This window comes from Rhodococcus sp. C-2 (genome assembly GCF_027854095.1).
GTDB lineage: Bacteria > Actinomycetota > Actinomycetes > Mycobacteriales > Mycobacteriaceae > Rhodococcus_F > Rhodococcus_F qingshengii.
In genome coordinates, this window is record NZ_JAQGFI010000018.1 from 1 (window position 1) to 115343 (window position 115343).

The following is a 115343-nucleotide window of genomic DNA, read 5'->3' on the forward strand; positions in this document are numbered from 1 at the left end:
GTCAACGAGTTGGCACGCAACGTCCACACCCACCCCACACTCAGTGAGGCACTGCAGGAAGCGATCCACGGCCTCGCCGGCCACATGATCAACCTCTGAAGAACTCCGATCGATCAGAAAGTAGCAGACCTCAGTGACATCTACTGGCAGTACTGAAATCCACGCACTCCCAGCCACCGATCCACCCCGAGACTCCAATCCCTGGGTCGCCATGACTGCGATCGCACTCGGCGTTCTCATCGTTTCGCTCGACGGCACGATAACGGCAGTGGCCAATCCGGTTCTTGTCGTCGATCTAGGCGCGAGTCTCTCTGGTTTGCAATGGATTACCAACATTTATCTGCTCGCGATGGCGGCAACGCTCGTTCTCGCGGGAAGGTTGGGCGATCGCTTCGGACGACGATCTGTGTTCCTTTCTGGGATCGTCGGTTTCGGGCTGGCATCAGCGGGAATTGCCTTGGCGCACAGTGTAGAAATGGTGATCTTCTCGAGACTCGGCCAGGGAATTTTCGGCGCACTGATCGTCACCAACGCTCTGGCATTGCTTCGGTCCGTCTTCTCCGAGGCAGCACTTCCGAAGGCGCTTGCGGTCTTCGCATCGCTGATCGGCGCTTCATCCGCCGCCGGCCCCCTGATCGGCGGATTGCTGATCGAGCACACCAGCTGGCGATGGGCCTTCTTGATCAACGTCCCCGTTGCGGCGATTTCCCTCGCTACAGGATTGTTTCTGCTCCCCAAGGGCCGGGTCGTACGGACTGTAAAGTTCGACGTCCTGGGTTCGATCTTGCTGACGAGTTCACTCCTCGCCATAACCTATGGACTTATAAAAGCCCCCGAAAGTGGTTGGACTAATTGGCATGTCATCGGGTGGCTGGTCGGTGGAACCGTCACTGGTTTGGCCTTCGTAGAAGCGGAGCGACGCGCATCGGATCCTTTGGTGCCGCTTCGGCTATTCGCTGACCGGTCAATCACACTCGGAGTCATCCTGACAATCATCTCCTTCTTTGCGCTTGTCGGCTCACTGTTCTTCATTCTCTTGTTTTTGCAACAGATCAACGGTGACTCCCCCATGGCCGCTGGACTCCACATCCTCCCGATGAGTATCGCGAATGTAATCGCTTCGAGCAGTTGCGGTTGGATCATCAAACGGTACGGCGCACGTCCGCCCTTGTTTATGGGAATGTTGCTCAGCGCAGTGGGATTCCTACTGTTCACCACCATCGAACCACACGGAAGCTACCTTTCTCTGGCCATTCCGTTTGTGGTACTGGGCCTGGGAATCGGGTTTGTGATGACTGCGTCAGTCCAAGCGATCCTAGGGAATGCGAACGTCGCAGACGCCGGACCTGCCGCGGGCGTCCATCAGACCTCACTTCAAGTTGGCGGTATCCTCGGAACTTCAGTGCTCGGAGCCGTGATGGCGGCGGCATCCGCAGCAAAGTTCCACGAAACACTACTGGGCAACGTCATTCCCGACTTCATAGTCGATCGAGTCTCGGAAGATGCGGTTCGCGCCGTCGCCCAGGGCACCACACCAGTCGTGACAGAAATTGACCCGGCTCTTTCCCTCACACTGCGATCAGCGACAGAGACTGCATTCATGTATGGGCTGCAGACGACGATGTGGGTGGGCGCCATCGTCTCCCTGATTGGCGCGTTCGTCTCGATCGGAATCAGAAGAGGGCGAGTCACGAAAACAGCCACTCACATCCACTGAACGGATCACTCCTGCTCTCCGGTCCGCCCGCCGTACGTCGCAATCTTGTACTCCGTCGCAGCCAAAGACAACGTGAGCTCCTTGATCTGCCGACGAACGGTGTCCCGGTGCTCGAGCAGCATGTCGAGCCTCTCCGGAACTGTCCCTTCACCGGCGTCGACCAGTTCGACGTAGTGCTGCAGGTCACGAATCGCCATGCCTGAAATACGCATGCGGGTCAGAAACACCAGCCTGCGAACAGATTCCGGGCCGTACACACGATGTCCGCTCGAGTCACGATCGACCGTGACCAGGCCGATCTTCTCGTAATAGCGCAGGGTATGTGCCGAAACATCCAGTAGGTCCGACACTTCGGCGATCGACATCGGATCTTCGACGTCCCCTGCATCGACGAGCCGGTGAATGACCTCGATCGACATGGGCCCGTCCACTTCCCCAAGGGCCTCGAGCGCCCTACGCATCAAGTCTTCGGTAGCCATGACTCCCAGCCTAGAACGGGCGGACAGGTCCGGCAGCATCCGCGAAATCGGCGCTGCGAGCGAGGTCGGCCCAGACGTATACCTCGGCGAGATTCTTCCGATACGACGCGGAGACACGCTCCACGGCTTCCTTTCCGAGTGGCAGACGAAGTGGCACTTTCTCGCTGTGCACAAGCGAGGTGATGATCTCTGCCGCCTTCTCCGGATCACCCTCCTGAACACCGTCTGCGGCCGCCATGTCCCGCAGAACGGGATCGAGCACATCACGGTATTCCGATGATGATTCGGCGAAGCTCAGAACGCCAGGTGTGTTGAATGCTGTACGGAATCGGCTGGGCTCGACGATCATCACCCGAACGCCGAACTGCGCGACCTCACCGGCGAGAGCCTCCGACCAACCCTCGAGAGCGAACTTCGACGCCGAGTACGCCCCGACACCGGGAAACGACATACGGCCGCCTTGACTGCTCATCTGCACGATCGTCCCGCTGCCCTGCACTCGCATCGACGGGAGGACGGCGCGCACCATCGCGGCGGGTCCGATCAGGTGCAGTTCCATGAGATCCCGCAAGGTCGAATCGTCCACCATCTCCGCCGCGCCGACCATCCCACGACCGGCATTGTTGACCAGCACGTCGATGCGACCGAAGCGCTCGAGCGCATATTCGACGACGCCCGGAGCCGCTGCGGTGTCTCTGACGTCGAACGTCACCGCCGAGAACCGATCCGGATTCGCCGACGCAATATCTGCAACGGACTCGGGACGACGAACTGCAGCGACTACCGCGTCGCCCGATCGAAGTGCAGACAGTGCGAGTTCACGGCCGAAACCCTGAGAAACTCCGGTGATGATCCAGGTCTTTGTTGTCATGGTCGGCAACGCTAGGGGTTAGAGCGCGCTCCAACGCAAGCCTGTGGTTCTACCGCCGAACTACACGCCGGCCCACACCGGTCGTTCCCCGCGAAGGAAACCGTCGACGCCGGCTTTGAAGTCGTCACTGCTGTAGATCATGCTCATCAGATCATCGTTGTCGGCAATCACTCGGGTTCTGATGCGTCGCAGGGACTCCCGAATAGTCCAGACGGTCATCGGGGCGGCGGCAAGTAGATCGCGAGATACCTGGGCAGTCAGGCTCGCGAACTCGGTCTCTGTTGCACAGTCGCTGAGGAAGCCGTTCCGCAGAGCCTCGTCGCTCGACATGACCCCCGCCCGAGCCACCAACGACATCAGACGCGAACTGCCGATCCTGTCCGCCAGCAACGCCACGGAATGGACCGACAACGAGTTTCCGAGCGTGCGCGCGATCGGGAGGCAGAAGCGGGACCCCTGCGTCGCGATCCGCACATCGCACGCTGCCGACAGCAACAGCCCTGCTCCCGCGCACACACCGTCGATGACCGCGAGGGTGGGAACCCTCACTTTCTCGAGTTCGGTCAGTACGCCGACGAACCGGCTTTCGTAGTCGAGCCCGTCCTGAAAGCTCGAGAAGGTTTGAAAGTGGCCAATGTCGGAGCCCGCCGAGAACGCCTCTCCCCCAGCACCTCGGAGAGTGAGTAACCGAATCTCGCGGTCGGAGTCGGCGCGCCGGCAGGCTCCGGCAATGGCGTCGTACATCTGCGGGGTCAATGCGTTGCGCTTTTCCGGCCGGTTGAACACGACGTCGAGGGTCTCGCCACGACGGATGATCAAGATTTCTTCGTGCGTTTCAGTCATGACACTCACGTTATTTCCGGTAGAGAAAAGTCGAAACACATTGCACTTGAATATCTTTGCGAATTCTCGATGCAAAGTTGCAGATAGTGCGAACGGAGAAGCGTCGACGAGGCCAGGAGACGGTGATGCCAGAACCGAACCTCGCCGACGCAGTATCAAAGGGGCGTCATGCCACGACAGCAAAAAGTGTCATGCCACGACTGTGCGCTGTGGCACGCCCGAATACTGGCTCAGCGGCCTGATCAGTGCATTCGACTGCCCCTGCTCGATGATGTGCGCCGTCCATCCGGTGATGCGGCTCATCACGAAGATCGGCGTGAACATCTCGACGTCGAAGCCCATGAGGAAATATGCAGGGCCCGTGGGGAAATCGAGATTCGGCTTGATTCCGGTGGCACTGACCATGGTCTTCTCGAGGATCTCGTACATCTGCACCCACTTCTCGCCGTCGGTCGCTGCCGCGACGTCGAGGAGGGCCTGCTTCATGGTCGGAACACGCGAATCACCGTTCTTGTAGACGCGGTGCCCGAAGCCCATGACCTTCTCCTTGGCAGCCAACTTCTCCGACATCCAGGCTTCGGCGCGGTCGGGGTCGTCGATCTCGAGCATGTCGTGCATGACAGCTTCGTTTGCACCGCCGTGCAACGGGCCCTTGAGCGTGCCGATAGCAGCGGTCACTGCGCTGTAGATGTCCGAAAGTGTGGACGTCACAACACGAGCGGCGAACGTCGAGGCGTTGAAGGAGTGCTCCGCGTACAGGATCAGCGAGACCTCGAAGGCCTTCACGATCGCCGGCTCCGGAACAGCACCGAAGCACATGTTCAAGAAGTTTTCGGCGAAACCCAGGTCCGACTGCGGCGCGATGGGATCCTGACCGCGCCGGCGGCGGAAATCGGCTGCGACGATGGTCGGCAGCACAGCCGTCATCCGCAGCGCCTTGGCCAGATTGGCCTTCTCCGAGTTGTCGTCCTCCGCCGGATCCTCGGCGCCGAGGTAGCTGATCGCCGTGCGGACAACATCCATGGGGTGGCAGTTGTCCGGCATCTTGGTCAGAAGCGAGAGCAGTGAGCGGTCGGCACGACGGGCCGCACGCTCACGCAGGCAGAGTAATTCGAGCTGCTCGGGAGTCGGCAGTTCGCCGTACCAGAGCAGGTGCGCAACTTCTTCGAAGCTGCAGTTCGCGGCAAGGTCCTGCACTGCGTAACCGCGATACGTCAACGAATTCGTCTCGGGCACTACCTTGGAGATAGCCGTCGTATCGACGACAACTCCGGCCAAGCCCTTGTAGATCGTCGGAATCTGTTCGGTCATGTCCTACTCCCCTCCAAGCTGAAATTGAAAATGCCACTGTCGAATTCGTTGTAGCGCTCGTACTCGAGAATCTCGTACAACCTGCTGCGATGCTGCATTTCGCCGAGCAGTCCTTCTTGCGTGCCCTCCGCAAAAATCTCGCGCAGACCCTTTTCGATAGCGAACATCGCCAGCCGAAGGGTGGTCACGGGGTAGATGACGGCGTTGAAACCGATCTCTTCCAATGTCTTCGCCGAAATGAGGTTCGACTTCCCGAACTCGGTCATGTTGGCGAGGAGCGGAGTGTCGACTGCTGCGCGGAACTTCTCGAAGTCGGCCTCGGTGGCAAGAGCTTCGGTGAAGATCAGATCGGCACCGGCATCCACATAGGCCTTTGCTCGCTCGATCGCCGCGTCGATACCGTCGATTCCGGCAGCATCGGTGCGCGCGCAGATGACGAAGTTCGGGTCACGACGCGCCGACACTGCAGCACGAACACGGCGAACCATGTCTTCGGTGGGCACAATTGCTTTGCCGTCGAGGTGCCCGCAGCGTTTGGGGTTGATCTGATCCTCGAGGTGCAGACCGGCTATTCCGTCGTCCTCGAAGATCGTGACCGTGCGGGCCGCGCTCATAGGTTCACCGAAACCGGTGTCGGCGTCGACGAGCGTCGGGAGGTCCGTGACGCGCGCGATCTGCTTGCTGTGGCCGGCGACCTCGGTCAAGGTGGTCAGTCCGATGTCGGGAAGCGCCAATCCGGCGGAGTACGCACCACCTGAAACGTAGACACCCTCGAACCCGATTTCCTCAATGAGCTTGGCTGTCAGCGGATTGATCGCACCCGGGAGTCGTTGAATCTTTCCGGACGTCAGTCCGGCCCGGAAGGCAATCCGCTTGTCGGCTGCAGACGTCGCGGCTGCGATGAGGCCCGACATCAGAAAAGTCCCTTGGCGACCTTGGGAGCCCGAGCGAGAACGTCTTCGGAAACGGTGAAGGTCAGCTGATCGAGTTCGCCTGCCTTCAATTCGGCGGTGCGCTGAGCCGCATCGAGGAAGCGGTCCTGTTCGCTCGGCTCGATGACGCCCTCGGCGAGGGTGCGGAATTTCGCGACGTACTGATCGCGAGCGAACGGACGTGCGCCGAGCGGGTGCGCATCGGCCACCGCAAGCTCGTCGACGATGACTTCGCCGCTCTTCAAGGTGATCTCGGCGCGAGCACCGAAAGCCTTCTCGTCCGGATCCGTCGAGTGGTAACGGCGTGTCCATTCGGGATCTTCGCGCGTGGAGATCTTGTTCCACAGCTCGATCGTGTCCGCGCGCTGTGCACGCTCGGACGCGTAGGAATGTTCGTGGTGCCACGTACCGTCCTGTAGCGCAACGGCAAAGATGTACATCACCGAGTGGTCGAGGGTTTCACGCGAGGCGGTCGGGTCGAACTTCTGCGGATCGCCGGAACCGGTGCCGATGACGACGTGGGTGTGGTGGCTGGTATGCAGGACGATCGAGGCGATCTGGTCGAGATCACCGACACGAGAACGCATTCGGCGAGCGAGGTCGATCGGCGCCTGGCTCTGGTACTCCGCGGAGTGTTCTTTGGTGTACGAGTCGAGGATGGCGCGCTTCGCCTCACCCGAACCGGGCAGCGGAACGTGGTACTCCTTGTCCGGGCCACCGAGTAGCCAGGCGATGACGCCGTCTTCGCCTTCCCAGATCGGTGACGGTGCGCCCTCACCGCGCATCGCGCGGTCGACCGCCTCTACGGCAACCTTGCCTGCCAGCGCAGGCGCGTACGCCTTCCAACTGGATATCTCGCCCTTGCGGGACTGACGTGTCGCCGTCGTGAGGTGCAGCGCCTGGCCGATTGCCTGGTAGACCGTCTCGGTGCCCAGGCCCAGCAAAGTTCCGATACCTGCCGCAGCCGAGGGGCCGAGGTGTGCGACGTGGTCGATCTTGTGCTCGTGCAGGCAGATAGCCCGAACCAGGTCGATCTGGATCTCGTAGCCGGTCGCCAGACCACGAATCAGGTCTCGACCGTCACGGCTGGTGTGCTGAGCGACGGCGAGGATCGGCGGGATGTTGTCTCCGGGGTGCGAGTACTCGGCGGCGAGGAACGTGTCGTGGAAATCGAGTTCACGAACCGCGACACCGTTGGCCCAGGCGGCCCATTCAGGCGAGAACGTACCGGGGATACCGAACACGGTGGAGCCCGGCGTATACGGATGCGACTGTGCTTGCGCCCGCGCATTCACCACGGGACGGCGCACCAGGGAAGCTGCGGCAACTGCCGCGTTGTCGATGATCCGGTTGACGATCATGTCGGATGTGGCATCGGTGACGTCGACGGAATCCGTCGCAACTTCCGCGATCTTCCACGCGAGGTGGTCTTCCTTGGGGAACTCTTCGGCAGAGCGGTGAGTGCGTACGAGATGCGTCTTCATCGGTCCTCTTCTCACGTTCTTCGGTATCTATTTGCACGCTACGCAGCTCATTCACCTCGGGATAGGCCCTCGCAATTGCCTATTTGTGCAATGACAATGCTGCAATGTTGCGAATGTTGCGAATAGCTTCTCGGTAGGGTGAACGCGATCGGCACCGAGGAGATTCGATGAAGAAGATGTACGCGGGAGCGCGGCTGCGACGGCTGCGGGAGGAACGAAACCTGTCACAGTCCGCACTGGCGAAGGCACTCGAACTCTCCCCCAGCTATGTCAATCAACTGGAGAACGATCAACGACCGCTGACGGTGCCCGTCCTTCTCAAGCTCAACGCCGAGTTCGATCTCGACGTGCAATTCTTCGCCTCCGATTCCGACGCACGCCTGGTTGCGGACGTTCATCACGCCTTGGCCGAAACTTCGGAATCTGGAGACGTATCTCTGGCCGAGGTGGACGAATTGGTGGCCCGCATGCCGGCGGTCGGACGCACCCTCGTGATGTTGCACCGCCGCCTTCACGCCGCGACAGAGCAGTTGGACCAGTTCTCGACGCAGTTGTCCGGCGAACCAGCGTCCGATGTGTCACTCGTACCGATGCCCTACGAGGAAGTTCGGGACTTCTTCTACGACCGAAAGAATCACATCGCCGTTCTGGACGACGCTGCCGAGCAGATGTTTCTGGACAACGGATTGTCCGTGGGCGCAGTGGATTTGCAACTGGCACGACTACTTCGCGATCAGCACGGCGTCACCGTGACGATCCGTACCGACGAACCCGACAAGCTCGGCCCCAAGCGTTACTACGATCCGAACAAGTCGGTCCTCACACTCGCCCGTCGTCTGTCGGCAGGACAACGCGCGTTCCAGATCGCAATGCAGTTGGCCTTCTTCACGCAGGCCGACATGATCGATTCCCTTGTCGCCGAGGATGAATCATTGAGCGCCGAGTCCGCAGCGCTGGCTCGCGTCGGACTCGCACACTACTTTGCCGGCGCACTGCTACTCCCGTACACCCAATTCCTGCAATCCGCTGAGGCCTTGCGGTACGACATCGACCTGCTCAGCCTCAAGTTCGAGGTCGGCTTCGAGACAGTCTGCCACCGGTTGTCCACTCTCCAACGACACGGCCAACGCGGCATCCCTTTCTTCTTCGTCCGAACCGATCGCGCCGGAAACATCTCGAAGCGTCAGTCTGCTACCGCCTTTCACTTCTCCAGAGTCGGAGGCAGCTGCCCGCTGTGGGTCATCCACGAGGCATTCGCGAGCCCAGGTCGCATCCTCACTCAGGTCGCGAAGATGCCCGACGGCCGGACATACCTCTGGGTGGCGCGCACTACCCACAGCGGCGGACTCGGGTACCTCGCACCCGAGCGCAACTTCGCCGTCGGACTCGGTTGCGACATCGGCTACGCCGATCGCATGGTCTACTCACACGGAATTCAGACGGACGACCCCGCGACCATCGTGCCGATCGGCGCGGGGTGCAAAGTCTGTGACAGGCCAGCGTGCTCTCAACGCGCCTTCCCCCAACTCGGCCGCTCGATCTCCGTCAGTGAGAACAGCAGCAGCCACCTTCCGTATCCGCAACAATAGGGCGCAAACAATAGGGCGCACCGACTCCACCTGCAGTTTCCCGGAGCTACGACGCTCTTCTGCTTCCATGGACGTCATGCAACCCGATGCCGTGACCCCTCGTCGACTGGTTCTTCGCCGCCTTTCGGCCGTGGCCGGTGTGGCCGGCATCGTGACTGGTTTGGTTGCCTTGATCGCAACTCAGTTGGACGTCGATCACAACATCGTGATCGTTCTGGCGTCAGTGGCGCCCTTGTTGATGATTGCTCCGCTGATCGGTGCCGTCGTCTCGGGTATCGGGCGTCAGTGGATCGTGTGCGCCGCCTCGATCCTCGTCCTTGGGTTGTTCGGATGGTCTGTGAGCCCGCTGTACATCGGCGGAACTGGGGAGTCGACGTCTGCGAACGGTCCATCGATTCGAATCATGCAGGCCAACTTGATGGTCGGTGCAGCGGATCCGGAGTCGCTTGTGGCGATGGTCCGCGAACGCGAGGTCGACGTGGTGACGGTCCAGGAGTTGACGTACCAGGAAGCCGACGCGCTCAAAGCCGCCGGGCTTGACGAGGTTCTGAGCCACCAATTCCTCGTCCCGTACACCGACGGTGGTGGCGGGGCAGGAATCTACAGTCGCTTTCCACTCTCCAATCCGCGTAGCCTCGACGGATTCTCACCCGAAACGCTGTCCGCAGAACTGAATGTCGGCTTGGCGCAGCCAGTCACATTGTTCGCCGTGCATCCGGCACCGGCGTACATCTCACCGCCTTCGGTGTGGGCGGACGAGCAGCGAAGGCTTGGGTCTTACATGGACAAAGTCGCCGGACGGGACAACGTGATAGTGAGCGGCGACTTCAACGCGTCGTACTCGAACAAACAGTTCCGGAATCTTCTCACGAACGGATACACCAGCGCCGCCGACCAATTGGGTTCCGGCCTGATCCCGACCTATCCGACCGACAAGCGGTATCCGGCGGTGGTCGGTATCGACCACATCATCACGAAAGGCGCCGTGGCGACATCCTTGGAACGGATCGAGATCGAGGGATCCGATCACCACGGCCTGATTGCCGACATCACGTTGTCTTGAGTAAATACTGGATTGAGCAAGCACCGGGGCATGGTTGTGCCCCGGTGCTCACGTCTTCAGTTGTCGCGATTCACGCCGCGGTGGGCGGACTGTTCCCGCCGATCGGCCGCTGGAACGGATCGATCGACATCGGTGGATAGAACACCGTTTTCCGATCCGGTCCGATCTCCACCCGCCACTCCGTGTGATGCAGCGTCCGATGATGATGACCACACAACAAGACCAGATTATCGAGATCCGTTGGGCCACCATCACCCCAGTGAACAATATGATGGGCATCGCACCACCCCGACGGAGTCCCGCACCCCGGAAACGCACACCCACCATCCCGAACCGCAAGAGCCCGCCGCTGCGGAACCGTCGCCGTTCTCGCTTCCTTACCGCAGTCGAGCGGAACACCATTCGCATCCAACAAAATCCGCGTCACGGTGCAGTCGCACGCCAACATCCGCGCGGTGTCGATACTGATCGGGCCCACCCAATCCGTCCACGCGAAACCCAGTTCTTCGGTGGACGGCAGGAGGTCCTTCAACGCTTTGAGGTCGGTCATGTCTTTCGCGGACGCGGTGCCCGTGATGTGCGGTTTCACTCCGCCCTCGATCGGACCCAACCCCGCCCGCTCGTACCGGCGCAACAACTCGCAAAACCCGTCCGCACGCCGTAATGCCGGAGTACGCGTGTCCTTCACGCCGTCCTTCTCCGGCGTCGGAGCCGACAGACTCGACAACAACGTGATCAGACGCGCCCCGTTCACAGCATCCAGGTCGCCCTTCACCGACACGCGCCCGTACAAACCTTTCGACGCGTAGAACTCGTTACGTTCGGAATCCTCGCCGACCGGGACGCCGTCCTCACGGTTTCCGTACTGCTTCTCGATTCGGCGGATCGCCGCCCGCACCGCATCGCAATCCGCAATATTCTTCGACGCCAACCCCAACAGGATCCCGCGGGCCTTGTCCACATCCGCCGGGGTCATGTTCTTGGGTGGATGCTGACAGAACGACGCCACCTGACGGGCTTTCAACGCGTCAACATCCCCGCGGTGAAACGCATCGCCCACAACAGGTTCGAGCATCAACAACCGCGCCAACCCGACCAGCAGACTGCACTCACCGATCTCCAAATTCGTCGAACCATGCAACCACAGCGCGATCGCCCGAAAACCCTTCCCGCCAAGAACCTCACGGGAAAACATCTCCACGATCAACAACACCATCCGCGATTGCAGCTCGTGCCGGACGCGCACCAGAGCCAGAACCTCACTCTTGAGGCCCTCACCGTCCAGCTGCCACGCATCCCGACTGTCCATACTCAAAGCTTAATCGAACATACTTTCGATAACCAGAGACAAACCGGACAACTTCAAACAGGTGGGTGGCTCGAGACCTATTGAAGTACAGGCTCGTTCACGACTGATACAGCGCTAGGTCGGAGTGACTATCGCAAAGTTCGGATCCGGCTCGTCGAGGTACCCGGCAAGTTCTGCGAGCTTCGCCGGGTCGCCGGAAACCGAGATGGTTCCATTCGCAATCTCGGCACCCAAGTCCACACCACCGAGCAGCACACCGAGTAAGTCGCGCCGACTCAAACTGAACATCGCATCCACAGACCCAGCATCTGCAGACCCACCTTCCACGTCGAAATGGATCAGAACTCCGTTGCAGAGTTCCGTTCGGTGAACGATGTTTTCGTCAGTGATGTTCCAATCGACGACGATGTGCGAGCCCGCTGCGCGCACTCCATCCACGCGCAGCGATACTGCATCGAAGACTTGACTTACCGACAGCGCTGCGGTGATGTCGGGCGCCGCGGCAACCGTGGGCGTCCCCACTGAGCCGTTGCGCAGTTCGTATGCACCGGTGAGGTAGAAGTTCCGCCATGTGCCGTTCTCGGCGCCGTACCCGAGTTGCTCGAAGGTATCGGCCTGCAGATTCTTGGCCTCGACGTTGTCCGGTTCAGCGAAGACCACGTAGTTCACCACCTGCGCAACCCAGCGAAAGTCGCCGCGCTCGTACGATTCCCGAGCTTTCCGTAACACTTCTGCTGATCCGCCCATGAACTCGACGTGACGCTTGGCCGATTCGACGGGTGGATGCTCCCACAGATGCGCAGGGTTACCGTCGAACCAACCCATGTATCGCTGGTAGATGGCTTTGACGTTGTGACTGACGGAACCGTAGTACCCGTGCGTGTGCCACGCTTGCGCCAATGCAGGTGGCAGCTCGATCGATTCGGCGATCTCGAGACCGGTCCACCCCTGATTGATTCGACGAAGTGTCTGATCGTGAAGGTACCCGTAGAGGTCGCGCTGCAATGACAGGAACTCGGTGAGCCGTTCGGTCCCCCACGTCGGCCAGTGGTGGGACGCAAACAGAACGTCGGATCGTGAGGCGTAACGATTGATCGATTCCGTCAGGTACGCAGACCAGACATGAGGATCTCGTACCAGGGCACCGCGAAGCGTGAGCAGGTTGTGGAGAGTATGAGTTGCGTTCTCCGCCATACACAGTGCGCGCAAATCCGGGAAGTAGAAGTTCATCTCGGACGGGGCCTCGGTTCCGGGCGTCATCTGGAATTCGATCCGAACGCCGTCGATCGTCTCCGTGTGACCTGTCTTCGAGATCGACACCGTCGGCGAAATGAGCGTCGGTGTGCCGGTTGAGGTGGTCTGCCCCAACCCGGCTCCGACGCTACCTCGGGGACCTCGGGGTAAGGCCGCTCCGTACATGTAGGCCGCACGTCGAGCCATTGCCGTTCCCGCATAGACGTTTTCCTCGACCGCGTGCTCCACGAGCCCGGTGGGTGCGACGATCACGCATCGCCCGGCGGCGACGTCGTCGTCGGTGGTCACACCTTTGACCCCGCCGAAGTGGTCGATGTGCGAATGCGTGTAGATCACCGCGACTACTGGTCGATCACCACGGTGTTCCCGGTACAGCGCGAGCCCGGCGGCAGCGGTTTCCCGGGAGATCAGTGGATCGATGACGATGATTCCGGTGTCTCCCTCGATCAACGTCATGTTCGACAGATCAAGTCCGCGAATCTGATAGATCGAATCCGTCACCGCAAAGAGTCCCTGCTTGGCGACCAACTTCGACTGACGCCACAAGCTCGGATTGACCGTTGGCGGGCAGTCCTCGTCAAGGAACGCGTAGGAATCGTTGTTCCACAGGACTTTCCCGTCCGAATCGGCAACCAGCCCCGGTTCGAGCGCGGCGACGAAACCCCGCTTCGCCTCGGTGAAGTCGGCGTCGTCGGAGAACGGTAGAGTCTCGGCGACTCGGGCGTTCGCGGCTTCGATTGCGGCCGATGCCGCACGTGGGTCGATCATAAGTCAGCCTTTCACGCCGAATTGCGGCAATGCGCATTGCCGCAATTGAGGAGAACAGCAGGGCTAGCTCAGCAACTGCGCCTTTGCCGCCGCGAACTCGGCATCGGTCAACACGCCGGACTGATGAAGCTGTCCCAACTCCTGCAGCTTGGAGACCAGATCGTCCGCGCCTGAAGGGGGAACGGACTGCACGGGGGCGACCTGCTGCTGCGGCGGCGGCTGTTGCTGCTGATATTCCTGCTGCTGCTCGCTGGCCTTTCGTTGACTCCGTCGATCCATGGCGTTGGACGTCGCCTTTGCGGTTCCAGCCACTACCGCCGTGCGCGCCACCGTGCCGAGCAACCCCGGCCGCCCTCTGCGTCCACCTCGAAAAACCATGCCGAACTCCTTGGGTAATTGTCGCTACTGAAATGCTGCTTCGACCGCTGCGACGACTACCTCGCGCGGTATCTGAACGTGAAGGACTACGTCGCCGCCGCCACCGCGAACCGTCGACGCGAGCTCACGCGCCCACGTCTGCTCGTAGACGATGACTGCGGCGGACGTTCCTGGTTCGAGTGACTCACGGACCACGTCCAGGTCCTCGTCACTGATCAATGCCTTGGCTTCGATGGACAGAACCGCCAGTCCGATGTCGGTGAGATCTTCGTCGACATCGATCTGCGACACCTGTCCGTCCGCGTCCTTGGCGATGTACACGAGGTCGAGCAGAGTGACAAAACCTCGTTCCACCACGTTCTGCAGCGCGGCGACAGCTTCAGGATCCACAGTTGAACCTGGGAATGCCAGCACCACGAGCTCGACCGGTCCGATGTTCATTGCGTCGTTCATCCATCAAGCCTGGTGGCTCGGACGCTTGGGAACCTCACCCGCAGGGGATGAATTACCCGATGCGATCGAGTTATTTGTTGCGACGAATGACTTCGCGAATCGGCCGTACGTGTACGCCTTCTGCTGCGAGGGCTCGCCGGGCTTTGCCTCGGGTGACGAGCACACCGACGATACCGAGAATCCAAACTGGATATTGCACCATCCAGGCGACACGGAATCCGTCGAACGTGTACCCGCCCATGTGCCCGAGGATGACGCCCATCACTTGAATCACGATGAGGGAAGCGAGGAATCCCCCGATGTTGACCATGCCCTGGGCGGTGCCCATCGCCGAACTCGGATTGGATGTGCGCGCGTAGTCGAAGCCGATCACCGAACCCGGCCCACCCACCGAGATGACGACCACCAGGATCGTCAACAACCAGAGCGGAGACGGTTCGCTTCGTGAAAGCACGATCGTCCACATGAGCGCGCTGGCCACCATGATGGTGAGAACCAACCACGATCGACGCATGGGATAGCGACCGGTGAGAATACCGAGGATCGGGCCGGCCACGATTGCCGAGATGACTGACAGCGTCAGCAGCGAGCCGACCGTCGTGGAGTCGAGGCCTTGAGCCGATTTCAGGTACGGCACACCCCACAGCAGCGCGAACGTCGTGATCGAGAACTGAGTCCCCATGTGGCTGAAGAACCCGAGTCGGGTGCCGGGCCGCATCCACACCGTCTTGATCTGTCGCCCGATCTCCTTGGCGCCGGCCGGCACGGCGACCACGTCGGCACCGGGAGGCGCGTCGCGGATGACACTCAACGCCAGCGCAAACGCCAACAGTCCGACAGCGGCAGCGCTGCCGTAGGCAAAAGTCCAGCCCGGTCCGGACAACAGCAACATGAACGGAAGCGCAGACATCACCTGGCCCAGCTGACCGAGGATGCCCGTGAACTGCGAGACCAACGGCACCTGCCGGGGCGGGAACCACTGCGGTACCAACCGCAACACCGAGATGAAGGTGAGTGCATCCCCGGCACCGACGGCAATACGTGCACCGATCGCGACGGGCAGCGATTCGGTGAAGGCGAGAGCCAACTGCGCGGACATCATGATGAACGCACCGACTGCGATCATGATCCGCGAACCGTAGCGGTCGAGGAGGACTCCCGCCGGAATCTGCATGCCGGCGTACACAACGATCTGCAGCACGACGAAGCTCGACAGAACGCTGGGCGAGATCGAGAACCGATCAGCAGCAGACAGACCCGAGACGCCGAACGAAGTGCGGTGAAGCACGGCGATCACGTAGGCAAAAACACCGACACCCCAGACCAACCACACTTTTTTCATCGGGTCTGTATGTTACTCCTGTCTTTCGCAAGGCTCAGGACATGATTATTCGCGGCCCTGAGAGACCCAATTCAAATCAGCCGAACGGAAGCCTTCGGTAATCGCGGCGAGGGAGTCGAGGCGAGCGATCTGGTCTTCGCTCAGAACGATGTCCAACGCTTCGGCGTTTTCCGTGACTCGTGCAGCGAACCGCGTGCCGGGAATCGAAACGGAAGGCAACCCGTGCTGACGGCCCTTGGCATCGAGCCATGCCAGGGAAACCTGTGCAGGCGTCGCGCCGAGCTCCTCACCGACGGCGCGGACCACGTCGAGAACCTTCTGATTAGCAGGGAGCGCGGAGTCCGAGAAGCGTGGGAAGCGTCGGCGCAGGTCGTTGTCACCGAGCGTCTCCGCATCGAACGATCCCGCCAGGAAGCCTCGGCCCACAGGTGAGAAGGGCACGAATCCGACTCCGAGTTCCGCGGCGGTGGGTACTACCTTGTTCTCGACGTCCCGACTCCAGATGCTCCATTCCGACTGGATCGCCGCGATCGGATGCACCCCGTACGCACGACGCAGTTCATCGCCGGTCGCCTCGGACAGGCCGATGTTGCGGACCTTGCCCGCCTTCACCTGCTCCGCGATCGCGCCGACGGTGTCTTCGATCGGCACGTTCGGGTCGACCCGGTGCAAGTAGTAGAGGTCGACATGATCGACGCCGAGTCGTCCCAGAGACTCGTCGAGTGCCCGCGGCACGTAAGCCGGGTCTCCGTTGATCCCGCGCTGACCGTTGGCGATGTTGCCGACCAGACCGAACTTGGTCGCCAACTGCACTTCGTCCCGGCGGTCTTTGAGAAGCTCTCCCACCGCACGCTCGCTCGAGCCCTCGCCGTACACGTTGGCGGTGTCGATGAACGTGATCCCGATGTCCACCGCATGGTGCAGCGTGGCGAGCGCCTCGGCCGGATCCACCGGGCCGTAGACCGGGGCGACGGACATCGCGCCGTATCCCTGGGCGCTGACAGTGAGACCTTCGGCCAGAGTGACGGTGGGGACGGTCATGAAAACTCCTCGATTCGACTGAGCGACAACCCCGACAGTCTTCACCGAATCGAAGCCTCACGCACCGATTAACGTCACGCTGATCGGGTTACCCTCGAGTGATGGCATTCGATTGGCTCGAACTCGTACTCACCGCCCACCGCGAATTCGGTTCACGACTCGCTGCGGTCGAGGACTGGAACGCACCCACGCCCGACTCCGACTGGCACGTCGAACACCTCGTCCGCCACGTCATCGAGGAGCAGCAGTGGGTACCGCCGCTCCTGGCCGGACTGACGGTCGGCGAGGCGACACCGGACATCGTTCCCGTCGGGGACGACCTGTGGACCGAATGGCAGAAGTACTCCGATGCCGCAATCAAAGCGTGGAAATCGACGGACCTCAGTGCCCACGTTCACCTCTCGTACGGCACGGTGAAGGTGGAACCCTATCTGCGCCAGCAGACCTCGGACGTCACGATCCACACCTGGGACCTTGCGCGAGCGGTCGGAGCAGACGAGCGGCTCGATCCAGACCTCGTCGAGGCCGTCTGGTCCGACCTCGACGGGCAGCGCGACATGCTCGCCGAGAGCGGACTCTTCTCCGATCCCGTCGACCTCCCGGACGATGCGTCGTTGCAGGACAAGCTGATTGCCCTGACCGGTCGCGATCCTCGTTAGACGTTCAGCGACACACCCGTCGTGCGGGCGACGCCGTCCCAGCCGCCGGCAGGTGCACCGAGGCCGAGCAGAGCCGCAACCGTCGGCGCGACGTCGATCGTGTGAGCCTGCGTGTCGATCTTCCGTCCACCGTCCAGAGCGGGATGTCCGCCGCTGAGGAAGAACGGGATGGGCAGTGTCACGAAATGGCCGTGGTTGCCGGGAATCGGGTTGGACAGTGGAGTCGGATCACTGAACCGCCAGCCCTGAGCGCAAAACGCAACGACGTCACCGGCATTGGTGCCGAGATCGAATTCGGCGGGGAGGTGGCTGGATTCGACGCCGTCCACACCATCCACGATCTGCTGAATCCGGCTGACGGCTTCCGCCCGTTCGCCATCGGGTCCGACGAAGTAGATCAGGTCTGCGCCACCGTTCTGGGCGATTCGAATCTTGCCTGCCAGCAACGGGTCCGCGTTGAGCGGTCGATCGAGTCCGATGAGCCGCGCGGGCTCCGACCAGTCCATCGAGTGGTCGGCCAACACGATCAGAATGCTCCGATTCCAGCGACCCGTGTCATGAAGGAAGTCGACGAAGCGGCGAACCTGGTTGTCGGTGTTCTGAAGTGCAGCCGTGCGAGCGATCCGGATGGACGGACCGGACAGATCCAGGTGCCCGACCCGATCGACGTCACCGAGGTTGGTGAACGAGAGCCGCGGCGAGTTCCCGCCGACGATACGGATCAAGGCGTCGATCGTGAAGTTGTCCGGCGCATGCTCGGTACCGGGAACGAGCGGCTGAGGATCCCACACCAATGAGGCGCGGTCACCGAACAACCCGTGCAGGTAGTGCTTGGACAGCACACTCGCAGTGGTCAATCCGAGTTCGGTGCGTACCCGATCCAGAACCGTCGATGCCTGCAGGTCGGAAGGCCGATCGAGGTCCCGCTTCTTGTCGATGGCCGGATCGTAGACGGAGTTGGCGGGTACACCCGAACGCGCCGGCAGCACTCCCGTCATCATCGCCGTGTGGTTCGGCAGCGTCTCTGCGATCGTGATGGCACTGGCGTCCGGGTAGTGGATACCGCCGGCCGCAAGCCCGGTCAGCGTCGGGGTGAGCTCCGATCGCAGCTCGTCCGGCCGCATGCCGTCTACGACTATGACATGCACGTCCAGGTCTGGGATTCCGGCGCTGGTGGGAACACTCGCGCGAGCGGGCGTTCCGAGCAATGCCGTTCCGGCGACAACACTTCCACCGATCAGAACGCTACGACGCGAAACTTCGATACTCACTGGTCGACTCCTGGTCGGTACGAGGCCTGATCGAGGGCGGCCGAGGTGGGTGAGACTCTACTGCCCGCGCCTGCCGGCAGACGGTAGCTCACGGCGTAGTGCGCATTGCTCTGCGGATTGGTGAGATCGTCGACGTAGTACCAGTCCATCTGAGTACCTTCGCGGGCAATTTCGAATACGCCGTAGCCGTGCGAATCCAGTTCGACGTACCGCACGTGGCGGTTCACGGCCTTGAATGCTTCTTCTGCCGCAACGGTTACCGTGCGCGGTGGCACTTTCAGCATGTCGTCGATATTGGGCGACGTCACCGACGGGACGACGAACTCGGCGCCGACGGTCGGCCCACCCGGATAGTTGGCGGCGTTGGTCGGTAGGTCGCAGGCCCATGACGTGTGGATGTCACCGGTGATGAAGACGGTGTTGTCCACACCGTTCGAGGTGATCGCGTCGAAAAGCCTGGTGCGGTCGGCGGTGTACCCGTCCCACTGATCCGTGTTGTACGGGACACCGGCCTGCGGCACACCCACCAGTTCGGTCAACGCCGCGGTGGTCGCCGGTTCCAGCGGCGGGAACACGCAGGGCGTGATCATGACCGGATTGCCGACGACCTTCCACTGCGTCGGGGAGGTGACGATTCCGTTGGTCAACCAATCCATCTGTGCGCGTTCGGTAATGGTGCGCGACGGATCGTCGACCTGCTTCATGGTCGGTTGCTCGTCGCGGTAAGTACGCAGATCGAGCATCGAGATCTCGGCCAGATTCCCGAAGCGGAACCGACGATACAGCTGAACGCTCGAACCACTACCCGACGGGCGGACGGGCATCCACTCGAAATATGCCTTGGCCGAGTTGGCCTTTCGATCTGCCCAGTCACCTTCGACACCGGGAGTGTGGTTTTCGGCGCCGTCCCGGTACGCGTTGTCGGCCGATTCGTGATCGTCCCACGTGGTGATGAACGGGAGCTTCAGGTGCAGAGCTGCCAGATCCGGGTCTGTCTTGTACTGCGCGTGCCGAATTCGGTAGTCGGCCAGCGAAATGATCTCGTGGGCCGGCTCGTGAAGGCGAACGGATCCGTTTCTCGCGCCGTACTCCCCCTGCCCGTACTCGTAGATGTAGTCACCGAGGTGGATGATCGCGTCGAGGTCTTCGCGGAATGCGAGGTGACGATAGGCACCGAAATACCCCGCCTCCCAGTTGGAGCAGGACACCACGCCGAAGCGGAGACGATCGAGATCTGCCGAGTTCGACGGAGCCGTGCGGGTGCGGCCCACCGGAGAAACAGTCGAACCCGCAGTGAATCGGTACCAGTACGTCGTCGACGAATCGAGTCCGGTGACGTCGACCTTCGCGGTGTGATCGGAATCCGCCGAAGCAGCAACACTTCCGGACGCAACGACGCTCGCGAACCCCTCATCGGTCGCGACCTGCCAGTTGAGAGTCACCGCCGGCCCGACGCCGGAACCGGGCGTCGCGTCTGCCGTCGGGGTGATGCGGGTCCAGATGATCACCGCATCCGGCAACGGGTCACCGGATGCCACGCCGTGCGCGAAGCCCGGGCTGCCACCCGGAACCTCGGCACCGGCGTGGCTCGCCGAAGCGACACCGAGACCTACTGCGCCGGCGAGGGCCGCCGATCCCTGCAGCAGGCCACGTCTGGATATTCGATCGAAGGCATTCGTGTGCACGCTAGGAGTGAACCCGCACCTGAACGGGCGTTCAAGAGAGCTTCGGGATGTTCACCCAGGCTTCGCCTGCGCTTCTCTGGAAGTTTGATCGAGTCGATCCCGATTACAACCGGTAATCGAGGGCCGAGCCTCGAACCACACCGACCTTGACTCCGATGTAACCGCCGAGTGCACCCCCGGCCGCGATCAGGATCCAGAACGCCGGCGGAAGCAGAGCCTCGGACCCGTCGACCTCGGAGAACGCGGAATAGCCTGCGATCAACGCGCCGAACAGGATGGGCAGTATCAGCAGAGCGGCAAAGAAAGTCACCCACACCGATACGAAGCGGCCCTTCCACCGGGCAATCTCGTGCAGAACCGTCAGAACGACCAGGAAGACACCACTACCGGTCAAGAAGGCGGCCAGAACTGCAAATCCGAAAGCCGAAGTCAGTTCCGACTCCACGTGAATCCCCCTGTACGTCAATCACCTGCACACTCAGCCCCAACTGCGATGCGACGAGTCTATTCACGACGGACGGCGTTTGTCGGCAAGTCGAGTCGCTCGTCTGCCGGAAACACACCCCGCTGACGCCTATGCTTGGAAAATGACCGAACCCGACATCAAGCCCAGAAGTCGTGACGTCACCGACGGACTCGAAAAGACCGCAGCGCGCGGCATGTTGCGTGCAGTAGGAATGGGCGACGACGACTGGGTCAAGTCGCAGATCGGCGTCGCCTCGTCCTGGAACGAAATCACGCCATGCAACCTGTCCCTCGATCGCCTGGCCAAGGCCGTCAAGGAGGGCGTACGGGAAGCCGGCGGGTTCCCTCTCGAATTCGGCACTATCTCCGTCTCCGACGGCATTTCGATGGGGCACGAGGGCATGCACTTCTCCCTCGTCTCCCGTGAAGTGATCGCGGACAGCGTCGAGACCGTCATGCAGGCCGAGCGTCTCGACGGATCGGTCCTTCTCGCCGGCTGCGACAAGTCGTTGCCCGGCATGATGATGGCGGCGGCCCGCCTCGACCTCGCCAGCGTGTTCCTCTACGCCGGCTCCACCCTCCCCGGCGTCGCCAAACTTTCCGACGGCAGTGAGCGGGAAGTCACCGTCATCGACGCGTTCGAGGCGGTTGGCGCCTGCTCGCGTGGGCTGATGAGCCGCGCCGACGTCGACACCATCGAACGGGCGATCTGCCCGGGCGAAGGCGCGTGCGGCGGCATGTACACGGCAAACACGATGGCCAGCGCCGCCGAGGCCATGGGAATGTCGCTGCCCGGCAGCGCTTCACCGCCCGCACCGGATCGTCGCCGCGACGGCTTCGCCCGCGAGAGCGGCAAAGCCGTTGTCGAGCTCCTGCGTCGAGGCATCACCGCCAGGGACATCCTCACCAAGGAAGCATTCGAGAACGCCATTGCAGTCGTCATGGCATTCGGCGGATCCACCAATGCGGTGCTCCATCTCCTCGCGATCGCGCACGAAGCGTACGTCCCGCTGACGCTCGACGACTTCGCTCGCGTCGGCGCGAAGGTCCCGCACCTCGCCGACGTCAAGCCTTTCGGAAAGCACGTCATGACGGACGTCGACCGTATCGGCGGCGTCCCCGTGATCATGAAGGCATTGCTCGACGCGGGACTCATGCACGGAGATTGCCTGACCGTCACCGGTAAGACCGTGGCGGAGAATCTCGCGCACATCACCCCGCCCGATCCCGACGGCAAGGTCCTGCGGGCGATGAACAAGCCCATTCACCCCACCGGAGGCATCACGATCTTGAAGGGGTCACTCGCGCCCGGCGGCGCGGTGGTCAAGTCGGCAGGATTCGAGTCTGATGTATTCGTCGGCACTGCACGGGTTTTCGAACGCGAGCGCGCCGCGATGGATGCTCTCGAGGACGGCACCATCACCGGCGGTGACGTTGTCGTCATCCGCTACGAAGGCCCGAAGGGTGGTCCCGGCATGCGCGAGATGCTGGCCATCACGGGCGCGATCAAGGGCGCGGGTCTCGGCAAGGACGTCCTGCTGCTGACGGACGGACGATTCTCGGGCGGCACCACCGGCCTGTGTGTCGGACACGTTGCGCCCGAGGCCGTCGACGGCGGTCCCATCGCGTTCGTTCGCGACGGCGATCAGATCCGGCTCGACGTGGGTACCGGACAACTCGAATTGTTGGTCGACGACTCCGAATTGGAAGCCCGCAAGAAGGGCTGGGAGCCGTTGCCGCCTCGCTACACACGTGGTGTGTTGGCCAAGTACTCCAAGCTCGTGGGATCAGCCTCGGGTGGAGCAGTGTGCGGCTGATCCCAGCCCGCCGCTAGATCGGCCGGTACCCGGCGCCGACACCTCCGTGGGCATTGATCGTGTCCACGATGGAGGTCATGTTGGTGCCGAGTTCCGGCCCCAGGCACGGCACCCAGAGGTAGGCGTTGACCATCGCGACCAGCGTCGTCCCGACCGTGACCGGGGCTCCCGAATCACCGTGGTCGACGCAGATCTGAGTCCAGGTGGATGCGTCGGCGCTCAGGTCTCCCCAGACGACGCCGCAGGTCGTGCCCGTCGTACGGCCTTCCTTGCAGGCTGTAGCCGGGAAGCTGGCTGGAGCGCCGATCGAGGTGATGGTTGCCGCGCCCACCGTTCGAACTGGTGTGACCTTGCCCGGATCGAACTGGATGACCCCGTAGTCCAGGTCCGGGTTCGACTCGACGAACGTGCCGACCACGCCTGCGTCCTCGTTGCTTTCCGGGATCACGAACGATCCAGGACCACCGCAGTGACCTGCGGTGATACCCACGAGTCTGCCGCCGTTGTCGTGACCGATAGTGGTCAACGTACAGACCAGCTGATTGTCGATGATGATGCCCGAACCACCACCCATGGGCGTGGGTGCAGCAACAGCGTTGCTGCTGACGATGAACCCGAGTCCGAGTGCCAAGACCAACGCTGCCAGAGCCGAAACAATTCGCTGCAACATCACAATCTCTCCGCCGGTAATCTCCCCGCTGCAAAAAACGCATACCCCGGAAAGTGCGGACCTACGCAGCGTTTCTAGTCGGTAGCTCCGAGCGCTTCGAGCATCTTGCGTGCCTCCTCGAGCTGACGACTCAACTCGTCGACTCGCGCTGCAGCCATGTCCCGTGCAGCGACGATGATGGACTCGACAGCCTCGATTGCGGTGGGCTCACCCAACTCGCGGACAGCTCGCTCGACCGCATCGGGTGCGACCGGAACTGCTTTGCCCGGCCGCTTGGCGCCCTGTGTGACCGTCACGCTCCAGTCGTTGTCCGCGCCGGCATGGATGGTGACGCTGATACCGGCCGGCAGTTTCTTCGCACGCTTGACGGCCGGACGAGGTGTCGCGGCAGGGGCAGCAGTGGTAGTCGGTACCGGAGCGGGTGCAGGCTGCGCACGCGGCTTCGGTCGAACAGGCTCTACGAGTGGCTCCATCAGGGGCTCGGACTCCACAACTGGTTTGGGCCGTGGCGCCGGTTTGGCCGGTGCCGCGGAGACGCGGTTGATGCGCAATTCCTCTGCCTCGAAAGGCAATTCGTCGTTGACGCCTTTGGGGCGGATCATCACGGTGTTGCCGTCCACCGACACGACTTTCGCCGAGGTACCGGCTTCGATCCCCAGGCTGGGAGTCGCCTCGCGCAGATAGACGGTGGCGCGCTTGCCTTCGGCGACAGCCGTGGCGAGCGCTGCCAGATTGTCCGCAGTGAGGTGATCCGGCGTTGATGCGGCAGCGCCGGAACGTCTACGGGGTGGCATGCGCAGGTCCTTTCAGAAGTATCTCGTGCATTTCGGTATCGACAGTGCTTTTCTCGGGGCAACTCTTGCACAAGCCACCGACGTGTTGACTCTCACCGCCCGCCTGAGCCCGAGGATCCGTAGACGGTTCGGCCAATTCAGTACTGTTCTCGGGGCACCGCGTGGAAGATGGTGGACAGAAATTCGTTGCGGCAATAAGGAGCACGGTGAGCAGTTCGGAGTCAGAGTGGATCGACGAGGTCACCGAACCCGCCCCTGCTGAATCTCACGCTGCTGAACCTCACACTGCTGATCCGGTCGACGTCGATGCTCATCTGCTCAGCCGGATTCAAGCCGACATCGAGGAGTCCCTCCTCGGCGGACCGCGCTGCTTCACGCAATCGCAGATCGCGGAATTCGCCGGTGTGACACGCGAGCGTGCCGATCGTTTGTGGGTCGCGATGGGCTTTGCCGTCGACGAGGATCCCGACGCCGTCATGTTCACCCAGCAAGACGCCAACGCCCTCAAGACGATCATCGACATGGTCAATCGAGGAGTCATCTCGCAGAGCAGTGAGGTGGCTGCCGCCCGTTCACTGGGGCAGTCGATGTCGAGGTTGGCTGAGTGGCAGGTCTCGCTGATCAGCACACACATCATCGACCAGCTCGCTGACTCGGCAGATCACGAGCCCGAAGCGATCCGGAAGATCGTTCTGCGCCTCGGCGCCGAGATCATTCCCGCTGTCGAATCTCTGCAGACGTACGTGTGGAAGCGCCACGTCGCGTCGTCGACGGGCCGCAACGTCGGAAACCCGGGCGAAGAAGTAGCGAGTCGTGTTCTGGTCGTGGGTTTCGCCGACATCGTCGGGTACACCTCGCTGACCCGCGGCCTCGACTCCGCCGAACTCAACGATCTGCTCGAGCGGTTCGAGTCCGCGTCCACCGAAATCATCGGTCGCAACTACGGCTGGGTGGTCAAGACCGTCGGTGACGAGGTCATGTTTGCCGCTGAAAGTCCCCACCACGCCGCCGAGATCGCTTTGCAGATCCAGCAGGCGGTCCTCGCCGATCACGACGATCCGCAGCTTCGGGTGGGTCTGGCCATGGGGCCGACGTTGGTTCGCTTCGGAGATCTCTACGGTTCGGTGGTCAACAAGGCCGCGCGTCTCACCAGCTCTGCTCGTCCCGGCACTGTGCTGATCGACTCCGAGCTGGCCACCCAGCTCGGCTCGGACGCCAATTTCAAACTACGACACCTTCGTCCGCGACGAGTGCGCGGCATCGACAGGCTCGAGCAGTACGTCCTTCGACGCAACCTGGAGCCGTGAGCGTCAGCTCGACACTCCGCGTGCAGCCAGAAAGTCGTCCACGATCTGCTCACACGCAGCCTCCCCGAGAGGCGTCAGCGTGGCCAGCTTGGTGAGCACCAAAGGTCCGACCAACTGAGCAAGTGCGACGTCGTAGTCGTACTCCCCCAACGCGTCGATCGCGTCCGGCGAGCGCAGGATCCGATCGAACGCGTGTCGGTACTGCTCGAAAACCGTCTGGCGCAGCGATCGCAATTCGGGCTTGTCCGTGGACAGGGCATCGACGCTCGAATAACCCTTCAGTTCCGGCCCCAAGCCGAGCCAGCACATCGCCGTCACCTGGATCGGTGCGCTTTCGATGGCCTTGGCCTGACTGGTCAACAACTCGAGCAACTGCGCGCGGAGATCGCCTTCACCGGACATCTCCGGCACCGGCGGCAGTAGACGTGCAAATGCCGCGGCGAGTAACTCCGTGCCGCTGTCGAAATGGCGATACAGCGTCGCACGCGCGACGTTGGCCAACTTGGTGACGGCATCGATCGTCACGGCGTCGACGCCGCCTTCTGCCAGCAGCGTGGTCGCTGCGTCGAGCAACCTGGACCTGGAACGCTGTTTGCGCGGGTCCTCGTCGTTTCCCTGCTGTTCGATTCCCTGCTTGTCGATTCCCACCGTCACAACTTCAGTTATACCCACTTGGGGGTTGTGGAACTGCTGTTCTTGTAACGATACTGATGGTCTTGTTTCTATCGGGAGGTTTCGTGAGTAGCGATACGACGCTCGAACAGTCCACGTGGACCATCCGACAGATCTGGATGCTGACGGTCGCGTGCTGCGCCGTCGCGCTGGTCGTCGCAGCGATGGCCGCGCTCAACACGGCCCTTCCCGACTTGGCCCGCGATACCGGTGCAACACAGAGCCAGCTCACGTGGATCGTGGACGGGTACACGCTCACGCTGGCTTGTCTCTTGTTGCCGGCGGGCGCACTCGGCGATCGATACGGTCGACGAGAACTGCTCATGTTCGGACTACTCGTTTTTGCTGCCGGCTCGTCGATTCCGGTCTTCGCGGACGAACCGTCGTGGGTCATCGTCTCCCGCGTGATCTCCGGCGTCGGCGCCGCGTTTGTCATGCCGGCGACGCTGTCTCTACTCACTGCAGGTTTCCCGCCGGCGCAGCGTGCCCGCGCCGTCGGAGTCTGGTCCGGCGTCGCAGGGTCCGGTGCAATCGCCGGACTTGTCGTCTCCGGGTTGCTCCTCGAAAAATGGTCGTGGCATTCGATATTCGTCAGCCTGGCCGTCGTCTCAGTTCTCATCCTCGTGGTGTCGTTCACGATCGTGACGTCGAAGGACACGGAGGCAACTCCACTCGATCTACCTGGTACAGCGCTGATCGCCGGCTCGATCGGGCTGTTTGTCCTGGGGATGATCGAGGCGCCGGCCCGTGGTTGGCTCGATCCGGTAGTTCTCGCGTTGCTGGTCGGCGGAATTGCCATGACAGCAATCTTCAGCTGGGTCGAATTACGCACTCGCCACCCACTTCTGGACGTCAGACTGTTTGCCAATCGTGCATTCGGCAGCGGCGCAGCGTCACTGACCCTGCAATTCCTGGCGACTTTCGGCTTGTTCTTCCTGATCGTGCAGTATCTCCAACTGGTGCTCGACTACTCCCCCCTGCAATCGGCGCTCGCCCTGATGCCGATCGCTGTGCCGGTGATGGCGCTGTCCGTGGTTGCTCCCCTACTGATTCCGCGTATCGGCCTTCGCGCTCTCACCGCCACCGGGGTTGCCTTCCTCGGAACCGGAATTGCACTCCTGACGCGCTTGGATGCCAGTTCGACCTATGCCGAAGTCTGTGTTCCCTTGGTAGTGGCCGCCATTGGATTGGGTTTGTCGACAACCCCCGCCACTGCTGCCATCGTCTCCAACGCACCGGACTCCAAACAGGGGGTTGCCTCAGCAGTCAACGACGCAACCCGTGAGATCGGCTCCGCCATCGGCGTTGCACTGGCGGGAAGTATCCTCGCCGCCGGCTACGGAAATCACGTCCAGCCCGCGGTCGACTTGCTACCCGAACCGGCCAAGGAGCCGGTATCCGGTTCTCTGGCCGCCGCTCTCCACGTCGCCGAAGCAGCCGGGCCGCAGGGTGCCCAGTTGGCCGAATTCGCCCGTGAAGCCTTCATCAAAGGCATGGATCAAGGAGCACTCACGCTCGCTGCGATCATGTGGGTATCCGCGATCGTTCTGGGATTCTGGGCTCCGGGTCGTCAGCGAGACTGACCGCCTCGTCGGTACGCCGGGGCCTTGGTCGTCTGCTCCGACTGCAGAGTCTGCAGGAGGGGCATCGACCGGAGCGGCACCACAACCGAGAGAACCATGACGCTGGTCGACCGGGTGGCTATCCCCGACCGATTCAGTTCGAGCAGCGTCGCTTGCAAATCCTCGTGCGACGCAGCGGCAATCCGGCACAGCACGTCGCCGGAGCCGGTGGTGGCAAAGGCTTCGAGCACACCGGGGATTGCCTCGAGTTCCGCTGTGACGGTGTCGAGCGCCCCCTGGGCGATCTGCAAAGTCACGAATGCCTGTACTCCGAAACCCGCTGCAGCCAAATTGACGTGCGGCGCGTATCCGGCGATGACGCCCGCATCTTCCATCCTTTTCAATCTCGCCTGCACTGTCGCCCGCGCAACCTTGACCTGACGCGAAAGCTCCAACGCACCGGCTCTCGGGTGCTTGTTCATCGCGTCCAACAGAGCCAGATCCACTGCGTCGAGATTCACGTCTGCTCCACTCGTCGTTCAACTATGCAAATTGCCTACAAAACAGTGCCACCATCTTCGCATTCCGGCGCTGTGTCTACTTTCAACTACCTCCGTTGACTACCCAACCTCTGAAGGACTTATCTGTTTGTACTGGCAGTGCCGAACATAACTCGAGCACCGCGCTGTGTACATCGCACTCAGAGGGGACTCACCATGACCGTCGAACAGACTCTCACCGACGACGAACAGTTGGCCGGCCTGGATCTGGAGCAATTACGCCAGCTGGTCGGACTGGTCGAGTACGACAGCGATCACGATCCCTTCCCGGTGAGTGGTTGGGACGGCCTCGAATGGATCGTCGGAAACGCCACGCAGACTTCACATTTCTTCCAGTCCGCATTCGGCATGGAATTGGTGGCCTATTCAGGCCCGTCGACGGGAAACCGCGACCACCACGCGTTTGTACTCAAGAGCGGTGCCGTGCGCTTTGTCGTCAAAGGTGCTGTGGATCCGACAAGCGAGTTGATCGCGCATCACAGCCGTCATGGCGACGGCATCCGCGACATCGCGCTCAGCGTCCCTGACGTGGACAAGTGCATCGCGCACGCCATCACCCAAGGTGCGACGGTGTTGAGCGAACCGCACGACGTCACCGACGAGCACGGCACCGTTCGCCTGGCCAGCATCGCGACGTACGGCGAGACTCGGCACACCCTCGTCGACCGTTCCCGCTACACCGGCCCTTACCTTCCCGGATACGTCGAACGGACGTCGTCGTACCGCAAGCGTGACGGCGCGCCCGAGCGCATCTTCCAGGCCCTCGACCACGTCGTCGGCAACGTCGAACTCGGCAAGATGGACCAGTGGGTCGACTTCTACAACCGGGTCATGGGATTCACCAACATGGCCGAGTTCGTGGGCGGCGACATAGCCACCGACTACTCCGCGCTGATGAGCAAGGTCGTCTCGAGCGGCAATCACCGAGTCAAGTTCCCACTCAACGAACCTGCCATCGCGAAGAAGCGGTCACAGATCGACGAGTACCTCGAGTTCTATCAAGGTCCCGGCGCTCAGCATCTCGCGCTTGCGACCAACGACATCCTCGGAGCAGTCGATGCTCTGGTCGACGAAGGAATCGAGTTTCTCTCTACTCCGGCTTCGTATTACGAGGATCCCGAATTGCGCGCGCGTATCGGAGAGGTTCGAGTTCCGATCGAGGAATTGCAGAAGCGAGGCATCCTCGTCGACCGCGACGAGGACGGCTATCTTCTTCAGATCTTCACCAAGCCGATCGGAGATCGTCCCACCGTGTTCTTCGAGATCATCGAACGCCACGGCTCACTGGGATTCGGACTGGGAAACTTCAAAGCCCTGTTCGAAGCGATCGAGCGTGAGCAGGCCGCGCGGGGCAACTTCTGAGGTAGGTCAGCTGTTTTCGGTCCACGCCCAGACCACCGCGGGTCGCCCGGTGGCACTGACCCGGACTCGTTCGTCCGTACGTTCCAGCCCTGGCAACGCTTTGAGCGTCCGGTTCAAATTGCCCGGGTCCGGACGCACACCGGAAAGCTCCTCCGCCACGGCCAGCGCGTACGACGCCGGAAACGACGGACCCAGTAGTGCCCGCGTGAATGCCTGATCTCGCCACAACAGGGTGTCAGCAAGGATCGGGCGGGTATCGGCGACTATCCGATTGTGGTCGAACGCAAGGTCCCCCGGGTTGTCCCAGCTCACCCATTCGGCCGAACCCGGCACCTCGTCCGACGAGATCACTGCCCACATGGTCACCGAGAGCGTCGGACCGCGGGGGTCGCGATTGGGTTCGTCGAACACGGTCAATTGACCGCTGACGAGGATCTTCTCGTCGGGAATTCCGAGCTTGGTGGTCACGGCTCGCCTGGCGGCGTCCTGCAACCGCTCACCGGCGCCCAGCAGTACACCGGGCAGCGCCAACTGCCCGGTGTACGGCTCCGCTTGCCGCGGAGTGACGGCAAATCGCAACATCCCGGGTTCCGGATTGCCGAACCGGAGCGCGATGACATCGATCGAGACAAGTGACTGGTCCACACCGTCCATCATGCAGGCACTGGGCATCGCATCTGACGATCGACCCGGTCGGCACCGTTCGCGGTCAGCACTACCGGCGCACCCATTTCCTCGCTCAGATACCGGGCGAAATCCTCCGGGTCGGCCGGAAGTTCCTTCGGCACGACCCCTACGGCTTTCAGGGAATCTGTCAGCGCCTGCTGGTGATCGAGATCCTTCCACTCTCCGACCGGAACGAACGGCAATCCTTCGTACGCGTGCACCCCGTGGATCGGGACGCCTGCAGCCCGCGCGCGATCCATCGCGTCGAGATGAGTAAGCGCCAAACCGTCGGCGCCACCGCTCACCTCGATTGCGTAGTGCAACAACAACTCGTCGAGGTGGCCCATCCGGAATCCGCCTTGATACTCACCCGTCCCGTTGTGCAGCTCGGGCAACACCTTCGCCAGCTCCGGATCCTCCGTCGGGAAGGGCCCAGCTCCGTGTCGTGTCATGTACGTGCGAGTGACGCCGAGTACGTAACTGTCCCGGCCCAACTCGTCGATCATCGCTCGCGCGTTGGACGGCTCGACCGTCGACCATGTGGTGTGTGGGTGAAACCCCCGCCACTCGTCGAGAAGGACACCTTGTGCCCCCTCGAATACCAGACGACCACCGGCGCCCAACGCGCCCAGCGCATCCGGGTCGGCGATGTCCACGACGGCACCGAATTCCGCGTACATGTCGACCATGTCGTCGATCGGCGGAAAACCGTGGCGACTCTCCGCGATCAACGGTCCGTAGAATGTGGCCAACGCCGACAACTTACGACGCAAGGAGTCAGGTCGCCGGCAGTCTCCCACCGTAGGCGCATTCGCAACTTCGAGCGCATACGCCGCGGTCTCACCGATCCCCTTGCCACACGAGCCGTGTCGGTTACCGCCGCGAGCATCCTCACGAGCCCTGTTGGCGGCCACGTGAATCGGCGTCGTCAACAATGCGCGCGCGTCGATCCGTATCAAATCGAACGGATTTCGAACTCCGAGCGCTTCCAGAGCACGCGCCTCCCGGGCGAGCGCGATGGGCTCGAACAACACGAATCTCGAGAGAAACGTCGGGACGCCGGAGAGCGTTCCCGAACCGAACTGCGAAAACGTGTGGTGGCGCTCGCCGACCGTCACGTTGTGCGCTGCCTGTGCCCCACCGTTGAACCGGACCACTGCGGCCACACCCAAATCGGCTTGGTCGGAGCAAAGCCAATCGACGGTTGCTCCCTTCCCCGCATCTCCGAACCCGAGGTCTACGACGATGATATCGCGGTCTTCGAACGGCTCCATCATGCTCTCCTTCTATGCGAAATCAACATCGTCCGTATCGGTTCCGAGATCGTGGGGCAACCCGGCCACCGTCGCGGTGCTGCGCCCTGGAATTAGAGCGAGAGCCTTGCCGACGGTCTCGGCTTCAGCTCTTGAACCGATGTCGCGGAGATCCGCCAGTCCGTCACGCAGGTCGATGCGGTCCTCGCCGATTCCGACCGTCAGCGCGATCAGTTCGCACACCGCAGCGGGGTCGTCGAGTTTGACGAAGCGTTCACCGAGCAACTTCTTCCAGTGATCCGCGATTTCCGGATCGTTGAAGTACGACGACTGATCTGGCAGAACGAAGTAGACATTCCATCTTTCTTCGAGTTCACGGTAGATCGACGAGACCGATACGTCCTGACGTACCTTGTCGCCGATCACCGAACGGATGTGACGAGCCGAGAGTCGCGGCTTGTTCAGCTCGTCGCCGATGATGAAGAGGTAGCCTTTCCTTCCACGCTTCTCCCAGGCATCCGTACTGGTGTGGCGCGCCATGAAATATGCTGCCAATTCATAGCTTTCCGACTTCTGTCCACCACCGTTGCCCTCGAGGAAGATGGTCCGAAGCTGCTCGTCCATCGCGTTACCCGACTCGAACTGGCCGACTTGTAGTGGCACCTGATCGGAATCGGCGTCGCCGATACCACCGAACAGAATCTGCGGATCATCCGCGTATCCCTTGCGTTGCAGCAGCCCGTGCAGCTTTCCGAGCTTGTCCTGCATGATTCGAGGAACAGCGCCCATCGAGCCGGTGACATCGAAAAGCACTGCTATCGGGAGAGAATCGGGGTGCCCGGCCGAGTCTCGGCATTCACGCTTGTCGACGCCGAAGGGGTCGAGGGTCGGGTCCGCTTTCCAACTGCTTCGCGGACGCGACCGAAGCGAATCGGTGTAACCGAAATCGTCGACACCGCGTGCGGCACGAAAAGTCTTGCCCGCCAAATAGGTGTTGTCGTCCCAGTATCCGTAGCCCATGACAATCACTGTCCTTTCGTGGATGGAACGGCGAACGGACGAAATGTCCGCTGGCCATAGAGAAGATCGAGGAGTTCGTCGAACTCACCCAGTAGGTCGACCGCGTCGGGACGCAATCTCGGGTTGTCCTGCATGCAGCCGTCGGCAAACACCTTCATCCGTTCGTGGGTTTGCTCGCCCAGCATTCGGAGCATCAAATGATGAGCCATGTAGACGTCCCAGGCCGGAGACGCTCCTTCGCCGAGTTCCGGTGGGTACGAATCACGATCGGAACCGATCGTCGCCACCGGGCGGCTGCCCGTACGGGTGCCAAAGGACCAGCCGACCAGCACCACCCCGTGCCGATCAGGCTCGATCAGCACGTTCTCCGCGGTAATCGCGGTGTGCACCCAACCAGTCGCATGCGCTGCTGCCAGAGCCCGAAGTAGCCGTCGGTGCATCCACGCCCAGTCCCGTGGATCGAGGCCACCTGGATACGCCTCACGGACGTCGGCGAGACTCACAAAACCTTCGGTCAGATCGTCCAACACATCGATCTGACGTCTCGTGCCGCTGCCCACATGGGTGATTTGATCGATCAATCGCGGGAAGTACGAGACTGCCCAACCGGCTTCGCACGAATTCTCGATGTCCGTCAACACATTCCGTTCGGCCTCGATCATCGAGTTCGCCAGAGGGTCTCGCGGAATCTTCAGTACGACACCGGCATCGGACCGGTACAGGTTAGCGACCGAGCCGCGCGCTACCAGTCCACCCAACGTGTACTCGCCCCGCTCGCCGACATAAACGGGCCGAGAATCTGCCGGCTCGAACTCCGCTGTCCAACTGCGGTATAGCTCGTTCAACCGAGATGTTGCGGCCGAGTATCGCACCCGATCTTCGGGCTTCGCCCGGTCCGGATGAATGGCTGAGGCGAGCCGATGAAAACGACGCTTTGCAGCGCGACGGGTGTCGAGATCGCTGGAGTCTCCCCCGAACACATCGGCCGAAACTCGTGCTGCCTCGACGATTTCAAGTGCCGTGCTGATCGTTTTCATGGTTTTAGTCTAACCGACTAAAACGAAGACGGCAAGAATGCATATTCCATCCGAGTACATGCGCATCACATCAGGACACGGCAATCACCTGTCGGCACCGAGGGCTGAAACAGCTTTGCGTAGCTCGATCACCGCCGGACTGCTGTCGCCCTCACGGGTACACAGATCGATCGAACACTGCTCGATATCGGAAATGCGCACGAAACTGATATCCGAGCGGGTGTAGTACTCGGCAATGGTTGCTGCCGTTATCACCACCGCCCGACCGTTGGCGACAACCTCGAGCGCTTCGTCCATCGTGCGGACAGAGGGACCGTACCGGACGGGTACACCACTGGGGCGCGGGTCCACCGACCACCATTTCACCCATTCGGGTGGCGCACCGTCACTCGAAACCTGCACAGTCCCATCTATTTCAGAAATCTCGATACTCGTACGGCCCGCCAGTCGGTGTCCTCGAGGCAGGGCCACCACCCGCGGTTCGACGCCGATCCGTTCGAGCACCACACCGTCGAGCACCGGCAGTGGAGGGCGCACGAAGGCGGCATCGACGGTCGCGCTCGCCACCGCGGAAACCTGTTGGGACCAGTCCAATTGGACCAGCTCCACCTCCGCATGCAACGAATCGATCACCGCACGTCCCAAACTTCCGGCCGCCCCGTTGATGAATCCGATCCGCAACCGCCTGGCCCGCCGACGCTCGAGTGCGTCGAGCCCGTTCATCGCGCGGACGGCGAACTCGAGAGCGGGCCGTGCATCCGCGACGAACACCTCACCCGCGGCGGTGAGCACCACCGGGTGCGAACTGCGATCGATCAACTCGGTTCCCACCTGCTCCTCGAGTCGACGAATCTGCTGACTGAGAGCAGGCGCCGTGACGAACAACCGGTCTGCCGCTCGTCCGAAGTGCCCTTCCGCCACGACGACGAGCAACGAGGACACCAACCGCAGATTCAGATCTTCACCTCTTCTCGCCTTTTTCATTACCGTCCATTCGGTTGTCTTAGGCCGCCGTTCGCCAGCAAAGTGATGACCATCACGGTATCTGAACAGCGGAGTTAAGCAAACCGGCAATTGTCGAACGAAGTTCTACATGTACAGCGAATGCCACGTCAGGTCACAGTTGTCGCAGATCCGGACAGCCCGCCGAATCCGCGAAACCAGGAGATGTGATGAGCAAGTACGAGCACGAATTCGTCCACATGATGGATGGCGTCGAAAAGCAATTGGAAACCATCGACAATCCGCGGCACCAGAAGATCCTCCGAAACTACCGGCGCCACGCATTGCTCGAGGTCTCCGGTCGTTACAAGGAAATCCTCTCGCCCGACATGACCGTCGAAGAACCCGTCTACCGGTTGTTCGAAGACGGGCAGTCGATTGTTCTGGACGGCATGGACGCCGTCACCAACTTCTACCAGTCACTCGCCGAGACGGACACCCTTGTCATGTGGACCGGACAGTCCGACTTCGCGGTCTCCGACAGCGGATTCTCGGGTGAGACTCTCTTCAGTCAATTCGTCCCAGGATCGATTCTGGGAGACGGGGTGTTCGGCGCGGTGCACGAATCGGGTGGATCCACCCCCGCAGCCCCCGAACAGTCGTCGGACATCGACCCCGACGGTTGGTATCTCGTGCGTCGGACCTTGGCATTTGTCTGGCCGTACGACGAGCAGGGGCGACTCATCGGTGAGCATGTCTACGAAGATTCTGCTTCGAAAGTCGTGACCAAGGTGGACCCGAGCGAAGTCATCACGGCGGCGCGCGCAGCCGAACTGCTTGCCCCACTGCTCGAAACGCACCTGCCGTGAGCGCGCCCGTAGCCATTGTCACCGGCGCAGCTGCCGGGTTGGGCGCCGCTATTGCCGAGCGCCTTGCGGAGGACTTCGGCACCCTGCTTCTCCTCGACATCGAAGAGGCCGCACTCGCCGACACCGCAGCACGCCTGGAAAGCCTTGGCGTAGCAGTCCACACGGCACGATGCGATGTTCGACGTGAAGGTGACGTCAAGAACGCCTTCGACGTGGCTGCATCGGCCGGAAGCCCGACTGCACTCGTCAACGGCGCCGGAATCGGCGTCTTCACTCCGTTCCTCGAGATCACCGAAGACCAGTGGGACAACACCTTTGCGGTGAACACCAAGGGCAGCTTCCTGATGTGCCGCGAATTCGTGAGCAGAACCGAGGGTCCGGCAGCGATCGTCAACATCGCGTCGATCGGTGCCCGCTTGGGCGGTGACATGCTCGCGCACTACGGACCGTCGAAGGCCGCCGTGATCGAGATGAGTCACAGCGTCGCCCGGATCGGTGCGACTCGAGGACTTCGCTCGAATACGGTCATGCCCGGCCTGATCCTCACCGACATGTGGCTTCGAACCATCAAGGAACTGCGTCGACGCGATCCCTCGCTCACAGATGTTTCCGATGCTGACGTCTTCGATTCTTTTGTCGCACAGATGGTTCCGATGGGTCGAGCTCAGACGCCCGGAGACATCGCCGAGATGGTCGCCTTCTTGCTCAGTGACAAGGCTCGCAACGTCACCGGCCAGACGATTGCCGTCGACGGCGGCGCCGTGATGACCTGATCGGGTCGATGGCGGTCAGCCCCAGCGCGACTGGCCGCCGTCGAGCGGGATCGTGGCACCCGTGAGGTACCCGGCGTCTTCGCTGACGAGGAAGACGACGGCACGACCGATGTCGGTCTCGGGGTCTCCGACGCGTCCCAGCGGAATACCTGCGACAAATGCCGCTGCCTCTTCGGGATTCTTTTCCATCCACCACTGCAACGCGGGAGTCTTGGCGTGCGGGGCAACATTGAGAACGCGAATGTTGTCCTTGCCCCATTCGCAGGCGGCAGCGCGGGTCAACGAGCGCATGCCTTCTTTGATGGAACCGTAAGCGCCGTAGTTACTGGCATCCCAGCGCACCGCCGCCGAGGTGACCATGTTGATGATGACGCCACCGCCACGACTGTTCATGTGGGGGTACGACGCCTGCATCATGCGCAGGGTGGCGAGCGGCCCCGTCGCGAAGGAACGCTCGAAGTCTTCGTCGAGCACGCTCGAGAGTGGGCCGGGCTTGCAGTCGTTGGCGTTGTTGACCAGGATGTCGATTCCGCCGAACAGTTCGACGGTACGGTCCACGGCGTCGGTGATGTCGTCCTTCTTGCTGACGTCGCAGACCACCGCCTCACCGCGCGCACCGATGTCAGCCAGTAGTCCGCACGTGGTGTGCAACTTGGATTCGGTGCGGCCGGCAACGGCGATCACGGCGCCCTCTTTGGCCAAGGCCAGGGCAATCCCCTGCCCGATTCCCTGACCCGCACCGGTGATGAGTGCGACTTTGCCTTCGAGCTTGCCCATGTGACTACTCCAATGTCCGTCGACGCAGAGGTCCCTTTTGCGGGAGGGACCGGTCGATTCTGGTGACTGCCGCTGTTTGTCGTCTACACTCGACCTACAAAACAACCAAGCACTTGCTTGACCCTAAGGTGTGCGACCACGTCGCGTCAATCACATTGGGCGGCAATTCAGCTCGGCACCGCACCAGGAAGGCTCCACCGTGACACTGCCCAACCCCGTCGATTTCAGCGGACGCTCGGTGATCGTCACCGGCGGCACCAAAGGCATCGGCTACGTCATCGCCGAAACCTTCCTCGCCGCGGGTGCGAACGTGCTGGTCTGTGGCCGTAACGAGCCCGAAAACCTACCCACTGCCGACGGTCGTAGCGCAGCCTTTCGCGCCACGGACGTCCGCGATCCCGCCGACGCCGCAGCTCTCGTCCAGGATGCCGTCGAGCGCTTCGGCCGTCTGGACGTCCTGGTCAACAACGCCGGCGGCTCCCCCGACGCCGACGCTGCGACGGTGTCACCCCGCTTCGTCGAGAAGATCGTGGCCCTGAACCTGTTGGCACCCTTCAACGTTGCCCAGGCCGCAAATGCAGTGATGCAGACTCAGGACGACGGCGGCGCCATCATCAACATCGGCAGTGTCTCGGCGATCGACCCGCAGCCCGGAACCGCGGCGTACAGCGCAGCCAAGGCAGGCCTCCTCGTTCTGACCAAGGCATTGGCCCTCGAATGGGCGCCGAAGGTCCGGATCAACCACATCACCACCGGCCTGATCCGTACCGAGGCTGCCGCCGAGGTCTACGGCGCCGACGGCGGCGCTGCGGTCACCAGGACCATTCCGATGGAGCGCATGGCCGTGCCGGCCGATATCGCCAACTCCTGCCTGTTCCTGGCGAGCCCGCTCTCCTCGTACGTGAACGGCGCCGACATCGCCGTTCACGGCGGCGGTGAGTACCCGGCTCGCTACATGGCGACCCACCAGGATTGAAACAAATACGAAGCAGCCCCTGAGCGGATTCGCTCGGGGGCTGCTTCTTCGTGTGAACAACTGCGGGGCGCGACGAGGGGTCAAGCACCCCGCAGTTGAGTCTGGAGGGACTAGCGAGCGGAGAAGCTCACTCGTGCACCGGAAATCGCTACCTGATCACCCTTGGTGACCTGGAAGGCCAGGTCGTCGGGAGTTCCCCACGCAACGATGGACGGCGCCTCACCCGGATGGATCGCCGCAGCGAATCGACCTTCGAGACTGACAAGATCAGCCGGATGCACTCCGGCGACCCGAGCAAGCTCGAGTGTGCTGGCGGCCAACGTGCACAGGCCGTGCATGATCGGACGCGGCTGGTTGATCCGCGCCGCAGCCTGGGGATCGATGTGGATGTGGTGCTTGTCGCCCAGGAGCCGGTACATCGCCGTCTGGTTCTCCGCTGTGGTCAGCACACCGGTCAACGAAGGCTCGCCGGTCGGCTCCGCCGGACGTGAGGGTCCACGTTCTCCGCCGAATCCACCGGCACCGGGGGCAAAAAGTGACCAGGTCGCGACGAAGTATTCGCACTCCACCTTCACTTCGAACACGGCCGCTGCGCCCTTGTCCCACACCTCGCCGACCGAAGCCTTCAAGGTCACGTCACCGCTACGCGGAAGCGGAGCAAGCACTTTCAGCTCTTGCGAGCCGTGCAGTGCCGTCGAGGTGTCGAAGGCGCCCGCCGAACCCAGAGCGTCGGGAGCCCACTGCGCCAGCGTCAGAGCAAAGGTCGGCAGTACCCGAAGCTGATCCTCGAAGACGAGGTCCAGCTCGGTCGCCTTGGCGCCCACGGCAAGTGCGTACAGGATCGCGTCGCGCTCGGTGTACGACACGGTGCGGGTCCCGAGATCGGCTCCACGCCAATCGCCGGCGGTCTTCGCAGCTTCCGAAGTTGTCACTGTCTTTTCCTCTCTCAAACAGCGCCGAGAACGAGACCGCTGGTGGGTACTGCTGTTCCGGCTGTGACCAATACGTTTTCGACGCCCTCGGGCTGGTTGGTCGACGTGCCTCGCACCAGTCGCACACCTTCGGCAATTCCGTTGACACCGTGCAGGTACGCCTCGCCGACCTGACCACCGTGAGTGTTGGACGGCAGGCGTCCACCGATCTCGAGGTTGCCTTCGCGGATGAAGTCCTTGGCTTCGCCTGGCTTGCAGAAGCCCAGTTCTTCGAGCTGGGGAAGCACCAACGGAGTGAAGTGGTCGTACAGGATCGCGGCGTTGATGTCGTCCGGTGTCAGGCCGCTCTGGCCGTACAGCTGACGAGCAACCAAGCCCATCTCCGGGATACCCGAGATGTCGGGCCGGTAGTAGCTGGTCATCATGTGCTGATCCTTGCTACTGCCCTGAGCGGCGCCCTTGATGACGACGGGCTTGTTGGCCAGATCCTTTGCGCGCTCGGCAGAGACGATGACCAATGCCTGGCCGCCGTCGGTTTCCTGGCAGCAGTCGAGCAGGTGCAGCGGCTCGGCGATCCAGCGCGAGTTCTGATGGTCCTCGAGCGTGATCGGACGCTCGTAGAACCAAGCAGCCGGGTTGTTGGCGGCATGCTTGCGCGCCACCACTGCAACTCGTCCGAAGTCCTCACTCGTCGCACCGTACTGGTGCATGTAGCGGCGGGCGAACATGGCGACCCACTGAGCGGGAGTCGACAATCCCTGCGGAGTCATCCACGCATATGCCGCGCGATCCGCGGTGCTGTCCATGGGGCGATCGTGCTGCCCTAGGCCGTAGCGCACACCGGAGCGCTCGTTGAAGGCGCGGTAACAAACCACGACGTCGGCAACACCCGTCGCAACTGCCATGGCCGCCTGCTGCACGGTGGCACACGCAGCGCCGCCACCGTAGTGAATGCGCGAGAAGAACTTCAGCTCGCCGAGACCACAGTTGCGAGCCACGATCGCTTCGCCGTTCGTCTCCGACGTGTAGGTGGACAGACCGTCGACCTCGGACGGATCGATACCGGCGTCAGCGAGTGCCGCGACGATGGCCTCACACGCCAACTGCAGTTCGGTGCGGCCGGAGTTCTTGGAGAACTCGGTGGATCCGATGCCGACGATGGCGGCGGCTCCCGAGAGTGGGCTGATCGCCATCAGGGCCTCTCCTCTTCCTTGAAAGCGACTGCGACGGTGCCGGATGCATGGTTGCCGAGGCTGTTTGCACCCTGCACCTTGACCACGACCACTCCGTCTTCCTTGGACACGACCTCACCGGTCATCGTCATGGTGTCACCCGGGTAGTTGGGCGCCCCGAGACGAATGGCGATGCGGCGCAGGGTCGATGCAGATCCGGCCCAGTCCGTGACGTATCGACCGACAAGACCGTTGCTCGTGAGGATGTTCATGAAGACATCCTTCGAGCCACGCTCCTGGGCCAGGCTCGGATCGTGGTGCACGTCCTGAAAATCGCGAGTGGCGATTGCCGTGGCGACGATCAACGTGCGGGTCAGCGGGATCGCCAACTCGGGCAATGCCTCTCCGACAACGACGTCTGCGTAACTGCGACCGGCAAGTACGGTCATGCGAGCACCTCCACACCGGATGCGAGCTGCGCACCCAGACGCGCTAGATCGGAGCTGGAACCACCGAGGGTGGCAGCAATCTGCTTGCCCCACAACAGGTGACGGTGAACCGGGTAGTCGGTGTCGACGCCCATGCCGCCGTGAACATGCGTGGTGCGATGCACGACGCGCTGTCCGCCGTCGGTAGCCCACCACTTGGCGACCAGTACCGAGGTGCCGAGATCCAGTCCCTCGGAGATGCGCCAGGCGGCCTGCCACAGTGTCACGCGCATCGCTTCGAGATCGATGTAGCAGTCAGCGAGTTGATGATTGACGGCCTGGAAGGTCGCCAGCGGACGGCCGAACTGCTTGCGGCCGTTCAGGTACGTGACGGCCTGCGCGACTGCACCCGAGCCGACGCCCCATTGGATTGCGGCCAATGCCAGCTGAACGCGGTCGATCAGCCACGGAACCGTGGTGCCGTCAGCCGCACCGATCAGCTGCGCGGGGGCACCGGCAAAGGTGACGTTGGCACAGATCTCCCAACTGGTGGACTGCGTCTGTTCGAGCGTCACTCCCTCGGCACTCAGGTCGACCAGCAGCAGTGCCGTACCAGTGGAAGCGGTTGCCGAAACGAGAGCAAGGTTCGCGACGTGAGTCATCGGCACTACTGCCTTCTCACCCGTCAGAGTCCAGTTGCCGTCGGCGTCCTGCTCAGCCGTGGTCAGTGGGTCGCCGCCAGTGTACGGACCGAACTCTTCGAGACCGACGGTCAGGAATCGACTGCCGTCGGCAACTCCCGGAAGGAGTTCGGCGCGAAGGGAATCAGAGCCGAATTCGTTGACAGCCAATGCTGCAAGGGTCGTTTCCCAGATCGGCACGGCCGCAACGTGACGTCCCTGCTGTTCGAGCAGTGCGTACAGCTCGGACAAGCCGAGGCCACCGCCGCCGAACTCCTCCGGCAGGGCGATACCGAGCAACCCGGTGCTCGCGAGTTCGCGCCACAGTTCACGGTCGACGCGCTCGGCGGAGAGTTCGATCTCCTTGGTGCGCTCGATCGTTGCCTTGCTGGTGAAGACCTCGTCGGCCAGTGCGCGAATTGCTTCCTGCTCTTCGCTGAAATTGAAGTCCATCAGTGCTCCTCGCGTACGGCCGGCCGGAACGCGGGAAGCGTCAGATCCGGGTCGGCGTCGATCCAGTCAAGTTCCACGGGCATGTCGACCACGACATCTTCGGGCGCGATACCCACCATGTTGGCGATCAATCGGGTTCCCTCTTCGAGTTCGATTACCGCAACGATGAGCGGGTAGTCGAACGCGTCGATCTTGGGGTGATGATTGACCACGAAGCTGTACACCGTGCCACGCCCCGACGCGTCGATCGTGTCCCACTCGAGTGACTGGCACTCGCCGCACATCGGGCCGGTGGGATGACGCAACGTCTTGCAGGACGTGCAGCGCTGGATCACCAGACGGTGCTCCTTGGCCGCTTCGAACCAGAAAGCATTGTCCGCGTTGAGAGCCGGACGCGGACGCAGTGCACGAGGAGCTTCGGGCGCAGCAGATTCCTGAGGTTTGAACCGCAGCGTCCGCCACCGCTGGGTGCCGACAACCTGATCGTCACCGTTGCGGTAGGTCTTGAGCGTCGTGACGAAGTGTCCGACACCGAGGCCGGTCTTCTTCTCCGGCGAAATCGACTCGATGACCTCGGTGTAGTTAACGCGATCGCCTGGGCGCAGTTCGGCGAAGAACTCCTGATCGGAATCGGTGGCCACGACAGAGCTGTAGCCGGCTGCGTCGAGGGTGGCGATCAGATCGGTCCACACCTGCGACGGGTCGTTGCCCGCCATCTTGTCGGTAAAGGTCCGCATGATCCAGACCTGAAGCATCTGAGCGGGAGCGACGACGCCGTCACGGCCGGTGGCGCGGGCAGCTTCGTCGTCGAGGTAGACGGGGTTGGTATCGCCCATGGTCTCGGCCCAATGCCGGATCATGGGGATGTTGACCTCGTCTGGCCCCCAGGTGGTGGGAACAAGCGTCTGGCCGACAAAAGCGTCGAGTTGCGCCGAAATGTCGCTCACTTGACCCTCTTTTCGCGAACGAGTCCCAAGCCGATGGTGCCGACCATGTCACGCAGAACTTCGTTGACGCCGCCGCCGAAGGTGTTCACGACACCCTGACGCGAGATCTGCTCGATCTGACCGGCAAGCAGAGCGCCCGGAGACTCGGGGCGGATGCGACCGGCGGAGCCGAGAATTCCGAGCAGGGTGCGGTAGACGTCGACGTGAGTCTCGGTCCCGTACGTCTTGGTGGCACCGGCGTCGGCTCCGGAGAGCGTGTCCTGTGCGACGGCTGCCGTCATCTTCCAGTTCAGCAGTCGCATGGCCTCGAGCTTGGCGTGTGTGCGAGCGAAGTCCTGTTGCACCCACGGGATGTCGATGGCGCCGTTTTCCTTGGCCCAGTCCAGGACCAGGTTCCACAGACCGTACGTGCGACCACCGATGGCCGCCAGGCCGATTCGCTCGTGGTTGAGCTGAGCCGTGATGAGCTGCCAGCCGCCGTTGACCTCGCCGACAACGTCCTTCGACGGAACTCGAATGCCGGAGTAGTACGTGGACGTCACCATCAAGCCGCCGACGGTGTTGATCGGTGACCACTCGAAGCCTGCATCCTCGGTGGGGACGATCAGGATCGAGATTCCCTTGTGCTTGGGGGCATCCGCGTCGGTGCGGCAGGCCAGCCACACGTAGTCGGCAGTGTTGGCGCCACTGGTGAAGATCTTGTTGCCGTCGACGATCCACTCGTCACCGTCGAGGACTGCGCGGGTCTTGAGCGAAGCCAAGTCCGTTCCGGCCTCCGGCTCGGTGTACCCGATTGCGAAGACGATGTCGCCGGCCAGGATGCCGGGCAGGAAACGTTCCTTCTGTTCTTCGGTGCCGTACTTCATCAACGTCGGTCCGACGGTATTGACCGTCACGAAGGGAAACGGCAGACCTGCGCGCTGAACCTCGTCGAAGAACACGAACTGCTCTTCGATGGAGCGTCCCTGTCCACCGAATTCCTTGGGCCAGCCGATACCGAGCCAACCGTCCTTGCCCAGCAACTTCACGATCTCGCGGAAGTACTCGCCACCCACACCTTGCTCGCCGGCCGCGCGACGCTTCTCTTCCGGCAGCAGCGCCGCGAAGTACGCGCGCAACTCCTTGCGGAGCTCCTGCTGCTCGGGCGATTCCCTCAGATCCATCGCTGTTTCTCCTATGGCATTCATGGCTGGCAACTCTTGGCCTGGACGCTAACCAGATGCCCAGGTGGGCGCTGTGAGTGTCTCGATGAGCGGGAAGCCGAAACATGAGCGGCGTCACATAGGGTGAGATATGCGCATGGACTCCTCGGATCGCGTCGCTCTCACCGACTTGGCCGCCAGGTACGCACAGGCCGTCGACCGCCGAAACATCACTGCACTTGCGGCTCTCTTCACTGACGACGTGGCATTCGTCTTGCCGCCGGCACTGAACGGAACGGGTGCGCCGACGGAGATACGTGGGAACTCCGTCGTCAGTAGTTCGGTGGTCGATGCCGTCTCACATCTGCACTCGACCCGGCACATCGTCGAGCAGCAGATCCTCGACCTCGACGGCCCCACCACCGCACACGGTGAGGCTTACTGCTCCGCTCACCACATCTATCCGCGGGGCGAGGGCCACCGGGACAACCGGATCGAGATTCGTTACCAGGACAGCTTCGAAAAGATCGACGGCACCTGGCTGTTCTCGCGTCGCGAACTGGTAGTCGATTTTGCCGAGGACGTTCCGGTCATCCTGCTCGGACAATAGGTACATGAAAAAATCGCGGTGATTCTGTATCTCCTCACGGGAGGTTTACCGGGCTAGCGTTCAGCAACTGTCACGCCATCTCGGCGTGCGTTCGGCTATGTCTTGGAGATTCACATGTCACGCTCGCGCACCAGAAGATTCCTCGCTGCCTTCGCAGTGGCCGCCGTCGCAGTCGGAACCGTAGCCGCGTGCTCGAGCGACAACTCCTCCGACGAGAACGCACCTCTTCGCATCGTCGCTTCTTCGGTTCCGCACGCCGAGATCCTGAAGTTCGTCGAAGAAAAGGGCCTGCTCGGTGACACCAAGATCGAGGTCAGCGAGATCACCGGCGATCTCGACGCCAACGAGGTGCTCGAAGCCGGAGACACCGACGCCAACTTCTTCCAGCACGTGCCGTACCAGGAATCGTGGTCGAAGGAAAAGGGTGTCGACGACCTGGTCGCCGTGGCGAAGGTCCACGTCGAGCCCCTCGGTGCATATTCCAAGAAGGTCACCAACGTGGCCGACCTGCGCCAGGGCGCAACGGTCGCTTTGTCCAACAACGTGACGAACTTCGCCCGTGGGCTGTACCTGCTGCAGCAGGCCGGTTTGATCAAGCTCGATCAGCAGTTGGGCGCCCCCGGCACCGACATCACGCAGATCAGCGAGAAGAACATCATCGACAACCCCAAGGGACTCACGTTCACCCAGGTCGATCCCCCGCAGCTGCCGCGCACGCTCGACGACGGAAATGTCGATCTCGCAATCATCAACGGCAACTACGCAATCGAAGGTGGCCTCAACCCGGCCAAGGACGCCCTGGTGCTCGAGAAGGCCGAGGGCAACCCGTACGCCAATGTCCTGACCGTACGCACCTCGCTCGAAAACGATGCGCGAGTACAGAAGTTGGCCGAGGCATTGACGTCCGCCGACGTCGCGACGTTCATCGAGCAGACCTATCAGGGCTCGGTCATTCCGGCCAGCGCTACCTGATCGAGACCCGTCATGGTCTTCTCGATCGAATCGGTCTCCAAGGAATACCGCAGCGGCACAAAAGTTCTGCATGCACTCGATTCCGTATCCCTGAAAATCGAAGACGGCGAAATCTTCGGCATCATCGGCAAGAGCGGCGCAGGCAAGTCGACTTTGCTGCGCTGCCTCAACCTGCTCGAACGCCCGACCAGTGGCCGAATTCTGTTGGGCGACACCGATCTGACCGCGCTGAGTCCAGCGCAACTGCGCGACACACGCAAGCGGATCGGGGTCGTGTTCCAGCATTTCAACCTGCTGCATTCCCGTTCGGTCGCCGCCAACATCGCCTTCCCTCTCGAAGTGGCGGGATACTCTCGGGCAGATCGACGTGCCCGCGTCGACGAGCTGATCGAGTTGGTGGGCTTGGAAGACCGACGTGACGCCTTCCCCTCGCAACTGTCCGGCGGCCAGAAACAACGCGTCGGCATCGCGAGAGCCTTGGCGGCTTCACCCGACGTCCTCCTGTGCGACGAGGCCACGAGCGCCCTCGACTCGGACACAACCGATTCGATCCTCGACCTGCTCGCCGATCTCAATCGACGACTCGGTGTGACCATTGTTCTGATCACCCACGAGCTCAACGTGGTTCGACGGATCTGCCATCGCGCTGCGCTGATCGATCAGGGCCGCATCGTCGACGAGGGAACGCTCACCGAACTGGTCGCAGACCCGGACTCACCCCTCGGAGAGGCGCTACTGCCGACCGGAACGGTACGAACGTCCACGACCGGAATTCCGGCGCTCCTCACCTTTGTCGATTCACTGTCCACCTCACCCGTGATTTCCCAACTCTCACGAGATCTCGACGTCGACGTCACCGTGATCTCCGGCGGTATCGAGGACATCGGATCCCATCAGGTCGGTCGCCTTCGCGTGGAGTTCGCCTCGCACACGGGACTCGTCAGCAACGAAGAGACAAGAAAGTCTGTCGAAGAACATCTTTCGCAGCGCGGAGTGAAGGTGACGTTCTCATGAACAAGACGTCCTGGCAGGATTCCCTGGGCGAAGCATGGGAAGCCCTACTCGACACGCTCTACATGGTCGGTGTCTCGTTCGTGCTCACCGTGATCATCGGTATCGCTCTCGGTGTTCTGTTGCACGCGAGCGCGCCCGACGGAATCCGTCCCAACCGCGTCCTCAATTCGGTTCTGGGCACCGTGGTGAACATCGGCCGTTCGCTGCCGTTCGTCATCTTGTTGGTGCTCCTCATCCCGGCAACGAGGGCGATCGTCGGAACAGCGCTCGGGGCGACGGCAGCGATCGTCCCGCTGACCATCGGTTCGGTGCCCTTCTTCGCTCGCGTCGTCGAGAACGCGCTACGTGAGGTCGATTCCGGACGCGTCGAAGCAGCACGATCGATGGGCGCCACCGACAAAGACATCATCACCAAGGTGCTGCTGCCCGAATCCGTACCGGGATTGGTAGCAGGAGCAACCCTGACGGCGGTGATGCTGATCGGTTTCTCGGCCATGGCAGGTGCCATCGGCGCCGGTGGACTCGGCGACTTCGCAATCAAGTACGGCTACCAACGATTCAACACACCGGTGCTGTTCGTCGCAGTCGTGATCTTGATCGTGCTGGTGCAGGCAATCCAGTCGACCGGCGATCTCGTGGTTCGTTCAATGGCGCACAAGCGGTAACTGATCAGCTCGAGACCATCGCGATCGCTGTTCGCAGTCCGCGCCGCTTACCGGTCTGCGGATCGACGCCGAACACTTCCTTGATTCCGCCTCGGATGCGGAACTTCAACTCCGAGTGCGTCTCCGGAGCGTCGTCCTGGGAAGCCGAGAGAAACCTGTTGGGCAGCGACAACTTCCAGATGGTGCGCAGAGTCAATCCGTACTGCTTCCACAGCGGCCCGGTCGTGTACGGGAGGTCGTACTTGTCACACAGGTCGCGCAACGGCACCGCGATTTCCGAGTACCGATTGCTCGGCAGATCCGGGAAGCAGTGATGCTCGATCTGGTAGCAGAGGTTGCCGCTCATGAAGGCCATGACGGGACCGGCATGAAAGTTGGCAGAGCCCAGCATCTGTCGTAGGTACCACTGAGCGCGCGATTCGTTCTCGAATTCCTCGAGCGTGAACTTCTCGGCACCGTCGGGAAAGTGCCCGCAGAAGATGACGGCGTAACTCCAGTAGTTTCGGATGAGGTTCGCAACGACGTTCGCCGTCAACGTGGTCTTCCACGCCGGCCCGGTCAGGGCGGGGAACAGGATGTAATCCTTCGCCACCTGACGCGCGATCTTCTTACCGACGTCCTTGGCCATCTCCGATTTCTCGGACCACTTCACCTCACCCTTACGGAGTTTGTCCGTTTCTAGGTGATGCAGTGCCACTCCCCACTCGAAGAGGGTCGCGAGCACAAAATTCGTGATCGGTTGAAAGAGGTAGTCGGCGTGCCACTTTTGATCGCGCGTGACGCGCATGATTCCGTAGCCCACGTCGTTGTCCAGTCCGACGATGTTGGTGAACTTGTGATGGGTGAAGTTGTGCGAGTGCTTCCATCCCGAGGACGGGCAGGTGTTGTCCCACTCCCAGTTGCTCGAGTGAATCTCGGGATCGTTCATCCAGTCCCACTGGCCGTGGATGATGTTGTGGCCGAGTTCCATGTTCTCGATGATCTTGCCGACCCCCAGCAGCGCAGTCCCCAGAATCCAGGCAGGCTTCTTCTTGCTGGCGAACAAGACGATGCGGCCGGCCACCATCAGAGAGCGTTGAAACGCGATCGTCCGCTGGATGTATCGAGCGTCGTGCGCGCCGCGCTTCTCCTCGATGTCGAGCCGAATGGCGTCCAACTCGCGCCCGAGCGCTTCGACGTCTTCCTCGGTGAGATGGGCATATTCCTTGATGTCGGTGATCGCCACAGTGTTTCTCCGTATCGGTTTTCTCCGTGCCGCAGGACTGGTCCGTCGGGCGGTACCCCTGGGAGCCGGTGCGGAAACGTCAGCCCCGATATTCATGTGCGTCTTCACGCAATCTATGCCAAAGTCGATATACGTGAGCCCCGAAAACAAGATCACCATCCGCACCGCTACCGAGAGCGACTGGCCGGCTCTCCAACTACTCGACTCGGTGGGGTTCGGTTTTCACCCGTCTCCCGCGGTCAGCGAACTGACGAAGGCGCTCTACAAGCCCGAGGACATCATCCTCGCCGTCGACGGTGACCTACCCGTCGGCGTGGCCATCGAAATCGACATGGAATTCACCGTGCCCGGCGGACGCCAACTCCCCACGCGCGGAATCACCTGGGTATCCGTCGCCCCGACTCACCGTCGACGTGGTGTCCTACGCTCGATGTTCACTGCACTTCACGCCCACATCGAGTCGACCGGAGCACCACTTGCCGCCCTGACGGCCAGCGAGGCCGGCATCTACAACCGCTTCGGATACGGCCCGGCCACCTTCAGCGAAGGCATCACCCTCGATCGCCGCTTCGCACGATTCCGCCCCGAGGTGCCCAACAATGGTGGCGTGTCCATCGTCGACATCAAAGCTGCCTCGACGCTTCTTCCCGAGATCTACGACCGCTGGCGGCTGCAGACACCCGGCGCTCAGGTCCGTCCGCAACCGCTCTGGGACCATATGTTCGCCGACCCGTCCGAGGATCGTGACGGCGCCTCCGGACTGTTCTTTCTGACACACGCGGACGGATACATCGCTTACCGGCACACGAGCGAGGGCCGCGACAGCATCGCCCGGATCGACGAGTTCGTGACGATCACCGAAGATGCGCACGCGGCGCTGTGGCGCACGATCTGCGGCCTCGACCTCGTCACCCGGATCGAGACACGCCAGCATCCTGCCGATCCTCTCCGGCTGATGCTGACGGACTACCGTCTTGCCCGGACGACGACGCGCTCCGATCGACTGTGGCTGCGCATCATGGACGTTCCCGCGGCTCTCGAGGCTCGTGAATATGCTGCTGACCTGGACACAGTCATCAAGGTCGAAGATCCGTTCCTGAAGGCCGGCGGAACCTTCGCACTTCAGGTCAAGGGCGGCAAGGCCACCTGTACGGCCACTGACGCGGTGCCTGCGATCACGATGCCCTCTGATGTCCTGAGCAGCTTGTACTTGGGCGAGCACCAGGCCAAGACCTTCGCGGCGGCGCACCGACTCCACGCGTCCGATCCGCAGGAGATCCTGAATTTCGACTTCGCTTTCAACGCGCAGAAGCCCGCAATTCTCGGGTACGGATTCTGATGATCTTGCCGACACGGGCATCGACGATTTGTGCCCTCGGTCGTATTCAGGGTTAGCCTCGAACAATGGCGTTTGTCGAAAAGATGGTCAATAGGCTTCCTGAGCGGGTTCTCGTGCGCGTCCTGCCGCACGCAGAAATGCTCAAGTTCCTGGTGGTCGGCGGCATCGCCTTCATCGTCACCACGGTGCTGTTCTTCGGCATCAAGTGGACGGTTCTGCCTCAGCACCCGGTGACGGCCAACATCCTTGCGGTCCTGATCGCGACGGTTCTGTCCTACGTCCTCAACCGCGAATGGTCGTTTGCGCAGCGCGGTGGTCGACAGCGCCATCACGAGGCCGCTCTGTTCTTCATCGTCGCGGGTATCGGTTTGGCCATCAACCAGGTACCACTCTGGACCTCCCGGTACGTGTTCCATCTGCGTCAACCCGAGGTGTCGGTGTTGATGGAAAACTTCGCGGACTTCATCAGCGGATCGATCATCGGGACCCTGCTGGCGACGGCCTTCCGCTGGTGGGCCATGCGTCGGTACGTCTTCCCCGAAGAAGCCACCGACAGCCAGGTCGTTCTCGACATCGAAGCGACTCCCGGCACCAAGACGCCGACAACCGACGCCACCGCCCTCGACTGACTCCCGGATCGACGCACCCGATCGCTCGCGCTTCGATCAGAGTTCGTCGATTGCGATCAACCCGTCCTGCAGCGCTCGCGCAAGCAGTGCCATCTTTGTCGGCGCGATGCTCCTGAACGGGCTGGCCCATCCCTGATCATCATCGGCGACAAGCACTCCAGCCTGCAGTTTTCCCGCTCTGCACAACACGGTCACGACACAGTGATCACTGGTGCGTAGCCTCCGATTTCCAATTGGATTCGGAGGACCCATGGCTACTTGCAAAACTCGAGTTCTTGCGCTGTCGGCGGCAGGACTCATGCTCGTACTCGGCGCATGCAGCAAGGCCGAGTCGGCGAAAACGCCGACCGACCTCGACGTGACATCAGCGTCCGCCGGACACTACTCACTGGTCTGGGAACACGGCGGCTCGGAAAAGGTGCGTGTATTCGCCGCCACCGACCCGAAAAACCCAGCCGCAGAAGGAAAGGAAATTGGCACGGTCGACGGCTTCTCCACTGAGGTCGACGGCCTCGACCCACTGTCACGCTGGTACTTCGAGGTCATAGACGAGGACGGCACTTCCACCATCGCGTCAACCCGCCACGTGACGCTGCAGGGCGCAGCCAACGTGCGTGATGTCGGCGGATACGAGACAGCCGACGGCCGATCAGTCAAGTGGGGCCTGGTTTTTCGTGGCGACCGCTTGAGCGATCTGACTGCTGACGATCAACAAACGATCGAGAACGCAGGCATCCGGACCGTTGTCGATTTCCGAGGTGACAGCGAGATCGCAAAGGACGGAGCAGACAAGGTTCCCGCGAACGTGAAAGTGGTCAACACGGCAGTCCTGGATGCCGGCACTCAGGCTCTTGCCACAGCGATTACGAGTGCCCTGAAATCTGGTGACCCTGCAATCGTGGAGCAGGTGCTCGGGGGCGGTGAAGCCGTCCGGATCAGCGACACCGGCGCCGTCGACCAACTGTCCAAGCCTGACGGAATGGCCGGGTATTCCCAAGCCCTACGGACCATCGCCGATTCCGAGTCCGCAGTCGCTTACCACTGCACGGCAGGCAAAGACCGCACTGGACTGATGACAGCTCTACTTCTCGGCATTCTGGGTGTTCCTGACAAGACCATCGTCGACGACTTCGTCCTGTCGAACACCTACAACAAAGCCAAGAACGAACAGACCTACACCTTTCTGTCTTCGAAAGGAATCGATGTCGATCTGTTGAAACCGTTGATGGAGCAGCGTCCCAGCCAGATTCAGCCAGTACTCGACAAGATTCGCGACCAGTTCGGTGGGTGGGAGAAGTTTTCGCAGGACGTGCTGAAACTTGACGCCGACACGATCGCAAAGCTCCGGAGCAAATTGCTGACCAAGCAATAACTGATCGACGTTCCGACAGCAATGACCGGCAGCCGCTCCGATGGCTGCCGGTCACGCCCGCACTCCTAGTTACTCAGCCCCAGCCGCTTCGAGCATTCGGCCATTTCGTCGATGATCAGTTCCAGCGACGTGCCACGACGACTCGCGGACAACACGATTCGATCGGCTCCCAACCCGCGTGCCCAGTCGAGTTTCGCTTCGTCGAGCCTGGGCAGTGTCGCACCGAGTACCAGCGATACGTCGGCAGGATCTCGATCTGCCTTCACCGCAGCCGCTTTCATCGCCGCTACAGCCTTGTCGAGATCTTCACCGGCCAGTCCCAGCGGCTGGAAACCGTCACCCAACCGGCCTGCTCGCCGAGCAGCAGCGAGACTGTGTCCACCGATGTAGAGCGGAACTCCGGATTCGCGGTGCGGCTTCGGCCAGCTGTACGCACCCTTGAACGAGAAGTAATCGCCGTCGAAATCGACTGCTTCCTTGCCCGCCCAGAGTGAACGCATCACCGCGATGGCCTCATCGGCTACCTTGCCGCGGCGCTCGAAGTCACCGCCGCACGCCTCGATCTCTTCCTTCATCCACCCCAGGCCGAGGCAAATGCGCAATCGCCCACTGGAAAGGCGATCGAGCGTCGCCAATCGTTTGGCGAGCACTACCGGATTGTGATTGGGCAGCACCAGAACTCCAGTGGACAAGCCCAAGGTGGTTGTGGCACCCGCCACGAACGAAAGCAGTTCGAGCGGATCCGGGATGTCGCAGTCATCGGGAAGATGCGATTTGCCGGTCGGAGAATAGGGGTACTCGCTCGCGGTGTCGGCGATGACCACCGAGTGCTCCACTGCCGAGATCTCGTCGAAACCCAGCGACTCGGCCGCACGGGCGAATTGCAGAATCCAATCAGGGTCTCCGCTTCGACCCAGTTCGACCGGAACGACCACGCCGAGCTTCATACCGTTTCCTCCAGTGTCGCCATCAATTTCGGACCATCCACGACGCGACCGAGGTACCGGTCCGCATCGGGATCTGTTGCAAGCCACACCGCCGCTGCAGCGGGTACGGATGCCGGTGTGGCCGCAAATCCGGCGTCCACGATTGCGTCCGCGCCACCACGGGCTTTCCCTGATTCCGTGATGACAAATCCCGGACTCAGGTTGAACGCTTTGATTCCGGCGTCTCGGTACTCGGAGTTGATCGCTCCGGCAATACGTCCGAACGACGCCTTCGACGCGGCGTACGACAGACCCCAACCACCCTCGCCGGGAGGCGCAGGCGGATCCATGGTCGCCGAGCCCGATGCCAGATTGACCACTACGCCGTTGCCGCTCTTGATCATCGACGGGAGTATCACCTGGACCAGAGCGAGTTGGTGCAGATAATTCCCGATCGCCATCGCCTGAGCGTCGTCGATCTCGATGTCGAGCACCCGGTCCATGTTTCCGACAGTCTGCGCATAGGCGTTGTTCACCAGCACGTCGACACGTCCCCACTCGGCCAGCACCCGTTCACCGGCGCCGCGGACGGGTGCCAGATCGAGCAGGTTCATCGGAACGGCCAATGCGCGCACACCGAAGGACTCGATCTCGGCAACCGTCGTCTCCAGGCTGCCGGGCACCGGAATCACTTGCTCGCCTTGCCTCGTTCGCGGGGCTGCCCGCCCCTCTCCTTCACGAACGGTGCGAGCAGTGATTGCAACGTCGAATCCGGCGCGCGCGAATGCCAGCGCGCACTCTCGGCCGATCCCCCGGGAAGCGCCGGTCACCAGCGCAACTTCACTCACAGGAACCGCGTGCGGCCGTGCGTCTCGAACTCCTTCTCCAGGTTCACCACGTCAGCTTCGGTCATCAACGTGTATTCGGGAGTGCCTCGGCCCACCCAGTGGAACACTGGTTCGTCGGTCCGCCAGCGATCGGCTTGAAGTTCACGTTTGAGTACCTTGTTGGAGCCCGTGACGGGCAGGTCGGTCGAAACGCGAACAAATCGTGGCGCTGCCTTGGTACCCAGATCCGCCTGCGCGGCAAGGTAGTCGGCGAACTCGACCGGATCGAAATCGGCGAGATCGGCGACCTCGATCGCAGCCATGACCTGATCACCCGAACGCGGATCCGGTACCGCGAAGACACCCGTGGCAATCACTTTGGGGTGCCGACGCAGGATGTGCTCGATCATCAAAGCCGAGGTGTTCTCACCGTCGACGCGGATCCAGTCGCCCTTGCGTCCCGCGAAGTAGATGAAGCCGGCCTCGTCGACGTAGCCGAGATCGCCTGTCCAGTACCAACCGTGGCGAATCTTCTCGGCGATCGCGTCTTCGTTCTTGTAGTACCCCTCGAACTTCTTCGATCCGGCCTTGTCGACCATCTCGCCGATGGATTCGTCGGGGTTCAGCACGTGACCGTGCTCGTCGAGAATTGCGCGGGGTCGCTCTTCGCGCGTATCGGGATCGACGATGACGATGTTCTCGCTCGCGGGACGGCCCAGCGCTCCGGCAGGTTGGTTCGGATCGAGCACTACTGAACCGGCACCTTCACTCGAACCGTATCCCTCGAAAAGTTGTGCACCGAAACGACGGATGAACTCTGCCTTGTCCCCCGGCGACGCCTCGGTCCCGAAGCCGTGGGTGAGGGTGTTCTCGATGTCGTCGGGCAGTTCCGGCGTCGCCATGAGATACCCCAAGGCCTTACCGACGTAGGTGAAATATGTTGCGCCGTAGAACCGAACGTCCGGCATGAATCCCGAGGCCGTGAACTTACGAACGAGGCAGACCGTAGCTCCCTGCGAAAGGGCCGGCGCCCACAGAGCCATCAACGCGTTGCCGTGGAAGAGCGGCATGCAGCAGTAGCAGACGTCGTCGCGGTCGATGTCGTACTTGGCGCAGTTCGCGTAGGCCAACCGCGTCAGACGCCCCTGGCTGCACCGCACTGCCTTGGACATTCCGGTGGTGCCCGAGGTGAAGAGAAGCAAGAACAGCGTCGACGCGTCGACACCGAGGTCGATCTGAGGCGACTCGACGTGATGTGCTGCAATCTTGTCCGGGTACGACGCGTCGTCGACGAGGACGAAACGATCTTCGGTCAGCCCGAGGTCCAGGCCGGCAAGCTTCTCGTAGCCTGCTTTGTCGGTGACGATCAGCTGGCAGTCGACGTACCGGACCTCAGCCTCGAGTTCAGCTCCACGCCTGGTCGGATTGATGCCGACGATCGTGGCCCCGGTCAGGGCCGCGCCGCCGAGCCAGAACAGGAACTCCGGATCGTTCTCGAGAAGTACTCCGATGTGAAACGGTCCGGGCGCGCGAAGCGACTTCGCCAGCGAGCCGCGCGCTGCGCTCTCGCGCACCACCTCGTCCCAGCTCCAGTCCTGCGTCCGCGTCCGCAGGCCCAGGTGCTGATCACCGAGACGGTCGATCAACATCTGCGCGACGTCCTCGCGCTGAGGAGCTGCAAGAGCTGCATTCGAAGATGCTTCGGTGGCGGTGTTCGTCATCGTGTCCTGTGTCCTAGTCGATATCGGAATGTCGATTACTCCAACTGCGATACGACTCGAACGTATCGACGCCTCAGAGCCGGAACGGTCCCAGTCTCGCTCAGTGGTAACCGCCGCCACAGATATGATTTTCTCGTGAGATTTTGTGACGTGAAAAGCGCCACAATACGAAAGGCCATTCCATGACTGCCCCCGCAGATCCGCAGTTGCTTCTGGACCAGGCGGTCTCACGCCTCACCGGTCCAGGTGGGCCATTCGAGATCGTCGAAGAAGAGGTTCTCGGCACCGTCATGCCTGTGATGAAGAACCGCGGTCACGCCATCGGTGAACTGATCTCGGCATCTCGCGCCTGGGGCGACGGCGACTATCTCGTCACCAGCGATCGTCGAATCTCGTTCACCGAGCATGCCGATTCCGTTGCCGCGCTGGCAACTGCTCTGCGGGACAAGTACGGAGTCCGCAAGGGCGACCGTGTGGGCATCCTCGCTGCCAACACTCCCGAATGGGTCATGACGTTCTTCGCGACGCAGGCGCTCGGCGCGATCGCAGTCGGTCTCAACGGTTGGTGGGTTCCGCGCGAGGTCACCCACGGGATCGAGCTCTCACGTCCGAAGGTTCTGGTCGTGGACGCCAAGCGCGGCGCCGCCCTCCCCGAACTGCCGGCAGACATCACGGTCCTCACCATGGAAGAGGATCTGCCCGCGCTCATCGCGGAATATGCAGGCTCCGACGTGCCGAGCACCGACATCGACGAGGACGACCCTGCCGTCATCTTGTTCACCAGTGGTACCAGCGGCCGCCCCAAGGGCGCACTCCATTCGCACCGCAACGTGATGGCCGTCGTCGACTACCACAAGTACAGCGACGCGATCGGCGCCGCATTCACCGGCCGTGAGTACGACGCTTCCAAGCCGAGCCCACTGCGTTATCTACTCACCTCCCCGCTCTTCCACATCGCCAGCCTTCACAATCTGGTGGTTCCCCGTCTCGCGACGGGCAGTGCCGTCATCCTGACCGAGGGCGGCTTCGACGTCGACAAGGTGCTCGGGTTGGTCGAACGCGAGCGTGTCACCAACTGGGGTGCTGTCCCCACGATGGCATCGCGGCTACTCGAGCACGGCAACATCGCCAAGTACGACGTCTCTTCGCTGACTGCATTCTCGCTGGCATCCGCGCCGTCGTCGCCCGCATTCAAAGAACGCCTCAAGGAGCAGGTGCCGTTCGCACGCAATGCTCTGGTCGACAGCTACGGCCTCACCGAATGCAGCACCGCCATTGCGGTCGCCGTCGGCGCCGAACTCGAAGAATTCCCAGGCACTCTCGGGCGTCCGATCATCACCGTCTCGATGGAGATTCGCGATCCCTTCGGCGAATGGCTGCCGGACGGCATCGAAGGTGAAGTGTGCGTACGCAGCCCCTTCGTCATGCTCGGATACTGGGAGAACGACGAGGCGACCGAGTCGGCAATTGCCCCCGGACGCTGGCTCCGCACCGGCGATTTCGGCGTAATCGAAAACGGGCGTCTCCGTCTCACCGGTCGCCGTTCCGACCTGATCCTGCGCGGCGGCGAGAACGTCTACCCCACCGAGATCGAGCAGACGCTCGACGAACACCCCGACGTGATCGAGTGCGCTGTCATCGGCATGCCGCACCCCGACCTCGGCCAGGAAGTGTCCGCCGTGGTTGTCCTGCGTCCCGGAGCCGCCACAACGGAGGCGGAGCTGCGTGATTACGCCGCCGAGCGACTGTCCTATTTCAAGGTGCCGTCGAAGTGGCGCATCACCAGCGATCTGTTGCCTCGCAATGCAACCGGCAAGATGGTTCGGCGCGAGATCACCGTATGACCGCGGAGCTGTCACGGATCGTCGCCGAGTCGGCGATCCGTGACCTGCTCTGCGAGTACACGCATCTGATCGATCAGGGCCGATTGCGTGAAGTCGCTGCATTGTTCGCTTCGTCCGACTACGGGCAGTGCGGGCCGGACGGGGTTGCCATCACGCTCATTTCGTCCGACGCCGACGCAGTGTTCGCAGCCTGCAGCGGCTTCATTCGAATGTACGGTGATCCGCCGGTTCCACGAACCAAACATCTGCTGACCAACACGCGAATCGCGGTCGACGGTGAATCAGCGACGGCACTCTCGTACGTCACGGTCATCCAAGGTACCGAAGATCTTGCCCTGCAACCTATTCTGGCGGGGCGCTACTTCGATCGCTTCACCTGCGTCGACGGGTCGTGGCAGTTCAGCTCGAGACTCTTCTGTCTGGACAACATGGGCGAGATGTCCTCGCATGCCAAGCGGGCACTGTAGAGGAACGACGACTGTGGAAATCGGCGTCAACATCTTGGGCCTCGAGGCCCTGTTCGACGGCAAGATTCGCCCGGTTCTGGACTTCGCCGCGCGTGCTGACCGTGCCGGGATCGATCTGATCTGCACCGGCGATCATCTCGGGTTCAATGCCGAAGCACACGCTCAGCGGGTAGCCGAACACAACTTCTTGTTCCCGTTGGATCACCCTTGGTACGAACCGATTTCACTTCTTTCCTCGATCGCCGCAGTGACCGAACGCGCTCGCCTCGGAGTATCGGTTCTGATCGCCACTGTTCGCCCAGCCGCTCTGCTCGCCAAACAGGTTGCCACTCTCGACTCATTGTCCGAAGGTCGAACCGTCATGGGTTTCGGCGTTGGATGGCAAGAAGCCGAATACACCGCCACCAACATGCCTTTCGACGCGCGATTCGGGCGCATGGAAGAGACCGTCGCAGCCTGCCGCGAACTGTGGACCAATGCACCGGCCACCTTCAAGGGACGCGACTTCGCTTTCGAGAATTACCACAGCCTCCCGCTGCCGATCCAAAATCGCGTACCGGTGCTCTTCGGTTTCGGACCAAGCCAGCGGAACTTCGACCGCATAGCACGCGTCGCCGACGGTTGGACCGTGAACCCGACCGACCTGGGAACGTTCACCGACAGTGTCACATTGCTGCGCAACACGTTCGAAGCCCACGACCGCGAGCCGGATACCGCACGTGTGCAAGTGTCTGCGGCGCCGGTTCGGCGCGACAATCGGTCCGTCGACCTCTCGGCAACCGCTGACAAGGTCCTGGACTGGTCCGACCGCGGCGCGTCTGCCGTGGTGCTTCGGCCTGCCGTATTCGATTGCGCTGCCGAAGAACTACCGGAATTACTCGACTGGATGACCAGCATCAAGGAGGCGTGACATGGACCAGGCACTGCAGGATCTCATCGACAAGCAGGCAATTCGTGAGGTGGTTCTGACGTACTGCCGCGGCATCGATCGCCTCGACTTCGATCTCGTCCGCAGCGCCTACCACCCGGACGCGATCGACCATCACACCGGATTCGACGGCACCATCGACGAGTACATCGCCTGGGCCACAACAAAACTCTCCGCGATCGGCGGCACGATGCACCACATCGGCAACCACCTGGTCGAACTGCACGGCGACCACGCGATCAGCGAGGCGTATTCGATGTCCACACACTGGGGGGCCCGAAGACATCGGAATGATCAACTTCACCAGTGGTGCGCGGTTCATCGACCACATGGAGCGACGCGACGGCCGTTGGGCGATCAAGGAGAGATGGGCCGTACGCGAGTGGACTCGCTCGGACGAGGGCCGCTTCGTCAACCCCGAAGGGCCTGGTCCGCGTGGGCGTCGAGATGCCTCGGATCCGCTGACAGCATTACGACTAACCCTTGAGATGCACTGAAATTCAGGAAACCGACTATTCCGACTGATTCAAGAATTCGACGCCATTCGAACACACATTCGAATAGAATGGATGCATGTTCAACCCGACAACAGAGCTCTTCGGTATCTCAGCACAGCTGACCGGTACCGAAACTGATTGTGCGCTGGTTGATCTCATGACCGATCTGTATGCATGCGAGGCGATGCTGGTCGAACGCAAGCTCGCTGTGATTGCCGAGTTCTTTTCGCGGCGAAGCTCGGAGCATGTCGCCAGTGGTGCGTGGTCGTCGACCGCACACGAGTTGGCGGAGTCGGAAGTCGGTGCGTCACTGACGATGGGTCGCGCGGCTGCCGGCAAGCTGATCGGGTTGGGGTTCTCGTTAAAGACTCGTCTGCATCGCACTCGAGCGGCGATGGCGCGTGGCGAGTTGGATCTGTACCGAGTTGGTTTGATCGATTCCGCGACCGCGAACGTGAAAGACGAATTGATCGACGAGGTGGAACGACTACTGCTCGAGCAGGTTCTCGCCCCACCAGTAGCAGGCGGAACGGGCTTGACGGGAAGGCGACTGACAGCGGCGATCGATCGGATCGTGGCGATGGTGGACCCGGAAGGTATGCGAGAACGCCGACGCCGTGCTCTCACCGATCGGTTCGTCGGAGTCAGCGCTGCCGAGGACGGGATGGCAAAGATCTTGGGAAGCGTTCCGGCAGAACAGGCTCGGGCATTCGACGGCCAACTACGCGAGTTGGCAATGTCGGTATGCCGAAACGACTCTCGAACGTACGAGCAGCGACGAGCCGACGCGCTCTTCGAGTTGACCAACGGATCACAATTCTTGCCGTGCAACTGTGGCCGAGCTGATTGCCCGCAGGATCGTAGCGGTGGTGTTGTCGTTCGTCGGCCCGTGGTTCACGTCGTGATGACTGATTCCACTCTGCACGGTGGCGGCGAGCCCGCCCACCTCGACGGGTACGGGGTGATCAGCGCTGAGCATGCTCGCGATATCGCCCGTGACGCCGTAATTCGAAACGTCCGAGCACCTGCTGATGACGTCGCAGAGCCGGTGCCTGCTTCGGCGCGCGTCTACCGACCGGGCGCCGTTCTCGATACCTGGTTACGGATCATCGCGGGCAGCTGCCAATGGCTGCATTGTGATGTCCCGGCCTGGAATTCCGATCTGGACCACAATGAACCGTTCCATCACGGCGACCCCGAATGCGGCGGTAAAACGGTCGCGTCGAATATGAGTGCGTTCTACCGCAACCATCATCGCCTCAAGCATTCCGACCGGTGGCGGTTCACGTCGAACGTGGATCGGACCATGTCGCTGACGTCGCCGACCGGGCATTGTTACCGAACGCGACCCGCAGGATTGATGGCTGGATCGCACGAACCGACACCGCCCCAGGGCGGTCGAAATCGGCGGACCCAGGCGGAGAACAAAGCTGCCCGTATCCAGAGTGAACGCAATCGCCAGCGCCGACGGATACAGAAACGAGCAGAGGAGCACGTTCAATATAAGCGGCGGAAATCACCGCGAGCCCGCCGAGAACCCATCGACTACGGGGACGACCCGCCACCGTTCTGAGATACCGAGCGGTGTCGAGGCGCGCCGACGGGTCGCAGGGTCAGTCTGACGTCGGCTTGGTGCCGTCTTCTGGTGCCGGATCGTCGTCGGCAAGCGGATCTATGGTGTCGACACCTTCGAGGACGGTCAGCTCTTCTTCCGCCTCGGCGAGGAGCCCTTTGGCTTCAGCTTCGACCTTCTTCACCCAATCGGACATCCCGAGCCTCTTCTCTTCCGAAGCGAGTTCCCGCTGTAACTGAACTCAGACTACGTCGCCGGCGACGAATTTCGCCGTCCCCTCGGGTCAGTACTCATGACCGAGTAATCATGATTCACGACGGACGGAGCACGCATGCCCGGACAGTTGGAAGGCAAAACCGCACTGATCACCGGGGCCGCCCGAGGTCAGGGCAGGAGCCACGCCGTGCGATTGGCGCAGGAGGGCGCGAACATCATTGCGCTCGACATCTGCCGTCAGATCGAATCGGTGGCCTACCCGATGGGAACCGCCGACGATTTGCGGCAGACAACAGCAGCGGTCGAGAACCTGGGACGAAGTATCGTCGCGCGAGAAGTGGATGTTCGCGATCTGTCCGCACTGCGAACTGCGGTATCCGAAGGAATTGCGGAGCTGGGCAGCGTCGACATCGTCCTGGCCAACGCCGGTATCGGCATGATGTCCCCGGATATCGACGATGCTCGCGCCTTCCGCGACCAGATGGAGGTCAACCTATTCGGCGTCTGGAATACCGTCCAGGCCGCAGCGCCCGCGATGATCGAACAAGGTACAGGTGGCGCAATAGTCCTTACCGGATCAACTCTGGGACTTGTCGGTCGTGGAGGTGACGGCACCGGCGGATCCGACGGCTACTGCGCGAGTAAACACGCCATCGTGGGGCTTGGGCGCACGTGGTCGCACTGGCTTGCTCCCCACAATATTCGTGTCAACTCCGTGCACCCGACTGGCGCGAATACACCGATGGTCGTCAACGACGCGGTCGCGAAGCTGTTTGCGGACTCCCCGACATCGAGCGGAGCCGACGTGGGCAACCTCTTGAACGTCGAGTTGATCGAAGCTGCCGACGTCAGCAACGCGATAGCCTGGCTGGTTTCGGATCAGGCTCGATACGTCACAGGTATCGCGTTGCCGGTCGACGCCGGGTTCACGGCCAAATAGATGCCGGATACACCGGCTGCGTCGCCGTCGATCAGTCGACGGTCGGCGCCCACTGCACGCCGTTGATGTGCCCACCACCGTCGACGAAGAGGGTGTTGCCGGTGACGTAACGGCTGTCGTCACTTGCCAGGAAGGCCGCAACGGGGCCGATGTCGTCGAGGGGATCGCCGATCCGCCCCATCGGGTTCTGTGCGGCCATCACTGCCACGTTCTCCGGATTGGCTTCGGCGACACGCTTGTACGCCGCACTCTGCGCACCGGGACAGATGACGTTGCAGTTCACCTGCTTGGGAGCCCACTCGCGGGCAGCAGTGCGAGTCAGGGTTCGCAATGCTTCCTTCGCCGCGTTGTACTGCACCGAGTACATGTGAGCATTCACGCCGTTGAGGCTGCACATGTTGATCACGCGGCCCGTGCCGTGACGCTCCAGTTCCGGCAGGGCAGCCTGCATCGCCCAGAATGCCGCCATCACTGCCATGTCGAAACCGCCGCGCAATTGCTCGTCGGTCATCTTCTCGAGCCGAGCGAAACCGAAAGTCCGCCAAGCATTGTTGACCAGGATGTCGAGGCGTCCGAACCGCTCGACGGACTTGTCGACCATGGCAACAACCTGAGCTTTGTCAGTGACGTCGGTCCGGACGAATTCCGCCTCCGCGCCCCATTCGTCCCGCAACCACTGGGTGGTTTCGAGGCCCGCTGCCTCGTCGATCTCGGCAACCAACACCGACGCGCCTTCACGCGCGAACGCGCCCGCCACTCCACGCCCGATGCCCATACCGGCACCGGTGACCACTGCTACACGTCCGTCGAGCTTGCCCACTGGGCCCTCCTTCGTCAGAACCCCTGTGCGCCTTTTTGGTAGTTCCCACTACCAAAAAGGCGCACGGGGGCGAAGCCCCTACCTGGGGCGCGGCACGGTCTTGTCGATGAACAGTCCCTCTACCGACACACACAATTCGCCGTCCGCAGTTTTGATCTCACCGACGGTGTGAATCTTGCGGCCGTCCTTGGCCAGGAATTTGCCGCTGATCGTGAGTGGCTCGAACAGCGGAGTCGGGCGATGGTACCGAGTGCTCAATTGTGCTGTCATGCCGGAAGTTCCACCCCAGGCGTTCGCGACGCCGAGAACGTGATCGAGCAGCAGCGCCGAAACACCGCCGTGCACATGGCCGGGAGGGCCCTGGTACGGCAGCGTCAACGTGACCACTCCCTGCACCGACCCGTCAGCGAGCCCTTCCAGAACGAGCGGCGGCGCAATGGCGTTCTCGGGGCCGGTCACGGGGTCGTGACGAGTCACGCCCTCACCGTTCCACATGTCGATCAACCGCTCGGCCACCTCGGGTGAGTGCTGTTCGAGATGCTCTGCAATGCTGTTGAGCTCCTCCGCAACCCGGTCCAAATTGGCGTTTCCGCGGTCGGTGCGCAGCATCGCGTCGACAACGCGACGCGCTGCTGCCGTGGCCCGGTCGACCGGGGCGTCCTGCGGCGGCGACGTCAGAATCGTGCCGCCCGGATGTGTCGCTGCTGTGGGGTGCGAACCGAGGTCCATCAGTTGATCTCCATTGTTGCGTGCGTGAGAACCGGGGAGTTCTCGCGTTCGGGGCACGTCGCCGCCAACGTCAGTGTGTTGCCGTCCTGCCATACCGAGGTGGTGATGGATTCGCCGGGGAAGAGCGAACCGGCAAACCGCACCGAGTAGTTCTTCACCCGCGTCGGATCTCCGTCGAGAATCCCGTCTACCACGGCCTTGCAGACGATGCCGTACGACGCGAGGCCGTGCAGAATCGGTGCATCGAAGCCCGCCATCTTCGCGAAGGAGGGATCAGCGTGCAGCGGGTTCATGTCTCCACTGAGTCGGTACACCAGCGCCTGTGAGGGACTCGTGCTCGACGTCAGTACCTTGTCGGGCGCTCGATCAGGCACCCCGGCAACAACTTCGGGCCCGGTGTTGCCGCCGAATCCACCTTCGCCGCGCGCCCAGATCTGCATTCCGGTGGTCCATAACGGATTCCCGTCCAGGTCCTCGGCCGCCGTCTCGAGAACGATCACAGCTGCCTTTCCCTTGTCCCAGACATCGGCGACCCGAGAGGAAATACGGGCAGCACCCGTCGACGGGATGGGCGCGTGAAGTGCCAGCGACTGCCCACCGTGCAGGATCTTTCGCAGATCGATGTCGATTCCCGGCATACTCATCGACGGTGCGGGCAGTACACCCGCCGAAACTCCCTGGCCTGCAACCATTGCAAACGTCGGGAGTACCTTCAGCCCCTTTTCGTACACCCAGGTCAGTTCAGCGGGATCGAGAGCATTCACCCCTGCCCCGAGTCCCAATTGGTAGAGCATGACGTCGCGATCGGTCCACGACGCCTCGCGCACAGTCGGTTCGGCGGCCAACGCCACCTCGAGATCGATAGCCATCAGTTCTCCAAAGTTCCGGCTCGGTAGACCGTCACGACGCACGCGCCGCCCAGTCCGAGGTTGTGTTGCAAGCCAATACGAGCGCCTTCGACCTGCCGCGCATCCGCGGTCCCGCGGAGCTGCCACGTGAGTTCGGCGCACTGCGCCAAGCCCGTCGCGCCCAGCGGGTGTCCCTTCGAGATCAAACCACCCGACGGGTTGACGACCCACTGGCCGCCGTACGTGGTCGCGCCGGATTCGACGAGCTTTCCGCCTTCTCCGACCGCGCACATCCCCAGGCCCTCGTAGGTGATGATCTCGTTGATCGCGAAGCAGTCGTGCAGTTCGATGACGTCGACGTCATCGATGGTGATCCCGGCCTGCGCAAAGACCTGCTCTGCCGCAGCTGCCGTCATCGGCGCGCCGACCACGTCGATCATCGACTTCTCGGCGAACGCTGCCTCGGTGTCAGTGGTCAACGCCTGTGCGACGATTTCGATCGCCCGGTCTTCGAGGCCGTGCTCACGCACGAACTTCTCGCTCACGACGATCGCGGCTCCGGCGCCGTCCGAGGTCGGCGAGCACTGCGAACGTGTCAGCGGCTCGTGAATCATCTTGTCGCCGAGTACCTGTTCGAGGGTGTACTCGTCACGGAACTGTGCGTACGGATTGTTCACCGAATGCTTGTGATTCTTGACCGCCACCGCTGCGATCTGCTCGACCGTGGTGCCGTACTTCTTCATGTGCTCGACGGCAGCGTTACCGAACAGCTGAGCTGTCATCGGCGATCGGGCGAACCCGTAATCCTCGACCATGATCTTCAGCTGAGAGTCCAAGGTCGTGACCTTGGGCATCTCACCGTTACCGGTCAACGCCGTTTTGGTCATCTTCTCGAAGCCGACGGCCAAGGCGCACTCGGCTTGTCCGGCCTGGACCCACTCGCGCGCCATCATCAGCGCCGTCGAGCCGGTCGCGCAGTTGTTGTTGACGTTGAAGATCGGAATGCCGGTCAGACCGGTCTCGTAGAGAGCTCGCTGTCCTGCTGTCGACGCGTTGAACACGTAACCGACCGCAGCACGCTGAATCTGGCCGTAGCCGATCCCGGCATCGGTCAGGGCATTCGAGACGGCTTCGGTCACCATGTCCGGGTATTCCCAGTCGCGGGTCTCGATCTTCTCGAACTTGGTCATGCCGACGCCGATGACGAAGGTGCGATTGCTCATGTGCAGGTCACTTTCCCGGTTCAGGGTCGCGAGGCAGACCCAGGATTCGCTCACCGATGATGTTGAGCTGAACATTGGTTGTACCACCCGCGATGGACATGCACTGCGAGTTCAAGAACATCTGGGTTGCAGACATCCGATGCTGTTCGCCCAGAAGTGAACTCGGTCCGGCCCACTCCATTGCCACGTCCCAGACCTGCTGGATGTGCTCGACACCGATCAGCTTCGCCACCGAGGATTCGGCACCCGGCTGCGCGCCGGTGAGCGAGCGCAGCGTGGTGCGCAGACCGAGCAGACCACCGGATTGCGCGTCGCACAGCACCTTTCCGAGCACGGTCAGCTGCTCGTCGTCGATGCCACCGGGCAGTCCGTCGACCAGGCTCAGAAGAGCCTCGCCACCCGATCCGAGCGACGAGTCGTTGGACAGCGAGACACGCTCGTTGGCCAGCGTGGTGCGAGCGAGCTTCCAGCCGTCGCCTGGCTCGCCGACCAGGCACTCGTCGGGAACGAAGACGTCGTCGAAGAAGACTTCGTTGAACAGTGCTTCACCGGTGATCTCGCGCAGCGGACGAATGTCGAGGCCACTGTTCTTGATGTCGATGAGGAAGTAGGACAGGCCCTTGTGCTTGGGTGCGTCGGCGTCGGTGCGCGCGAGGCAGATTCCCCAGTGCGCGTCGCGTGCCATCGACGTCCACACCTTCTGGCCCTGCAACTTCCAGCCACCGTCGACCTTGGTGGCCTTTGTACTCAGCGCGGCGAGGTCGGAACCTGCGCCGGGCTCGGAGAAGAGCTGACACCAGACGATGTCGCCGCGCAGTGACGGCGGGACGAACTTGGCGAGCTGCTCTTCGTTGCCGTGCGCGATGAGCGTCGGGATGACCCAGTTGCCGATGATCATGTCGTGCGGCTTGATCTTCGCAGCGCGCAGTTCTTCGGCGATGACCAGCTGGCTGACGGCATCGGCGGATTTGCCCCACGGAGCCGTGAAGTGCGGTGCGGTGTAGCCCTTTTCCGCGAGATACGTTTTCTGGGCGGCGCCTTCGAGTTCGAGTGCAGGAGCGAGCTCGGCTCGGACGTCGGCTCGGATCGCCTCGGCCTCGGGCGGCAGCTCGACGCTGAGCACGCGACGGGTTCCGGCAATGGTCAGCTCGGCAACGCGACGACGCCAGGATGCCGTGGAACCCAGCAGAATTCGCAGGGACTGCGCGCGGCGCAGGTACAGGTGCGCGTCGTGCTCCCACGTGTAGCCGATTCCGCCGAGCACCTGGATGCAGTCACGCGTGACGGAGAAGCCAGCCTCGAGGGCCGTGGCTCCGGCGACGGCTGCTGCGAGAGAAGCCTCTTCGGCACCGACGCCGTTGGCGGGAGTCAGCGCACGCGCAGCGTCCCAAGCGCAGACGCGTGCCTGTTCGGCAAGCGCGAGCATACGTGCAGCCTTGTGCTTGACACCCTGGAACTGGCCGATCGGGCGACCGAACTGCTGACGCACCTTCGCGTAGTCGGCCGACGTCGTGACTGCCCAGTCGGCCAAGCCTGATGCCTCGGCCGCGAACAGTGTTGCGGCAATGTCGAGTACACGCTGGGTATCGATGGTGAGGATCTCGGAATCGGTGAGCACCAAACCGTCGACGGTGACCTCGGAGTTACGACGCACGACGTCGTAGCTGGCCAAGTCCGTGACCTCGAGGCGGTCACGTCCGAGCAGAACGAATCCGCTGTCCGTCGCGAGGAGGAACAGGTCAGCGACATGGCCGCCGAGAATAAGGCTGGACGTTCCGCTGAGGGTGGTGTTGTCGCCGTCGCGGGTGATCTTCAGCGAACCCGGCTGCAGTGCAACAGCTCCGAGCGTGCTGCCATCCACGAGCGTCGGCAGTCTGTCCGTTTCTCCGGCATCGCTGAGAACAGCGCTGACCACTACCGTCGGCAGGAATGGTCCGGGAACCATCGAGCGTCCAAGTTCCTCGACGACGATGGCGAGTTCGACCAATCCGTATCCTGCGCCGCCGAATTCCTCGGCTACGTGTAGTCCGAGAAGCCCCTGCTCGGCAAGCCCGTTCCAGAGTTGGGGGCGAGTTTCGACCTTCGCCTCGACGGCTTCACGGACGACGGTGGGTGTTGCGTGACGCGCCGCCCAGCCCCGTACGGAGTCGCGGAGGTCACGATCTTCTTCACTCAATCCAATAGTCATGTCTACCTCGTCAATTCGACAGTGTCAGTACGGGTCAGATGCGTTCGATAATGGTGGCGGTCGAGAGAGCGCCACCGGCGCACATCGTGACCAGAGCCGTCGACTTGTTCGAGCGCTCGAGTTCGTGCAGCGCAGTGGTGATCAGACGAGCGCCCGTGGAACCGACGGGATGTCCGAGCGCGATCGCACCACCGTTGACGTTGACCTTGGACAGGTCTGCGCCGTGAACCTGCGCCCAGGAGAGCACGACCGAGGCAAAGGCTTCGTTGATTTCGACGAGATCGATGTCGTCCAAGGTCATTTTGGCCTTGTCGAGCACCATCTGGGTGGACTCGATCGGCCCGTCCAGGTGATAGAAGGGATCGGATCCGACCATGCCGGACGCGACGATCCGCGCGCGGGGCTTCAATCCCAGTTCCTGTGCGCGCTCTTCGCTCATCAGCAGTACCGCAGCCGCGCCATCACTGATCTGCGACGAGTTGCCGGCGGTGTGGATATGGCCTTCGATGACCGGCTTGAGCCCAGCCAGCGCTTCTGCCGTCGTCTCACGCAGTCCCCCGTCGCGAGTGACAGTGGCGATCTCACCGGTAGGCACGCCTTCCTTGTCCACCACGGGAGCCTTGACGGGCACGATCTCGCGGTCGAAGCGTCCTTCTGCCCAAGCCTGAGCTGCGCGGCGCTGCGATTCCAGACCGAACGCGTCGACGTCGGCGCGCGTGATCCCACGCTTCTCGGCAATTCGCTGCGCGGAGGTGAACTGGTCACCCATGTCGATGGTCCAGTCGTCCGGGTACGGGTTTCCCGTTCCCGGTGCGTTTGCCTGACCCAGGAACACACGGCTCATAGCCTCGACGCCGCAGCCGATACCGGCCGAGATCTGACCAGAAGAAATCAGGCCGGAAATCAAATGCACTGCCTGCTGGGCGGATCCACAGGCGCAGTCGATAGTGGTTGCCGCGGTGCTGTACGGCAATCCGGCGTGCAGCCACGCCTGCCGCGTGACGTTGTTGGACTGCTCACCTGCCTGGGTGACACAGCCGCCGATGATCTGTCCGATGTCTTCCGGTGCGACGCCTGCCCGTTCGAGAACGCCGAGCTGCGCTGCTCCCAGAATCTCGGCGGGGTGCAGTCCCGCCAGGGCGCCGCGACGACGGCCGATCGGTGTCCGAGCGGCCTCGACGATGACTGCATGACCCATGATGTTCGCTCCTTCGTGGAGTTTTCGGTCGGTGAGCTGGCTCACCGTCTAATTTTCTGTAATTTATTCTATTAATGATGTCAGGGCAATGTCCGGATTGACATCAACTCTCAACTGATGCGGATTCAAAAATAGAATTGATTTCAATTTTGCGAACATGACGAACCCTCCCCAGAGAGGGGCGAAGTCACGTCAGTGCCGTGAGAGATTCACCAGAAGCAGGTCGCATCCCTTGCGGATGTCGTACTCCGCATCGGGGATGGAGATTCGACCGTTGAGGCACGATTGGATGACCCCGAACCACAGCTGCATCAGCAGACGCAACCCGGTGTTGTCTTCCTCGGTGGGGTTCTCGATCCCGGCCGCATCGAGAATGATCTGCCGGAAGCCGCGATCGATCTTTCCCACGTCCGGCACCGTCGCGACGTTGGCGGTACTGGACGACTGCAGCATCGCAGTCGAGAGAGCCGGCCGACGCAGTAACCCGCGAGTCGCGCGAACCAATACCTCGTACACCGCATCCTGCGGATTGTCCGACTGAACCTGATGCCTGACAAAGCTGGCACCGATCTGGTCGATCTGCTCGACCATCACAGCGACGAAGAGGTGCGTCTTCGAGGGGAAATAGCGATAAAGAGTGCCGATGGCCACGCCCGCCCGCTTGGCGACCTCGTGCATCTGTACCCGTGAGAGTTCCTTCTCGGTCCCCAATTCGGCCGCCGCTTCCAGCATCCGCACATGGCGCGCCCGCTGCTCGTCCGAACTGGGCTCTGCAGCGTCCCTGACCTCGGCAATTCTCGGCAACGTCGCCCCCATCATCGATTCTGTGTCCCGGTCGCGAACGACCTCGCCAATTCTCTCATCTCGACCACCCATCTCGGCATATTGCCCGCTCAGTGGGACCTGGCATGGCCTTCTCTCCCCGTGCGGTATTCCGTGGACACCCCACCCTCTTGGAGTTAGGACGCAATGATGCAGGACTGGACCACCGAGTGCGACGTGTTGGTAGTCGGCTCCGGCGGCGGCGCGCTGACCGGCGCATACACCGCGGCAGCTCGAGGATTGACGACGATCGTCCTCGAGAAAACCGATCGCTTCGGCGGAACTTCCGCGTACTCGGGCGCATCCATCTGGCTGCCGGGAACCCAAGTACAGGAACGTGCGGGACTCCCCGACTCAACGGAGAACGCACGCACCTATCTGCGCGCATTGCTCGGCGACGCCGAGTCCGAGCGCCAGGATGCCTATGTCGAGACCGCTCCCGATGTCGTCGCACTACTCGAGCAGAACCCGCACATCGAATTCGAGTTCCGTGCGTTCCCCGACTACTACAAGGCCGAAGGCCGGATGGACACGGGACGCTCCATCAACCCTCTCGATCTCGATCCCGCCGACATCGGTGACCTCGCCGGCAAGGTGCGTCCGGAACTCGACCAAGACCGCACCGGTCAGGATCATGCTCCCGGCCCGATGATCGGTGGGCGCGCACTGATCGGCCGACTGCTGGCCGCAGTCCAGAGCACCGGTAACGCAGAACTTCGTACCGAATCCATCCTCACCTCCCTGATCGTGGAAGACGGTCGGGTTGTCGGCGCCGAGGTCGAATCCGGCGGCGAAACCCAGCGAATCAAGGCGAACCGCGGTGTGCTGATGGCAGCGGGCGGCATCGAAGGCAACGCCGAGATGCGTGAGCAGGCCGGCACCCCCGGCAAAGCGATCTGGAGTATGGGTCCCTTCGGCGCCAACACCGGTGACGCGATCTCCGCCGGAATTGCTGTCGGTGGCGCAACCGCTTTGCTCGATCAGGCGTGGTTCTGCCCCGGCGTCGAGCAGCCGGACGGCAGCGCCGCATTCATGGTCGGCGTTCGCGGCGGACTCGTCGTCGACAACGCGGGCGAGCGTTACCTCAACGAGTCTCTCCCGTACGACCAGTTCGGCCGGGCCATGGATGCGCACGACGACAACGGTTCTGCAGTGCCGTCGTTCATGATCTTCGACTCGCGCGAGGGTGGCGGACTACCTGCCATCTGCATCCCGAACACGGCGCCCGCCAAGCACCTCGAGGCCGGAACCTGGGTCGCCGCCGACACTCTCGAAGAACTCGCCGCCAAGACCGGACTGCCGGCCGACGCATTGCGCAGCACTGTCGAAAAGTTCAACGATGCCGCAAAGCTGGGAGTCGACGAAGAGTTCCATCGCGGCGAAGACCCGTACGACGCATTCTTCTGCCCACCCAACGGCGGCGCGAATGCGGCACTGACGGCGATCGAGAACGGTCCGTTCTACGCGGCCCGCATCGTCCTCAGTGACCTCGGCACCAAGGGCGGATTGGTCACCGACGTCAACGGTCGAGTCCTGCGTGCCGACGGCAGCGCCATCGACGGCCTGTACGCCGCCGGCAATACGAGCGCGTCACTGAGCGGCCGCTTCTACCCCGGTCCTGGCGTTCCGCTCGGCACGGCCATGGTCTTCTCGTACCGAGCAGCCCAGGACATGGCGAAGTAACCAGCACAACGAGGACGTGGGGCAGGCAATGTCAGAATCACCTGCCCCACACTCTTTCGCACGGCGACGCGATTTTGTATCACTCCAGGTCGATACCGGGCAACCCGTCCACACTCTTCGCGTTCTTCTCGGCGCGATAGGCGATGAGCCGCTCCGGCCCCCTCTTCTCCGCTACGCGGTCGAGCACGTCACGATCGGATTGGTAGTCCATCAGCGGTACTGCGTATCCGCACGAATCCGAAATGCGCGTCAGATCGACCACGACGATCGACCGCAGCCCCGGGTGCTCAGGGAACCTACCGACAAGCTCGTTGAACGGTTCCGACCCTGCAAGCAGAACGTGTCCGTGACCGTGCAGTCGTACGATCTTCGGTGGTCCGTCAAACGCCATGAACATCAGTGTTATTCGGGAGTTCTCGCGCACGTGCGCGATGGTTTCCACACCGCTGCCGGTGAGGTCGAGGTACGCCACCCGGTTGGATGTCAGCACCACAAACGATCCGACTCCCCCTTTGGGTGAGCAATTGACCAACCCGTCAGCAGACAACGGTGCGGTGGCAACGACGAACAGCGGTTGAGCCTGCAACCACGTGGTGAGCTTTTCATCGATGCCTTCGTAGACGCGCCCCATGTCGAGAGTGTAGTTCGCGCCGACTGGACGTCACGGGGCAGACGCTGCGGCGGCTCGAATCTCCTCACACATCGCTGCGAAGACGCGGTCGTCGGCGGGATTCGCCGGCACCGCCAGTGCAATGCCGTCGCAGAGACTCGCGTATTTCGAACTCAGCACCTCGGGGAGTTCGGCGTAGGTGCATTGCGTGACCAGCCTGTCGAGAACATCGTCGGTGAGGACGGCAGGTAGTCGAGCCCAATCACCTGCCCGCGCCATCACTGTCAGTTCTTCCCCGACCTCGGATAATCCGAGGACCTCCAGCGCGACTCGGTACGCCGGAGTGGAGTAGAGAAAGGCAAGTTCACTGCGCACCGCTTCTCGTTGAGCAAGTATCGCGGCAGGATCTTTGCCGGTGATCATCTTCGGAACGGCAATCAGTCGCGGCTTCCTTCCTCCTGCCGTCAACGATGGAATGATCCTCTCCGCGAGCACCTTCGGATGGGAGCTGGTGGGGTGAGAAACAAAACCGTCGGCGACGGCTCCCGCCAGTGAGCACATGCGCAAGTTCACTCCCCCGGTCCAGATCTCCGGAGCCGGAACATCGAGCGGCCCCGGATTGAAGTAGGGCTGCAGCCGGTCGAAGGTGTAGTGCGTTCCGGCATGGTCGAGTTCACCGCCCTCCTGAAAAACTCGGAAGATCTCGCGTACAGCGCTGACGTAATCACGCAGTTGCGCAACAGGATCCGTCCACGGCATCGAGTACCGCCCGACGATGTTCCCACGCACCTGCGTCGCAAGCCCCAGTTGAAATCGCCCACCCGAGAAACCCGCAAGATCCCAGGCAGCCAAAGCCGTCACCATGGGACTGCGCGCAAACGCGACAACCATCGACGTCCGGACAGTGAGAGTACTGCTGTGCTCGACGGCCAAGGCCGCCACCGCAAACGGATCACGAATGGTTTCGGAGATGTGCACCGTGTCGAAACCAAGGTTCTCGATGCGTCGGACGTGCTCAGCTACCTGCCGCAGCGGAGTGTCGGCAGGTAGCGAGGTCACCAATTCCATATCAGCTCAAAGGCTCCAGGCGAATCGACAGCAGCTTTCCTTCGGTAGCCACCTTGCGAGCGTGTTCATTGAAATCCGGGGCGGCACAAACGAACAGGGTACGACCGTCGGAACCGCCGAGTCCGCAAGCGAAGACACCGCTGTCGAAGGCAATTTCGTCGACTATCTCCCCGCTGGCGCCCACATGAAGAACACGGCTTCCGAGGGCATCGGCCACCCACATCGAATCGTCTCCGTCGATACAACACCCGTCCGCCGCAACGACGATCTGAGCGAGGGTGGTCTCCATCTCGGGTCCACCAGGCACCGGCCCGAACGACGCCCAGTCGCGGCGTTCACCCAGAGAGCCGTCGGCCTGGACGGCAAACGCACTGATTCGATTTCCCAGCGTTTCGTCCACGAGCAGATCTCCGGTCGACGTCAGAGCCATTCCGTTGGGGAAGTGGAGATCTCGCGCGACGACGTGCACCGATCCGTCGGGGTCGACGCGGAGGAGATCTGCCGTCTCGACGGGGGCCAGGTTCATCAGATCGAACCCGAAGTTGCCCACGTACGCTCGTCCCTGTGCGTCGACCAGCATGTCGTTGACGTTGGCACTGACGTACCCGGACAAGTCTGCGTGCACCACCAACTCGCCATCGGATTCTCGCCGCAGAATCTTCTGGTCCCGCATGGAGACGACCAGTAATCTGCCGTCCGGAAGCCACCCCAGCCCGGACGGCTGCCCTGGAACCTCCGCCTCGACGCGTATGTCTGTCCCGTCCTCGCAGGCCGAAATCACCTGGTAGGTGTAGAAGTCCGATACCCAGATCCGGTTCTCGTGCCAGCGCGGGCATTCGAAGTAGGTGTATCCCTCGAGAACTACCGCAACTTCTGGTGCCATCAGGCTCTCCTGCGTCGGTGACGAATGGACTATCAGCCCCATTCAATCACCGGCACCGCTGTCGCGGTGTCCGATTCCCGACTAGTCGCCGGCGCGAACTTCGTCCAACACGTCGAAAGCGGATTCCCATCCGTCGTACACATTCCCGTCACCCTTGAATCCCGGAATTCCTACCAGGTGGAAGGTCATCTCGGTTTTGTCACCCCGTTCTGCGAGCGTGACCGTTATCCGAGGTGCGGCATCCACCGGATCACTCGGATTTCCCCAGGTGAAGACCAGCCTCTTCGGCTCGTCGACCTCGAGATAGGTTCCGCCGGTGGGGTACTCGGCTCCGTTCTCGTCGTTGATCATCAGGTAGCGGTACGTTCCGCCAACCCGGGGGTCGATCGTGACGTACTCCCGAGGACTGCTGACACCCTTCGGATGCCACCAGCGCGCCGCCTCGTCGGGGTCGGTCCACGCCTGCCAGACAAGGTCGCGCGGCGCATCGAAGATCCGGGTGATGGTGAATTCTGCAGTGGCATCGACGTTCTGGTCACTCATTGTCCTTCTCCTTCTTCGGTCGACGTTGCTTCAGCTCACGTAGACGCTCGTCGAGGAGGTCGAAGCGTTCGTTCCAGCCTCGCCGGTGTTCGTCGACCCAGGCGCTGGCGTCGTCGAGACCCTCTGCGCGAAGGGTGCACGTGCGCCATTGCGCGGTGGCGGTTCGTTCGATGAGACCGGCTCGCTCGAGCACCTTCAAATGCTGAGAGATGGCGGGTCGACTCATTTCGAACGGCTCGGCCAACTCACCGACGGTCATCGAACCATCAGTGAGGCGAGAGAGCATTTCACGCCTCGTCGGGTCGGCCAATGCGCTGAACACTGCATCGAGTCGGCCGCTTCGCTCGTCCATGTAAGCAACTCCTTAATTAAGGAATAGCTTAAACATAGGACTCGACATCTTGCGCGTCAACCCTTTCAGCTCCAGGTATATCGAAGCCGCTCGACGGTTGTCGCCTCGTCCATCTGGGAGAAAGTCTCGCGCTCAACTCCCTTCACCGACACCATCGCTTCGATGATCGGCTCCCCGAAGATTTCCTTCGCCACCGAGGAGGAGTTGAACTTCTGCACTATCTCGCGCAGATCGGTGGGGACTCGGGTCACCCCGCGCTCATCACGTTCCGCCTCCGTGAGAGTCGACGGGTTCACCACAATTTCCGGCGGCAATGGCGAGGCATTGCCGATACCGATATGCGAGAGGCCAAGTATCGCAGCGGTCGCCAGATACGGGTTGGCCGATGGATCGACGATTTTCACTTCGGCGTTGGCGCCGTGTGGATTCGACGGTGACTCGGCGCAGAATCTCAGTGCCGCTTCCCGGTTCTCGAGCCCCCAACAGACGTAGGCCCCCGACCAATTGTCCGGTCGCAGCCTGACCCCGGAGAGCGGTGAGGACGCAAAGACGGCCGTGAATTCCGTTAGGTGAGAGAGGATTCCACCCAAAGCTGATGATCCTTTGTCGGTCATCCCGTACTCCTGCCCGCCACCGGAGAAGACGGGCCGCCCACCTGAGTTCAACGAAAAGTGCTGGTGTGCACCGTTCCCTACACCTCCGATCGTAGGTATCGGTGAAAACGAGGCCGCCAATCCGTGGGCTCTGGCAGTGCGGCTGATCAAGATCCGGGCCAGTATCACCAGGTCGGCAGCCTGAACAGGAGTTGCCGGAGCGATGGAGATCTCGAATTGTTCCGGTCCGTACTCTGCATGCACTTGCTCGATATGAAGTTGTGCGCGTTCGGCATTGCGCAGAAGGTCCTTGAGGAAGTCCTCGCGGCGCAGGACTGCACCTAACCCGTACGCCGACCACGCTCCGTTGCACGCATCACCGAAAAGAGTGAACTCGATCTCGTGACCCACCCGAGCTTCCAGTCCGTCGGCGGCAAGCCGCGCCACGACGGCAGTGAGTGCGGACCGAGTACACACGGCAGCCGTCGCACCGTCTTGCTCGTGCAACGTCGCCGGCGCCCACGACACGCCCCCGCCGAGATCACGGAGGTCGGAGCGGTCGATACGCAACCGGAGATCACCCACGACGGAAAAGGAATCGGTGAAGGCAATCCGATCGTCGCTACAGAAGACGTTCCAGCTCGGTGAGACTCCCGCACCGGCTTTCTCGAAGACACCGGTTCGGCCGGCCGGCATCACCTTCGCGCGCGCGACACCCGCCATGTCGACGATCGAGCCGATGGTCAGAGCCGGTACTTCCCTCATCCAAAGGCAAATACCCCACCCGGTGACGCGCCAACCCGTCAGATCAGGTTGTCCTCCACCGGCAGTCCGAACGCCGCCCGGCCGTAGAGCGCCAACGCGCGCTCGGGTTCGTTGGCAACGTGAACGCTGCCCGCATGAACGTCACGCCACGCACGCTCGATCGGGTTTCCGCGAGAGAGGGAGTTCCCGCCTGCCGTCTTGAAAAGCATGTCGATCGCTTCCACCGAGCGTTCCGTCGCACGAACCTGATCACGACGCGCACGCAGCCTCATCGAGAGTGGGAGCTCCTGACCGGCCACAGCAAGTTCGTACATCTCCCGGATATTGCGATCCATCTGCAGAATCGCAGCATCGATCTCCGACGACGCACGTGCGACGGCGACCTGAGCGAACTGATCCTCACTGAACCGTCCACCACCCAAACTCAGACGGACGCGCTCACGCATCACGTCCAGGTACCCCTCGTAACAACCGGCGACGATGCCCACACACGGAGCGGCAACCGTCGAGGTGAAGATGCTCCCGAACGGAAGTTTGTACAGCGGGCCAGGATTGACCGCTTGGCCAGGACCACGCAGTTGTGCGGTCTCGTAGTTGCGCTTCAATCGGTGCTCGGGAACGAAGGCCTTGTCGACCACGATCTCGTTGCTCGCGGTGCCCCGCATACCCACGACATCCCACACGTCACGGATTTCGTAATCGGTGCGCGGCACCAACACCGTCATGAAATCGACGGGACGACCATCCATGCCGACCACCATCGCTCCCAGCAACGCCCAACTCGCGTGGTCGCAACCGGAGGAGAAACCCCACTGGCCCGATAGCTCGTAGCCTCCGTCCACCGCCGTCAGTCGACCGACCGGCGCATAGGCGGACGAAATGAGCGTCGTCTGATCCTCTCCCCACACGTCGGCCTGCGCTCGGTCGTCGAAAAGTGCAAGATGCCACGGGTGCACCCCCACCACCGACGCGACCCAACCGGTCGAGCCGCAGGCAGCCGAGATGGCCCTGACCACTTCGTAGAACTGAACCGGGTCGCTCTCGGCACCTCCGTATCTTTTCGGCGCCAGCATGGAGAAGACGCCGGCTTCGGACAGCTCCCGGATGGTCCGTTCGGAGATCTTGCGCGAATCGTCGACCTTCTGAGCGCGGGCCGCGATCTTCGGAAGCAGATCACGGACTGAACTCAGAACCTTGTTGACCATGGGAGACACTCCTCGCACCGAACCGTGAGGGAGCGGATCGGCAGATAGACATAACGGCTGCCCCGTCACGATATGTCGGTCACGCGTTCCGGTGATCGGAAGTCCCGGAGGCCGGGATCAGCCGCCGGATCCTCGCGCTCGCCGCTGGTCCCGGCCAGTGAGACGAGACCCCAGAGGCAATTCACGCTCCCCTAGCGTCGGGCGTCGACACTGCCCCTGGAAAGGACGGGACTCATCGTGACGATCACTCAGTCCGACAACGACGAGGTTCGCGAGATCCAAGCTGGAACCGCGCCTACACGCTTTGCGCGTGGATGGCACTGCATTGGACTCACGGAGTCCTTCAAGGACGGCCAGCCGCACTCCATCGAGGCGTTCGGCACCAAACTGGTCGTCTTCGCCGACAGTGAAGGCAACGTCAAGATCCTCGACGCGTACTGCCGTCACATGGGTGGCGACTTGAGCCAGGGCACCATCAAGGGCGACGCCATTGCCTGTCCGTTCCACGATTGGCGCTGGGGCGGCAACGGCAAGTGCCAGAAGATTCCGTACGCACGCCGCGTCCCCCCGCTGGCCAAGACGCGCGCCTGGCAAACCCTCGACCAGGACGGCATGCTCTTCGTCTGGCACGACCCCGAGGGCAACCCGCCGACCGACGACGTGGCTATCCCCCGCATCGAAGGCGCGCTCAGCGACGAGTGGAGCGACTGGGTCTGGTACACCACGACCGTCGACACCAACTGCCGCGAAATCGTCGACAACATCGTCGACATGGCGCACTTCTTCTACGTGCACTACTCCTTCCCGACGTACTTCAAGAACGTCTTCGAAGGCCACGCCGCAACGCAGTACATGCGCGGCGTCGCTCGCTCGGACATGCGTCCCCACGCAGCAGGCACCCCGAAGATGGTCGGCAGCAACTCGGTTGCCACGTACTTCGGCCCCTCCTTCATGGTCGACGACCTGACCTACGAGTACGAGGACTACAACGTCGACTCTGTGCTCATCAACTGCCACTACCCGGTCAGCGCTGACAAGTTCGTGCTCCAGTACGGCATCATCGTCAAGAAGTCGGATCGCTTCCAGGGTGAAGCCGCCGACGCGATGGCCGCGAACTTCGGCACGTTCATCGCCAAGGGCTTCGAGCAGGACGTCGAGATCTGGAAGAACAAGACTCGCATCGAGAACCCGCTCCTGTGCGAAGAAGACGGCCCGGTCTACCAGCTCCGTCGCTGGTACGAACAGTTCTACGTCGATGTCGCGGACATCGCTCCCGAGATGACCGAGCGCTTCGAATTCGAACTCGACACCGCGCGACCCGTCGCAGCCTGGCAGAAGGAAGTCGAAGACAACCTCGCTGCAAAGAAGGCAGACGAAGATGCAGCCTCTTCAGTGCGCTGAGTGCAAGGCTCAGGTCCTGGTCCAGAAGAACAGTTGGGAACACACCACCGTTCAGTGGAGTGACCAGGCCCGCGCCCAGTGCCTCGAAATCGCCGACGACCGTGAATTCGGGCAGCGAGAGGGACGACCCGGTGCCCCTCGCAAGCAGTGCGGCGCCTTGATCGCGTCCATCGTGAACGCTGCAACAGCGGGCGAACTCGAGATCCTCAACGACGAGCCGGTGCCTCAGCCGATCGTCGACGACAGCGAACCCGTACCGACTCCGTTTCACTAGTCAAGCCAACATCTTTCGAAGAAGGTAGTAATGATCGATCCTCAGTACTACGGCCCGTGGGCAGTCATCGCCGGCGGTTCAGAAGGTGTCGGCGCAGGGTTCGCCGACGAGCTCAGCAAGATCGGCATCAACCTCGTTCTCATCGCCCGCAAGCCGGGCCCGCTCGAGGAGACCGCGGCCAAGGCACGCGCCAACGGCGTCGAAGTACGCACTCTCGCATTGGATCTGCTCGTTCCGGACGCGCTCGATCAGATCAAGGCTGTCACCGACGACGTCGAGGTTGGTCTCCTCATTTTCAACGCCGGCGCCAACAGCTACGGCCACGAGTTCGTCACCGGAGATCTGACGGGATTTGCCGGAGTCATCGAGCTGAACATCAACAAGCAGCTCGAACTCTCGCACCACTTCGGCGGATTGATGAAGGATCGCGGACGCGGCGGCATCATGCTGCTCGGTTCGCTGGCCGGATTCATGGGCTCCGAGCACCAGAGCATCTACGCGGCGTCCAAGGCATTCGGGCGCATCTTCGCCGAAAGCCTGTGGCTCGAACTCCAGCCGTACGGCGTTCACGTCGTCGAGTTCATTCTCGGTGTCACTCGCACACCCGCTATGATTCGCGCGGGACTGAACTTCGACATCCCGGGCATGAACGTCGCAGAGCCCGAAGATGTTGCACGTGAAGGTCTCGAACACCTTGCCGACGGCCCGATCTGGGTGGCTGCAGGAAACTACGAAGGCGCCAAGAAGCGCAGTGGCTTCCCCCGAGACAAGACGGTCAAGGGCGCTGCCGAAGCGATGCGCAAGCTGCTCAACCGCTGACATCTGCTGTGCGCCTTTATTAACCCCCCGACGTTAAGAAAGGCGCACAGCATGAGCATCGACATCACCACTCTTCTCGACGAACGCGAGATCACCCGCTCCATCTTCGAGTTCGCCCGAGCCATGGATGCGCGAGCGTGGGATGAACTCCACCGGATCATGACGCCGGACGCTACGGCAGAATTGGGCACCGGAACTCTGCGCGGACCCGCCGAGGTAGTGGCGTCCATCCGCTCGTTCCTCGACGAGTGCGGTCCCACCCAACATCTGATCGGTAACGTGCTGGTCGAGGTGGTCGGCGATCTCGCCACCAGCCGCTCCTATGTCAGCGACATGCATGTGGGCACCGGGAGCAAGGCTCACCTGAACTTCTTCACCCTCGGCGACTACCACGACTCATGGGCGCGGATCGACGGAAAGTGGCGAATGACGCACCGCACCAAGCATTCACACGCCAGTCAGGGATCCATCGAGGTTCTGGGCGCCGGCCCCAGCGGTTGGCGAAGCTGATTCAGCTCAACATCGACGAACGGCCGGTCGCGAGCGGACTCTTGCTGGTGAGTCCGCCGTCGACCACCAGGGTCTGCCCCGTCATGTAGCGAGATTCGTCCGAAGCCAGGTAGACCATGGCATGCGCGATGTCTTCGGGTTCGCCGAGGTAAGGCAGGGCGTTTGCCTGCTTCATGCCGTCGATGACATCAGCGGGGACGTTGTCCACGAGAGCGGGTGTCATGATCGCGCCCGGCGCTACGGCATTGCACCGAACACCGTTTGCTCCGTACTGGACTGCGATGTACTGCGTCAGACGAATGACTGCCGCTTTGGCGGATCCGTAGGCAGACTGCAGGGAATCCCCGATCAATCCACCTACCGAGGCCGTGTTGACGATCGATCCTCCACCGGCACTGTTCATGTGCGGAATGGCAAGTCGAGAAGCGACGACAGTGCTGCGGACGTTGAGCGACATCACGCGATCCCACTCGTCCAAGTCCATCCGGAGCAGGTCGAGATCCTTGCTCGGGTTACTACCGCCCACGTGATTACACAGGACGTTGATGCCGCCGAATTCGGCGACCGCCTTTTCGATCATCGCTGCCAGAGAGTCCTCGTTCATGACATCGACGCCGAAACCCAGTGCATTGCCACCGGTCTCGCGAATCGCCACCGCCGCTTCCTCTGCACGCGCAGGATCGAGGTCGGCGACCAACACCTTGGCGCCCTCTGCCGCCATGAGTTGTGCTGCTGCACGCCCGATTCCACTGGCGGCGCCTGTGATCACTACACTCTTGCTTTCGAGCCTGTTCATATCTGTTCCTTTCGCGGAGAATCGCCGTACCCGGATCTCACGTGCCCGGAGTTGACAGCTCGGCGATTGCCCGATCACTACCAGTCAACGCAGGATCGACAGCCTCGTCCAACTTTCTTGAATGAACTCACAAGTACGTGACCACGGCCCGCGCACCTGCTACACCGCCGAAATCGAGTGGCGACGGAAGACCTCACTGTGCTGAAGTGGCACTATGCAGAATTCTGTTCGACCGCTGTCCATCGACGACCTCGACCGTGCCGCCGAGGTTCTCGGCGAGGCGTTTGCCGACTACCCCTGGACGAACTGGTGCGTCGCCGAAGACTCCCACGTGGAACGCGTCGCGACTCTGCAACGGATCTACCTCGAACACCTGGCACTACCGTTCGGGCGTTCCTACATAGACGATTCCGGCAACGGCGTCATCGCAGTCCTGCCGCCGGACGCTCCAGAGCCTGATGAAGCGACCGTCGAGAAGATCGTCGAACTGCACGGAGATCGGTTCGAGCGCGTTCTTCAGGCTGACGAACAACTGTCTGCGCTTCCCGTCCCCGACAACGCGTGGTCGTTGGCAACGATCGGTACGACGCCGCGCTCACGCGGAACCGGATTGGGTTCTGCGCTACTGAAACATGCTTTGGCGGAACTGGATCGAACCGAACAGAATTGCTGGCTCGATACGTCGACCGAACGAAATCTACCGCTGTACCAACGGTTCGGTTTCACGATCGTCGGCCAGACCTCGCTCCCCGACGGACCGGACGTATGGCGGATGCATCGACTTCAGGGCTGATTGTTCGACTTCAGCACTCGCCGAATCATTTTCGACAACGACGCGTATTGGGTGATCGTGTTGACGGCGATCCACCTCGAGACCGGCCACGTCCGGGTCCACGAGAAAACCCCGACCGACAGCAGTTGATCGTCGTCAAGGGTCTCGATGTAGTTGCGCAATATCGCAACAGCAGCTCCCAAGCGGTCACGAAGCTCCTGAGCCGGAATGTCGATGCTCGCGTCGACAACCGACTGGTTCAGTGCGGGTGTTTGCGTCCACTTGTAACCCGCCGCCGGCGTCTGCGGAGCCTCGTCTCGCAGCCCGGCACCTATCCACTCTGCGACGGCCTCTGCCCACCAGACACGCACAGCGAGTACGTCGTGCACCGTCCACGCGTCGACGGCAACGGCGTCGAACGCATCGGCCTCGGCGACGCCGTCGAGTAACGCTTCGAGTTTCGAATACGCCGAGTCCAGCTCGCTCACCAGTTCTTCGCGTGACCAGGTCTGCGCCACAATGCCTCCGAACGATCAGTGGAGAAGAAAGAAGCGGGACCATCTCGACTCGATGGCCCCGCCTCCAACTTTAACGTCCTCCCGGATTCAGTTCAGCTCACCCAAGAACCTTCCGAGGTTCTCGGCGATTTCCTTCGACCTGGTGTGGTGCAGGTAGTGGTCTCCGTCCAGCAAGATCACCTCTCCGTGGTCGACGGAGGCTGCCTGCCCCTCGTGCAGCTCTGTCCAGCCCTGAACTTCTGAATTGTTCACGGCGAACAACAGAATCGGAAGATCGGCTGGGAACGTCTTGCCGATTGCTTCAGCGAAGTTACTGGAAAGATGATCCATCTCGTTGAGATAGGTATCGCTGAAGTTGTTCTTCGCAGTCAACTGTCGCATCTCGTCCTTCGCGGCGGGATCGAGGTACTCGTCCGAGGCTTCACCACCGACGACCTTGGACAGCAATTCCGCCAAGCCCAATTGCCTTCCAACTCGGAGTGCGTCGATCGGGAATTTGGTATCCATGTTCGGCTGCCCTGGAACACTGCTGTCGATACCCACGAATGCGGTGACCTCGTCACGGTACTTCGCGGTGTAGTCCAGCGCATAGAGACCAGTGATCGAGTGCCCCATGAGGATGTATTCGTCAATTCCCAGCGACTGTACTGCCGTATGAATCTCTTCGACGATGTTCGCAGTCGTGCGGTCCTTGTCCGTTCCGTCACTGTAGCCGTAACCGAAGGGCTCGATCGTGACGACGCGGTAGTCGGGTGCGAGCTCGTTGACAAGCGGTGTGAAGTCGAGAATCGGTGCGGACGTTCCGAACCCGGGTAACAGCACTATGGTCTGATCGCCGTTGCCGCGGATCGAGTAGCTCATGTTCTTTCCGTCGACGGACACGAACTGGTTGCCCGTCTCCCCGGCCGGAACGCTCGCTTTGCTGGAGCCGACATTGAATACGAGCGCTATCGATACCAGCACAACCAGAACTACGGACACCGAAGCAACCAGCTTCAGTGCAACGGTACGAATCTTCTTCATTCTCATCCTCATCTTCTCGGGCGTCGATACGGCTAGGAAAGGCTCGACATCGAGGCCGCACTGGTCTCGTCGAGCACACGCAACACGTTGTTGCCCATCAGCTTTGCCAAGTCCTCCGCGGACCAACCGCGTTCCGCCAGACGGTCTATCAACACCGCGAAACCGGATACGTCCTGCATACCGTCCGGAAAGTCGTCGAACCCATCGTAGTCACTGCCCAAACCGATGTGGTCGATGCCCGCGACGTCTCGGGCATGCTCGACGTGGTCGGCGAGATGGTCCACTGTCATCGCCGGTCGTGGGCCGACTCGCCCGCCTTTGAACCATTCGTTGTACTCGGCAGAAAGGAACATGGGTACAAAGGCGATCATGATGACCCCGCCGTTGTCCGCGAGCAGTCGCATGACGTCGTCGGGAACATTACGGGGGTGACCGCATAGCTGAGAGCACGACGAATGGCTGAAAATCACCGGCGCCGACGACGTCTCGATGGCATCTCTCATCGTTTCCACCGAGACGTGCGACAGGTCGACGAGTACGCCGAGCCGATTCATTTCGCGCACGATCTCGCGACCGAAGTCGGTCAGCCCGCCGTGTACTCGAGTGTCCGTCGCGGAGTCCGCCCACCCGGTGTTGTCGTTGTGCGTCAGCGTCATGTACCGAAGACCAAGGCGCGCCATCATTCTCAGGACACCGAGCGAGCTGCCGATGCTGTGACCGCCCTCCGCGCCCAACAAGGACGCGACCTTGCCCTCGCTCCAGATGCGACGCACGTCGTCACCTGTACGCGCGAATTCGAAAGTATCCGGATATCGCTCGATCATCCGGTACACGTAGTCGATCTGTTCGAGTGTGTACTGAACCGCCTCTGGCTCCGTCCGGTCACACGGGGTGTAGACCGACCAGAACTGCGCACCGACGCCGCCGCGACCGAGTTTGTCGATGTCGGTTTGGAAGATGGAATCCTTCTCGAGATTCTCCACCGAGTATGCGGCAGTTTCGCGAGCCGTCCAGGCCAGATCGTTGTGACCGTCGATGACCGGCGCAAGGCCGTAAGCATCCAGTGCCGCGGGGTGATTCACGTCCGGAAAAGGAGCGAGAGGTTTCATCATGAGTTTTCCTCGAAAAGTAGTGCGGGCAGGTCGAGGGCCCTCATCGCCTTCGACCTGCCCGAGATTTCATTCAGCGGAGAGAATCATCTCGCCGCGACTAGTCGGAAATCTTCTTGAAAAGCCTTGTCATGTAGAGATATTGCTCGCCATCGATCGTGAGATGAGCCATCTCACCCGAAGCGCTCTCGTTACTGATCGAGAACCGGGAGGCGGACAGAGGCACGACCTTGGTGGGCGGAGCCGGCGGCTCGCCGTCGATCTCGACCTTGGCGAAGTTCTGCACCTGGAATCCGCCGTCCTCGCCGCGCGTGAGTTCGATTCGCACGGTTGTCGATTCATAGGTTCCGAGAATGTGAGACAGGTCGATGTCTTCCGCATTCGGCTCGGACTTCGGCTCCGGCAGAACGAGATCGAGCTCCTGGGCGATCTCCTTCTCGATGTCGTGGGCCAGGGCGCCGCCGCCACGCGAGTTGGTCACCACGGCCATGGCGAGACCGAGCTCGGGGAAGGTGTGAAAACGAGTGATCTGGCCGATCGTCGCACCACCGTGCTGCGCGGACGTCACGCCACCCCAGTCGGACAGGATCCAGCCGAGACCCCAGGCCTGATCGACGCTCGAGACCGCGGTCAGGTCGAATTGCGGAGTGCGCATCAGGCGCGCGGATTCTTCGGACAGAATGCGTTCACCCGTCAATGCGAGTCCGTCACGCATGTGTGCAGCACCGAAGGTCAGGAGCGAGCTGACCGATCCGGTGATGATCCCGGCCGGACCGATACCGCGCGGAAGCAGCCACTGCTTGGTCGGAATCACCTTGTCCGGCGACGTCCGATCCGGGTTGGCCACGTGGCCGACGGCCGTGCGGAACAGCGGCGCGTCCTTGGCCTTGGTGATGATGTGCGTCAATCCGAGTGGCTTCCAGAGATATTCGACCAACGCCTCGTCCCACGTCATCTCACGAAGGACCTCGACGATGCGGCCGGCAACGGCAAAACCCGCGTTGCTGTAACTCAGATGCCCGCCGGGCTCGGTGACGCTGATCGCGGTCGCGAGTTCGTCTACGTACTTCTCGACGCAGTCGTCACCGTCACCGGTGTCGTTGAACAGGTCTCCGTCGATACCGCTTGTGTGCGTGAGCAACTGGCGGATCGTGATTTCCTTCGTGTTGGAAGGATCCGCGATCGTGAACTCCGGAAGCACCTCCACCACCAGGGTGTCCAGCGTCAGCTTGCCCTCGTCGACGAGCTGCATGATCAGCGTCGTCGTCCAGATCTTGCTCGCGGATCCGTACTGGAACAGGGTGTCTGCGTCGACGTCGACGCGCGTGTTCAGGCTCGTCACTCCGGTGGTGATGACACGGATGTCCGCCGCGCCGTCTTCGCCCAGCGCGATCACACCGACCTGCGCGCCCGGTACCGAATGCTTGGCTGCCAGTTCGTCGAGGCGTTCCTGCCACTTCGGGGCGACAAGTAGGTCCTTGGGCAAGTCGGTCACAGGTCGAACTCCTTCGATCATGGAAGCGAGCGGCGTAGACGGCGTTGCTGGGATCCGCTCAGGTCTCACTCGTCGGGAAGTGAGGTTGCGGAAGCAATAACCGTCCACCCATGATCTCAGTGTGCTCGCAGTCACGTCCTGGTCGATTGCACCGAAGTCGGCCCCGAAAATGGTGCAATCGGACGAGCGAGTGTTCAGGATTCGCCATTCGAAACGATCAGCGCTCGAAGGTTCCTTCCAAGCGATTGCGTGAACCCGGATGGATCAAGCGCGCCGCGCTGACCAATCCGTTAGCCGACCAGGTGCGGCGGCGAATCAGCAGGCACGGTTCCCCGCGATCGATGCGTAACAGCTCGCATTCGTCCGGGCTACCCAACACCGCTTCCACGACATGCTCGCCGCGAACCAGAGGCGCAACGTCACTCAAGTAGTTGTTGGGGGTGATCGCGGTGAAGTCCTGGCGCAGATAGTCGGGCGCCTCGTTCGGATTCACGAATCGGTCTTCCACCTGAATCGGAGTTTCGTCCTCGAAGTGCACCATCAGCGAATGGAACACCCGTTTGCCCACCGATTCACGAAGGAACGTCTGCCCGTGGTCGGTTTCTTCCTCACGAACGAAGACGACCTCGGTTCGATGACGGTGGCCGCGGCGCTGAATCTCGTCGGCGATGTTCTTGACTTCGAACAGCGGGGACGCGGTCTTCGTGGCGGCGACAAAAGTACCGACCCCCATCATCCGCACGATCAGACCGTCGCTGGTGAGTTCGCGAAGCGCTCGATTGATCGTCATTCGTGACAACCCCAGCGCACTGACCAGTTGATTCTCCGAAGGCAGCTGATCGCCTTCGGTCCACCGACCCGAGTTGATCTGCGAGACCACGAGGTTCTTGACCCGTTCGTAGGCAGGGGCGGACTCGCCGCCTGCCTCGTTGAACAGCACGGCGAGTTCTGCGTCCACTTCGGCAATCGCCATCGCCACCACCCGTTCGTCGAAAACCACCGAGTCGGTTCTCCCGTTCGGCCTCCGAAGTCTATCCGCCTCGTGCACCTTTCCGATCCATCCGAGAGCGTCCGCGCCGGACCTAACCCACCATGCGCCGCAATTGGCTCGTCGCAACCGAAAGCGCAGCAAGATCGTGTTGCCCGGATGCCTCGATCTCTGCGAGCGCGAGAGTGGACCTCTCGATTCTCGACGCATTCCTTTCTTCCCACCTCGAGAGTTTTTCCGCTGTCGTGTCACCCGCTTCCGCGTCGGCCAAGACGTCGAGGGTCAGGGCCCGCACCGTCGAGTACAACTCGTCCCGCAACGACAACCTCGCCAACGCGTTCCATTTTCCGTCCTTGCTCAATGCCGACACTCGATTGAGCATCGGGACGAGCCCAACATGCTCACCGAGCCGGAAATAGAGTTCGCCGGTCTCCGAGATCGTCCGATCGGCGAGGTCCGCGATCTCCACCACGTCGAGCAGTCCGAACTGATCGAGCAATATCTCCACTCGCCTGACCAGGTTCTCCGGCGCGCCCTTGTCCGTGATGAGGACCGTTCGCGCAGCCAGGTTCCGCTGATCTGCGCCTACCAGCCAGCCATCGAGCTCTGCCGACGCCTCCGCGATGCGATCACCGAATCTGCTGATCTCGGCCCCGACGGCCAGCGGTTGCGGACGACGTGTCAGCATCCACCGTGACGCCCGGTCGAGCAGTCGCCTGGTGAGCAGGATCAACTCGTCGGACACTGCGGTCGAGATCGAGGCTTCGCTGATGTCGTGCCACAACCCCCACAGTCCGAACACCTCGGAGACCACAGTGAAGGCACGTACTGCGTCTTCCGGATCAGCGCCGACTTCTTCACCGAGCCGATACGCATAGGTGATGCCGCCTCGATCGATGACGTTGTTCGTCAGCACTGTCGCGACGATCTCGCGACGAAGTGGGTGCCGGTCGAGGGCGTCACCCCCTGCAACTCGAACGCCCTCCGGAAAATAGTTCGCCAGCACCTGGCGGTAGATCTGGTTGTCGATCGAGCTTCCTTCCAACAGCGTGGATTTCAGATCGAGCTTGACGTGGGCCATCAGTGTGGCGAGTTCCGGCGACGTCAGCCCCGTTCCCGACTTCTCGGCCGCGGCGAACTGCTTCTTGGTCGGAAACCCTTCGATGACACGGTCGACGATCCCGCGCGATTCGAGGTTGGAAATCACTCTGCCGTGCACACCGATCATCGCCCCCGCATCCGCCCGCGTGGTACCCATCAGTTCGTTCTGCGAACGGTTGTCTGCGAGAACGAGTTTTGCGACCTGGTCGGTCAGCGATTCGAGTAGTGCGTCACGACGTGAGTCCGTGACGACGCCTGAGCTGATCAGAGAGTCGAGAAGGATCTTGATGTTCACCTCGTGGTCGGAACAATCGACTCCGGCCGAATTGTCGAGGGCGTCTGTGTTGATCCGTCCACCGCCGCGTGCGTATTCGATCCGTCCGGCCTGGGTGAGGCCGAGATTGCCTCCTTCACCGATCACTCGGGCACGCACTTCGTTGCCGTTCACCCGAACGGCGTCGTTGCTCTTGTCGCCGACTTCGAGGTCGGACTCACCGGAGGCCTTGACGTACGTTCCGATGCCGCCGTTCCACAACAGATCTGCCGGGGACCGCAGAATCGCCCGAACCAGTTGTGGTGGAGTCAGTTCGGTGACGTCGTCCTCGAGGCCCAGTGCCTCTCGTATCTCGTCACTGATCGGAACGCGCTTCGCCGAGCGTTCCCACACTCCGCCGCCGGCACTGATCAAGGTCGGGTCGTAGTCGGCCCACGAGGATCGTGGGAGCGCAAAGAGACGTGATCGCTCGTCGTACGAGCGCTCAGGCGACGGGTTCGGATCGACGAACACGTGCCGATGATCGAACGCCGCGATCAGGCGAATGTGCTTGCTGCACAACATACCGTTGCCGAAGACGTCGCCACTCATGTCTCCGATCCCCACCGCGGTGAAGTCATCGTGCTGGGTATCGACGCCGAGCTCACGGAAGTGCCGCTTGACACTTTCCCAGGCGCCCTTCGCCGTGATACCCATGGCTTTGTGGTCGTAGCCGACCGACCCGCCGGACGCGAAGGCGTCGCCGAGCCAGAATCCGTACTCCGCGGCAACCTCGTTCGCGATGTCGGAGAACTTCGCAGTTCCCTTGTCCGCGGCGACAACAAGATACGTGTCGTCTCCGTCGTGGCGAACGACCCGCCGCGCCGCGACAACGGCCCCGCTCTGCTTGTCGACGTTGTCGGTCAGATCGAGTAGTCCGCGAATGAAGGATCGGTAGCAATCGATCCCGGCCGCCAACGCAGCTTCTCGGTCTGCGTCTGCGCCCAGCCCTGGAACCGGTGGGCGTTTGACGACAAATCCGCCCTTCGCTCCGACAGGCACGATGACTGCGTTCTTGACTGCCTGCGCCTTCACCAATCCCAGTACCTCGGTGCGAAAGTCCTCTTTCCGATCCGACCAGCGCAAGCCGCCGCGAGCCACCGTACCGAAACGAAGGTGCACACCTGCTACATCGGGTGAGTACACGAATATCTCGAACTTCGGTCGAGGGAAAGGCAATACGGACAGCTTCTCCGAATCGAACTTCAACGAGAGCGCGCCGAGCGATTCAGTGGGATACACGAAATAGTTGGTACGCAACGTGTTACGGACCAGTTCGGACAACGCGCGCAGGATCCGATCGGCGTCGAGTCCTTGCACCTGCGCCACGGCCGTTTCCACGTCCGCTGCTGCACGTGCACCTCGATCTCCGTCGACGACGTCAGGATCGAAACGGCTCTCGAACAATTCGCACAATCTGCCGGCGATCTCGGGATGATCGGCAAGTACCTCGGCGACGCGACCGGTGCTGTAAGGAAATCCCGCTTGCTGCAAGAACTCCGCGTACGCCCGCAGCACCACTACCTGTTTCCAGCCGAGTCCCGCGATCGCGACCAATTCGTTGAACGAGTCCGGCTCGGCGTCACCGTTTCGAACCGCGGCAAACGTCGCCCCGAATCGCGCAGCAAAGTTGTCGAAGCCTTCGACCGGAGCACTCGGGTAGTAGAGCGTGAACTCGTAGATCCTGGACTGTTCGGTTCCCACCGGTGCGATCTCGTACGGACGTTCGTCGACCACTTCGACGCCCAGGCTCTGCAATACGGGCAGCACCTCGCCCAGAGAGAGCGGATCACCCGAGACGTACAGCCCGAGACGGTGAGTACCCGGTCCGTCGACAGATCGGGCCAACCGTGGACTTACTTCTCCGGGCGCGAGGCCCTCGAACACCGCCATGTCCTCGGCGGCTCGGACAGCGTCGAAATCCTGCTTGTATGCCGCCGGAACTCGCTCGGCGAACCGAGCACGCCTGCGCCGCTCGTCGTAGTGCGAAGCATCCAGAACGAATCGTTCGTCCCACGTCAGGCACGCGTCGACGACGAGGTCCCGAATCTCCCGTGCTTGTCGCGCCGACGCGAAGTTCGCGCCGCCGCCGACTGTGGCCGTGAAATGTACGACGGCCAAGGGGGATTCCGAGACTCGACTGGAGAACTCGATATTGTGGGCACCGAGTGCGTCGGCGAGTACCGACTCGGCCGTTGTTCTGATCGTCGTACTGAATTTCTCGCGCGGAACGAAGAGCAAAGCCGACAACTCTTGATCTCGCCCTGTCGCCGGGGAACTTCCCACCGGTTGCAAGAACAGATGGATCGATGTGCGGCCGTCCACGGAAGTGAGTTCGTCCAGCGCGTCCGCGATTCGGGCCGGCTCGGCCGCCAGGAGCACTGTGACCGGAATCGACTGAATCACTGCCAGCATCGATTGTCCGACAAACGAATCGACGGTGGATCCTGAGGCCTCGAAGATGTCTGCGACGCGTCCTCGCACGAGCGGGGTTAGCCTGACGTCGGCGACGATACCGGTCGCGGTGAAGAACCCGACGAATCGGTACGCACGGTCGCCGACGGACACGTCGATCTCGGTGGCGTATTCGGATCCACCGAACCCTTGCCGGAGGTACACCACTGCAATCGCGAGGGGCGCCGCTTTCGAATCCGAAGAGCCGGTTGGATCGGGGAGCACGCCGATGGCGTACGGCTCGTCACTGTCGACAGTTCGCGCACCACCGATGACACTGAAGTTTCCGGCGCTGCACCACCGGAGAAAGTCAGCTTCTTCGGCGTAGCCGTTCGAGTCCAGTTGCTCGCGCGCCTCGTCGACGAGGTCCCGCAGGGGCACGGAATCGCGGAAGGCACGCGCGATACGGTCGAGGATTCCGGCGACGTCGTCCGCGATCACCTGCGCCTGCGCGTCCGAACAGTGTGCGGGTAGTCCTATGTGGATCCATGATTCGGTGCGCTCCCCGGCCCGGGCGTCTTCGGTGCTGTGCGCCGGTTGTACGGCTGTGCGAAGCACGGGGTGCACCACGAATTCAGGTTCCACGCGGGCACGGGCAAGTGTCGCCAAGACCGCTTCGACGAGCTGCGGCATGTCGTCGCCGACGTATTGAATCGCGGGGCCATCCCCTAACTCCCCGGCCGGCGCGAGTCGCGAGATCGACGAGTTGTGTCCTCGTCGACGCGAAAGGTCCATGTGCGCGGCGACAATCGCCAGCTTGCGGTCTTCGGCGAGCGCAGCGTATCGATCCGCCGACAAGCCCTCGAAATACGTACTGGACACCCTCCTCACATTCTCGGAGTCCGGTGTCGTGTCGACTGAAACGAGGCTCATGTCAGCACCTTCCGTCGAAAGCCACGCTGCTTCCGACTTGTAGTGGGTTCGATCCGCAATCAACTTGTCTATACAGGCTTAGACAAGTTGATCATTGCAGAACGTGAGCCGCGACACAACAAATTCACCCCTGGACAAATTCGCCACCCTCGGCCATAGTCAGTCCATGCCAACTAGTGGCAATTAGATTTCATTAGATGAAATTCGTAACTATTCCGCCTCGAAGGAGCCCCCGTGACTACCCAGACCGCGCCCGACACCGACAGCGTCGATCTCGCAGAGTTCCGCAGCACTGTCCGAGCCTTCGCCAACGCCGAGATCCACCCAGGAGCAGCCGCACGCGACGAGTCCAAGGAGTTCCCGGCGCAGCTGGTCAAGCGCCTCGGGCAGCAGGACCTCATGGGCATTTCCGTGCCCGAGGAATTCGGCGGCCTGGGTCTGTCGACACGAACCCAACTGGTCGCCATCGAAGAAGTTGCACGCACCGACGCCGCGCTGGCATCGATCTACACCGCCCACTACCTGGGCCTCGAGCCGATTCTCGTCGGCGGCTCCGAAGAGCAGAAGCATCGCTGGTTGCCCCAGCTCGCGTCGGGCGAACTACTGGCCGGCTTTGCACTCACAGAACCCGATGCCGGCTCCGACATCGCCTCGATGCGTACCGTCGCCCGACGCGAGGACGACGGCTGGCATCTCTCCGGATCGAAGACGTACATCTCCAACGCCAAGGAAGCCGACCTGGTCGTGCTCTTCGCCAAGACGGACCCGAGCGCAGGATTCCGAGGCATCACCGCCTTCGTCGTCCCCAAGGGAACTCCGGGAATCAGCTACTCGGAGCCGCAGGACAAGATGGGAATTCGTTCGGCCCCGACGTACACCGTCTACCTCGACGACGTCGTTCTGCCGCTCGACTCCGTGATCGGCACCGAAGGTCGCGGCGGCAACATTGCCTTGACCGCCCTGAACCGAGCACGCATCGACGTAGCGGCAATGGCAAACGGCATCGCTCTGCGCGCTTGGGAACTGGGACGCGAGTACGCAACGGAGCGAAAGCAGTTCGGCACGCCGATCTTCGACTTCCAGGCAATCCAGCTACTCCTCGGTGGCTGCGACGCGCAACTTGTCGCATCACGCGTCACCGCAGACTGGGCCGCCGACGTCAAGGACGCCGGTCAGGACATCCGCCGCGCCGCATCGATTTCGAAGTACGTCGCCACCGAAGCCTGCTTCTCGATCGTCGATCAAACCGTACAGATCCACGGTGGCGCAGGTTTCATGCGCGAATCGGAAATCGAACGCCTGTACCGCGATTGCCGCATTCTCCGCATCTTCGAGGGCACCTCGCAGATCCAGTTGCTCACCATTGCCGGCAATGCTCCGTCGCCGCGTTCCACCGAGTTCTGAAAGGCGCGGACATGACTGCACTTCCCCCACTCGACGGCATCCGGGTCATCGACCTCTCGCGCGTCCTTGCCGGACCCTACTGCACCGCACTGCTTTCCGACGCCGGTGCGGACGTCGTCAAGATCGAATCCGAACACGGTGAAGACTCTCGGCACCTCGGCCCGTTCCGCGACGGCGAGAGCATCTACTTCAACGTGCTCAATCGTGGCAAGCGTTCGGTGGCACTCAACCTCAAGAACGACGAGGACCGTGAGGCGCTGCTGACGCTCATCGAGACCGCCGACGTCGTCGTCGAAAACTTTCGCCCCGGCGTCACCAAGCGCCTGGGAATCGACTACGAGGCTGCGCGGGCTCGCAATCCGCGGATCGTGTACGCGTCCATCTCCGGTTTCGGACAGGACGGGCCCATGTCCGGAGCCGCCGCCTACGACCTTGTAGTCCAGGCTCTTTCGGGAATCATGAGCATCACCGGTTCGGAGGAATCCGGGCCGACACGGTTGGGTGAGTCGTTCGGAGACCTGGTCGCCGGGCTGTTCGCCGCCTGGGGAATCAGTACCGCCCTGCTGAGTGCACGGGCGAGCGGACTCGGGCAGCACCTTGACGTCGCGATGTTCGACAGCATGCTCGCCATGCTGCCGACAGCACACAGCCAACTGCAATCCACCGGGCTCACTCCCCCACGCGTCGGCAACCGTCATCCGGTGTCAACACCGTTCGACACCTACAAGGCCGACGACGGACTCTTCGTCCTCGCGGTTGCGAGCCAGTCGGGTTTCGAGAAGCTGGCGCAGACGATGAATCGCGTCGACCTGATCGCAGATCCCCGATTTGCCGACGACACCGCCCGGACCGAGAACGAACCGGCACTGCGCAAGGAGATCGAAAACTGGGCTGCCGGAAAGACCGTCGCCGACGTGGTCGGTATTCTCGGCGACGCGGGCCTCGCCGGCTCGGAAATCTGGGACGTCCAGCAGGCACTCACCTCCGCGCAGGCCGAGTATCGCGGAGTCGTCGAATCGTTCGAGCACCCGGTAGCAGGAAAAATCTCCTACGTACGACAACCCGTCGTGTTCGGTGATAGCCGACGCCCCGATGTCCGCCGCAGTCCCCTGCTGGACGAGCACCACGGTGAGGTACTGCCGGGCTCGCGATAGATTCAGCGCAGACATCCCTCGGCACTTGGAGTAGGACATGGCCCCCGGCGACGTGACCCGCAGCGCGAATCGCACGTTCGAACTTCTCGGTGCGATCGTCGAGCACGGCGGGTTGACGCTCGGCGACGCCGCCAAGGCAACCGATCTGGCAACCAGTACCGCGCTTCGCCTGATCAGAAGCCTCGAACAAACCGAGTTCGTCGTCCGCGGCGAGGACAACGTCTATCGCGTCGGCCCGCGGCTACTACAGATCGGGGCTCGCGCTCTCGGTGACAATCAACTGTTGCCGAGAGCGCGGCCCGCGATGAAGGCCATCGCCGAAACCACGAGAGAGTCGACCTACCTGTCGACGAAGGGACCGAAAGACACTGCGCTGTATCTCGATCAGATCGAGGGCACGCACGCGATCCGCCACATGGGGTGGGTGGGCCAGAGCGTTCCCCTGGACGGCACCGCCGTCGGCGCAGCGTTGAGCGGCAAGGTAGGCGAGAGCGGGTACGCCATTGCGCACGACACCATCGAGGATCACTCGACCGGAGTTGCCGCGCCGATCTACAACGCGGTCGGTCAGATAGCCGGAGCGCTCAGCGTCGTCGGCCCGACATTCCGTCTGACGGACGAGGTCTGCGCCAGCCACGGTCGTGTCTTGGTGGAGCACTGCGCCCGGTTGTCCGCGGAACTCGGCAGCCAGACACCCTGACCACCCCGAGCACTTGGCGATTCAGTCTCGTATCCGAGACAATGTGGTTCCCCGCTCCCACCTCAGCCCTACCCGTAAGGACACACCCCACATGACGACGAGCCGCGTGAAATCTGCTGAGCGCGTGCTCGACGTGCTCGATCTCCTGGCCCGCCGGGGTGTGCCGCTGGCGACGGCAGAAATCTCCAGCGCCCTCGAGCTGCCGAAGAGTACGACGCATCACCTCCTCAATGTCATGCGGGATCGACGGTTCGTCTCGTACTGGGCTGATCAACGCGCCTGGACCCTGGGTGTCTCGGCGTTCGAAGTCGGTGCGTCGTACATGCGGTCCGGCCCACTTCACCGTGAGGGCCAACGATTCATGCTGGCACTCACTCAGTCGACCGACGAGACCTCCCATCTGGCGGTACTTCAGGGTTCTGACGTCATCTACCTCGACAAACGTGAACCTCTGAAGCCCGGCGTTCGGTTGGTGACCGAGATCGGGACCCGCCTTCCGGCGCATCTCACCGCAGTCGGGCGGGCGATTCTGAGCCGTCTGGATGCGGAACAGATCAGCGCGCTCTACGAGGGGTACACCTGGCCGACGCGGACCGGAACGGGTCCGTCGACGCTCGCCGAACTGCGAGAACTGCTCGCCGCAGCACGTGAGAGCGGATATGCGGTCGAAGAGAATGCGACGACATCCGGGATCAACTGCATCGCCAGCCCCGTGATCACACGGGACGGTCGTCCGGTCGCAGCTCTCGGCGTCACCTTCCTCTCCGGCTCCAAATCGGCCGAGGAGAGTGCCCTGATCGCCGACCGAGTGCGCGCCGTCAGCGCCGAGTTCTCCGCCGATCTCGGAGATCGAATGGTGGAGACCCCGACCGCAGACATGTAGCCAATTTCTCCGTTCCGTACTTTGCGGGCCTTGTTTTCGTCTCATATTCAAGACTAGAGTCTCGTATACAAGACTTTGTTAGATAGCCACGCATCATCATTGGAGTCCCATGAACGCCACCCCTGCCACCCAGACAGCCACCCGAACCATCGAGGTCGGAATCGGCGCTGTCACCATCGCCGACGTCGTCGACGTCGCGCGCAACGGATACGGCGTTGCATTGACCGCGGAATCACTGGCCGCGATCGCCGAAAGTCGTGCACGCATCGAAGCGCTGGCCGCAGACCCCACACCGGTCTACGGAGTTTCCACCGGATTCGGCGCACTTGCCACCCGGCACATTCCGGCGCATCTGCGGACACAGTTGCAGCGCAGCCTGATCCGCTCACATGCGGCAGGTTCGGGACCGGAAGTCGAACGCGAAGTGATCCGGGCCTTGATGCTTCTGCGTCTGTCGACGCTCGCCACCGGGCGAACCGGAGTGCGCCCTGTAGTCGCACAGGCGTACGCCGACCTACTCACCGCAGGCATCACCCCGGTGGTGCACGAATACGGCAGCCTCGGATGCTCGGGAGATCTGGCACCACTGGCGCATGTGGCGATGGCAATCATCGGTGAAGGTTCCGTCCGCACCGCCGACGGTGAACTCACCGATGCGGCAACGGCATTGGCTGCCCATGGTCTCGAACCGGTGGTTCTGGCCGAGAAGGAAGGCCTCGCACTGATCAACGGTACCGACGGGATGCTCGGTCAACTGGCCCTTGCGATCACCGATCTCGATCATCTGCTCAAGTTGGCCGACATCGCTGCCGCTATGAGCGTCGAGGGCTTGCTCGGCACCGATCAAGTGTTCGCCGCCGATCTTCAGGCGCTTCGCCCCCACCCCGGACAGGGCGCGGCCGCCTCGAACATGGTGCGCTTGCTTGCCGACTCCCCGATCGTCGCCAGCCATGCGGGCCCTGACTGCACCAGAGTTCAGGACGCGTACTCACTGCGGTGCGCACCGCAGGTTGCCGGCGGCGCACGCGACACCGTCGATCACGCCCGACTGGTTGCCGGGCGCGAATTGGCCAGTGCTGTCGACAATCCCGTCGTCACTCTCGACGGAAGGGTTCGGTCGAACGGTAACTTCCACGGAGCTCCCGTGGCCTACGTCTTGGACTTTCTCGCCATCGTGACCGCGGATGTCGCGGGGATCAGCGAACGCCGCACCGACCGTTTCCTCGACGTAGCACGCAATCACGGTCTGACCCCCTTCCTCGCCGACGACCCCGGTGTCGACAGCGGACTGATGATCGCGCAGTACACACAAGCTGCCATCGTGTCCGAACTCAAGCGACTCGCGAGCCCGGCCAGTGTCGATTCGATTCCCTCCTCGGCCATGCAGGAAGATCACGTCTCCATGGGATGGTCGGGTGCACGCAAGCTCCGCCGGTCCATCGACGGTCTCACCCGAGTTCTCGCGATCGAGATACTGACTGCAGCAAGAGGAATCGATTTGCGCTCCCCACTCGAGCCCTCCCCCGCCACCGGAGCCGTCCTTCGGACCCTGCGCGAGAAGGTGCAGGGGCCGGGTACCGATCGCTTCCTGTCCCCCGAGATCGAGGCCGCGGTGGACTTGGCGGCATCGGGTGCACTTGTTGCGGCCGCGGAGAACGCGATCGGCGCCCTGGCATGAGCGCGCCCGGTGCGCTGAGGCCTCGCCCCCGACCCGAAATCGAAGCACTCCCTCGATACTCCAAAGCCGCCGGCCTCGAGCAGGTTCGGTGGCGGGCGTCGAGCAACGAGTCGACGGTTGCACCCTCGGCGGCCATTCTCGAGGCCGTCAATCTCGCGGCCTCACACTCGCACTTGTATCCGTCGCTGTTCGGCGACACGCTGATCGCTCGGTTGAGCGGCCGCCTGGGCGTCGGCGACGACCAGGTATTGGTCGGCGCCGGTTCGTTGGCACTGCTCCAGCAGGTATTGACTGCGTACACGGGTCCGGGCACCGAGGTCGTCTACCCGTGGCGCAGCTACGAGGCGTACCCGATACTGATCGGAATCGCCGGGGCGAGCGGTGTACCCGTCGCACTCGATTCCGAACATCGGCACGATCTGAGTGCAATGGCGGCGGCGGTGACGCCGCAGACCCGCGCGGTACTCGTCTGCAACCCCAACAATCCGACCGGTAGCGAGTTCTCGACCGCCGAGTTCGTCTCGTTCGCCCGTGCAATCCCGGGTGACGTCCTCATCCTTCTGGACGAGGCTTACCGGGAGTTCGCGACCAGCGATGTCGACGGCGTCGACCTGCTTCGAGCCTTTCCCAACATCGTCGTCTTCCGAACCTTCTCCAAGGCTTACGGATTGGCCGGACTTCGTGCCGGCTATGCCGTCACCAACTCGGCGATCGCAGCGGATCTTCGCAGCGCTGCACCGCCCTTCGGGCTCAGCGCCGTTGCCGAGGCCGCAGCCTGCGCGGCCCTGACCGATCCGGCACACACCGATTCGATAGTCGAAACGGTGACCGCGGGTCGTTCTCACCTACGTGAGCAATTGGCTCTGCGCGGCGTCGAGACGGTCCCGAGCGGTGCCAACTTCGTGTGGATTCCTCTCGGCAAGAGAGCTTCTGCACTCGAAGCGGCCTGCGTCGCGCAGGGTGTCTCGGTCCGGATGTTCCCCGGCGAGGGTGTGCGGGTGACCGTAGGTGAGCGGGCAGCAGAAGACGCCGTGATCGCCGCTGTGGATGCACTCGCACACAACCTTTGACCGACCGGAGAAAAGAATGTCCGTCCACGAACTTGCTCGGTCGATCGGTTCGAGTCGCCTGATCACCGACCCTGCGGTAATGGACTCGTACCGCCGTGACGAGGCCCATCTCGCCGAACCCGGCCATCCGGCGGCCGTCATGCTCGCCGAAACTGCGGCCGACATTTCCGAGGCGCTGAAATGGGCTACTGCTCACCGTGTCCCGGTGGTAACCCGCGGTGCGGGAACCGGTTTGGCGGGCGGCGGGGCAGCCGTCGAGGGCTGCCTGGTCATCTCGACCACTCGCATGCGCTCGATTCTCGAGGTCAATCCGGACGATCAACTCGCTGTCGTGGAAGCCGGGGTGATCAACGCCGACATCAGTCGAGCAGCAGACGAGTACGGGCTGATGTACGCCCCTGATCCGAGCAGTTTCGAGATCTCCACGATCGGCGGAAACATCGCCACCAACGCCGGTGGACTGCGTTGCGTGAAGTACGGCGTCACCCGCGATTCAGTCCTGGGTCTCGAGGTTGTGCTCGCCGACGGTCGGATCGTGCGGACAGGCCGAAGGACCGTCAAAGGTGTTGCGGGATACGACTTGACCAGTCTTCTCGTCGGTTCGGAAGGAACACTCGGAGTCGTCACGAGTGCCACGCTGAAGTTGCAGCCCAAGCCCAAGAGAGCACCGGTCACCGTCGTCGGCAGTTTCGATTCTCTCCGCTCCGCAGCGGACGCGGTTGCCGCGGTCGTTCGCGACGGAATCGGGCCGAGCCTGCTGGAGCTGATCGATCGAGCAACGCTGCGCGCCGTCGACGACTGGAAACGAATCGGGTTGGAAGACAACACCGCCGCGATGCTGATCGCACAGGCCGACGGGGTCGATGCCGACGCAGCAGCCGCGGCTATGCAGAAACACTTCGAGAGGGCGGGCGCCGATTTTGTCGCCGTCTCGCAGGACGCGGCAGAAGCCGCACAGCTACTCGAGATTCGTCGACTCGCCTATCCGGCTTCCGAACGACTCGGGCAATGTCTCGTGGAAGACGTCGGGGTCCCGCGGTCGAAACTGCCCGACATGCTCGAGAGTATCGACCGAGCGGCCGCCGAGTACATGGTCAAGATCATGACTGTCGCGCATGCTGGTGACGGCAACGTCCATCCGACCTTCGTCTTCGACCGCACTGCCGACGGCTCGGTCCCCGAAGCCGTGTGGACCGCCGCGGACGAGGTCTTCCGGCGTGCTCTCGAACTCGGCGGAACTCTGACCGGAGAGCACGGCGTCGGCGTTCTGAAGCGTCGCTGGCTCTCTCTCGAGCTCGGCGAGGACAGCATGCAACTGCACCGATCGATCAAGGCTGCCTTCGACCCGCTCGGAATCCTCAACCCGGGTAAGGGTTTCTGATTTCTCGCGCGGTGTTACACAGCATTTACGCGAAAACGGGTCCCGGGTATTGACGCCTGTATATACAGGCATATACATTTATCCGCAGTGACAGTGACCCAGCGCACAAAGCACAAGGCGCAAAGCACCAAGCACGAAGAAGGTGGGCAATACCCCGACGTCGATTCCGTCGCTCGACGGGCTCGCAGCAGAAAGACAGGCCTATGACTCACGATGGACCGGCCGAGGTCATCCTCACTCCGGAACGACGCACTATCGACGTCGTCCCGGATGCAGAACGACACGGCACCCCGCGCAGCCAGTTCACTCTCTGGTTCGGCGCCAACATGCAGATCACTGCAATCGTCGACGGCGCTCTCGCCGTCGTATTCGGCGCGGACGCCATCTGGGCGATCGTCGGACTTCTGATCGGCAACATCTTCGGTGGCGCTGTCATGGCGCTTCACTCCGCACAGGGCCCGCGTATGGGTCTCCCCCAGATGATCTCGAGTCGCGCCCAGTTCGGCGTCAAGGGAGCAGTCGTACCGCTTGTTCTCGTCATCCTGATGTACCTCGGCTTCGCTGCCACCGGCACCGTGTTGGCCGGACAGGCCGTCAACAAGATCCTGCACATCGACAGCCCCACCGTCGGCATCGTCGTCTTCGGTCTCCTCACCGCATTCGTCGCGGTCACCGGCTACAAGCTGATCCACATCGTCGGCAGGATCGCCACCGTCGTGGGCATCGTCGGATTCTCCTACCTGGCCGTTCGACTGTTCCTCGAGTACGACGTCGCCTCGTACGTCGGCATCAAGGGCTTCGACATAGTCACCTTCCTGCTCGCGATCTCGCTGGGTGCCGGTTGGCAGCTCACCTTCGGCCCGTACGTCGCCGACTACTCGCGTTACCTGCCGCGCAGCACTTCCGAGAGCACCACGTTCTGGTCGACGTTCCTCGGTAGTGTCATCGGATCGCAGTGGTCCATGACCTTCGGCGCTCTCGTCGCGGCCTGCGCCGGCGACGCGTTCCTGGGTAACCAGGTCGGCTTCATGGGAGATCTGGCCGGACCCGCTGCCATCGCCTTCCTGATCTACTTCGTCATCCTGGTCGGCAAGCTGACGGTGAACGTGCTCAACGCCTACGGCGGATTCATGTCGATCCTGACCACCGTCACCGCCTTCAACGGACAGTCGCGAATCTCGAGCACAGCGCGCACCCTCTACATCCTCGGTTTCACTGCGGTCTCGGTCTTGATCGCCATCGCCGCCAGCGCCGACTTCCTGGACAACTTCAAGAACTTCGTCCTGGTGTTGCTGATGGTGTTCACGCCGTGGAGTGCGATCAATCTGATCGACTACTACCTGATCTCCAAGGAACGCATCGACATTCCGGCGCTGTACGACGTCAACGGTCGATACGGAGCATGGAACTTCACCGCATTGGCTTGCTACGCCGCCGGCGTTCTCGCCCAGATCCCGTTCCTCGCCCAGAAGATGTACACCGGCCCCGTCACGGACATGCTCGGCGGCGCCGACATCTCGTGGCTGGTCGGCATCGTGTTCACCGGGCTGATCTATTACCCACTCGCCAAGCGCACGAGCAATCCCCCTTCGTCGATGATCTACCCCGATCACACCGCGATGACCGACTCTCGCGTCTGATCCCCCAACGTCTTTCGAACTTCAGCAAGCTAGGAGAACACAATGGAAATCAGCACCCCCGGCCACGAGCCGCGCCCCGTCCGTGCTCCCCGCGGCCCCGAGCTCACGACGCTCGGTTGGCAGCAGGAGGGTGCCCTGCGCATGCTCATGAACAACCTCGACCCCGATGTTGCCGAGCACCCGGACAGCCTCGTCGTCTACGGCGGAACCGGTCGCGCAGCGCGTAGTTGGGCTGCCTTCGACGCCATGGTCGCCACGCTGAAGACGCTGAAGAACGACGAGACCATGCTGGTGCAGTCCGGCAAGCCGGTCGGTGTCTTCCGCACCAACGAGTGGGCACCGCGAGTGCTGATCGCCAACTCCAACCTGGTCGGTGACTGGGCGAACTGGGAAGAGTTCCGCCGTCTCGAAGACCTCGGCCTGACCATGTACGGCCAGATGACCGCAGGCTCCTGGATTTACATCGGCACCCAGGGAATCCTGCAGGGTACGTACGAGACCTTCGGCGCCATCGCGAAGAAGCGCTACAACGGCTCACTCGCCGGAACGATCACCCTCACTGCGGGTCTCGGCGGCATGGGCGGCGCTCAGCCTCTCGCCGTCACTATGAACGACGGCGTCGCGATCTGCGTCGACTGCGACATCACCCGCATCGACCGTCGTATCGCCCACAAGTACCTCGACACCAAGGCAGACAGCATCGAGCACGCGCTCGAACTGGCGACCGCGGCACGCGATGCCAAGAAGCCACTCTCCATCGGCCTCGAAGGCAATGCGGCAGAGATCTTCCCGGCGCTGCTGGAGATGAAGGCCCCCATCGACATCGTGACCGACCAGACCTCGGCGCACGATCCCCTCGCCTACCTGCCGATCGGCATCGACTTCGGCGACATGAAGACCATGTCGGAGAAGGATCCGCAGAAGTTCACCGAAGATTCCCGCAACGCGATGGCCGCACACGTCAAGGCCATGGTCGGTTTCATGGACGCCGGCGCCGAGGTGTTCGACTACGGCAACTCCATCCGTGACGAGGCCCGCAAGGCCGGCTACGACCGCGCTTTCGACTTCCCAGGATTCGTTCCGGCCTACATCCGCCCGCTCTTCGAAGAAGGTCTCGGCCCCTTCCGCTGGGCAGCTCTCTCCGGTGATCCCAAGGACATCGAGGCCACCGACAAGGCCATCCTCGAACTCTTCCCCGAGAACGAGCACCTGCGTCGCTGGATAACCATGGCAGGCGAAAAGGTTGCCTTCGAGGGCCTTCCGGCCCGCATCTGCTGGCTCGGATACGGTGAGCGCCACCTCGCGGGCCTCAAGTTCAACGAGATGGTCGCCTCGGGCGAACTGTCCGCGCCGATCGCCATCGGCCGCGATCACCTCGACTCGGGATCGGTCGCCTCGCCGTACCGCGAAACCGAATCGATGATCGACGGGTCCGACGCGATCGCCGACTGGCCGCTGCTCAACGCCCTGGTCAACACCGCGTCCGGCGCTTCGTGGGTCTCACTTCACCAAGGCGGCGGCGTCGGTATGGGACGCTCCATCCACGCGGGACAGGTGTGCATCGCCGACGGCACCGAACTCGCGGCCAAGAAGCTCGAAGCAGTTCTCACCAACGATCCCGGGATGGGCGTCATCCGGCATGCGGATGCAGGATACGACCACGCCATCGACACGGCGGCCACGCGCGGCGTCCGAATCCCGATGACCGAGAACTGAAACAGCTTCACCACCTCACCCTGAGATAGGAATTACATTGACCACGAATGGTTCTCGAACCACTGTTCTGACCAACATCGGAACCCTCGTCACCAATGACCCGACTCTGGGTGAGGGAAAGCTCGGCGTACGACACGACGCGGCAATCGTTTTCGACGACGGCGTTGTTGCTTGGGTCGGTGATTCCGCCGACGCCCCGGCTGCCGATATCGGTCAGGATATCGGCGGTCGGGCCCTGCTCCCCGGTTTCGTGGAGAGTCACTCGCACCTGGTGTTCGGTGGCGAGCGGGCCGAGGAATTCGCAGCTCGCATGGCGGGCGAGAAGTACGCCGCCGGCGGCATTCGCAACACCATCGAAGCGACGCGCTCGGCCACCGACGAACAATTGCAGGCCAATGTTCGACGCCTACTCGACGAATCCCTGCGCTCCGGCAGCACAACCGTCGAATGCAAGACCGGATACGGGCAGAACACCGAGAGCGAACTACGCAGCGCACTGATCGCCGGACAGTTCACCGACGAGGTCACACTGCTGGCCGCCCACGTTCCACCACCCGAATATGCCGGTCGCGTCGATGACTACGTCGCCATGGCGTGCGACGAGATGATCCCTGCCTGTGCGCCACACGCGAAGTGGATCGATGTCTTCTGCGAGCGAGGCGCGTTCAACCGCGAACAGGCACATGCAGTCCTGAGCGCAGGCGTCGCCGCTGGACTGATCCCCCGCGTCCACGGCAATCAACTCGGCGAAGGGCCAGGAGTTCAACTCGCCGTCGAGATGGGAGCCGCATCCGTCGATCACGTCACCTACGTCACCGCCGAGGACATCGACGCCCTGGCTCAGAGTTCCACCGTCGCAACACTGTTGCCGGGTGCCGACTTCTCCACCCGCAACAAGTACCCCGACGCCCGCGCACTGCTGGACGCCGGCGTCACCGTAGCTCTCGGCGCCGACTGCAATCCCGGCACCTGCTACACCACCAGCCTCCCGTTCTGCATAGCAATTGCGGTGCGAGACATGCACATGACACCCGCCGAGGCAGTCTGGGCAGCCACTGCAGGAGGCGCCCGGGCGCTGCAGCGCACCGACGTCGGAACCCTTTCTCTCGGAACACGTGCCGACGCCATCGCGCTCGATGCACCGTCGTACCTCCACCTCGCCTACCGCCCGGGCGTCCCTCTGGTGCGCGAGGTCTGGAAAAACGGCGCACTCGCCACAAGCTACTGAAATACACTCACCGGGAGGCCGTCGTGGCACATCAGATCGCAGTCGACATCGAACCCAAGCCGTGGACCGGGCGCTCCGACGGCACCACTGCCGAGCATCTGCGGTGGCATCATGCCGTGCAACCGTATTCAGCCGAAACAGCTCCCGGCGACTGTGTTCTGATCGGATTCTCCAGCGACGAAGGAGTCCGCCGCAACAAGGGCCGCCGCGGTGCCGCGGATGGCCCCGACGCTTTGCGAGCCGGGTTGGCTTCCATGGCGCTGGCCGAACCACTGCAGATTCAGGACGCGGGAACCGTTGCCGTGTCGGGTGAAGAACTCGAGGCCGGTCAAGCCGCACTCGGGAACGCCGTCAGCGCTGCGCTTGATTCGGGACACTTCCCTGTGGTTCTCGGGGGAGGACACGAAATCGCCTACGGCACATACCTCGGCGTCGCGGGCTCCGAGTTGCGAACCGCTGGAGCCAAACTCGGAATCCTCAACTTGGATGCGCACTTCGACCTGCGGGGCGATCCGATACCCAGCTCCGGCACACCCTTTCGTCAGATCGCCGAGGACGAAGCCGCGGCAGGCACCTCACATCAGTACAGCGTGATCGGAATCAGCCAGCCGAGCAACACCACGGCACTGTTCGACACGGCTCACCGCCTCGGTGTTCGCTATCTGCTCGACGAAGAATGCGGAGCGATCGGCCGAGGCGTCGTGGATCAGTTCCTCGCAGACTTCCTCGACGACGTCGATCTGGTCTACCTGACCATCGACCTCGATGTCCTGCCTGCAGCTGTGGCGCCGGGCGTCAGCGCACCTGCGGCCTACGGAGTCAGCCTCGAAACCATCCAATACGTATGTGACCGAGTCACGTCCAGCGGAAAACTCGCGGTTCTCGATGTCGCCGAACTGAACCCGAGCCTCGACGTCGACAATCGCACTGCCCGAACGGCTGCTCGTCTGATCCACCGGATAGTCACGAAGCACGTGCCGGTTCAGCGCTAGCCTCGGCGCGCCTCCAGCAGATCTACGGGACTGCCTGAAAACTGATTCCACGAGTTCTGTCCGAGCACTCCAAACTATGTCCTTTGCCACCTCACAAGTGATGCCGCCTTGCAGATTGCCGATGGAGGCGACAACGCCTGTCTCGGGGTACGTGATCGTTCCGCACCCCTCGGATGTGGATGCCGTCGGCAATCGTGAAGTCGAAGTCGACGAATTGCCCGAGCAGTACTCGAAGCCGGGGACACCACCGATCACAGGAGGCCCGACCGTACCGTCGTGAATCGAAAAGCCGATCAACCCTCCGGGGTCGCCATTACCGACTTGCCCCGGATCACCGGTGGTGACGAAGATCGATTGGCCTGACTCAGTCTGAATCGTCCGTGTCGAATGATCGTTGCCGTAGGCCGATTCGATTTGAGCCACGGTGAGCCGTCACCGACGCCGCGGTCGGTCAGCGTTCCCGGCGGTGATTCGATGACGGTGACGCCCTCGCTGGTGAGAATTGCCCGTCCGGTGCCACCAGGCGTCGTGAACGGAACTACAGCGCAACTCGGAAACTGCATGGGCGTTCCAGCCTGATGCCAGACACACGCCCGCCACTACAACCGTGGTTGTAGTGGCTGCGCCGTTCCGAACTCGTCCAATGGGTGTGCGCGGTCGGCTTCTCGGCATGTCGGCATCCTTGGTCGGAACGGCTCGCCGCGAGGTCGAGGCATGCCTGACTTCGCGACGCTACCCCGAGCGGGGTCGAATCGATATCGTCTGTTCGGCCGACGACAAGGACGCCACCCCGGCCTTCGATCATGGCACCAGGGAGTTCTCCTGCAACCAGTCCTGAGCGATGTCACTCATGTCGTCGAGATCGGCAACGCGCTGGTTCATCTCGATGAGATCTTCGGTGGTCAGCGCCGCCGAAACCCCCGCGAGCACTGAGCGGACGTCATCGCGAGCCTTCAACTCGTTGATGATCGGTGTGATGTTCTCCGCGAGGAAGAGGTGCTTCGTATCCTCGAGTGCAACCAAGTTCTCCGAGCGCATCGCAGGATCGGTACTGAAGACATCGGCAACCTGTATCTGCCCGCTCAGAAGCGCATTGAGCGTGAGCGGTCCACCTGCATCGAGAGCCAGGAACTCCCGGAATGTCAGGCCGTATTTGGTCTTCAAGCCGGCGACGCCGTTTTCACGCGTCTTCCATTCCGGCGGTCCGCCGAGAGTCAACTCGTCGGCATGCTGCACCAGATCCTCGACGGTCTCCAGCGAATACTTTTCCGCCGTCTCCTGTTTGACGGCAAGTACATCCTTGTCCTCTGCGGGCGAGGGCTCGAGAGCCACCAGGCCCTTGGGCAATTTCGCATCGATTTCAGCGGATACTTCATCTGAAGCCGTCGCCGTTGTCTTGCTGTCCAGATATTGCAACAAGGCGCCGGAATACTCGGGGATCAGATCGATGGAACCGTCGCGCAGTGCCGGTACATAGAGTTCTCGGCTACCGATGTTCAACTTCTCGGTAACGTCGATACCGTTGGCACGAAGCGCTTCGGCGTAAATGGTCGCAATCAGTTGGCTCTCGGGAAAATCGGCGGAACCGATCACGATGGCGCCCTCAGCGCTACCGCCGCCGTCCGTAGCCAAGGGGTCCTTGCCGATTCCGCAGCTGGACAACGCAACCGCTGTCACGCCGACCAACGCGGCGATCAATACCTTCTTCATGTCGAACGTCCTCAGATCGGTGCGGGCTCAGGCACAGCGGTGCGCTGTGAGGGGGCGGCGGTCTTCTCGGTCTTCTTCTTCCGATCGCGCCTGGTCAGGCCAGGCGAAACGACCCGCGCAGTCAGTGCTCCGATTCCGAGATCGAAAACCAGGGCAATCAGCGATACCAGTACGGCTCCGGCCGCCATCTGGCCGTAATCGCTCTGAGCTTTTCCGTCGATCAACAACCGGCCGAGTCCGCCCAAAGAAATGTAAGCGGCGACAGTCGCAGTGGAGACGATCTGAAGCACGGCACTTCTGATGCCGGACAACATGAGTGGTAGGGCACATGGAATCTCGACCTCGGTCAAGATCCGCATCGACCGAAATCCCATCCCCCGCGCGGCGTCGACTGCAGCCTGATCGACCGCTCGAACTCCGGCGTACGTGTTGGTGAGAATGGGAGGGATCGCGAGAAGCACCAGGACGATGAGGCTGGGGATCAGATACGCGAGTTTGTTCGGGAATGACGGCGCGATGATGAGAACCAGTAGGATCAGCAGACCGATGGTCGGCAGCGCTCGTAGCGAGTTGGCCAGTCCAGCAACAACAACGGAGCCACGGCCCGTATGTCCGATGTAGAGACCGAGCGGGATCGCGATAACCGCAGCCACCGCCAGCGCGGCGAATGTGTACATCAAATGCTGAACGAGAAGGGTGGGGATGCCGTCCGGCCCGGTCCAGTGGGATCCGTCGAGAAGGAAGCTGATCATGATGTAGTCACTTTCGGGGTCCACGGCGTCAACAGCCGATTCGCCAACATGATGAGGAGATCAAGGATCAACGCCAGCACCAGACACAGAGCGATACCCGCGATGATAGGCGTGTAGAAACGCAACTGAAATCCCTGGGTGAACAAGGAACCTATCTGCGGAATACCCAGGAGTGCGCCGAGTGAGACAAGACTGACGTTCGAGACGACTGCGACGCGCAAACCTGCACAGATCACCGGAACTCCTACTGGCAACTGCACTTTCAACAGCGTCTGATACGGCCGGTAACCCATCGCCGTCGCTGCCAGAACCGTCTCCGGCGGAACCGAATCGAGCGCGTCGGCCACTACCCGCACGAGCAGAGCAACGGTGTACACGGTGAGCGCCACGATGATGTTCATCGGATCCAGAATCTTGGTACCCAGAATTGGAGGCAGGAGCACGAAGAGCGCGAGCGAAGGGATCGTGTAGAGCAATCCGGCCGTCCCCACCACGTAGGGATGCAACCGACGACTGCGATAGGCGACCCAGCCGATCGGCAACGCGACCACCAAGCCGATCACCAAGGGAATCAACGACAGCAGAACATGCCATCCCACCAAGTCCATGATCCGGTCGGACTGACGTCCGAGCCATTCGAAGTTCATCGAAGCGCCCTCCCCGCGTCAGCCAGATCGGCAGCCTCGATGGCTTCCACTGCAGCATGCGCAGTGACGGTTCCCACCAGGCGTCCGGCGTCGTCCACGACAACGCCCCGCTTGCTCGGCGCTGACAGCGCCGCATCCAGCAGAGCGCGCATCGTCCCGGTGGAATCAGCAAGTGTTCCACTGAGATTCAAGTCATCCGGGCGGATACAATCCGTGAGCGCGTCCGGCCTCACCCATCCGAGCGGCTTGTTCGCGGGATCCACTACCAACAGCCACGTATCGCCGGTGAGTGCGCGGGCCGCCGCAGCGGAATCGCCCAGATGCGCAACGGGTTCTGACACCGTCGGTAGGTCGCCGTCCAATGTCGTGAACCCCAACGATCGGTACCCACGGTCACGTCCGACGAAGTCGGCAACAAATTCGTCGGCAGGTTGAGTCAGCAATTCGAGGGGCGTCGCCGCCTGCGCAAGAATGCCGCCGGTACGCAGAACCACCACTTGATCCCCGAGTTTCAGCGCTTCGTCGATGTCGTGGGTGACGATGATGATCGTTTTTCCGATTTCCTTCTGCAGACGGAGAAACTCGTCTTGCAGCTGGCCGCGAACAACCGGATCAACGGCGCTGAACGGTTCGTCCATCAGCATGAATGACGGATCCGCAGCCATTGCTCGCGCAACACCGACTCGTTGCTGCTGCCCTCCGGAGAGCTGCCACGGATAGCGGTCGGCGAAGTTGGTCGTCAGACCAACCGTTTCGAGCAATTCCATAGCGCGAGTGCGAGATTCCTTTTTACTCGCACCGAGCAATCGAGGCATGGTCGCTATGTTGTCGACGATGGTGCGATGGGGAAAGAGACCCGCGTGCTGGATCACGTACCCGATGCGTCGACGCAGAAGGGCCGGATCCATTCCCGCCGTGGACTCGCCGTCGAGCGAAATCGTGCCTGACGTCGGTTCGATCAGCCTGTTGATCATGCGGAGTGAGGTCGTCTTGCCGCAGCCGGAAGGACCCACCAACGCGGTGATCTTTCCCGTCGGGCACTCCAGATCGAGAGCATCGACGGCAATGGTTCCGTCTGGATACGCCTTGGTGACCTTGTCGAATTTGATCATCTACGAACTACTTTCGTGTCGACCTGAGTCCGGACGCACCCAGGAGAAATGGTCGAGTTCCGTTCGAGCACACACCTACTTGTGATTCGGTCCACCTGCTTACTGGTCGAGCGGTTGAGAAAGAAAGTTCACGGCGGCACTCAGATCTGCACTGAGTGGCCGGTCTTCGGTCCTCGTGTCCAGCACCAAACGCGCACGCGCGAGGTACGCGCCGAGCTCGGTCGCCGGATCCAGCTCACGCTGTTGTTGCGAGAGTGCGCGAACTGCCGAGATCAGTTCACACGCCAGCACCAATCGAGATTGGGCAAGAATGTCCGCCAATTGAGTTGCAGCTTGGGATGCGAAACTTGCGTGATCCTCGGTGCCGCGCGAAATTACCGTGTGGCCCAACGACCCCGGTGCCGCCGACGAGCGGATCTCGGCAATGGCAGCAGAAGTCGTGTATTCGAGAAGCATGGTTCCGCTGCTGCCGTCGGGACCGTCTGCAAGGAACGCACGAAGGCCGGTGACTGCGGGGTCGGAGAGGTTGGCGAGCCGACATTGCGAGAGCAGGGCAGCACTGGCGACCGCCAACTTCGCCTCGTCGACTGCAAGGGCTATTGGCATTGCGTGGAAATTTCCGTTGTGGAACACCATGTCGTCTTCGACCGACACCAGCGGATTCTCCGAAGACGAATTCATCTCGATACTCAGCGTGTTCTGCAGTCGATGCACCGCTTGCCAGGTGGCACCCAAGATTTGCGGTAGGGCGCGAAACCCGAACGAGTCCTGAACTCTCACGGGTGTGATGTCGTGTGGTGCCAGCAGATCGCGAACCCGCTCTGCGACTTCCGCTTGACCGAAGTGCATTCTTGCCGACTGTACTTGTGCAGCAAACGGTTCGACAGAACTACGCGACGCAAGCACGGAAAGAACACTGACAACCAAGCAGTGCTGAAGCCACCCCGCGACTTCGATACTGGTGTCGCCGGCGATCGCCACCGTCATCGCATTGGTGGAAATGAACGGAAGTGCATCACCGTGGTGCGGAGTCCAACCGATTCCGGTGCGTCCGTCGCGAAGCGGGCTCTCGCCGATCAGCCCCATGGCGATTTCGGAGAACGCACTCAGGTCACCCGTTCCGATCGCACCGCGTGCGTGCACTGTCGGCAGGTTCTGTGAAGCAACAGCAGCAACCAGACCGTCGATGATGTCGGGATGCATACCTGAGCCGCCGTTGAGGATCTGGTTGGTGCGGATGACGATCGCGGCGCGCACCAACCGGTCAGGGAGCCTGGGGCCCGATCCCGTTGCGTGACTTCTCAGAAGCCTCAGATCCTGCTGCACACCGTCGGAGACGGATGTTTCGCGATTCCCGCCTACCCCGGTAGTGCGCCCGTACACCGCTTGACGGGAGGAAACCCGAACCGCGGTCTCCCATGACCGCCGTGTGAGCTCGAGAGCCGCGTCGGCAGGTCGAATCACGGCCGGCTCTCGCGCGATTTCGTTCACCCGGTGAACCGACAACCCTTTCCCGTCGAGCAGGACATTGTCGTCTTCCGTCCGGTCTTCTCCAGGAAGACGTTCAGTCATCAGAACTCCATCGATCGAAGGACTCGGCCATCGCGGGCGTGCATCACATCATCTACGCAATGTGCCTTGGGTCACTTTTGATGAATGTATAGTCCTGTATATACAGCCACCTGTCAATAGGGACACTGCAGCTCACCCGCGTGCACACAACCTTGCGTCACCTCAGTAAGGGTGAGCAACTGGACACGAATCGTCGCTATTCGAGGACCGGTGCCGCCGATGCGCGACGCGCCTCGAGCGCATCGAGGATGAGATCGAGACCGTAGGCGAACTCACTCGTGTGGTCGTAAGCCGGACTCAGACCGTGATCGACGATCATCTCGTGAAGGAAGGGCAACTCTTCAGCCGGAAGGCGCTCGAGGATGTCACTCGCAACTTCTTCGACGTCGACGGGCCCGCTGATCGGCAGATTCGCCTCCTGGAGAACATATCCGCCGATGTAGCTGTCGATCAGCGAGGCTCCGTGGGCGGCCATCGGGAGTGTGAACCCGGCCTTCCGGAGCACTCCGAGCACAGCGTCGAGATGACGCAGGGTCGCCGAGCCAGGGCTGCGTCGCGAATCCAGCAGACCGAGAGCCCAACGGTGCTGCGACAGGACTGTGCGAGCGGAAAAGGCGCGTCCACGGATTGCATCTCGCCAATCCGCACACTCACTGTCGGGCAGGTCGATCGCCTCGAAGACCGCATCGACGAGGCCGTCGAGAATCGCATCTTTGTTGGGCACGTGGTGGTAGAGCGACATCGCCTCGATGCCCAGCTCCTGGGCCACCCGTCGCATCGTGACGGCCTCGACACCACCCGCGTCGGCAACGCGGATCGCACCCTCGATTACGCGAGTCCTGTTCAGCGACTGTCGCGGTTGCCGTGACACACAGACTCCCCTCGGCGGAACGAATACGTTGACAACCTTACATGCGTAAGTCACCCTTACAGGTGTAAGCCAGCCTTACGTTCGTAAGGCGCTCGCGAAGGGAGATCGCAATGCCGATGCCGAGATGGTGGGGACATGTCAACAAGCGAGTGTTCAACCCGCGTGCAATTTCGAGCGGTAAATGGCCGGTACTGACTCACGTCGGACGCACATCCGGCACGACCTACCGGACGCCCCTCGACGCCTATCCGGTCGAGGGTGGCTACGTCTTCATTCTGGTGTACGGATCAGGCTCGGACTGGGTGCAGAACGTCTTGAGAGCGGGAAGCGCTCGACTGTCGGTCGACGAGACGGAGGTGAGCCTCGGCACCCCACGCCTCGTCGCGAAAGACGAAGCATTTCAAGCACTTTCCTCAGACGTGTCCCAACCCCCGAGGCTGCTCCGCATCACCGAGTACCTTCGGATGGATCTGATTACGGCCTGAGGGTGCCCGTCACGCGAGGACCTCACGCACGGCGGACCTGACTTCCTCCATGCTGCAACCGGATTCGATCAGTTCGGTACCCGTATGCACCAGCGAGTTGATCAACTTGGCGGTGAGCTTCGGGTCCGACACGCCACGGAGGCGGAGGGCCTCGACCAGCGGAAGCACAAGACTGTCGTGCATTTCCATGATCCGCGAATCTCGAAATGTTTGCGGGGTCAGCGTCGCCAGCGCTCCGACTATCGCATGCTCCCCGTCGGCAACCAGTTGGAGGTTTGCCTCGACGTACGCCCATACCGGATCGTCTGCGCCTGCCATCGCCTCGACGATCTTGTCGTTCCAGCGCGGGAACATGTCTTCGACGACGGCACTGAGGAGATCTTCCCGGGACCGGAAGTAGTGGTAGGCACTCGACCTGGCGAGCCCTGCCTTCGCTGCCACCTCACCGAGCCCCGGCGGCCGGTCCGGGGCCTCGGACAGAAGAGCGTGTGCAGCGTCGAGGAGGGCACGGCGCTGAGCAGCACGATGCTCGACCACAGTGGGCGCATCGATCCTCGGCACCGAATCTCCTCCAGTCCCCTCGCGGGCTTACTCGCTCTGACGCAACCGACCGTCAACCATTTCGAGGATGCGGTCGCAGTGCCCGAGCACGTCGTGATCGTGGGTCACCATGATCGTAGCGACGCCTGCCTCGTGAGTTTCGCGCGAGAGCAGTTCGACCACCTCATGGCTGCGTTTGCGGTCGAGAGCAGCCGTCGGCTCGTCGACGAGCAGTAGCGAGGGATTGCTCATCAATGCCCGAGCGATACCGACGCGCTGGCGTTCACCGCCGGAGAGTTGACCGGGTCGACGATCTGCACGGTGACTCATACCGACCGAGTCGAGCAACTCCTCGGGATCGCGACCCGGCCGCCCCGTGAGCTTGGGAATCAGCCGAAGCTGATCGCGCGCCGTCAGCGCTGGAATCAGGTTGCCGGACTGAAAGACGAAGCCGACCTTGTCTCGTCGAAGTTTGGCGAGAGCACGGGCCGGCATCGCCGACACGTCCACGCCGTCGATGACAATCGTTCCACTCGACGGCCGACCGAGTCCGCCGGCCACAGCGAGCAAGCTCGACTTTCCAGCGCCTGACGGTCCGACGATCGCGACAAGTTCGCCGCACGAGACCTCCAGGTTCACGTTGTCGAGGGCGAGCACGGTGGAGTCACCGTCACCGAATCGAAGACTGACAGCGGTCAATACCAATCCGGTTGTGGTCTTTTCGACTGTGGTCATCGGTTTTCTCCCAATGCGGTGAGCGGGTTGACACAGGTAACACGGACGATGGCAACGGCTGCGCCGACCAGCCCGAGTACCGCCAAGAGCACTGCGCCGTTGACGACTGGGCCGGACTCGAGGGCGAACGGCATCCCCCCGCCTTCGAGCCCCGAACCGAGCCCCAAGCCCAGCAACACACCGAGGCCGATGGAACCAAGCAGCACTACCAGTGCCTGCGCCATGCCGTCACGAAGCAGGAAGCCGGTAGAGGCTCCCATCGCGCGCAACACTGCGAGTTCACGACCGCGCTGAACCGTCCAGATACTGAAGAATGCACCGACCACCAGGGCCGAAATCGCGTACAGAAACGCCTTGATCATCGACATAGTCATCATTTCCGCGGAGAACCCTGGTGAGGAGTCGAAAGATTCCTCGAGCGTCTTTGCGGACGTTCCCGCCGCCGCATCGCCCGACACGAGATCCGGTAACGCGCCACCAATGCCCCGAATCGCAACGACACTTGCTTCGGAATAGGCACTGGCATTGGCGGTTTCGCCGATCTTGGCACCGGCGTGAACCTCCTGCCAAGTACGCAGGGGCAGGTAGGCGACGTCGACGTGACCGAAAGTGCGCTTGTCTTCGGTGAATCCGACAACTGTCAGCTCCGTACCGAGTCGATCGAGTATCACGGTGTCACCGATCGCAACACCGTCGTCACGGAAGGTAGAGCTGACGATGATGTCCGTGTCGGCATGCAGCCCCCTCCCGTCGGCGGAGACGGGCTCGAGGAAGGAGCCAGGTTCGATGCCGAAGAGCGTGAGATCGACAGGCGTGCCACTGCGAGTTTTTGCATTGACGATCATGTTGCCGAAGAGCTCGGCGTCTTGGACATCGGGTTGCATACGCCATGCCTGCGCCTGCTCCTCGGTGACGACCGAGCGCGAAAACGCTGAGTCGGCTTTGGTGTCCGGTGCGAAGGCAAACGCCTGAATCGGCGTCCGCTGCAAAGCGGAGACACCGTCATTTACCAGTCCGGACGAGAGGCCGGACAGAATCACCATCAGGATCGAGATGAGGGCAACCACGGCACCCATCAAGAGGAATCGATTTCGCGCAAACCACAGTTCACGCAGGGCGAGGAACATTCGGGAAGCTCCAAAGTCGTCGATACGAGTCACGCCGACTTTTATCGACGCCTTGTCGAAATCATATCGACAAGGCGTCGAAAAACTATGTGAGGTGCGTTACTACTTCCCGTAGTAGACACTCGAGGCGCTGAGCGTCGTATCAGCCCCCGACGCCCACCGGTCGATCCCCGACAATCGAGATTCGATCCATCACACGACGAGCCGGGAAGTAGTCACTGGCCGCGTAGTGCTGGCAGGTCCGATTGTCCCAGAAGGCAACAGTATTCGGCTCCCACTTCAAACGGACCTGAAATTCCGGACGATTGACGTGGCGATACAGCATCGTGAGAAGTTCGTTCGATTCTTCTTCTGACACACCCAAGATCCGTTGCGTGAAGGTCATGTTGACGAACAACACCCGCCTGCCACTTTCCGGAATGATCCGAACCACCGGATGCTGCACAGCGGGGAACTTCGGACGCAACATCTCGACCACAT

111 protein-coding genes and 1 pseudogene (1 of these 112 running past the window's edge) are annotated in these 115343 nt (G+C 62.1%); 43 read left to right on the plus strand and 69 right to left on the minus strand.

The window, feature by feature from the left end:
• Positions 1-211 precede the first annotated feature (211 nt).
• On the plus strand, positions 212-1717 hold the full coding sequence (locus PCS43_RS29500; RefSeq protein ID WP_209909844.1) for an MFS transporter: 1506 nt from the start codon (positions 212-214) through the stop codon (positions 1715-1717).
• A gap of 5 nt (positions 1718-1722) precedes the next feature.
• Here PCS43_RS29500 and PCS43_RS29505 read toward each other — a convergent pair whose 3' ends face one another.
• From PCS43_RS29505 to prpD, 6 genes are all read right to left on the minus strand, one after another.
• Entirely contained in the window at positions 1723-2196 is a 474-nt protein-coding gene (locus tag PCS43_RS29505) for a MerR family transcriptional regulator (protein WP_065351397.1), read from the minus strand.
• Between the two features lie 10 nt (positions 2197-2206).
• On the minus strand, positions 2207-3067 hold the full coding sequence (locus PCS43_RS29510) for an SDR family NAD(P)-dependent oxidoreductase (RefSeq protein ID WP_209909847.1): 861 nt from the start codon (positions 3065-3067) through the stop codon (positions 2207-2209).
• Positions 3068-3127: 60 nt separating this feature from the next.
• Positions 3128-3910 carry an enoyl-CoA hydratase gene (locus PCS43_RS29515; RefSeq protein ID WP_065351399.1) on the minus strand — a complete coding sequence of 261 codons (783 nt, stop codon included), beginning with the start codon at positions 3908-3910 and terminating at the stop codon, positions 3128-3130.
• Between the two features lie 189 nt (positions 3911-4099).
• Positions 4100-5221 (minus strand): bifunctional 2-methylcitrate synthase/citrate synthase, encoded by a 1122-nt coding sequence (locus PCS43_RS29520; protein WP_020909098.1) that lies wholly within the window; start codon positions 5219-5221, stop codon positions 4100-4102.
• Positions 5218-6135, minus strand: coding sequence for a methylisocitrate lyase (gene prpB, locus PCS43_RS29525; RefSeq protein ID WP_058226554.1), 918 nt, complete (start codon positions 6133-6135; stop codon positions 5218-5220). Before prpB ends, PCS43_RS29520 begins: the two co-directional genes overlap by 4 nt.
• Complete coding sequence (prpD, locus tag PCS43_RS29530; protein WP_007732586.1) at positions 6135-7637, minus strand: 2-methylcitrate dehydratase PrpD; 1503 nt, start codon at positions 7635-7637, stop codon at positions 6135-6137. The genes prpB and prpD overlap by 1 nt, the downstream gene beginning before the upstream one ends.
• 167 nt (positions 7638-7804) lie before the next feature.
• On the opposite strand from prpD, the gene PCS43_RS29535 reads away from it, so the two are divergent.
• Positions 7805-9226: a short-chain fatty acyl-CoA regulator family protein gene (locus tag PCS43_RS29535; RefSeq protein ID WP_208690248.1), complete on the plus strand. Its 1422-nt coding sequence runs from the start codon at positions 7805-7807 to the stop codon at positions 9224-9226.
• A gap of 67 nt (positions 9227-9293) precedes the next feature.
• Positions 9294-10289, plus strand: coding sequence for an endonuclease/exonuclease/phosphatase family protein (locus PCS43_RS29540; RefSeq protein WP_050656987.1), 996 nt, complete (start codon positions 9294-9296; stop codon positions 10287-10289).
• Between the two features lie 70 nt (positions 10290-10359).
• On the opposite strand, the gene PCS43_RS29545 is transcribed toward PCS43_RS29540, so the two are convergent.
• The 6 genes from PCS43_RS29545 to PCS43_RS29570 all read right to left on the minus strand — a co-directional run bounded on the left by PCS43_RS29545 (position 10360) and on the right by PCS43_RS29570 (position 16834).
• Complete coding sequence (locus tag PCS43_RS29545; RefSeq protein ID WP_209909850.1) at positions 10360-11598, minus strand: HNH endonuclease signature motif containing protein; 1239 nt, start codon at positions 11596-11598, stop codon at positions 10360-10362.
• Positions 11599-11712: 114 nt separating this feature from the next.
• The gene (locus tag PCS43_RS29550; protein WP_209909854.1) at positions 11713-13620 is read right to left on the minus strand and encodes an alkyl/aryl-sulfatase; all 1908 of its coding nucleotides are present in this window, start codon (positions 13618-13620) and stop codon (positions 11713-11715) included.
• Between the two features lie 63 nt (positions 13621-13683).
• Positions 13684-13998, minus strand: coding sequence for an SHOCT domain-containing protein (locus PCS43_RS29555; RefSeq protein ID WP_058037684.1), 315 nt, complete (start codon positions 13996-13998; stop codon positions 13684-13686).
• A gap of 24 nt (positions 13999-14022) precedes the next feature.
• On the minus strand, positions 14023-14451 hold the full coding sequence (locus tag PCS43_RS29560) for a DUF6325 family protein (RefSeq protein ID WP_209909857.1): 429 nt from the start codon (positions 14449-14451) through the stop codon (positions 14023-14025).
• Between the two features lie 70 nt (positions 14452-14521).
• Positions 14522-15793 carry an MFS transporter gene (locus PCS43_RS29565; RefSeq protein WP_007732605.1) on the minus strand — a complete coding sequence of 424 codons (1272 nt, stop codon included), beginning with the start codon at positions 15791-15793 and terminating at the stop codon, positions 14522-14524.
• 45 nt (positions 15794-15838) lie between these two features.
• The gene (locus PCS43_RS29570) at positions 15839-16834 is read right to left on the minus strand and encodes an aldo/keto reductase (RefSeq protein ID WP_209909860.1); all 996 of its coding nucleotides are present in this window, start codon (positions 16832-16834) and stop codon (positions 15839-15841) included.
• A 101-nt stretch (positions 16835-16935) separates the two neighbouring features.
• On the opposite strand from PCS43_RS29570, the gene PCS43_RS29575 reads away from it, so the two are divergent.
• Positions 16936-17493 (plus strand): TIGR03086 family metal-binding protein, encoded by a 558-nt coding sequence (locus PCS43_RS29575; protein WP_007732609.1) that lies wholly within the window; start codon positions 16936-16938, stop codon positions 17491-17493.
• Here PCS43_RS29575 and PCS43_RS29580 read toward each other — a convergent pair.
• The 3 genes from PCS43_RS29580 to PCS43_RS29590 form a co-directional block, all read right to left on the minus strand.
• Positions 17490-18764: an alkaline phosphatase family protein gene (locus PCS43_RS29580; RefSeq protein WP_209909864.1), complete on the minus strand. Its 1275-nt coding sequence runs from the start codon at positions 18762-18764 to the stop codon at positions 17490-17492. The two genes, PCS43_RS29575 and PCS43_RS29580, sit on opposite strands and share 4 nt — an antisense overlap.
• Complete coding sequence (locus tag PCS43_RS29585; RefSeq protein ID WP_209909867.1) at positions 18761-20449, minus strand: alkaline phosphatase D family protein; 1689 nt, start codon at positions 20447-20449, stop codon at positions 18761-18763. The genes PCS43_RS29580 and PCS43_RS29585 overlap by 4 nt, the downstream gene beginning before the upstream one ends.
• 103 nt (positions 20450-20552) lie before the next feature.
• A complete protein-coding gene (locus PCS43_RS29590) occupies positions 20553-20894 on the minus strand; it encodes a hypothetical protein (RefSeq protein WP_003940142.1) in 342 nt (113 codons plus the stop codon).
• A gap of 142 nt (positions 20895-21036) precedes the next feature.
• Between PCS43_RS29590 and ilvD the strand changes: the two genes are divergently transcribed.
• Entirely contained in the window at positions 21037-22731 is a 1695-nt protein-coding gene (gene ilvD, locus PCS43_RS29595) for a dihydroxy-acid dehydratase (protein WP_003940201.1), read from the plus strand.
• A 13-nt stretch (positions 22732-22744) separates the two neighbouring features.
• Here ilvD and PCS43_RS29600 read toward each other — a convergent pair whose 3' ends face one another.
• Entirely contained in the window at positions 22745-23401 is a 657-nt protein-coding gene (locus PCS43_RS29600) for a S1 family peptidase (RefSeq protein ID WP_007732621.1), read from the minus strand.
• Positions 23402-23475: 74 nt separating this feature from the next.
• The gene (locus tag PCS43_RS29605; RefSeq protein WP_003940205.1) at positions 23476-24195 is read right to left on the minus strand and encodes a DUF6319 family protein; all 720 of its coding nucleotides are present in this window, start codon (positions 24193-24195) and stop codon (positions 23476-23478) included.
• Between the two features lie 161 nt (positions 24196-24356).
• On the opposite strand from PCS43_RS29605, the gene PCS43_RS29610 reads away from it, so the two are divergent.
• Positions 24357-25502: an adenylate/guanylate cyclase domain-containing protein gene (locus PCS43_RS29610; protein WP_209909870.1), complete on the plus strand. Its 1146-nt coding sequence runs from the start codon at positions 24357-24359 to the stop codon at positions 25500-25502.
• Positions 25503-25505: 3 nt separating this feature from the next.
• Here PCS43_RS29610 and PCS43_RS29615 read toward each other — a convergent pair whose 3' ends face one another.
• Positions 25506-26156 (minus strand): TetR/AcrR family transcriptional regulator, encoded by a 651-nt coding sequence (locus tag PCS43_RS29615; protein WP_030537009.1) that lies wholly within the window; start codon positions 26154-26156, stop codon positions 25506-25508.
• A 56-nt stretch (positions 26157-26212) separates the two neighbouring features.
• Here PCS43_RS29615 and PCS43_RS29620 point away from each other — a divergent pair, with 56 nt between their 5' ends.
• Complete coding sequence (locus tag PCS43_RS29620) at positions 26213-27757, plus strand: MFS transporter (protein ID WP_058037678.1); 1545 nt, start codon at positions 26213-26215, stop codon at positions 27755-27757.
• Here the strand turns inward: PCS43_RS29620 and PCS43_RS29625 are convergent.
• Entirely contained in the window at positions 27745-28257 is a 513-nt protein-coding gene (locus PCS43_RS29625) for an Lrp/AsnC family transcriptional regulator (RefSeq protein ID WP_051649709.1), read from the minus strand. The two genes, PCS43_RS29620 and PCS43_RS29625, sit on opposite strands and share 13 nt — an antisense overlap.
• A gap of 195 nt (positions 28258-28452) precedes the next feature.
• Here PCS43_RS29625 and hppD point away from each other — a divergent pair, with 195 nt between their 5' ends.
• Positions 28453-29658, plus strand: coding sequence for a 4-hydroxyphenylpyruvate dioxygenase (gene hppD / locus PCS43_RS29630; RefSeq protein ID WP_058037677.1), 1206 nt, complete (start codon positions 28453-28455; stop codon positions 29656-29658).
• Positions 29659-29664: 6 nt separating this feature from the next.
• Here hppD and PCS43_RS29635 read toward each other — a convergent pair whose 3' ends face one another.
• The 5 genes from PCS43_RS29635 to PCS43_RS29655 all read right to left on the minus strand — a co-directional run bounded on the left by PCS43_RS29635 (position 29665) and on the right by PCS43_RS29655 (position 34618).
• Positions 29665-30315, minus strand: a complete 651-nt coding sequence (locus tag PCS43_RS29635) for an NUDIX domain-containing protein (RefSeq protein WP_020909123.1) — start codon at positions 30313-30315, stop codon at positions 29665-29667.
• Positions 30312-31601 carry an adenylosuccinate synthetase gene (locus PCS43_RS29640; RefSeq protein WP_370332593.1) on the minus strand — a complete coding sequence of 430 codons (1290 nt, stop codon included), beginning with the start codon at positions 31599-31601 and terminating at the stop codon, positions 30312-30314. The genes PCS43_RS29635 and PCS43_RS29640 overlap by 4 nt, the downstream gene beginning before the upstream one ends.
• Before the next feature lie 9 nt (positions 31602-31610).
• A complete protein-coding gene (locus tag PCS43_RS29645) occupies positions 31611-32597 on the minus strand; it encodes a hypothetical protein (RefSeq protein ID WP_030537005.1) in 987 nt (328 codons plus the stop codon).
• 5 nt (positions 32598-32602) lie between these two features.
• On the minus strand, positions 32603-33634 hold the full coding sequence (locus tag PCS43_RS29650; RefSeq protein ID WP_208690242.1) for a hypothetical protein: 1032 nt from the start codon (positions 33632-33634) through the stop codon (positions 32603-32605).
• A gap of 84 nt (positions 33635-33718) precedes the next feature.
• On the minus strand, positions 33719-34618 hold the full coding sequence (locus PCS43_RS29655; protein WP_064687711.1) for a LysR family transcriptional regulator: 900 nt from the start codon (positions 34616-34618) through the stop codon (positions 33719-33721).
• Positions 34619-34806: 188 nt separating this feature from the next.
• Here PCS43_RS29655 and PCS43_RS29660 point away from each other — a divergent pair, with 188 nt between their 5' ends.
• Both PCS43_RS29660 and PCS43_RS29665 read left to right on the plus strand, forming a co-directional pair.
• Positions 34807-35445, plus strand: a complete 639-nt coding sequence (locus PCS43_RS29660; protein ID WP_007732640.1) for a hypothetical protein — start codon at positions 34807-34809, stop codon at positions 35443-35445.
• Positions 35442-36218: an SDR family NAD(P)-dependent oxidoreductase gene (locus PCS43_RS29665; RefSeq protein WP_007732641.1), complete on the plus strand. Its 777-nt coding sequence runs from the start codon at positions 35442-35444 to the stop codon at positions 36216-36218. Before PCS43_RS29660 ends, PCS43_RS29665 begins: the two co-directional genes overlap by 4 nt.
• A 15-nt stretch (positions 36219-36233) precedes the next feature.
• Here PCS43_RS29665 and PCS43_RS29670 read toward each other — a convergent pair whose 3' ends face one another.
• Complete coding sequence (locus PCS43_RS29670; protein ID WP_166502636.1) at positions 36234-36995, minus strand: SDR family NAD(P)-dependent oxidoreductase; 762 nt, start codon at positions 36993-36995, stop codon at positions 36234-36236.
• Positions 36996-37194: 199 nt separating this feature from the next.
• Between PCS43_RS29670 and PCS43_RS29675 the strand changes: the two genes are divergently transcribed.
• Positions 37195-37971 (plus strand): SDR family oxidoreductase, encoded by a 777-nt coding sequence (locus PCS43_RS29675; protein WP_003940546.1) that lies wholly within the window; start codon positions 37195-37197, stop codon positions 37969-37971.
• A 110-nt stretch (positions 37972-38081) separates the two neighbouring features.
• Here the strand turns inward: PCS43_RS29675 and PCS43_RS29680 are convergent, their stop codons facing one another.
• From PCS43_RS29680 to PCS43_RS29705, 6 genes are read right to left on the minus strand one after another with little or no spacing between them, the layout of a single operon-like run.
• The gene (locus PCS43_RS29680; protein WP_007732645.1) at positions 38082-38903 is read right to left on the minus strand and encodes a MaoC/PaaZ C-terminal domain-containing protein; all 822 of its coding nucleotides are present in this window, start codon (positions 38901-38903) and stop codon (positions 38082-38084) included.
• Positions 38904-38917: 14 nt separating this feature from the next.
• A complete protein-coding gene (locus PCS43_RS29685; RefSeq protein WP_003940050.1) occupies positions 38918-40096 on the minus strand; it encodes a lipid-transfer protein in 1179 nt (392 codons plus the stop codon).
• Positions 40096-40524 (minus strand): MaoC family dehydratase, encoded by a 429-nt coding sequence (locus PCS43_RS29690; protein WP_003940399.1) that lies wholly within the window; start codon positions 40522-40524, stop codon positions 40096-40098. The genes PCS43_RS29685 and PCS43_RS29690 overlap by 1 nt, the downstream gene beginning before the upstream one ends.
• Positions 40521-41636, minus strand: a complete 1116-nt coding sequence (locus tag PCS43_RS29695) for an acyl-CoA dehydrogenase family protein (protein WP_030537002.1) — start codon at positions 41634-41636, stop codon at positions 40521-40523. The genes PCS43_RS29690 and PCS43_RS29695 overlap by 4 nt, the downstream gene beginning before the upstream one ends.
• Positions 41636-42583, minus strand: coding sequence for a bifunctional MaoC family dehydratase N-terminal/OB-fold nucleic acid binding domain-containing protein (locus tag PCS43_RS29700; RefSeq protein ID WP_003939825.1), 948 nt, complete (start codon positions 42581-42583; stop codon positions 41636-41638). The genes PCS43_RS29695 and PCS43_RS29700 overlap by 1 nt, the downstream gene beginning before the upstream one ends.
• The gene (locus PCS43_RS29705) at positions 42580-43746 is read right to left on the minus strand and encodes an acyl-CoA dehydrogenase family protein (RefSeq protein WP_003940442.1); all 1167 of its coding nucleotides are present in this window, start codon (positions 43744-43746) and stop codon (positions 42580-42582) included. Before PCS43_RS29705 ends, PCS43_RS29700 begins: the two co-directional genes overlap by 4 nt.
• Positions 43747-43876: 130 nt before the next feature.
• On the opposite strand from PCS43_RS29705, the gene PCS43_RS29710 reads away from it, so the two are divergent.
• The 4 genes from PCS43_RS29710 to PCS43_RS29725 all read left to right on the plus strand — a co-directional run bounded on the left by PCS43_RS29710 (position 43877) and on the right by PCS43_RS29725 (position 46986).
• Complete coding sequence (locus tag PCS43_RS29710) at positions 43877-44335, plus strand: nuclear transport factor 2 family protein (protein ID WP_209909873.1); 459 nt, start codon at positions 43877-43879, stop codon at positions 44333-44335.
• Between the two features lie 114 nt (positions 44336-44449).
• The gene (locus PCS43_RS29715; protein ID WP_003940478.1) at positions 44450-45307 is read left to right on the plus strand and encodes a MetQ/NlpA family ABC transporter substrate-binding protein; all 858 of its coding nucleotides are present in this window, start codon (positions 44450-44452) and stop codon (positions 45305-45307) included.
• Between the two features lie 12 nt (positions 45308-45319).
• Entirely contained in the window at positions 45320-46321 is a 1002-nt protein-coding gene (locus PCS43_RS29720; protein WP_047270724.1) for a methionine ABC transporter ATP-binding protein, read from the plus strand.
• The gene (locus PCS43_RS29725; protein WP_007732650.1) at positions 46318-46986 is read left to right on the plus strand and encodes a methionine ABC transporter permease; all 669 of its coding nucleotides are present in this window, start codon (positions 46318-46320) and stop codon (positions 46984-46986) included. Before PCS43_RS29720 ends, PCS43_RS29725 begins: the two co-directional genes overlap by 4 nt.
• Before the next feature lie 4 nt (positions 46987-46990).
• Here PCS43_RS29725 and PCS43_RS29730 read toward each other — a convergent pair whose 3' ends face one another.
• The gene (locus PCS43_RS29730) at positions 46991-48211 is read right to left on the minus strand and encodes a fatty acid desaturase family protein (RefSeq protein ID WP_007732653.1); all 1221 of its coding nucleotides are present in this window, start codon (positions 48209-48211) and stop codon (positions 46991-46993) included.
• 133 nt (positions 48212-48344) lie between these two features.
• Here PCS43_RS29730 and PCS43_RS29735 point away from each other — a divergent pair, with 133 nt between their 5' ends.
• Complete coding sequence (locus PCS43_RS29735) at positions 48345-49550, plus strand: enhanced intracellular survival protein Eis (protein ID WP_374103526.1); 1206 nt, start codon at positions 48345-48347, stop codon at positions 49548-49550.
• A 65-nt stretch (positions 49551-49615) separates the two neighbouring features.
• Complete coding sequence (locus PCS43_RS29740; protein WP_003939753.1) at positions 49616-50179, plus strand: GtrA family protein; 564 nt, start codon at positions 49616-49618, stop codon at positions 50177-50179.
• A gap of 36 nt (positions 50180-50215) precedes the next feature.
• On the opposite strand, the gene PCS43_RS29745 is transcribed toward PCS43_RS29740, so the two are convergent.
• Positions 50216-50374 carry a hypothetical protein gene (locus PCS43_RS29745; RefSeq protein ID WP_223304510.1) on the minus strand — a complete coding sequence of 53 codons (159 nt, stop codon included), beginning with the start codon at positions 50372-50374 and terminating at the stop codon, positions 50216-50218.
• A 55-nt stretch (positions 50375-50429) separates the two neighbouring features.
• Here PCS43_RS29745 and PCS43_RS29750 point away from each other — a divergent pair, with 55 nt between their 5' ends.
• A complete protein-coding gene (locus PCS43_RS29750) occupies positions 50430-51551 on the plus strand; it encodes a tyrosine-protein phosphatase (protein ID WP_082239179.1) in 1122 nt (373 codons plus the stop codon).
• A gap of 65 nt (positions 51552-51616) precedes the next feature.
• Here the strand turns inward: PCS43_RS29750 and PCS43_RS29755 are convergent, their stop codons facing one another.
• The 3 genes from PCS43_RS29755 to PCS43_RS29765 are packed head-to-tail and all read right to left on the minus strand — an operon-like array spanning position 51617 to position 54953.
• Positions 51617-52498, minus strand: coding sequence for an LLM class F420-dependent oxidoreductase (locus tag PCS43_RS29755; protein ID WP_050656578.1), 882 nt, complete (start codon positions 52496-52498; stop codon positions 51617-51619).
• Entirely contained in the window at positions 52495-53325 is an 831-nt protein-coding gene (locus PCS43_RS29760) for an SDR family NAD(P)-dependent oxidoreductase (protein WP_270923161.1), read from the minus strand. The genes PCS43_RS29755 and PCS43_RS29760 overlap by 4 nt, the downstream gene beginning before the upstream one ends.
• Positions 53322-54953 (minus strand): AMP-binding protein, encoded by a 1632-nt coding sequence (locus PCS43_RS29765; RefSeq protein WP_371684398.1) that lies wholly within the window; start codon positions 54951-54953, stop codon positions 53322-53324. The genes PCS43_RS29760 and PCS43_RS29765 overlap by 4 nt, the downstream gene beginning before the upstream one ends.
• 254 nt (positions 54954-55207) lie before the next feature.
• On the opposite strand from PCS43_RS29765, the gene PCS43_RS29770 reads away from it, so the two are divergent.
• The 5 genes and pseudogenes from PCS43_RS29770 to PCS43_RS29790 all read left to right on the plus strand — a co-directional run bounded on the left by PCS43_RS29770 (position 55208) and on the right by PCS43_RS29790 (position 60334).
• Positions 55208-56869, plus strand: a complete 1662-nt coding sequence (locus PCS43_RS29770; protein WP_007732670.1) for a class I adenylate-forming enzyme family protein — start codon at positions 55208-55210, stop codon at positions 56867-56869.
• Positions 56866-57336 (plus strand): nuclear transport factor 2 family protein, encoded by a 471-nt coding sequence (locus tag PCS43_RS29775; RefSeq protein ID WP_209909883.1) that lies wholly within the window; start codon positions 56866-56868, stop codon positions 57334-57336. Before PCS43_RS29770 ends, PCS43_RS29775 begins: the two co-directional genes overlap by 4 nt.
• Positions 57337-57349: 13 nt before the next feature.
• Positions 57350-58246 carry a TIGR03619 family F420-dependent LLM class oxidoreductase gene (locus tag PCS43_RS29780; protein ID WP_208690231.1) on the plus strand — a complete coding sequence of 299 codons (897 nt, stop codon included), beginning with the start codon at positions 57350-57352 and terminating at the stop codon, positions 58244-58246.
• Position 58247: 1 nt separating this feature from the next.
• Positions 58248-58761: pseudogene (locus PCS43_RS29785) on the plus strand (nuclear transport factor 2 family protein).
• A gap of 76 nt (positions 58762-58837) precedes the next feature.
• Complete coding sequence (locus PCS43_RS29790) at positions 58838-60334, plus strand: DUF222 domain-containing protein (protein WP_209909886.1); 1497 nt, start codon at positions 58838-58840, stop codon at positions 60332-60334.
• 40 nt (positions 60335-60374) lie between these two features.
• Here PCS43_RS29790 and PCS43_RS29795 read toward each other — a convergent pair whose 3' ends face one another.
• Positions 60375-60530, minus strand: coding sequence for a hypothetical protein (locus PCS43_RS29795; RefSeq protein WP_003940615.1), 156 nt, complete (start codon positions 60528-60530; stop codon positions 60375-60377).
• Between the two features lie 135 nt (positions 60531-60665).
• Between PCS43_RS29795 and PCS43_RS29800 the strand changes: the two genes are divergently transcribed.
• A complete protein-coding gene (locus PCS43_RS29800; RefSeq protein ID WP_003940537.1) occupies positions 60666-61490 on the plus strand; it encodes a mycofactocin-coupled SDR family oxidoreductase in 825 nt (274 codons plus the stop codon).
• A 31-nt stretch (positions 61491-61521) separates the two neighbouring features.
• On the opposite strand, the gene PCS43_RS29805 is transcribed toward PCS43_RS29800, so the two are convergent.
• The 7 genes from PCS43_RS29805 to PCS43_RS29835 all read right to left on the minus strand — a co-directional run bounded on the left by PCS43_RS29805 (position 61522) and on the right by PCS43_RS29835 (position 69315).
• Complete coding sequence (locus tag PCS43_RS29805) at positions 61522-62310, minus strand: SDR family NAD(P)-dependent oxidoreductase (protein ID WP_007732675.1); 789 nt, start codon at positions 62308-62310, stop codon at positions 61522-61524.
• Positions 62311-62388: 78 nt separating this feature from the next.
• Positions 62389-63039 (minus strand): PaaI family thioesterase, encoded by a 651-nt coding sequence (locus PCS43_RS29810; RefSeq protein ID WP_209909894.1) that lies wholly within the window; start codon positions 63037-63039, stop codon positions 62389-62391.
• Entirely contained in the window at positions 63039-63908 is an 870-nt protein-coding gene (locus PCS43_RS29815; protein ID WP_007732676.1) for a MaoC/PaaZ C-terminal domain-containing protein, read from the minus strand. The genes PCS43_RS29810 and PCS43_RS29815 overlap by 1 nt, the downstream gene beginning before the upstream one ends.
• Positions 63908-65110 (minus strand): lipid-transfer protein, encoded by a 1203-nt coding sequence (locus tag PCS43_RS29820; RefSeq protein WP_003940027.1) that lies wholly within the window; start codon positions 65108-65110, stop codon positions 63908-63910. Before PCS43_RS29820 ends, PCS43_RS29815 begins: the two co-directional genes overlap by 1 nt.
• 7 nt (positions 65111-65117) lie before the next feature.
• Positions 65118-67298 (minus strand): acyl-CoA dehydrogenase, encoded by a 2181-nt coding sequence (locus PCS43_RS29825; RefSeq protein WP_007732680.1) that lies wholly within the window; start codon positions 67296-67298, stop codon positions 65118-65120.
• Between the two features lie 34 nt (positions 67299-67332).
• On the minus strand, positions 67333-68496 hold the full coding sequence (locus PCS43_RS29830) for a steroid 3-ketoacyl-CoA thiolase (RefSeq protein WP_007732681.1): 1164 nt from the start codon (positions 68494-68496) through the stop codon (positions 67333-67335).
• A gap of 192 nt (positions 68497-68688) precedes the next feature.
• Positions 68689-69315 (minus strand): TetR family transcriptional regulator, encoded by a 627-nt coding sequence (locus PCS43_RS29835; protein ID WP_030536987.1) that lies wholly within the window; start codon positions 69313-69315, stop codon positions 68689-68691.
• Positions 69316-69468: 153 nt separating this feature from the next.
• Here PCS43_RS29835 and PCS43_RS29840 point away from each other — a divergent pair, with 153 nt between their 5' ends.
• The gene (locus PCS43_RS29840) at positions 69469-71001 is read left to right on the plus strand and encodes an FAD-dependent oxidoreductase (RefSeq protein WP_037128865.1); all 1533 of its coding nucleotides are present in this window, start codon (positions 69469-69471) and stop codon (positions 70999-71001) included.
• Positions 71002-71080: 79 nt separating this feature from the next.
• On the opposite strand, the gene PCS43_RS29845 is transcribed toward PCS43_RS29840, so the two are convergent.
• The 7 genes from PCS43_RS29845 to hsaA all read right to left on the minus strand — a co-directional run bounded on the left by PCS43_RS29845 (position 71081) and on the right by hsaA (position 77020).
• Positions 71081-71632: a pyridoxamine 5'-phosphate oxidase family protein gene (locus PCS43_RS29845; RefSeq protein ID WP_007732686.1), complete on the minus strand. Its 552-nt coding sequence runs from the start codon at positions 71630-71632 to the stop codon at positions 71081-71083.
• Between the two features lie 30 nt (positions 71633-71662).
• Positions 71663-72679: a TIGR03617 family F420-dependent LLM class oxidoreductase gene (locus PCS43_RS29850; protein ID WP_058037665.1), complete on the minus strand. Its 1017-nt coding sequence runs from the start codon at positions 72677-72679 to the stop codon at positions 71663-71665.
• Between the two features lies 1 nt (position 72680).
• Positions 72681-73562, minus strand: a complete 882-nt coding sequence (locus tag PCS43_RS29855) for an SMP-30/gluconolactonase/LRE family protein (protein ID WP_030536983.1) — start codon at positions 73560-73562, stop codon at positions 72681-72683.
• A gap of 81 nt (positions 73563-73643) precedes the next feature.
• Positions 73644-74105 (minus strand): SRPBCC family protein, encoded by a 462-nt coding sequence (locus PCS43_RS29860; protein WP_050656857.1) that lies wholly within the window; start codon positions 74103-74105, stop codon positions 73644-73646.
• Positions 74098-74457 carry an ArsR/SmtB family transcription factor gene (locus PCS43_RS29865; protein ID WP_003940373.1) on the minus strand — a complete coding sequence of 120 codons (360 nt, stop codon included), beginning with the start codon at positions 74455-74457 and terminating at the stop codon, positions 74098-74100. Before PCS43_RS29865 ends, PCS43_RS29860 begins: the two co-directional genes overlap by 8 nt.
• A 65-nt stretch (positions 74458-74522) precedes the next feature.
• Positions 74523-75815, minus strand: coding sequence for a glutamine synthetase family protein (locus tag PCS43_RS29870; protein WP_209909898.1), 1293 nt, complete (start codon positions 75813-75815; stop codon positions 74523-74525).
• Between the two features lie 38 nt (positions 75816-75853).
• Positions 75854-77020: a 3-hydroxy-9,10-secoandrosta-1,3,5(10)-triene-9,17-dione monooxygenase oxygenase subunit gene (gene hsaA, locus PCS43_RS29875; protein ID WP_042448427.1), complete on the minus strand. Its 1167-nt coding sequence runs from the start codon at positions 77018-77020 to the stop codon at positions 75854-75856.
• 237 nt (positions 77021-77257) lie between these two features.
• On the opposite strand from hsaA, the gene PCS43_RS29880 reads away from it, so the two are divergent.
• Genes PCS43_RS29880 through PCS43_RS29895 form a run of 4 tightly spaced genes read left to right on the plus strand, consistent with a single transcriptional unit; the run spans position 77258 to position 80024 of the window.
• Complete coding sequence (locus PCS43_RS29880; protein ID WP_003940257.1) at positions 77258-78421, plus strand: Rieske 2Fe-2S domain-containing protein; 1164 nt, start codon at positions 77258-77260, stop codon at positions 78419-78421.
• Positions 78399-78695 (plus strand): hypothetical protein, encoded by a 297-nt coding sequence (locus tag PCS43_RS29885; protein WP_003940353.1) that lies wholly within the window; start codon positions 78399-78401, stop codon positions 78693-78695. The genes PCS43_RS29880 and PCS43_RS29885 overlap by 23 nt, the downstream gene beginning before the upstream one ends.
• Before the next feature lie 30 nt (positions 78696-78725).
• Positions 78726-79514: an SDR family NAD(P)-dependent oxidoreductase gene (locus PCS43_RS29890; protein WP_209909901.1), complete on the plus strand. Its 789-nt coding sequence runs from the start codon at positions 78726-78728 to the stop codon at positions 79512-79514.
• A 51-nt stretch (positions 79515-79565) separates the two neighbouring features.
• Complete coding sequence (locus PCS43_RS29895) at positions 79566-80024, plus strand: nuclear transport factor 2 family protein (RefSeq protein WP_054187461.1); 459 nt, start codon at positions 79566-79568, stop codon at positions 80022-80024.
• Between the two features lies 1 nt (position 80025).
• Here the strand turns inward: PCS43_RS29895 and PCS43_RS29900 are convergent, their stop codons facing one another.
• Complete coding sequence (locus tag PCS43_RS29900) at positions 80026-80820, minus strand: SDR family NAD(P)-dependent oxidoreductase (protein WP_209909904.1); 795 nt, start codon at positions 80818-80820, stop codon at positions 80026-80028.
• 214 nt (positions 80821-81034) lie between these two features.
• On the opposite strand from PCS43_RS29900, the gene PCS43_RS29905 reads away from it, so the two are divergent.
• The gene (locus tag PCS43_RS29905) at positions 81035-81613 is read left to right on the plus strand and encodes a GNAT family N-acetyltransferase (RefSeq protein WP_030536976.1); all 579 of its coding nucleotides are present in this window, start codon (positions 81035-81037) and stop codon (positions 81611-81613) included.
• Here the strand turns inward: PCS43_RS29905 and PCS43_RS29910 are convergent.
• From PCS43_RS29910 to PCS43_RS29935, 6 genes are all read right to left on the minus strand, one after another.
• On the minus strand, positions 81604-82110 hold the full coding sequence (locus PCS43_RS29910; RefSeq protein WP_050656853.1) for a ClbS/DfsB family four-helix bundle protein: 507 nt from the start codon (positions 82108-82110) through the stop codon (positions 81604-81606). The genes PCS43_RS29905 and PCS43_RS29910 overlap by 10 nt on opposite strands.
• 87 nt (positions 82111-82197) lie before the next feature.
• Positions 82198-83133: an alpha/beta fold hydrolase gene (locus PCS43_RS29915; protein WP_007732711.1), complete on the minus strand. Its 936-nt coding sequence runs from the start codon at positions 83131-83133 to the stop codon at positions 82198-82200.
• Positions 83134-83165: 32 nt separating this feature from the next.
• Positions 83166-84245, minus strand: a complete 1080-nt coding sequence (locus PCS43_RS29920) for a dipeptidase (RefSeq protein ID WP_007732718.1) — start codon at positions 84243-84245, stop codon at positions 83166-83168.
• A gap of 97 nt (positions 84246-84342) precedes the next feature.
• Positions 84343-85737 carry a serine hydrolase domain-containing protein gene (locus PCS43_RS29925; protein ID WP_230587599.1) on the minus strand — a complete coding sequence of 465 codons (1395 nt, stop codon included), beginning with the start codon at positions 85735-85737 and terminating at the stop codon, positions 84343-84345.
• 217 nt (positions 85738-85954) lie between these two features.
• Complete coding sequence (gene hutC / locus PCS43_RS29930) at positions 85955-86710, minus strand: histidine utilization repressor (protein ID WP_024487384.1); 756 nt, start codon at positions 86708-86710, stop codon at positions 85955-85957.
• A gap of 109 nt (positions 86711-86819) precedes the next feature.
• Entirely contained in the window at positions 86820-91466 is a 4647-nt protein-coding gene (locus tag PCS43_RS29935; protein WP_245361492.1) for an NAD-glutamate dehydrogenase, read from the minus strand.
• Positions 91467-91700: 234 nt separating this feature from the next.
• On the opposite strand from PCS43_RS29935, the gene PCS43_RS29940 reads away from it, so the two are divergent.
• From PCS43_RS29940 to PCS43_RS29995, 12 genes are all read left to right on the plus strand, one after another.
• Complete coding sequence (locus PCS43_RS29940) at positions 91701-92870, plus strand: acyl-CoA dehydrogenase family protein (RefSeq protein ID WP_007732726.1); 1170 nt, start codon at positions 91701-91703, stop codon at positions 92868-92870.
• Between the two features lie 11 nt (positions 92871-92881).
• A complete protein-coding gene (locus tag PCS43_RS29945) occupies positions 92882-94024 on the plus strand; it encodes a CaiB/BaiF CoA transferase family protein (RefSeq protein WP_003940060.1) in 1143 nt (380 codons plus the stop codon).
• A 37-nt stretch (positions 94025-94061) separates the two neighbouring features.
• Entirely contained in the window at positions 94062-94724 is a 663-nt protein-coding gene (locus tag PCS43_RS29950; protein ID WP_003939923.1) for an IclR family transcriptional regulator, read from the plus strand.
• Positions 94725-94815: 91 nt separating this feature from the next.
• Positions 94816-95607 carry an IclR family transcriptional regulator gene (locus PCS43_RS29955; protein WP_007732728.1) on the plus strand — a complete coding sequence of 264 codons (792 nt, stop codon included), beginning with the start codon at positions 94816-94818 and terminating at the stop codon, positions 95605-95607.
• A gap of 109 nt (positions 95608-95716) precedes the next feature.
• Positions 95717-97285: a histidine ammonia-lyase gene (gene hutH / locus PCS43_RS29960; protein WP_007732730.1), complete on the plus strand. Its 1569-nt coding sequence runs from the start codon at positions 95717-95719 to the stop codon at positions 97283-97285.
• Entirely contained in the window at positions 97282-98355 is a 1074-nt protein-coding gene (locus PCS43_RS29965) for a histidinol-phosphate transaminase (protein ID WP_149357913.1), read from the plus strand. The genes hutH and PCS43_RS29965 overlap by 4 nt, the downstream gene beginning before the upstream one ends.
• Positions 98356-98371: 16 nt before the next feature.
• Positions 98372-99736, plus strand: a complete 1365-nt coding sequence (locus PCS43_RS29970; protein WP_065455844.1) for an FAD-binding oxidoreductase — start codon at positions 98372-98374, stop codon at positions 99734-99736.
• Between the two features lie 203 nt (positions 99737-99939).
• On the plus strand, positions 99940-101376 hold the full coding sequence (locus PCS43_RS29975) for a purine-cytosine permease family protein (RefSeq protein WP_003940251.1): 1437 nt from the start codon (positions 99940-99942) through the stop codon (positions 101374-101376).
• A 42-nt stretch (positions 101377-101418) separates the two neighbouring features.
• On the plus strand, positions 101419-103092 hold the full coding sequence (gene hutU / locus PCS43_RS29980; protein WP_007732742.1) for a urocanate hydratase: 1674 nt from the start codon (positions 101419-101421) through the stop codon (positions 103090-103092).
• Positions 103093-103129: 37 nt separating this feature from the next.
• On the plus strand, positions 103130-104320 hold the full coding sequence (hutI, locus tag PCS43_RS29985) for an imidazolonepropionase (RefSeq protein WP_054187472.1): 1191 nt from the start codon (positions 103130-103132) through the stop codon (positions 104318-104320).
• A 23-nt stretch (positions 104321-104343) separates the two neighbouring features.
• Entirely contained in the window at positions 104344-105312 is a 969-nt protein-coding gene (hutG, locus tag PCS43_RS29990; protein ID WP_042926100.1) for a formimidoylglutamase, read from the plus strand.
• A 121-nt stretch (positions 105313-105433) separates the two neighbouring features.
• Positions 105434-105592, plus strand: a complete 159-nt coding sequence (locus PCS43_RS29995) for a hypothetical protein (RefSeq protein WP_209909909.1) — start codon at positions 105434-105436, stop codon at positions 105590-105592.
• A gap of 13 nt (positions 105593-105605) precedes the next feature.
• On the opposite strand, the gene PCS43_RS30000 is transcribed toward PCS43_RS29995, so the two are convergent.
• From PCS43_RS30000 to PCS43_RS30030, 7 genes are all read right to left on the minus strand, one after another.
• Complete coding sequence (locus PCS43_RS30000; protein WP_030536965.1) at positions 105606-105875, minus strand: hypothetical protein; 270 nt, start codon at positions 105873-105875, stop codon at positions 105606-105608.
• Positions 105876-106113: 238 nt separating this feature from the next.
• The gene (locus PCS43_RS30005) at positions 106114-107022 is read right to left on the minus strand and encodes an ABC transporter substrate-binding protein (RefSeq protein ID WP_030536963.1); all 909 of its coding nucleotides are present in this window, start codon (positions 107020-107022) and stop codon (positions 106114-106116) included.
• 11 nt (positions 107023-107033) lie between these two features.
• Positions 107034-107774: an ABC transporter permease gene (locus tag PCS43_RS30010; protein ID WP_030536962.1), complete on the minus strand. Its 741-nt coding sequence runs from the start codon at positions 107772-107774 to the stop codon at positions 107034-107036.
• Positions 107771-108421, minus strand: coding sequence for an ABC transporter permease (locus PCS43_RS30015; RefSeq protein ID WP_003940005.1), 651 nt, complete (start codon positions 108419-108421; stop codon positions 107771-107773). Before PCS43_RS30015 ends, PCS43_RS30010 begins: the two co-directional genes overlap by 4 nt.
• A complete protein-coding gene (locus PCS43_RS30020) occupies positions 108418-109533 on the minus strand; it encodes an ABC transporter ATP-binding protein (protein WP_209909913.1) in 1116 nt (371 codons plus the stop codon). Before PCS43_RS30020 ends, PCS43_RS30015 begins: the two co-directional genes overlap by 4 nt.
• Before the next feature lie 99 nt (positions 109534-109632).
• Complete coding sequence (locus PCS43_RS30025; RefSeq protein WP_003940419.1) at positions 109633-111105, minus strand: aromatic amino acid ammonia-lyase; 1473 nt, start codon at positions 111103-111105, stop codon at positions 109633-109635.
• 196 nt (positions 111106-111301) lie between these two features.
• Positions 111302-111976, minus strand: a complete 675-nt coding sequence (locus PCS43_RS30030) for a TetR/AcrR family transcriptional regulator (RefSeq protein WP_058037649.1) — start codon at positions 111974-111976, stop codon at positions 111302-111304.
• 110 nt (positions 111977-112086) lie between these two features.
• Between PCS43_RS30030 and PCS43_RS30035 the strand changes: the two genes are divergently transcribed.
• Entirely contained in the window at positions 112087-112461 is a 375-nt protein-coding gene (locus tag PCS43_RS30035; RefSeq protein ID WP_058037648.1) for a nitroreductase family deazaflavin-dependent oxidoreductase, read from the plus strand.
• A gap of 9 nt (positions 112462-112470) precedes the next feature.
• Here the strand turns inward: PCS43_RS30035 and PCS43_RS30040 are convergent, their stop codons facing one another.
• The 4 genes from PCS43_RS30040 to PCS43_RS30055 form a co-directional block, all read right to left on the minus strand.
• On the minus strand, positions 112471-113022 hold the full coding sequence (locus tag PCS43_RS30040; RefSeq protein ID WP_054781557.1) for a TetR/AcrR family transcriptional regulator: 552 nt from the start codon (positions 113020-113022) through the stop codon (positions 112471-112473).
• 27 nt (positions 113023-113049) lie between these two features.
• Positions 113050-113736, minus strand: a complete 687-nt coding sequence (locus PCS43_RS30045; RefSeq protein ID WP_003939803.1) for an ABC transporter ATP-binding protein — start codon at positions 113734-113736, stop codon at positions 113050-113052.
• The gene (locus PCS43_RS30050; RefSeq protein WP_209911709.1) at positions 113733-114863 is read right to left on the minus strand and encodes an ABC transporter permease; all 1131 of its coding nucleotides are present in this window, start codon (positions 114861-114863) and stop codon (positions 113733-113735) included. The genes PCS43_RS30045 and PCS43_RS30050 overlap by 4 nt, the downstream gene beginning before the upstream one ends.
• 142 nt (positions 114864-115005) lie before the next feature.
• Positions 115006-115343, minus strand: the 3' portion of a protein-coding gene (locus PCS43_RS30055) for a TauD/TfdA dioxygenase family protein (protein ID WP_073512558.1). 613 nt of this gene lie beyond the right edge of the window; 338 of the gene's 951 nt are visible here — the last part of the coding sequence; its start codon lies off the right edge, out of view; the stop codon is at positions 115006-115008.

Bases quoted from the DNA above. Each gene is read 5' to 3' on its own strand.
- PCS43_RS29815 (WP_007732676.1), bottom strand. From the start codon at position 63,908: ATGGCTATCGATCTCGAGGTGGCGTTGGCCGCCGAACCGACTGTGCGC.
- PCS43_RS30010 (WP_030536962.1), bottom strand. From the start codon at position 107,774: ATGATCAGCTTCCTTCTCGACGGATCCCACTGGACCGGGCCGGACGGC.
- PCS43_RS29945 (WP_003940060.1), top strand. From the start codon at position 92,882: ATGACTGCACTTCCCCCACTCGACGGCATCCGGGTCATCGACCTCTCG.
- PCS43_RS29520 (WP_020909098.1), bottom strand. From the start codon at position 5,221: ATGACCGAACAGATTCCGACGATCTACAAGGGCTTGGCCGGAGTTGTC.
- PCS43_RS29755 (WP_050656578.1), bottom strand. From the start codon at position 52,498: ATGAAGCTCGGCGTGGTCGTTCCGGTCGAACTGGGTCGAAGCGGAGAC.
- PCS43_RS29600 (WP_007732621.1), bottom strand. From the start codon at position 23,401: ATGTTGCAGCGAATTGTTTCGGCTCTGGCAGCGTTGGTCTTGGCACTC.
- PCS43_RS30035 (WP_058037648.1), top strand. From the start codon at position 112,087: ATGCCGATGCCGAGATGGTGGGGACATGTCAACAAGCGAGTGTTCAAC.
- PCS43_RS29890 (WP_209909901.1), top strand. From the start codon at position 78,726: ATGATCGATCCTCAGTACTACGGCCCGTGGGCAGTCATCGCCGGCGGT.
- PCS43_RS29870 (WP_209909898.1), bottom strand. From the start codon at position 75,815: ATGAGGGAAGTACCGGCTCTGACCATCGGCTCGATCGTCGACATGGCG.
- prpD (WP_007732586.1), bottom strand. From the start codon at position 7,637: ATGAAGACGCATCTCGTACGCACTCACCGCTCTGCCGAAGAGTTCCCC.
- PCS43_RS29575 (WP_007732609.1), top strand. From the start codon at position 16,936: ATGGCATTCGATTGGCTCGAACTCGTACTCACCGCCCACCGCGAATTC.
- PCS43_RS29845 (WP_007732686.1), bottom strand. From the start codon at position 71,632: ATGGGGCGCGTCTACGAAGGCATCGATGAAAAGCTCACCACGTGGTTG.
- PCS43_RS29830 (WP_007732681.1), bottom strand. From the start codon at position 68,496: ATGGGTCATGCAGTCATCGTCGAGGCCGCTCGGACACCGATCGGCCGT.
- PCS43_RS29635 (WP_020909123.1), bottom strand. From the start codon at position 30,315: ATGATGGACGGTGTGGACCAGTCACTTGTCTCGATCGATGTCATCGCG.
- PCS43_RS30045 (WP_003939803.1), bottom strand. From the start codon at position 113,736: ATGACCACAGTCGAAAAGACCACAACCGGATTGGTATTGACCGCTGTC.
- PCS43_RS29865 (WP_003940373.1), bottom strand. From the start codon at position 74,457: ATGGACGAGCGAAGCGGCCGACTCGATGCAGTGTTCAGCGCATTGGCC.
- PCS43_RS29825 (WP_007732680.1), bottom strand. From the start codon at position 67,298: ATGACTATTGGATTGAGTGAAGAAGATCGTGACCTCCGCGACTCCGTA.
- prpB (WP_058226554.1), bottom strand. From the start codon at position 6,135: ATGTCGGGCCTCATCGCAGCCGCGACGTCTGCAGCCGACAAGCGGATT.
- ilvD (WP_003940201.1), top strand. From the start codon at position 21,037: ATGACCGAACCCGACATCAAGCCCAGAAGTCGTGACGTCACCGACGGA.
- PCS43_RS29975 (WP_003940251.1), top strand. From the start codon at position 99,940: ATGACTCACGATGGACCGGCCGAGGTCATCCTCACTCCGGAACGACGC.
- PCS43_RS29965 (WP_149357913.1), top strand. From the start codon at position 97,282: ATGAGCGCGCCCGGTGCGCTGAGGCCTCGCCCCCGACCCGAAATCGAA.
- PCS43_RS29765 (WP_371684398.1), bottom strand. From the start codon at position 54,953: ATGTTGATCGACCGTCTCGGTGATCAGCACCTGGGCCTGCGGACGCGG.
- PCS43_RS29705 (WP_003940442.1), bottom strand. From the start codon at position 43,746: ATGGATCTGAGGGAATCGCCCGAGCAGCAGGAGCTCCGCAAGGAGTTG.
- PCS43_RS29545 (WP_209909850.1), bottom strand. From the start codon at position 11,598: ATGGACAGTCGGGATGCGTGGCAGCTGGACGGTGAGGGCCTCAAGAGT.
- PCS43_RS29715 (WP_003940478.1), top strand. From the start codon at position 44,450: ATGTCACGCTCGCGCACCAGAAGATTCCTCGCTGCCTTCGCAGTGGCC.
- hutH (WP_007732730.1), top strand. From the start codon at position 95,717: ATGAACGCCACCCCTGCCACCCAGACAGCCACCCGAACCATCGAGGTC.
- PCS43_RS29515 (WP_065351399.1), bottom strand. From the start codon at position 3,910: ATGACTGAAACGCACGAAGAAATCTTGATCATCCGTCGTGGCGAGACC.
- PCS43_RS29955 (WP_007732728.1), top strand. From the start codon at position 94,816: ATGACGACGAGCCGCGTGAAATCTGCTGAGCGCGTGCTCGACGTGCTC.
- PCS43_RS29685 (WP_003940050.1), bottom strand. From the start codon at position 40,096: ATGGCGATCAGCCCACTCTCGGGAGCCGCCGCCATCGTCGGCATCGGA.
- PCS43_RS29550 (WP_209909854.1), bottom strand. From the start codon at position 13,620: ATGATCGACCCACGTGCGGCATCGGCCGCAATCGAAGCCGCGAACGCC.
- PCS43_RS29970 (WP_065455844.1), top strand. From the start codon at position 98,372: ATGTCCGTCCACGAACTTGCTCGGTCGATCGGTTCGAGTCGCCTGATC.
- hppD (WP_058037677.1), top strand. From the start codon at position 28,453: ATGACCGTCGAACAGACTCTCACCGACGACGAACAGTTGGCCGGCCTG.
- PCS43_RS29710 (WP_209909873.1), top strand. From the start codon at position 43,877: ATGCGCATGGACTCCTCGGATCGCGTCGCTCTCACCGACTTGGCCGCC.
- PCS43_RS29790 (WP_209909886.1), top strand. From the start codon at position 58,838: ATGTTCAACCCGACAACAGAGCTCTTCGGTATCTCAGCACAGCTGACC.
- PCS43_RS30050 (WP_209911709.1), bottom strand. From the start codon at position 114,863: ATGTTCCTCGCCCTGCGTGAACTGTGGTTTGCGCGAAATCGATTCCTC.
- PCS43_RS29690 (WP_003940399.1), bottom strand. From the start codon at position 40,524: ATGACCGTACTTGCCGGTCGCAGTTACGCAGACGTCGTTGTCGGAGAG.
- PCS43_RS29905 (WP_030536976.1), top strand. From the start codon at position 81,035: ATGCAGAATTCTGTTCGACCGCTGTCCATCGACGACCTCGACCGTGCC.
- PCS43_RS29855 (WP_030536983.1), bottom strand. From the start codon at position 73,562: ATGGCACCAGAAGTTGCGGTAGTTCTCGAGGGATACACCTACTTCGAA.
- PCS43_RS29810 (WP_209909894.1), bottom strand. From the start codon at position 63,039: ATGGACCTCGGTTCGCACCCCACAGCAGCGACACATCCGGGCGGCACG.
- PCS43_RS29835 (WP_030536987.1), bottom strand. From the start codon at position 69,315: ATGATGGGGGCGACGTTGCCGAGAATTGCCGAGGTCAGGGACGCTGCA.
- PCS43_RS29695 (WP_030537002.1), bottom strand. From the start codon at position 41,636: ATGGACTTCAATTTCAGCGAAGAGCAGGAAGCAATTCGCGCACTGGCC.
- PCS43_RS30005 (WP_030536963.1), bottom strand. From the start codon at position 107,022: ATGAAGAAGGTATTGATCGCCGCGTTGGTCGGCGTGACAGCGGTTGCG.
- PCS43_RS29950 (WP_003939923.1), top strand. From the start codon at position 94,062: ATGGCCCCCGGCGACGTGACCCGCAGCGCGAATCGCACGTTCGAACTT.
- PCS43_RS29740 (WP_003939753.1), top strand. From the start codon at position 49,616: ATGGCGTTTGTCGAAAAGATGGTCAATAGGCTTCCTGAGCGGGTTCTC.
- PCS43_RS29660 (WP_007732640.1), top strand. From the start codon at position 34,807: ATGAGCAAGTACGAGCACGAATTCGTCCACATGATGGATGGCGTCGAA.
- PCS43_RS29770 (WP_007732670.1), top strand. From the start codon at position 55,208: ATGACTGCCCCCGCAGATCCGCAGTTGCTTCTGGACCAGGCGGTCTCA.
- PCS43_RS29570 (WP_209909860.1), bottom strand. From the start codon at position 16,834: ATGACCGTCCCCACCGTCACTCTGGCCGAAGGTCTCACTGTCAGCGCC.
- PCS43_RS29565 (WP_007732605.1), bottom strand. From the start codon at position 15,793: ATGAAAAAAGTGTGGTTGGTCTGGGGTGTCGGTGTTTTTGCCTACGTG.
- PCS43_RS29655 (WP_064687711.1), bottom strand. From the start codon at position 34,618: ATGAAAAAGGCGAGAAGAGGTGAAGATCTGAATCTGCGGTTGGTGTCC.
- PCS43_RS29935 (WP_245361492.1), bottom strand. From the start codon at position 91,466: ATGAGCCTCGTTTCAGTCGACACGACACCGGACTCCGAGAATGTGAGG.
- PCS43_RS29850 (WP_058037665.1), bottom strand. From the start codon at position 72,679: ATGGAATTGGTGACCTCGCTACCTGCCGACACTCCGCTGCGGCAGGTA.
- PCS43_RS29620 (WP_058037678.1), top strand. From the start codon at position 26,213: ATGGTCTTGTTTCTATCGGGAGGTTTCGTGAGTAGCGATACGACGCTC.
- PCS43_RS29640 (WP_370332593.1), bottom strand. From the start codon at position 31,601: ATGATGGAGCCGTTCGAAGACCGCGATATCATCGTCGTAGACCTCGGG.
- PCS43_RS29560 (WP_209909857.1), bottom strand. From the start codon at position 14,451: ATGAACGACGCAATGAACATCGGACCGGTCGAGCTCGTGGTGCTGGCA.
- PCS43_RS29995 (WP_209909909.1), top strand. From the start codon at position 105,434: ATGGAGGCGACAACGCCTGTCTCGGGGTACGTGATCGTTCCGCACCCC.
- PCS43_RS29860 (WP_050656857.1), bottom strand. From the start codon at position 74,105: ATGAGTGACCAGAACGTCGATGCCACTGCAGAATTCACCATCACCCGG.
- PCS43_RS29820 (WP_003940027.1), bottom strand. From the start codon at position 65,110: ATGAGCAATCGCACCTTCGTCATCGGCGTCGGCATGACCAAGTTCGAG.
- PCS43_RS29895 (WP_054187461.1), top strand. From the start codon at position 79,566: ATGAGCATCGACATCACCACTCTTCTCGACGAACGCGAGATCACCCGC.
- PCS43_RS29535 (WP_208690248.1), top strand. From the start codon at position 7,805: ATGAAGAAGATGTACGCGGGAGCGCGGCTGCGACGGCTGCGGGAGGAA.
- PCS43_RS29915 (WP_007732711.1), bottom strand. From the start codon at position 83,133: ATGAAGAAGATTCGTACCGTTGCACTGAAGCTGGTTGCTTCGGTGTCC.
- PCS43_RS29775 (WP_209909883.1), top strand. From the start codon at position 56,866: ATGACCGCGGAGCTGTCACGGATCGTCGCCGAGTCGGCGATCCGTGAC.
- PCS43_RS29505 (WP_065351397.1), bottom strand. From the start codon at position 2,196: ATGGCTACCGAAGACTTGATGCGTAGGGCGCTCGAGGCCCTTGGGGAA.
- PCS43_RS29540 (WP_050656987.1), top strand. From the start codon at position 9,294: ATGGACGTCATGCAACCCGATGCCGTGACCCCTCGTCGACTGGTTCTT.
- PCS43_RS29650 (WP_208690242.1), bottom strand. From the start codon at position 33,634: ATGAAAACGATCAGCACGGCACTTGAAATCGTCGAGGCAGCACGAGTT.
- PCS43_RS29900 (WP_209909904.1), bottom strand. From the start codon at position 80,820: ATGAACAGGCTCGAAAGCAAGAGTGTAGTGATCACAGGCGCCGCCAGT.
- PCS43_RS29800 (WP_003940537.1), top strand. From the start codon at position 60,666: ATGCCCGGACAGTTGGAAGGCAAAACCGCACTGATCACCGGGGCCGCC.
- hutC (WP_024487384.1), bottom strand. From the start codon at position 86,710: ATGGCGATTGCCGAAGTGGACGCAGAACTCGCCGTGCTGTTCAACGAG.
- hsaA (WP_042448427.1), bottom strand. From the start codon at position 77,020: ATGGTCAACAAGGTTCTGAGTTCAGTCCGTGATCTGCTTCCGAAGATC.
- PCS43_RS29510 (WP_209909847.1), bottom strand. From the start codon at position 3,067: ATGACAACAAAGACCTGGATCATCACCGGAGTTTCTCAGGGTTTCGGC.
- PCS43_RS29720 (WP_047270724.1), top strand. From the start codon at position 45,320: ATGGTCTTCTCGATCGAATCGGTCTCCAAGGAATACCGCAGCGGCACA.
- PCS43_RS29645 (WP_030537005.1), bottom strand. From the start codon at position 32,597: ATGGGCTACGGATACTGGGACGACAACACCTATTTGGCGGGCAAGACT.
- PCS43_RS30025 (WP_003940419.1), bottom strand. From the start codon at position 111,105: ATGACTGAACGTCTTCCTGGAGAAGACCGGACGGAAGACGACAATGTC.
- PCS43_RS29670 (WP_166502636.1), bottom strand. From the start codon at position 36,995: ATGGGCAAGCTCGAAGGCAAAGTCGCACTCATCACCGGTGCGGGTCAG.
- PCS43_RS29795 (WP_003940615.1), bottom strand. From the start codon at position 60,530: ATGTCCGATTGGGTGAAGAAGGTCGAAGCTGAAGCCAAAGGGCTCCTC.
- PCS43_RS30000 (WP_030536965.1), bottom strand. From the start codon at position 105,875: ATGCAGTTTCCGAGTTGCGCTGTAGTTCCGTTCACGACGCCTGGTGGC.
- PCS43_RS29555 (WP_058037684.1), bottom strand. From the start codon at position 13,998: ATGGTTTTTCGAGGTGGACGCAGAGGGCGGCCGGGGTTGCTCGGCACG.
- PCS43_RS30015 (WP_003940005.1), bottom strand. From the start codon at position 108,421: ATGAACTTCGAATGGCTCGGACGTCAGTCCGACCGGATCATGGACTTG.
- PCS43_RS29750 (WP_082239179.1), top strand. From the start codon at position 50,430: ATGGCTACTTGCAAAACTCGAGTTCTTGCGCTGTCGGCGGCAGGACTC.
- PCS43_RS29885 (WP_003940353.1), top strand. From the start codon at position 78,399: ATGCAGCCTCTTCAGTGCGCTGAGTGCAAGGCTCAGGTCCTGGTCCAG.
- PCS43_RS29500 (WP_209909844.1), top strand. From the start codon at position 212: ATGACTGCGATCGCACTCGGCGTTCTCATCGTTTCGCTCGACGGCACG.
- PCS43_RS29725 (WP_007732650.1), top strand. From the start codon at position 46,318: ATGAACAAGACGTCCTGGCAGGATTCCCTGGGCGAAGCATGGGAAGCC.
- PCS43_RS29840 (WP_037128865.1), top strand. From the start codon at position 69,469: ATGCAGGACTGGACCACCGAGTGCGACGTGTTGGTAGTCGGCTCCGGC.
- PCS43_RS29605 (WP_003940205.1), bottom strand. From the start codon at position 24,195: ATGCCACCCCGTAGACGTTCCGGCGCTGCCGCATCAACGCCGGATCAC.
- hutU (WP_007732742.1), top strand. From the start codon at position 101,419: ATGGAAATCAGCACCCCCGGCCACGAGCCGCGCCCCGTCCGTGCTCCC.
- PCS43_RS30020 (WP_209909913.1), bottom strand. From the start codon at position 109,533: ATGATCAAATTCGACAAGGTCACCAAGGCGTATCCAGACGGAACCATT.
- PCS43_RS29920 (WP_007732718.1), bottom strand. From the start codon at position 84,245: ATGATGAAACCTCTCGCTCCTTTTCCGGACGTGAATCACCCCGCGGCA.